Origin of the sequence: Nocardia sp. CA-145437, assembly GCF_050956485.1 — a bacterium.
In the GTDB taxonomy this organism is placed as follows: Bacteria; Actinomycetota; Actinomycetes; order Mycobacteriales; family Mycobacteriaceae; genus Nocardia.
Genome location: NZ_CP191204.1, coordinates 3350529 through 3465576 on the forward strand (window position 1 = coordinate 3350529; position 115048 = coordinate 3465576).

The window sequence follows — 115048 nt, forward strand, 5'->3', positions numbered from 1 at the left end:
CGTGGCCGAAAAATACGGTGAGACTGTCTCGATCGGTCCGGGCGGACATCCGACCGCGCGCATCGACGTGAATTCACCTGAGACATGGACACGTCTCGCGCGGGGCATGCACGGATGCGTCCAGTCCTACTGCGCGGGCGATTGGGAGTCGCCCGATCTCGTGGCGGTCCTCCGTCTGGCGGCCCGCAATGTCAGCGTCGGCGATGATCTGCGCCGAAAAGCGGCCTTCGTACGCGTACCGTTACTGCGGCTGCGCGCGGGGCTTGGGCGGCATACGCGCGCACAGAGCAGGCGCGACATCGCGTTTCACTACGATCTCGGGAACGACCTGTTCGCGTCCATGCTCGATGAGACGATGTCGTACTCCTGTGCCGTATTCCCTGGACCCGATTCCACGCTGTCGGAGGCCGCGCATCACAAGATGGAACTGGTGTGCGCCAAGCTCGATCTCCGCAGGGATGACCGGGTTCTCGAAATCGGTGGTGGCTGGGGCGGTTTCGCCGTCTATGCGGCCCGCACCCGAGGCTGCCACGTGACGATGACGACTATTTCCAATGCCCAGTACACCTACGCGAGGCAACATGTCCAGCGATTGGGCCTGACCGACCTTATCGACGTCAGATTCGAGGACTACCGGGATACGACGGGCAGTTTCGACAAGCTGGTGTCTATCGAGATGGTCGAGGCCGTCGGCGCCGACAATCTCGGCACGTTCTTCGGCCGCTGCTCTGAGCTGCTGAAGCCGGGAGGGCTCATGCTGCTCCAGGCGATCACGATCGACGACAGGGCCTACGAGGTCGCAAAGTTGGCGCGCACGTTCATCCGGTCCTACATCTTCCCGAACGGTTGTCTGCCGTCCTTGGAGGTGATCTCGCGGACGGTCGCTCGGCGAACCGATATGTACATCACGGGGTTGGACGACTACAGCTCTCACTACGCTCGCACGCTCGCCTGTTGGCGAGCGAATATCGGTCGCGCACAGGACGATATCCAGAAACGCGGTTACGATCTGAGGTTTCAGCGATTGTGGGGCCTTTACCTGGCCTACTGCGAGGCGGGCTTTCTCGAACACCGGATCCGGCTCATCCACGCGACGATCGTCAAGCCCTCGCACTTCGCGGTCATAGAGGTCGGTCGATGTGAATCGACTCGCCCTCAGCCGGTTTCAGTGACAGACCGAGGAGTCGGCCTTGACTAAGCTGCAATACGCGACGTTGGACTTTCTGCTCGGTCGCGACCTGATCCCCGACGCCCTGCTGCGGGCAGGGACTCGACTTGCCACCCGCGGCCGCCGACGTCGAGAGATGCGGGGCGGCCCCGTGGCGGTACGCGCGAGAACGGCCGAACTCGTTGCTCATATGTCCAGCGGACCCATCGCGGAGGCCGTGAACACCGCCAATGAGCAGCACTACGGACTGCCTGCGGAATTCTTCGCCCTGTTCCTCGGTCCGCGCCAGAAGTACAGCGGGTGCTATTGGCCCGAGCGCGACGACTCCCTCGCAGCCGCGGAGGAGTCGATGCTGGCACTCACCTGCCGCCGGGCGAATGTCCGGGACGGCATGACAATCCTGGACCTGGGCTGTGGCTGGGGTGCGCTCTCGCTGTGGCTCGCGGAGAGATTCGATGTTCGAGTGCTCGCGGTCTCGAACTCGGCGCGACAGCGCGACTGGATCGAAGTCCGAGCCAAGGACAGAGGGCTTTCGGACCGAATCGATGTCATCACTGCGGACATCAACGAATTCGACCCGTCGGCTACGTACGACCGTGTCATCTCCATCGAAATGTTCGAGCACATGCGCAATTGGGCCGAACTCACTCGGCGGATCGCGAGCTGGCTGACGCCTGAAGGCCAACTATTCGTTCAGACCTTCTCCCATCGCGATCTCGCCTACCGATTTCAGGGTACGTGGGCCGCGGAACGCTTCTTCACCGCCGGCGTGATGCCCTCGCACGATCTGATCACTCGTTTCACTGCGGACATGGCTACTGTCGAACGCTGGTCGGTCAATGGTCTGAATTACGCGCGAACACTGCGGGCCTGGCTGCATCGTCTCGACGACAACCGAGACGCCGCAATCGATATCCTTCGGATCGGACGCACCGAACGTCAAGCGAAACAGCTCTTCGGTACCTGGCGACTATTCCTGATCTGCACCGCGGATATCTGGTCGGCCAACGGCGGCAAGGAATGGATGATTTCCCACCACCTCCTGGAACCTATTCATCGCACTCCGGACAGCGAGTGATCCTGTGCGCCAACCAAACCCCGCAACTCGCCCCACGGTCGCTGTCATCGGCTCCGGAGTTTCCGGGCTCACGGCTGCATATGCCTTGCGACATACTCACGATGTCCACCTGTACGAAGCTGATACGCGTGTTGGCGGCCATGTCCACACGCATTCTCTGCGAGCACCTGATGGTTCCTCGCGTCGGATCGACAGCGCGTTCATCGTGCACAACGATCGAACGTATCCGCAGCTGACCAAGCTGCTCGGCGAGCTTGGGGTGCAGGTTCGGCCCACCGAGATGAGCATGAGTATCTCGTGTGCCGAGTGTGGCGTGCAATTCGCAGGTGGTCGCCGTGGGCGGGGGGTGTTCGCGCAACCGGCCAACTGTGTGCGGCCCCGTTTTCTCAACCTGCTCAGGCAGATTCCACGGTTTCACCGGTGCGCGACTCGCTGGCTGGAGTCCGGGAACGACAGCACCCTCACCCTTGGCGAGTTCGTCCGGCACTGGTCCTTCGGGCAGTACTTCGTCACCCACTACGTCGTCCCGCTGGTGTCGTGCGTTTGGTCGACCGGTGAGACACAGGCGCTGGACTATCCCGCGAGCTATCTCTTCAGGTTCCTCGAACAGCACGGGATGCTCAGCATCAATGGTTCACCGCAGTGGTTCACCATTGCGGGCGGTGCGGCAACATACGTCGACAAGCTCGTCGAACGATTGCCGGCGGTAAGCACCGATCGCGCGGTTACTGCGATTGTCCGGCACGAGGACGCAGTCGAGGTAGCCGATATCACGGGCCAGGTGCGGTCGTTCGACAAGGTGGTGATCACGACTCACGCCGACCAGGCGCTGCGATTGCTCGCAGACCCGACCGAAGCGGAGCGGCGGGTCCTCGGAGTGTTCGATTACACGACCAACGAGACTGTGTTGCATACCGACAATGCCCTGCTGCCGCAGGTCACCGCCGCACGGGCCGCGTGGAACTACCGGCTGAATTCCTGTGCCGGACGGCAGGATCGGCCGCTGGTCAGCTACTGGATGAACAAACTTCATGGACTCGACCCGGATCCGGGGTACCTCGTCTCGCTGAACGCACGCGACCATATCGCGCCCACACTGGTAGTGGAGGTCATGCAGTATCGGCACCCGATTTACACCCCGCGAGTGATCGATGCCCAAAAGCGACTCCCCGAATTGAACACCCACCGCTTCGCTCTGGCAGGTGCCTATCATGGTTGGGGGTTTCACGAGGACGGTTGCAGATCCGGAATCGCGGCGGCCGCAAGCGTCGGAGACCTTACATGATCCCATCGGAAGCATCCGGCACGAGCTTGCCGCAGCTGCCCGCGCTGGTGAACGGAGTGGTTCGGCATACCAGGCATACCGGCTGGCCGTATTCCTTCCGGCACCGGATCTATTTGTGGTTGGTGGATCTCGACGAGATTCCACGGTGGGGGTGGCCTTGGAAGCTACTGGCCGGATTCGACCCGACCGATCACTTCGGGGAACCGACCCGATCCCCGAAAGACAACGTCATCGGTCTCCTTCGCGCCGATGGTGTCGAGATCGGCGCAACCGGCCGAATCATCATGCTGGCCAGCGCACGCACCCTCGGCTATGTTTTCAACCCGCTATCGGTGTACTGGTGCTTCGACTCCGGCGGAGAGCTCGTCCGTGTTCTCGCGGAGGTCCACAACACTTATCAGGAGCGGCACGTCTACGTACTTGCACCTGACGCGGAAGGCAGAGCGGAAACGTCGAAGAATCTGTATGTATCACCGTTCTGCGACCCAACCGGCCGGTACCAGCTGCGATTCCGGCTCGATGGCCACGCGGTGACGGTTGGTGTGAGTCTCGTCGTCGGTGGAGAACAGGTGCTGACCACCGCGTTTCACGGGCTGCCGGTGCCTGCGACGAGGTCGGTCCTCGGGAGACATTTCGTTGGGAATCCGGTCGTTCCGATAAGAACGGCCGTGCTCATTCGGATACACGGTATGGGGCTTATGCGCCGTCTGCCGCGATACCCAAGACGGTGAGCCGACTCGCCCAATCCGCCGCGCCTCCGCGCCAGGTGTGTTGGAAGTAGATCCAACTCACCGACTATGCCCGTCCTCCTCACCCTCCGCGTTCTCAACGACTTGGTCGGCCACGCCGTCGTTTCTCGACGACGACGAGATCGTCGAACAGCTGACCAGCTCGACGCGATGGGCGCCTCAGCGCTTTTCGCGTCGAGTCCCTTCGCCCGAGCGATCTTGCACTGGTATCAGGGCCGCCGGAACTTCACCTGTACGGGCAATGCTGTTTCGGCATGGCGCTACCATGCTGGTCCCGCACCGGTGCGCGGCGGCGGGATCGTTCGTGGAGAAGGGCGGCGGCCGGGTGCTGGACCGTGGCAAGACATCGCACATCCTGACCGCCGTGGCCGAGCCGCTCTCGGATCGGTTGCCCGGCATCGCCGGTGGGCTGTCCGAGCGGATCCTCGCCGAGGACGCCGCGTACGCGGCGCTGATCGCGCCCGCGGAGCTGCGGGACACCATCCTGCACAACCTGCGGCAGACCGTGGCCTCGATGCTGGACCGTTCGAAGGACCAGCCGATCGATCTTTCCGACGCCACCTGGACCGGGCGGACGCGGGCCCGGCAAGGGCTGCCGCTGGCCTCGCTGCAGGACGCGTATCGGCGCGGCTGCCGGCTGCTGTGGGAGGCGATGATCGCGACGGTGACGGAGCGGGATCCGGCGGCGCTGCCCGATCTGCTGCCGTGCGTGGGGGATCTGTGGGACATCGTCGATCTGCTGATCGGCGCCGTCACCGAGGCCTATCAGGCGGTGGAATCGGAGCGCCTGGCGCGGGACGGCGAGCGGCGCAACGCGATTCTCGATGTGCTGCTGGGCGGTCCGGGTGCGGTCTTCCCCGCGGGCGGGGGCGCCGGTCTGATCGCGGAGGCGTCGGCGTTCCTGGGCCTGCCCGAGCGCGCTCGTTACGCGGTGGCCGCGGTGCGGTCGGTGGGGGCCGGTGCGGGTCTGCCTCGCGATCAGGGGCGCCCGGCCACCGACGGCTTCCACATCCTGTGGCGGATCCGGGCCGACCACGAGGTGGGGCTGATCGCGCTCGGCGCCGACGCGTTGACCGAGCCCGCCCGGCTGCTCCGGGAGCGGGGGGTGGCTGCCGGGATCAGTCCGGTGGTGGGTTCGCTGGCCGAAGTGGCCAGGGCCCGCTGGCTGGCCGAGATCGCCTTGCAGACCTGCGCGCCCGACACCGACGAGGTGGTGATCCTCGATCGGCGCCTGCCTGCCGCGCTGGTCGCCGCGCAGTCCGACCTCGCCGAGCGACTCCGGACCGTCGTACTCGGCCCGATCCTGGGATTGCCGGTGGCCGAGCGCGACATGCTGCTCGCGACCCTGACCGCGTGGCTCGACTCGGGCGGTTCGGCGGCGTGTGCGGCGGCGGCTCTGTACTGCCACCGCAACACCGTGCTGAACCGGCTGCGGCGGATCGAGGAGCTCACCGGCCGGTCCATCACCGAACCCCGCGCGATGATCGAGCTCGCGCTGGCGGTCGAGGCGGCCCGTCGATAGCCCGGTCTGGGCAGGCGAAACAGTCTCACGACCGCTCGTCTGTGCTCAGGCACAAGACTTTCGCCGGGAAACGGATTCCGGCCGCACGCGGCGGGAACGCGCAATAGCTTTCCGCCAGGCAAACGGCCTAGTCGCCGGACCGCAGTCACGCTGCGCCGGTACGTATTCCGCCCTTCGGGCCGCATTCGAAAGGGAAGGTGTTCGCGCATGCGCATTCGCACTTCCATCCTCCGCGCGGCCGTGACGGCCCTCGTCACGGCCGCGGTCACCGCATTGACTCTCACCGGCGTCGCGGCGCCCGCCCACGCCGACGGCATTCCGGGCGTCGGCCGGAACTGGGCCGCGCCGGGCCCCTATTCGCCGGAGGTCAGCATCGGTGTCGTGCACACGCTGTACTACCCGCAGACCATGGGCGCGCACGGGGAGAAACACCCGGTGATCATCTGGGGCAACGGAACCGGCGTGCTGCCCGGGGCGTACACCCTGCTGCTGCGCCACTACGCCAGCCACGGCTTCATCGTGGTGGCGGCCAATACGCCCGTGAGCAATTTCGCGATCACCATGCGCAGCGGGATCGACCTCATCGAGAAGCTCAACGGCGATCCCTCCAGCGTCTTCTACGGCAAGGTCAACCTGGACCGGATCGGGTCCGCGGGATACTCACAGGGCGGCTCGGGTGCGATCAACGCCGCCGTCGACCCCCGGGTCGACACGGCCGTCGCGATCCAGCCGGGACCCCTCAACGACCCCGGCCAGCTCCACAAGCCGGCGCTGTTCCTGGCCGGCCAGTTCGACGCCATCGTGTGGCCGGTCTTGGTGAAGGCCATGTACAACGCCGTCGACCAGGCCCCGGCCGAGTACGCGGAACTGCGTGGCGCCACCCACTTCGGCACCGGCATCACGGGCGGGGACATGCGCGGCCCGTCCACCGCCTGGCTCCGGTACTGGCTGATGGACGACGCGAACGCCCGCACCGAATTCTTCGGCCCCAACTGCGGCTTCTGCGTGGACTCCCAACAGTTCTCCGACTTCCGGCGAAACGGATTGGCCAGCCAGATTCCGGGCTGACACTCAATCGGCAAGGTGCGCGCCCGAATTCGGCGAAGGGTGGCGCACCACAGCCGATCACACGGATCAGCTAATCTTCGACATACCATGAGCGACTTTACGACTGCGGCTCGACTGTCCTCATCTGATCCGGGATGCGCGCGATGGTAGCTGGGGGTAGCATTCGACTAGTGAGCGAAACCTGTTACAGCGGAGCATGTTTAACGTGTCGCCGGATAGGCAGGCGTATCACGGTCTCTCCGTTGCGTCGGTAGCATCGCCGCGGGCCGGACTGCGGGATCCGCGCAGGCTCCGGGATATCGATGCGGATCGCATCCCCGCAGCAATCACCGACGTGACGTCGTTTGTTCTGAGCACTTCTCACCGACCATGTTTCACCGCTCATGGGAGTTGCACGTTGAAGATGTTCGAGTTTCCAACGCCGAACCGTTGCGCGGGGCCGCGCGGGTGAAGCTGCACTCGCCGGAATTCGCCGCCGACCCACACCGCGCCTACGAGGATCTGCGCCGCCGGTACGGGCCCGTGGCGCCCATCGAACTGGCCGCCGGAATTCCTGCCGTTCTGGTCCTCGGCTATCGCGAGGCGCTACGGATTCTCGGTGACCCCGAGCGCTTTCCGGCCGATTCGCGTGCCTGGGAATCGACCATTCCGGAGAGCTGCCCGGTCATGCCGATCATGGAGTGGGGTCCCGTGGAATCGGCGGACAGGGGCCGATCGGCCCACCGTTCGGCCTATCTGGCCGCAATGGCCGACATCGACCAGTACCGGCTCCTCGGCACGGTCGAATCCGCCGCTGTGCCACTGATCAACAGTTTCTGCGGCATCGGGCAGGCCGACCTGCTCGCCGACTACGCCCGCCCGCTCACCCTGCGCGTCCTCAACGAATTGATGGGCCTGCCGCCCGTCTTCGGCGCGGAAGCCGGTGCCGCGCTGATGGATCTGATCGAGGCCGCCGACACGTCCGCCGCCGACCTCGCCGAGCGCCGATTCCGCGCCGTCCTGGCCGAATCGGTAGCCACCAAGCGGCGTTCCCCGGACCGCGACGTCACCTCGACCTTGATCGGCCACGCCGCCGGGTTCACCGATGCCGAGATCGTCGAACAACTGGCCGAGCTCTACGCCATGGGCGCCGAATCGACCTGGAATCTCATCGTCAGCGCCTTGGTCCTGATGGCCGACGACACCTCCTTCCACGATGACCTCCTCGCCGGCTCCCTCCAACTGCGCGACGCCATCGACAAGGTCCTGTTCACCGACCCCCCACTCGCCAACGCATGCCCCCGCTACCCGCAGCAGCCCCAGTTGGTGGGCAACTCCTGGCTCCCAGCGAACCAACCGGTCCTGATCAGCATCACCGCGTGCAACAACGACCCCGCCGTCTCCGGCGACCACACCGGCAACCGCTCCCACCTCGCCTGGGGCTCGGGCGCCCACGCCTGCCCGGCCCAGCCGATAGCCTCCATCATCGCCCGCGAGGCCCTCGACCAGCTCCTCGATGCCCTCCCCGACATCAAACTCGCGGTCCCGCTGTCCGAATTGCCCTGGCGCACCAGCACTTTCCATCGTGCGCCGGTCACTGTCCCGGTGACCTTTCCGCCCTCCCTCCCGCTGGTCCCGTGATCGAGAACACCAGGCGGACCCGGCACCGGACTCGCGGACGAAACGGGACCGAAGGGTACGTCAGTCCGCTCGGGTGAGCGATCGCGCACCGGTGTCGAGGGCGGGGCTGGTGCGGATCAGGTGGTCGAACGCACCGAGGGCCGCCGTCGCTCCGGCGCCGGCGGCGACGATGATCTGTTTGAACGGGGCCGTGGTGCAGTCGCCCGCCGCGTACACGCCGGGCACGGACGTGCGGCCGTGATCGTCGATGACGATCTCACCGCGCGGGGTGAGATCGATAGTGCCGGAGAGCCATTCGGTGTTGGGTAGCAGTCCGATCTGGACGAAGACGCCGTCCACGGCGAGCGAATGCCAGGCTTCGGTCGTGCGATCGGCGTAGGTCAGGCCGGTGACCTTGACGCCGTCGCCGACCACCTCGGTCGTCTGCGCGCTGATCAGGATGTCGATATTGGGCAGGCTGCGGAGCTTGCGCTGCAGGACTTCGTCGGCACGCAGCTCGGCGTCGAATTCGACCAGCGTCACGTGCGCGACGATCCCGGCGAGATCGATGGCGGCCTCGACGCCGGAATTGCCGCCGCCGATCACCGCCACGCGCTTGCCCTTGAACAAGGGGCCGTCACAGTGCGGGCAGTAGGTGACGCCCTTGTTCCGGTATTCGGTCTCGCCGGGAACGTTCATCGACCGCCACCGCGCCCCGGTGGAGAGGATCACGCTGCGCGCCAGCAGCCGCGCACCGCTCCCGAGCTCCACCTCGACCAGGCCCTGCTCCCCGACCGCCGGGGTCAGCGCCGTGGCGTGCTGCGCGTTCATGATGTCGACGTCGTACCGGCGAACGTGATCGTCCAGCGCGGCGGCGAGCTTCGGGCCCTCGGTGTAGGGCACTGAGGCGAAATTCTCGATGCCCACCGTGTCGAGCACCTGACCGCCGAAGCGCTCCGCCACGACTCCGGTCCGAATTCCCTTCCGCGCCGCGTAGATCGCCGCTGTGGCTCCCGCCGGTCCGCCGCCCACGACGAGCACCTCGAATGGGTCCTTCTCGGAGATCGCGGCGGCGGTGCGCGCCGCGGCCCCGACATCTAGCCGGCCGACGATCTGCTCGAGGGTCATCCGGCCCGAGCCGAACGGTTCACCGTTGAGGAACACGCTCGGCACCGCCATCACCTGGCGGTTGTCGACCTCGTCCGGGAACAGTGCCCCGTCGATCGCGGTGTGCGTGATGGTCGGGTTCAGGACGCACATCAGGTTGAGCGCCTGCACGACATCGGGACAGTTCTGGCAGGACAGGGAGAAATAGGTCTCGAAGTGGAACTCGCCCTCGAGATCGCGCACCTGCGTGAGCAGCTCCGCGGCCTCCTTCGAGGGGTGGCCGCCGACCTGCAGCAGCGCGAGAACCAAGGACGAGAACTCGTGTCCGAGTGGGATTCCGGCGAACCCGACCTCGATGCCGGTGCCCGCGCGGCGGATCACGAACGACGGCCGGCGCGGGTCGTCGCCGGTGCGAGCGTGGGTGACCAGATCCGACAGACCGGCGATCTCGTCGAGGAGTTCGGCGAGTTCCGCGGACTTGGGGCGGTCATCGAGGGTGGACACCAGCTCGATCGGCTGAGTCACCTTCTCCAGCAGTGTCTTCAGTTGGCGTGCGAGCGAGGCGTCGAGCATGCGGTCTACTCCGATGGGTCGGGAACGGGTGCGGGCAGGCGTCGGCGAATCAGATCTTGCCGACGAGCTCCAGGGACGGGGCCAGGGTCTCCTCGCCCTCTTCCCACTTGGCCGGGCAGACCTCGCCCGGGTGCGAGCGAACGTACTGGGCGGCCTTGACCTTGCGCAGCAGCTCGGATGCGTTGCGGCCGATGCCCTCTGCGGTGACCTCGGTGAACTGGACGACGCCGTCCGGGTCGACCAGGAAGGTGCCGCGGTCGGCCAGGCCCTCGTCCTCGCGAAGCACCCCGAAGTCGGCGCTGATCCGCAACGCGGGGTCGCCGATCATGGCGTACTTGATCTTGCCGATGGTGTCGGAGGACGCGTGCCACGCCTTGTGCGTGAAGTGGGTGTCGGTGGAGACGGAGAAGACCTCGACGCCCAGGCGCTGCAGCTCGTCGTAGTGGTCGGCGAGGTCGCCGAGTTCGGTCGGGCACACGAAGGTGAAGTCGGCCGGGTAGAAGAAGAAGACCGCCCACTTGCCCTGGATGTCCGCGTCCGAAACGGTCACGAAGGAGCCGTCCTTGAACGCCTCCGCCGAGAAGGACTTGATCCGCTTGTTGATCAGCGACATGAATTGGCCTCATTCCGAAAGGTGATGGGATCTCTGCTTTCGAAACTATCGAGCGCAAATTGATAGAACCAATCGGAATTCATTCTTTGATTGATAGTGCGAGGCAATAAGGGCTGGGCAGGGTTTCTGTCGCGATCCGTGCCGCGGCCGGAAGTGTGACCGATGACTCAGCGGGGGCTGGCTGCGCGGGTGTCGTCCCGGGCCGGATTTCGACCGGAGTGTTCGACATAGGTGCAGGTAGGAGGCGTGAAATCGGCGGATGGGCGCGACGGGTACGCATGCAAATCGTCCGCTCGAAGCCAATGTACGTTTCGGCGCGGACCCATTGCAGAGTTTCGCCGACAAGGCAGGTTGCATATTCTTGAATTCGCCGCATAATGACTTCCATTCACGTGACTCACATCACAAATGCTGTGCGAGAGCGAGGATCGCCATTTGCGTGCCCATGGCCCACGGAAACGCCGCACATTGTTCATCGGTGGGTCGATCTGGTCGCCGGGGGAGCCCGATTGCGAGACGCTCGGCATCGCGGACGGCCGGGTCGTAGCGGTCGGCGCGGACGCCCTGCGGTGGTCCCGGACCGTACCGGCCGGTGATCTGCGGACCGTCGATCTACGCGGCGGCTTCCTGATGCCCGCGTTCGGCGAGGGGCACGCGCATCCCATCTTCGGCGGACTCGAGGCCGTCGGCCCTCAGGTGCGAACCTGCACAAGCGTTTCCGAGATCGCCGAGGTGCTGCGTCGATGGGCCGGGCGGCATCCCGGCCCCAGCTGGATCATCGGCGCGGGTTACGACAGCAGTCTCGCCCCCGACGGGCTCTTCGACGCCGCCTGGCTCGACAACGCGGTCCCGGACCGCCCGGTCATGTTGCGGGCCTGGGACTATCACACGGTCTGGTGCAATTCGGCGGCGCTGGAACTGGCCGGCATCACCGCCGACACACCCGAACCGGTGCTCGGCGAAATCCCGCGGCGGCCCGACGGGAGCCCGCTCGGCACGCTGCGCGAGGCCGGGGCGGTGGACCTGCTCCTGGCCGCCGCACCCGCCGGCGAGACCGCCGCGCGGGTCGACGCCCTGCAACGCGCGACCGCGCGGTACGCCCGGCACGGTGTCACCTGGGTACAGGACGCCTGGGTGGAGGCGTCCGACGTCGCCGTCTACCTCGAGGCCGCTCGCTCCGGTGCGCTGTCGACCCGCGTGAATCTGGCGTTGCTGGCCGACCCGCACCGGTTCGCCGAGGACCTGCCCACCCTGCTCGCCTCCCGCGCCCGGGTCCGGACCCTCGATCACCCACTGCTGACCGCGAATTCGATCAAGTTCTTCGCCGACGGCATCATCGAGAACGAGACCGCGGCGCTGCTCGAACCGTATTGCACCCACCGCCATTCGCGCGGCATGGACACCTGGGAGCCCGCGGCGCTGGCCGACGCCGCCGCGGCGGTCGACGCCGCCGGGTTCCAGCTGCACATCCACGCCATCGGCGATGCGGCGGTCCGGTCGGCACTCGACGCGGTCGCGGCCTGCGCCGATCGCAACGGGCCGCGCGACCGGCGACCGGTGATCGCCCACGCGCAACTGATCAGCCCCGGCGACATTCCACGGTTCGCCGAACTCGGCGTGGTGGCGAATGTGCAGCCGCTGTGGGCGCAACTCGACCGTGTCATGGTCGATCTGACCATGCCCCGGCTCGGCGCCCGGCGGTCCGAACGCCAATACCCTTTCCGGAGTCTGGCCGAGGGCGGCGCCCGCCTGGCGTTCGGCTCCGATTGGCCGGTGTCGTCGGCGATTCCGCTCGACGGCATCGCGACGGCGGTGACCCGCCGCAATGCCGAGGGCGAACCGCGCGGCGGCTGGATTCCCGCCGAGCTCCTAGACATCACCACCGCCCTGGACGCCTACACCGCCGGCGTCGCCCACCAGGCCTTCGCGGACCTCCGCGACGCCCCGTGGGGGACTCTGGCCCCCGGTTCCGCCGCCGATCTGGTGTGGCTGGACACCGACCCGAGATCGTCTGCCCCGCAGTCGATCCCGGAGATTCAGGTGGTGGAGACCTGGCTGGCCGGACAGACCACCTACCGCCGCGCCGCGGCGGGGAACCGCACGACCGTCGAATGCGAGAACGACGACGACCTTCCCTGAAGCCCGGAACGCACCCCGGGCTCGGACCGGCGGGGTGCTCCTCGCCGCCAAGGCCGCCTCGGCCCGGCTGTTCCCGAACCGGCAGATCGTGCAGGTGAACATCGACGGGATCGCCTGGGGTGGCGGTGGCATCCACTGCACCACGCAGCAGGAACCGGTGGACTAGACAACCTGCGAGATCGCTGAGGCCGCCCCGCGCGCCGTATTGGCTGAATTTTCAGTCAAGACTAGGGTTGGTGTGCGGGGCTTTCGGAAACTACGGGAGAGAACGCATGGGTATGGGCCGATTCGCGAGCGGTGCGCTGAGCCGTCTGCTGGGAGATTCGCGCGACTTCGAGGACGACGGCCGCCGCTGGTCGATGCCGGAGGAAGGCGATCCGCATCGGCGGACCTGGATGGCCTTCGGCGCGAACGAGGCGGTGTGGGGGAGACGTCTGCTGCCGCAGGTCCAGCACGATCTGGCGCGGATCGCGCTGACGATCGCGCGATTCGAACCCGTCTCGGTGGTGGTCCGCCCCGAGGACCTCGATCTGGCCCGCCGCCTGCTCACCGACCCCCATATCGACCTGATCCCCGCGCCGCTCGACGACATCTGGATGCGCGATACCGGACCGGTCTTCGTGCACGGCGAGAACGGCAGGGCAGCGGTCGATTTCAACTTCAACGGCTGGGGCGGGAAACAGAAGGCCCGGCAGGATCGCAAGGTGGCCGACTTCGTCACCCGCACGGCGGGGGTGGAGTCCTTGCCCGCCGAATTGGTGCTCGAGGGCGGCGGGATCGAGGTCGACGGTCAGGGCACCGCCATCATCACCGAAAGCTGTGTGCTCAACAACAATCGGAACCCGGGCTGGAAGAAGAAGGACGTCGAGGACGAGCTGCGATACCTGCTCGGCCTCGAGCAGATCATCTGGCTGCCGGGCATCGCCGGCTACGACATCACCGACGGGCACACCGACTTCTACGCCCGCTTCGCCCGGCCGGGTGTGGTCGTGGCGGGCCTGGACACCGACCCGGACTCCTTCGACTACGACGTCACCCACACGCATCTCGAGATCTTGCGCTCGGCCACCGACGCTCAGGGCAGGCCCTTGCGGGTCGAGGTGATCGAGGGGCCCTCGCAGGTCCGCCCGCAGTTCGACGGCGAGGACTTCGCGGCGGGCTACATCAACTTCTACGTCTGCAACGGCGCGGTGGTCGTACCCGAATTCGGTGACCCCCGAGCGGATTCGGCGGCACACGCCACCCTGCGCCGCCTGTTCGCGGACCGCTATGTCGCACAGATCCCGATCGACGGCATCGCCGCGGGCGGCGGCGGCATCCACTGCACCACCCAGCAGGAGCCCGCGATCCTGCCCCCTCGATCCACCCCTCGGGACCCGTATACGTCCGATCATCCGGCACATCCGTAAAGTGAGGTTCCGTGTCCGACCGTCAGACTCAGATCCTGGAAGCAGCCATTCGCGTCATCGCCCAGGACGGCGTGCGCGGGCTGCGTATCGAGAAGCTCGCCGCCGAAGCCGGAGTCTCCACGGCGCTGATCTACTACCACTTCAAGGATCGGTCGGGCGTGCTCGACGCCGCGCTGGGATTCATCAACGACCAGGCGCAGCGCTATACCGATTCGGCGTTCGCGATCGCCAATCCCCGTGCCGCGCTGGAACATATGCTGCTGCTGGAGATTCAGGACGTTCCCGACGTGCGCAACAACAGCATCGCCTGGGGCGAACTCCGGGCCAGCGCGGTCTTCTCCGAGGATCTGCGCGAACAGCTGCGCACCACGACCGAGAGCTGGGTCGAGGAAGCGGCCGCCCTCATCGAGCGGGCCCGCGAGGCGGGGCTCGCGGTCCGCGACGTCAACCCCACCGCCGCCGCCGAACGCCTCACCGCCCTCGTGGAGGGCCTCAGTGAGCGCTGGCTCAGCGGCTCCCTGGACCTGGCCCGCGCCCGCGAATTGCTCGCGGGCGCGGTCGTCGCCGAACTGGGCCGGGTCTGACACCGATCAGATCGTGGCGAGCTCGGCAGCGATTGCGCCGGAGAGCAATTCGCGGGTCCGCTCGATGGTGCAGGACCCGCTGAGCCACCGTTTGCTCAAGCCTTCCACCAGGGTCGTGAGGCGTTCGGCCGCGCCGGTCAGCTCGGGCGCGGGGGTACCGTGCGCGGTCTCGACCGCCTCTCGCATCACATCCGCGACATGGTCGACCCCTTCGTAGCGGCCGAACGCCGATGTATCCATGCGCCCTACCTCCTTGGGCGCCGGGCAACCCCATCGACTGAAATTTCAGTCAGTGCGCCAGTGTAGCGGTCCGACCGATCGCCCATCGCGGTGCGTCAGACCAGACTGTGCTGCGCCACGATGGCGGCGGCCGCCGTCTTGCCCATCCGGACCGCGCCGTCGACGTGCTGGAAGCCGTGGCCGGCCAGGTCCGAGCAGGCGAAGTGCATGGGCCCGATCGGGTCACGGTGATCGTGGCCGTAGCGGGTCATGCCGCCGAGGTCGAAGCTGACGCCGTAGGCGCCGCGCGTCCATTCCTCGGAGCCCCAATCGGATTCGTAGAAGACGACCGGTTCGGCGGCTTCGGGGCCCAGGTAGCGCACCAGGCAGTCGAGCGCGGCCCGCTTGCGTTCGGCCGGACCCATGGCGAAGTACGCGTCGGCCTGTTCGTGGGCGATGAAGCCGACCATGGCGCCGTTGTCCATGCCGTGGTTGGTGTTGTCGTACACCTCCGAGACCATGTCGGTGTCGCTGAAACCGGTGCCGGACAAGCCCTTCGCGCGCCAGAACGGGGTCTCGTACACCGCGTGCACCTTGACCACGAAGCCGAACGACATGTGCTGGTACATCTGATGGCGGCGGCGCGGCAGCGGGGGATCGAAGCTGATGCCCGCGTACAGGTTCGGCGGCACCGCCAGCACCAGGCGGCTCGCGCGCACCTCGAGATCGCCGTCGGCGAAGGCCGTCACCCCGGCCTCGGACCACTGGATCCGGCGCACCGGCGCACCCAGGTGCAGATCCTCGCCGAGGGTGGCGGCCAGACGCTGCGACACCTGCTGCATGCCGCCGATGACGCGCTTGTCGAGCATGAAGGTGTCGGTGGCCAGCGAGGTGTAGGAGCCCTGAGCGGCGGCCATGTGCAGGGCCTGGAGGGTGGAGAAGGTGTGCGCGGGCTTGGTCAGCATGGCGCCGGCGACGTAGAACGACACCGTCTCGCGGGCGTACTCGTTGTCGGACTGGCGTTCGAGCCAGATGCTGAACGGCACCGAATCCAGTTCCGCCGCTTGCGGATGCGTCCACGGGGCCTCGGCGCCGACCTCAGCCGCCAGTTCGTCGAGCAGCTTGATCAGCCGGTCGATCTCGGCGGCGGTCTCGGGGGCCGCGGGGAAGACGTCGCCGACGAATTGCTGGCGGGTGCCGTCGGCGGCCAGGTAGACCGACTCGCCGTCACGGTAGCGGGAGAAGGTCTCCAGCCCGAGTTCCTGGACGAGCGCCAGCGCGGCGGTGTGGTGCGGCGACAGCCACTGGCCGCCGATCTCGATCGTGGCGCCGTCGATGTCGCCGGTCCAGGTGCGCCCGCCGACCCGATCGCGGGCCTCCAGGACCGCCACCGTCAGGCCGGCCTTCCGTAATTCCGCCGCAGCGGTGAGGCCGGAGGGTCCGGCACCCACGATCACGACGTCACGAGTGATGACAGCCACGAGAGCTCCTTAACCGGTAATTCGGGGGACCTCCGGATAGCCCGGAGATTGCTATTTTCAGTATGTGGGCGCGGTCACGATCATGCCCGCGCCGATTCGGCGCACCGGACCGCCCCTCATTCGCCGGAGTGGCGTGACGGTCCGGTGTCCGTGCGGGGTGAGCCCGCTACCGCCCGGCAGGGACCGGCAGCGGTTCGTTCTGGGTGATGCAGTGGATGCCGCCGCCGCGCGCGAAGATCGGCCGCGCGTCGACGGTGACGATGGTCCGGCCGGGATAGACCTCGGCCAGTACGGCCGCGGCCTCGGCGTCGTTCGGGTCGTCGAACCCGCACAGGATGACCGCGCCGTTGCAGACGTAGTGATTGATGTAGCTGTAGTCGACGAACCCCTCCGCGTCGCGCAGCGTGCGCGGCGCGGGCAGCGGGACCACCGTGAAAGGCTTTCCGGCGGAGGTCGTCTCGTTCGCGAACTGCTTCATCAGCTCGAGGCTGAGCGCGTGGTCGGGGTGCTCGCCGTCGCGCTGGTCGTGCACCAGCACCACCCCGGGCGCGGGGAGCGCGGCCACGATGTCGGAGTGCCCGCGGGTGCCGAAGCGCTGCGAATCGCGCCACAGCCCGCGCGGCAGCCAGATCGCGGTGTCGATGCCGATGGTGCGTCGCAGTTCGGCCTCGACCTCGGCCTTGGACAGGCCCGGATTGCGGAACGGGTCCAGCTGCACGGTGTCGGTGAGGATGACCGTGCCCGCGCCGTCGACCTGGATGCCGCCGCCCTCGTTCACCAGCGCCGACTCGACGACCGGGATCCCGGCCGCCGCCGCGACCGCCCGGCCGATCTCGCGGTCGTTGTCCCAGGCGGCCCACTCCTGTTGGCCCCAGCCGTTGAACACCCAGTTCACGGCCGCCACCGAACCCTCGGCGGCGTGCACGAAGGTCGGCCCGATATCGCGCATCCAGGCGTCGTCGAGCGGCGCCACCACGATGTCTATCGCCGCGGACAGGGTGCGCCGGGCCGCGCCGACGTCGGCCGGATCGACGACCATGGTCACCGGTTCGAACTCGGCCACCGCGTGCGCGACCGCGGTCCAGGCGGTGCGGGCCTCGTCGGTCGCCTCGGGGGTCGCGGTGATCTCCGAACCCTCGGGCGGGAACGCCATCCAGGTGCGGCGGTGCGGCCCGTGTTCGGCGGGCATACGCCAGGTCATCAGGCCCGCCCGAAGGGGTGCTCGGTGTCGACCGGCGCGGTGAGCCGGGCGTAGGTGTCGGGGCGGCGGGTGTCCAGGAACGGGAACAGCGTCAGCCAGTCGCTGCGCTGATCCAGATCCAGATCGGCCACCAGCACGGCGGATTCGTCGCGCGGGGCCTGCACCAGCACCCGGCCGTACGGGTCGGAGATGAAGGAGGAACCGTAGAAGGTGATCTCGCCTTCGTCGCCGTAGCGGTTGGGCACCACCATGAAAGTGCCCGCGGTGATGCCGTTTCCGACGATCACGTGCTGCCACAGCGGCTGGGTGTCGAACGCCGGGAAGGTGGGCTCGGAGCCGATGGCGGTCGGGTAGACGATGATGTCGGCGCCCGCGAGCGAGTACATGCGGGCGACCTCGGGGAACCACTCGTCCCAGCAGGTCGGCATGCCGATGCGCGCCGGGCCGAGATCGGGGTGGCTGTGCGGCTGGTACGCCTCGTCGGTGGCCGGTCCGGCCCGGAAGTAGGTGTCCTCGTAGTAGCCAGCCGACACCGGAATGTGCAACTTGCGGGTGCGGCCGACCAGTTCGCCGGTGGGGGACACCAGGATCGCGGTGTTGAAGCCGAGCCCGTCGCCCTCGTCGGCGCGCTCGTACAGCGACGCGTGCACGAACACGCCGTGCTCGATGGCCGCCTTGGCCGCGAAGGTGAAGGTCGGGCCCGTGGTCAGGTCCTCGGCGTCGGCGCCCGGATTCTCGCCGCCGCGCACGAAGGCCGGGTACTTGCTCAAGGTGACCTCGGGCAGGAAGACCGCCTTGGCGCCCAGCTCGGCGGCGCGTCCGATGCCCTCGTTCAGCTCGGCGATCATGGCCTCGCCGTCGGCCTGCCAGCGGTGCTGGACCAGCGCGACCCGCAGCGGCGGGCGGACCGGATCCTGTACTCGCGCATGCGAAACGGGCGGTTCGAAACAAGTGATGACGTGCATGACTACTCCTGATGGTCGAAAGGGCGCGGCGCCCTAGTGGCCGCTGAGATGGGGTGCGACCGGCTCGGGCATCGGATCGCCCGACACCGCGCGCGGCAAGGTCTTGCCCTGGAAGTACTCCGGCTGACGCCAGCGCTGGATCAGCATGAGCACCGCGCCCAGCGCCAGGATCCCGAAGCCGAGGTAGAACACCAGTCCGATGCCGAGAATCGAAGCGCCGCTGCCGACTTCGGGCTTCAGGCTCTCGCGGACCGAGATGCCGAACACCACCAGCAGCATGGCTCCGCCCAGCAGTGGGAACACGAGCTTGAACACGGTGTCGCGCGCGGAGGCGAACCAGCGCTTGCGGAAGTACCAGACCGAGGCGAACGCGGTGATGCCGTAGTACCAGCAGATCATGATGCCGAGGGCGGCGATGGTGTCCAGCAGCACGTGCTCGGACAGCAGCGCGGTGATCGCGTACAGACCGCCCGCCACCACCGCGGCGACCGCGGCGCCGAACCGCGGCACCTGATACACCGGGTGCACCGACGCGAACCGCTGGGGCAGCGCCTTGAACGTGCCCATGGCGAGCATGGCGCGCGCGGCGGGCAGGAAGGTGGCCTGCAGGCTGGCGATGGTGGAGACCAGGACGGCCAGGAACAGCAGCAGTTCGCCCGCGCTGCCCATCACCGGTTCGGCGAGCGTGCCGAAGACATTGTTGCGGGCCTTCTCCCCGCCCAGGCCGATGCCGGTGTCGCCGACCCCGGCGTACCACATGAGCGCGACCGCCAGCAGCAGATAGGTGCCCAGCACGGTCAGGATCGACAGCAGTCCGGCGCGGCCGGGCGTGCGCTGGGGGTCCTTGCACTCCTCGCCCAGGGTGAGCGCGGTGTCCCAGCCCCAGTACATGAACACCGAGCCGATCAGTCCGATCGCGAAGGCGCCCAGGGTGAGTCCGGTCAGCGGGTTGAACCAGTCGAGGCTGAAGCTCAGCCCCGACGGCGTATCGCCGCTGAGGGCCTTGGCCAGGGCCATGCCCGCGAACAGCAGCAGCACGGCCAGCTGGAATCCGACGAGCACGTACTGCACCCGCTCGCTGGAACTGATGCCGCGACTGGCCGCCCATCCGGCCGCTGCCAGGAAGACGAGCGTGGTGGCGATATTGATCAGCTTGTTCTCACCCAGTGCCGCAATGTATTCCGAGTGCGTCATCCGACCGATGGTCAGATAGAGGAACTCCGCTCCCACCGCGGCGATATTGGCGAGCACGATGACCACCGCGATCACCGAACCCCAGCCGGCCATCCAGCCGACGTAGGGTCCCAGCGCGCGCGCCGACCAGGTGAAGGAGGCTCCGCAGTCCGGTGTCTCGGCGCTGAACTCGCGATAGGCGAAGGCCGCCAGGAACATCGGAACGAACCCGGCGATCAGCAGGGCGGGCATCTTCAGGCCGACCGCGGCGACGATCAGGCCCACGCTGGCCGTGGTGGTGTAGGCGGGGGCGATGGACGCGATACTCAGCACCGCGCCGGCCAGGGTGCCGACCTTGTCGGTGGCCAATCCCTTACCGCCGGAAGCGGTGTGGTCCTGAGCGGGCTCTGCCGTCTCGGAGGTGTTCTGTACGAGCATTCAAGCTCCTGGTACGGGGTGTGGCGCGGTCGAAGGCCGGAGCCCTCGACCGCACCGCGCCGCGGTGGCGAACCGATCAGCGGCGTCATTGCCGGAGACCGGGTTGGCACCGGATCCGGCGCAGGGGCCGGGGTGCCGGGGGATGACGTCAGCGGGTCAGCGCGACGTATTTGGTGTCGAGGTACTCGTGGATCCCTTCGGACCCGCCCTCACTGCCCAGACCGGACTGCTTCACCCCGCCGAACGGGGCCGCCGGGTCGGAGATGACGCCGCGGTTCACGCCGACCATCCCGGCCTCGAGCGCCGCGGACACGCGCAGCGCGCGATCCAGATCCTGTGTGTAGAAGTAGGCGGCCAAGCCGTATTCGGTGTCATTGGCCAGGGCCACGACCTCCTCCTCGGTGTCGAAGCCGTAGACGGCGGCGACCGGGCCGAAGATCTCCTCGCGGTGCATGCGCGCGGTGCGCGGCACCTCGTCGAGCACGGTTGGCTGGAAGAACCAGCCCGGCCCGTCGATGATCTGACCGCCGGTGCGGACGACCGCGCCGCCGGCGACGGCGTCGTCGACCAGTGCCGCAACGGTTTTGCGCTGCCGTTCGTTGATCAGCGGGCCGGTGTCGACGCCCGGTGCGTAACCGGGTCCGACGCGCAGCGCGCCGATCTGCTCGGCCAGGCGTGCGGCGAACTCCGCGCGAATCGAGTTGTGCACGTAGATGCGGTTGGCCGCGGTGCACGCCTCGCCGCCGTTGCGCATCTTCGCCGCCATCGCGCCAGCCAGCGCCTGGTCGAGGTCGGCGTCCTCGAACACGATGAACGGGGCGTTGCCGCCCAGCTCCATCGAGGTCCGCAGGACATTGTCGGCGGCCTGGCGCAGCAGCAGTTTGCCCACCCGGGTCGAACCGGTGAAGGTCACCTTGCGCAGGCGCGGGTCCGCCAGCAGCGGCGCGGTGATGGCCGCGGCATCGCTGCCCGGCAGCACCGACAGCACGCCCGCGGGCAGACCGGCCTCGGCGAAGATCCGCGCCAGCGCCAGCATGGTCAGCGGGGTGTCCTCGGCGGGCTTCACGATGACGGTGCAGCCCGCGGCCAGCGCCGGGGCGATCTTGCGAGCGCCCATGGCCAGCGGGAAGTTCCACGGCGTGATCGCCAGGCAGGGGCCGACCGGCTGCTGGGTGACCAGGATGCGCCCGGTCCCGGCGGGGGATTCGGTGTACCGGCCGCCGACGCGTACGGCCTCCTCGCTGAACCAGCGCAGGAATTCGCCGCCGTAGGCGACCTCGCCGCGCGCTTCGGCGAGGGTCTTGCCCATTTCCAGGGTCATCAGCAGCGCGATGTCCTCGGTGTGTTCGAGCAGGATCTCCCAGGCGCGGCGCAGGATCATCGAACGTTCCCGTGGGGACGTCGCGGCCCACGCGGATTGAGCGCGGCAGGCCGAGTCGAGGGCGCGCAGGGCGTCCTCGCCGTTCGCGTCGGCGACCTCGGTGAGGACCCCGCCACCGGCCGGATCGTGGACAGCGAAGGTGCGGCCGCCGGCGGCCGGGGCGGACGCCCCGTCGATCCACATCCCGGTGGGGACGAGGGCGCTGATGTTGTCGTATTCCACCATTGTTGTCCCAGCCCCCTATCGGCCCGCGAGGTCGGCGATGGCGGTGCACAGCACCGTCAGCGCCTCGTCGAGCAGTTCGTCGCTGATCACCAGCGGCGGCAGCAGTCGAATGACATTGCCGTAGGTGCCGCAGGTCAGGGTGAGCACACCCTGCTCCAGGCAGCGCTTGGCGACGGCGGCGGTCAGCGCGGCATCGGGTTCGGTGGTGCCGGGGCGGACGAACTCGAGCGCCAGCATGGCGCCGCGGCCGCGCACGTCGCCGACGGCCGGAACCTCCTGCGCCAGTGCGTGAAAGCGCGTCAGCGCCGTCTCGCCGATCCGGCGGGCACGGGCGGGCAGATCGTGGTCCCGAATGGCCTCGATGGCGGCCAGTGCCGCCGCACAGGCGACCGGGTTGCCGCCGTAGGTGCCGCCCAGGCCGCCCGCGTGCACGGCGTCGAGCAGCTCGGCGCGGCCGGTGATGGCCGAGAGCGGCATACCGCCGGCGATGCCCTTGGCCATGGTGATGATGTCGGGGACCACGCCCTCGTGATCGCAGGCGAACCATTCGCCGGTGCGCGCGAAACCGGTCTGCACCTCGTCGGCGATGAACACCACGCCGTTCGCGCGCGCCCACTCCACCAGCGTCGGCAGGAAGCCGGCCGCGGGCACGATGAATCCGCCCTCGCCCTGGATCGGCTCGATGATGATCGCTGCCACCGAATCCGCGCCGATCTGCTTCTCGATCCGGGTGATCGCCTCGCGGGCGGCGGCCACGCCGTCCTGCCCGCCGTCGCGGAACGGGTAGGACATCGGCATCCGGTACACCTCGGGGGCGAACGGACCGAAATGCGACTTGTAGGGCATGGATTTCGCGGTCAGCGCCATGGTCAGGTTGGTGCGGCCGTGATAGGCGTGGTCGAAGGCGACCACCGCGGTCCGGCCGGTGGCCAGGCGCGCCACCTTGACCGCGTTCTCCACCGCCTCCGCGCCGGAGTTGAACAGGACGCTGCGTTTCTCGTGATCGCCTGGGGTGAGCGCCGAGAGCTGCTCGCACAGCTCGATGTACGCCTCGTACGGGGTGACCATGAAGCAGGTGTGCGTGAACCGCTCGACCTGTTCCCGCACCGCCGCGACCACCTTGGGGTGGGAGGCGCCGACATTGGTCACCGCGATGCCGGCGGCCAGGTCGATCAGCGAATTGCCGTCGACGTCGACGATGACACCGCCGTCGGCGTCGGCCGCGTACACCGGCGCGGTGGAACCCACCCCGGCCGCGACGGCGGCCTTGCGGCGGGCGGCCAGCTCCTGCGAGCGCGGGCCCGGTAGAGCGGTGGTCAGCACCCGCTGCTGCGGGAGCCGGTAGGTGATCTCGGTCATCGAAAGTCTTTCTGCGGAAAGGAGTTACGGGTCGGGTGGCGTGGTGAACTCAGTCGTGCGCGCTCATCACGTGCTTGACGCGGGTGTAGTCCTCCACGCCGTAGGCGGAGAGGTCCTTGCCGTAGCCGGAGCGCTTGAACCCGCCGTGCGGCATCTCCGCCACCAGCGGGATATGGCAGTTGACCCACACCGCGCCGAAGTCCAGTGCCGCCGAAACACGCTGCACCACACCGTGATCGCGGGTCCACACGCTCGAGGCCAGGCCGTAGACGACGTCGTTGGCGAGCTGCACGCCGGCGGCCTCGTCGGCGAAGGTCTGCACGGTGATGACCGGGCCGAAGATCTCCTCCTGCACGATCGGGTCGTCCTGGCGCACACCGGTGATGACGGTCGGGGCGAGGTAGAAGCCGCGCTCGCCGACCCGCTCGCCGCCGGTGACGACGGTGGCGTGCGCGGGCAGCTCCGCGATCTTGCCGACGACCGACTCGAAGTGCCGGATGTTGTTGAGCGGGCCGTAGGCGGCCTCGGGGTCGTCGGGCAGGCCCGGCTTCACCGTCCGCGCCTTCTTCACCAGCGCCTCGACGAAGTCGTCGTGCACCGACTCGTGCACCAGCACCCGGGTGGCGGCGGTGCAGTCCTGACCGGCGTTGAAGAAGGCCGCGTCACCGATGCGGTCGGCGGCCAGCGCCAGATCGGCGTCGCCGAAGATCACCACCGGCGCGTTGCCGCCGAGTTCGAGGTGCGCGCGCTTGACCTGCGCGGCGGCGGCCTCGGCCACCGCGATGCCCGCCCGCACCGAACCGGTGATCGCCACCATGTCCAGGCCGGGGTGGCTGACCAGGGTCGCGCCGGTGCTCGCGGTGCCCAGCACCACATTGAGCACGCCGTCGGGCAGGATGCCCTGCGACAGCTCGGCCAGCAGCAGGGTGCTGCCCGGGGTGGTGTCGCTGGGCTTGAGCACCACCGTGTTCCCGGTGGCCAGCGCCGGGCCGATCTTCCAGATGGCCATCATCAGCGGGTAGTTCCACGGGGTCACCTGGCCGATCACACCGATCGGCTCCCGGCGCACATACGAGGTGAACCCGGACATGTACTCGCCGGCGGACTTGCCCTCCAGCATGCGGGCGGCGCCCGCGAAGAAGCGCAGGTGATCGGCGCCGGCGGCGACCTCTTCGGAGGCGACCAGATGTTTGGGCTGGCCGGTCTCGCGGCACTGCGCCTCGACGAGCGCGTCGGAGTTGGCCTCGATGGCCTCGGCCAGCTTCAGCAGCGCGGCCTGCCGCTGACTCGGGGTGGTCGCCTTCCAGGCGGGGAGGGCGCGGGTGGCGGCGGCGACGGCGGCATCGATGTCGGCCCGGCCGGAGATCGGGCTGAGGCCGGTCACCGCTTCGTCCACGGGGCTGATCAGTTCGAACGACTCCGACGTGGTGGCGGCCACCAGCCGGCCATCGATGTAGTTGCGGAGCAGCTCAGTCGTCATGTGTGTGCCCGATCTCGTTCGAAAGTGCGTTCTGTGTGGTTGCCAGTTAGTGTGCTGCGCAACACACCCCTGCGTCACCTGCCGGATCGGCGTGGGAGCAGAATTCGGTTTCGACAGATCGTCCAGATTGCTATGGGAGCGCTGTGAACGCGGGAATACCTGTCCGATGGGTCCTGTCCCAACCCGAGCTGGGCCTGGTGCTCAGGGGCGGCGCTAGCGGGCTCGGACGGGTGATCACCCTCGTCCTGACCTCCGAGCTGACCGAACCCCAGCAATGGCTGTCCGGGGGCGAGCTGGTGCTGACCACCGGCATGGGTTTGCCGCTCAGTCGCGCCGACCGGTCGCGGTACCTCGAGGACCTCGGCGCGGCCGGTGTGGCGGGCGTCGGATTCGGCATCGGGCTCTCGCACGAGACGGTGCCCGCGGATCTGGTCGAGGCCGCCGACCGGCTCGGGCTGCCGCTGTTCGAGGTGCCGCTGCCGACCCCGTTCGCGGCCATCACCAAGAAGGTCATGCAGCGGCTCGCCGAGCAGGAGTACGAGAAGGTGCTGCGCGCCTCGCGGGCGCAGCCGCGCATGACGCGGGCGGCCGTGCAGGGCGTGCGCGCGGTCATCAAGGAGCTGTCGGTGGCGCTGTCGGCGACGGTGCTCGTGGTCGGCGGCGACAGCGTCGTGACCGAGGCGCATCCGCGGTCGCCCGCCGCCGAGATCCTCGACCGGATCGGGGAGTTCATCGCCGCGCACGGTGAGAGCGCGGGCAGCGGCGTCATCCAGGTGTCGTCGGGGCAGTACATCGTGCTGCAGGCCATCAGTGCCGGGCAGACCGTGCACGGGCACCTGGCAATCGTCACCGCCACCGCGCTCGGTCCGGTCGATCAGGTGCTGCTCGGTCACGCCAGCTCGCTGCTCGCCCTCGACTTCGAGAAGCCGGCCCGGTTGCGAATGGCCCAGAACCACTTGAACTCTCAAGCCATCGCCATGCTGCTGCAACAGCCGGGCGACCCCGACAGTATGTGGCAGCACCTGACCGCGGCCGCCGACCGCACCGGCCGCATCCGCGCCCTCGTGCTGTGGTGCCCCGGGCCCGAGGCCGCGGCGGTCGCTCTCGACGCGATCGACGCGCGGCTGCGCCTGCTCAACCGGCAGCTGTTCGCGCACGTCATGGGCGACCACGCCGCGGTCCTGCTCCGCGGCTCCGACACCGACGAGCTCGCCGAACAACTCCTGGCCGATCTGCCCGGCGACGTGCGTGCCACCGTGCGTGCGGGGCTGAGCTCGCCGCATCCGCTGCGCCGCTTCAGCGCGGCTGTCGACAATGCCGAGCTGGCCGCCTCGGCGGCGGCGCCCGGGGCCCGCCCGCTGGAGCTGGCGGCGCTGGCGGGCCACGCGCTGCTGGCCTTTCCGGAGGCCCAGCGGGTGCTGAGCGCGGTGTCGGAGGCCATGCTGCAGCCGCTGATCGACTATGACGACCGGCACGGCACCGATCTCATCGGCTCGCTGCGCGCCTACCTCGAGGCCCACGGCCAGTGGGAGACCGCCGCCACCGCGCTCGGCGTGCACCGCCACACCCTGCGCAGTCGCGTGGCCAGGATCGAATCGATTCTGGGCTGCAAGCTCGATCAGGCGCTGGTCCGCGCCGAACTGCTGCTGGCTGTGGTTTCCCGCCGCTGATCGCTCGCGGTGGTGTGGGGACTATTCGTTACCGAGGGCGGCGGTCGCCAGTTCGGCGTTGACGACGCAGAGGCGGGCGAGATCGACTGTGCCGGAACGGCGCAGGCGCGCGACCAACTCCACCAGCCGCCGCGCGGACGGCGTGGACTTCCATGTGGCGATGTGGTCGCGGGCCGAATCGGCGGGGGAGGCCGAGGACAGGACCGCCGCCGCCAGGGCGTGCCAACGGGCTTGGAGTTCATCGGCCAGCACCGCGGCGGCCAGCGTCTCCCAATGGTCGGAGGTGCGGGTGGCGGCGAAGGTCGTGGCCAGCCAGTCCAGGCCGATCAAGTCGCCGAGCTCGCGGTAGGTCTGGCTGACCAGCGCGACCGGCAGCCCGGTGCGGCGGGCGGTCGCGCTCAGCGGCAGGGCCTGGGCGAGCAGGCGCAGGTTGGCCAGGTCCCGCCCGGGATGGCCGCCGGGGCGCGGCAGGACCGTCATCAGTTCGGCGACAACCGGTGCGTGGCAGTCGATCTCGGCGGACCAGGTGGCCGCGCTGCGATGGGTGAGCAGCCAGGCGGTGGCCTGTTCCACCGCGTCCTGAATGCCTTTCAGGATGCCCATCCGAATCTGCGGGGAGACGCCCTGCAGTGCCAGCGCCTCACGCCACCACCGGTCCACGTCCAGGACGGCGTCGACGACGGCGCAGGCCAGCACGATCTGCGGGGTGCCCGCGCCCAGCCGCTCCTCGAGCCGGTGGATCATGCCGGGGCCGACCCGGTTGATCACTCGGTTGGCCGCGGCCACCGCGATGATCTCGCGGGCCACTGGATGCTCGCGCAGCAGCCGCTCGCCCAGCAGGTCCCGGATGCGGTCGGGGAAGTAGCTCGCCAGCGCGCCGGTCACCACCGGGTCGGTCGGCGCGTCCGACGCCAGTAGTTCCTCGCGCACCAGGTTCTTGGCGGTGGCCAGCAACACCGCGATCTCCGGGCGCACCAGGCCCTTGCCCGCCCGGCGGCGCGCCGCGAGATCGGCCGGGGTGGGCAGGAATTCGGCGGCTCGGTCGAGTTCGGTCGCGTGCTCGAGGTTCTCGATCAGGCGGCCGTGCCGGTCGATGAGGAAGGGAGCGTGCGTCTCGGCGAGGCTGATGGCCAGCGCCTGTCGATCGCAGTCGGCGAGCACGGCGCGGGCCACGGCGTCGGCCTCCGCCGCCAGCAGCCGATTGCGTTCGTCGACCGTCGCCAGTCCGGCGGCCACCGCGGAGTTCAGCGCGATCTTGAGGTTCACCTCGCGGTCGGAGGTGGCCACGCCGGCGGCGTTGTCGATGAAGTCGGCGTTGACCTTGCCGCCGGCGACGGCGAATTCGATGCGGGCCTGCTGGGTGAGCCCCAGATTGCCGCCCTCGCCGATGACCCGGCAGCGCAGTCGATCCGCGGTGATCCGCACCTCGTCGTTGGACGGGTCGGCCACGTCGGCGTCCTGTTCGTCCCGGGCCCGCACGTAGGTGCCGATGCCGCCGTTGAACAGCAGGTCCACCTCCGCGCCGAGCATGGCCCGGATCAGCTCGGGTGCGGGCAGTTCGGTGGCGGTGACGCCCAGCCGCGCGCGTACCTCCGGTGCGAGCGGCACCGATTTCGCGGTGCGCGGCCACACGCCGCCGCCCGCGGAGATCAGCGCCGGGTCGTAGTCGGCCCAGCTGCTGCGTTCCAATCCGGCCAGCCGGGTGCGTTCCTGGTGCGAGAGCACCGGATCCGGGTCGGGGTCCAGGAAGATGTGCCGGTGGTCGAAGGCGGCCACCAAGCGGATGCGGTCGGTCTCGAGCATGCCGTTGCCGAAGACGTCGCCCGACATGTCGCCGATACCGGTGACCGTGAAGGGCTGGGTATCGGGATCGATGCCGAGTTCGGCGAGGTGCTGCCGAATCGAGCGCCACGCGCCGCGCGCGGTGATGCCCAGCGCCTTGTGGTCGTAGCCGGTCGAGCCGCCCGAGGCGAAGGCGTCACCGAGCCAGAAACCGCGGGCCACCGCAATGGAATTGGCCAGATCCGAGAAGCGGGCGGTGCCCTTGTCGGCGGCCACCACCAGGTACGAATCCGGGTCGTCGTAGGCGACGGTGTGCGCGGGCGCGGTGATGGCGCCGTCCACGAGATTGTCGGTGACATCGAGCAGGCCGCCGATGAAGGCCGCGTACGCGAATTCCGCGGAGGCCGGATCGGTGCGGCCGCCGCGCACGACGAACGCGCCCTTGGCGCCCATCGGCACGATCACCGAGTTCTTCACCGTCTGGGTCTTCATCAGGCCCAGCACCTCGGTGCGGAAGTCGTCGACGCGATCCGACCAGCGCAGACCGCCGCGCGCGATCACGCCGCCGCGCACATGACTGCCCTCGACCCGGGTGGAGTGCACGAAGATCTCGCGATAGGGCGTGATCGGCGTGGACAGCGACAACCGCGCGGGATCGATCTTGAACGCGGCGACCGCCCGGTCCGGCTGGAACCAGTTGGTGCGCAACACCGCGGTGCAGAAGGTGTACAGCCCGCGCAGCAGTTGATCCTCGGGCAGGGTGCTGGCCGACTCCAGGCGGTGCTTGGCCTCGACGTCGGCATCGGCCACCGCGGCGGCGCGATCCGGGAGTTCGGGATCGAAGCGCGCGTGGAACAGCGCGACGAACGCGCGCACGAAATCCGGATGGGCGGTGAGGATTTCGGCGATCCGGGGCTCACTCATGCGCAGCCCGGCCTGCCGCAGATACCGGCAGGCGGCCCGCACCAGGATCGCGTCCTGCCAGGCCAGGCCCGCGGTGGGGATCAGACCGGTGAAGCCGTCGATCTCCAGCGTGCCCGCGGTGGCGGCGGTGAACGCCTCCGCGAGCAGTCCGGCCGTCGGCTCGCTCAGCCCGAAGGCCGTGGGCCCGAAGGTGAATCGATGCTCGGTGCACAGCCCCTCCACGCTCACCTCGTGGGTGGTGACGTGCAGGCCCAGGGCCGAGAAGATCTCGATCAGCTCGGTCAGGGACGCCGGGGCGCCGGGCCAGGTCAGCCTCGCACGAGGCGGCAGCGAATCGGGGTCGAAGTGGAGGCGCGGGGCGGCCTCCGTCCGATCCTCGTCCAGCATGCCGACGGCTCCGAGATGCATCTGCTCAACTCCCTGCGCGTGACCTGTGATGTCGCAGTTAATGTGCCGCAAAGAGAGCCACGACACAGTCGACAATGCGGCGCGGTCGGCGCGGCCCGGCACTCCGGTTCGTCCAGTGCCGGATCGGCGGGCGCGTCCCGCGCGCTCCCGGGCCGATCAGCCCGGATGCGCTGAACTCGACCCGCGGGGTTCGAGCTCGGATCGGGGCCGGTTACGGCGTCTGCCGCAGTTGGGGTTCGGTTCGCTGGAGGAACAGCGCCAGATCCTGGAGTGATTTCAGCTTCTCCTCGAAGTCCGCGAGAGGCGGCTCGAGATAGTCGTCCGGCCCGCGACTGTTGAGCACGCCGTGCAATCGGCGTCGTTCTTCCGGGACAGTTCGTGCTCAGCGGATTCGGCCAGCGACAGCAGCCGGTCCGGCCGCTCCTCGTCGGCCCGGTTCCCGGGCTCCACCCGCAGGTCGTAGACGGGCAGCTGCGACACCATCCAGTCCACGACGGTCCGGTGATGTATTGGGCTTGCCACATACCGCCGAGCCCGGGTGGAATTCACTTCCCCAGGGTGAGGTCGCGGCGCAGCACCTTGCCGGTGGCGTTGCGCGGCAGCGGATCCGCGGTGACCAGCCAGCGGGCGGGCACCTTGAAGTAGGCCAGTTGCCTGGCCACGTGGTCGCGCAGCTCGTCCTCGGTCAGGGTCTGCGGATCGTCGACCACGACGATGGCGGCCACCTCCTGGCCGAGATCCTCGTGCGGGATGCCGATCACGGCCGACTCGCGCACCAGCGGGTGCTCGTCGAGGACGTTCTCGATCTCCTGCGGGTAGACGTTCTCGCCGCCGCGCAGGATGAGATCCGAACGGCGGCCGGAGATGTAGAGCTTGCCGCCGCGCAGGGTTCCGAAGTCGCCGGTGCGCAGCCAGCGGTTCTCGTCGATGGCGGCCTTCGTGGCGTCGTCGTTGTTCCAGTAGCCGAGCATGACGTAGGGGCTGCGGATGCAGATCTCGCCTTCCTCGCCGTCGGGCACCGGCTTGCCGTCCGGATCCCGGACCTCCAGCGAGACGCCGACCACCGCGCGGCCCACGGTCTCGTTGTCGGCGGCCAGTTCCGGCGGGGTCGCCACGGTCGCGGCGGTGCCGGACTCGGTGCAGCCATAGCTGGTGGTCAGGCCCTGCAATGCGACGGGGAAGCGTTCACGCAGCCGCTGCACGAGCGATGGGGACGACGGGGCGGAGTTGAGTGACAACGCCGCCAACGAGGACAGGTCATAGCGTGAAATGTCCACGCCCAGAATGCGACTGGCCAGCGTCGGTACGGCCGCCCAGTTCGTGACCTGCTCTGTCTCGACCAGCTGCAGCAGCGATTCGGCATCGTACTCGCCCGCGGTCGGGAAGATGATCGCGTCACCCGTGGTGAGGCGCGGGATCGCGATGTTGTGCAGGCTGGCGATGTGGAACAGTGGCATGGTCGCCAGATGTCGGCGGCCGGCCGGGGAACCGTCCCAGGCCTGACCGCGGAAGCCGGCGGCCAGCGCGTCGGTGAAGCGGTGGTAGTCGGCGACCGCGACGAGGTTCCGCTGGGTGTGCACCACGCCCTTGGGGCGGCCGGTGGTGCCGGAGGTGTAGAGGATGATCGCCGGATCGTCCTCGGTCACCTCGGAGGCCGGATTGCCGCCCGCGAACTCCGCGATCAGCGCGGGCAGGTCGTCTTCCATGGTGAGCAAAGGGATTTCGGTGCCGGTCTCCGCCACGACCGCCGCGCGCTTGGCGTCGGCGATCACCACCGTCGGGGTGGAATGCGCTAAGCCGTACTCGATCTCGCGCGGCGCCCACCAGGCGTTGTAGCCGACCGGGATCGCGCCCAGGCGCTGCGCGGCCCAGAAGGCGACCACCCATTCGGGGGTGTTGGCGGCCAGGATGCCGATCCGGTCGCCCTTGCCGACGCCGTACTTCTCGGCCAGCGCCGCGGCCAGCGCGCCCGCGGCAGCGTAGTGCTGGGCGAAGGTGTAGCGGGTGCGCGCGGACACCAGATAGTCGAGTTCGCCCAGGTCACGGGAGGCCTCCAACAGCTCCAACAGTGATCCTCGGCGGTGCTTGAAGACCGGCTGCGGTGCACCCAGCACCTGCTCGACGGTTATTTCGAATGGACCTCCCGGGCCGGTCAGCTGTGCGGTCACCTGCGTGGCGAGCTTCTGGAGGTCAACGGCGTTGGTCATGAATCAAATCCTCGAATCGGTAGTGCGTGCGTCATCCGAACGTCTTGTGGGGCACGCCGACGATCAGGCCGCCGTCGATGACGTGCTCCGCGCCGGTCGTGTAGCTGGACTCGTCGCTCGCCAGGTACACGATGAGATTCGCGACCTCCTCGGCGGTGGCGGCACGGCCGAGCGGGATCTGCAGAAAGTCCTCGGGAATGCCCTCGGTCATCGGTGTGCGCACCATGCCGGGATGCACCGAATTGACGCGAATATTGTGCTGCGCCAGCTCCAGTGCGGCCGACTTGGTCAGACCGCGCACCGCGAACTTGGTGGCGGTGTAGCCGTGCAATCCGACGCTCCCACGCAGACCCTCCACCGAGGAAATGTTGATGATCGAACCGCCGCCGGCCGTCGTCATCGCCGTCGTCGCCGCCTGGATTCCGAAGAAGGTGCCGGTCAAGTTGATGTCGACGATCTGCCGCCAGGCCGCCGGGTCGAAGTCGGCAATGGTGTTGCCGTTGACGATTCCGGCATTGTTCACCAGGACGCTCAGCGAGCCGAACTCCTCGCCCGCCACATTGACCGCCCGTTTCCACTGCTCGGCGTCGGTCACGTCGAGGTGAACGAAACGCGCCGCTGCACCCAACTCGGCCGCCAGCGCTTCACCCTCGGAATCCAGCAGATCGCCGATCACCACCCTGGCCCCGTGCTCGACCAGAGCACGCGCGTGCGCGGCGCCCATTCCGCGCGCGCCACCACTGATCAGGGCCACTTTGCCCGCCACACGCCTACTCATGCTCGATCCAGCCATCGAGTGTTCTCTGTCATACGGGCAGTAAATCATGTCTTCAATCACTGTTTCAATCAGTGATTGAAATGATGATTGACGCGTGGCCGATCCGACTACGCGGTCGTGGGTCGACCGGTACAGCGATCGCTGACCGCATGGGCGCGGCGGTCGCGACCATGGAAAGTCTGCGCCGGGATGGGTGCGAGCGCCGCCGAACAGGCTCGAGCGCAAGACATTTCACGATCCTCCGCGTGGGCCAGCGGAATCGCGCGTACAGTAACCCGTTGATAGCTGTCTGTCGCGATGTCGACCGGAGGTGGATGCCTATGGGTTCGGCTCACGAGGGTCTGTCGCGTCGGGGGGTGCTGGCGGGTGGAGTGATGCTCGCGGCGGGGTCGTTGGCCGCGTGTTCGGACTCGTCTCGGTCGGAGGGGCAAACATCGACCCCGATCGCGTCGGCCTCGCCCGAGGCTCCGGCGCCGTCGACTCCCGCGGCGGCGTGGTCGCGACTGATGGCGGGAAACGGGCGCTGGGTCAAGGGCAATCTCGATCATCCCGACCGCGATCCGGATCGGCGAGAACTCCTTGCCATGAAGCAGAACCCGTACTGTGTCGTGTTGTCCTGCATCGATTCTCGGGTGCCCCCGGAACTGCTCTTCGATGTCGGTCTCGGCGATCTGTTCGTCCTGCGGACCGGTGCGCAGGTGATGGGACCACTGGTGGAGGCGTCCGCCGAGTACGGGCCGCTCACCGGTGGCACGCCGTTGATCGTGGTGCTCGGGCACCAGCGGTGCGGTGCGGTCATCGCCGCGGAGGAGGCCTTGCGTACGGGCAAGGCGCTGCCGGGCAATCTGCAGGAGATAGCGCTCGCTGTGCGCCCGGCCTACGAGCAGGTGCGCGTCATGACCAGGATCGTCCCGATGCCATGGCGCGCGCCCAGGTGCGGCTGGTCGCTGATCGGTTGCGTGGCAACGCGGATCTGGCGCCGATGGTGGGAGAGGGCCGGATGGCGGTGGTGGGCGCCTACTACTCCCTCGATACCGGGGAGGTCGAGGTCCTGTCGGGCGCACCCTCCTGAGCGCATGCCGCGCGCGGGCTGGGCGGGTTCATGGGCACTGATCGTAGCTCTGGCCGCGTGAGACCAGGGTGACGGCGTCGCGCGCGCCGGCGGTGAAGCCGGCGTTCTCGTCGGGTGTCGCGGCTGCGGCGTCGGGGCTGGTCAGCCATTCGGTCAGAAGGTCGTCGGCGGCGTTCTGCAACGACCATCGGGGATCTCCGGCGTGGCTTCTGGCGGCCAAGGCGAGCACCGCGTGCATGCCGACGCATGCCGAGCGTCGTGCCGCCGCCGCGGCCGGGGACAGCGACGACCCCGCTGTGGTCGGCGCGGGCTGGGTGGTCGTGGACGCGATCGTGGTGCTCGGTTGGTCGGATGCGCTGCTGCTGGAGCCGCACCCGGTCAGAGCGAGTGCGGCGAACACGGCCGTCACGCTCACCGATATGGCTTTCACCGACATGATGTGTGGACTCCCGCCGACTGCGAACATGGTGTGTCCCATCATGATTCGGGCGCGGGCTTCCGGGGCGGCTTTGGAGCAGTTCCGGGGAGCCGACACCCGGATGTTCTCGAGTTCAGGTCGGTGCGGCGGTCCGCCCATGCTCGCCGGGATCCACCGGTGTGACGGGGACGGTCGAGGAGATGGTCGCGTACGCGGCGGATTCGACCGGGGGCTTCACCTGGATGTTGAGCGGGGCGAAAGCCTTGTTGGAGTTCGGGATCGAGCTGGGAGCCGTCCGGGACGCGCATCCCGGAATGCTCCGGCCGGGCTGGTGATCCGGGGAGTGGATCACCGCCCGAGCGGGTGGAGCGAATCCAGTGGTCAGTACGCCGAGTCGACGTTGTCCATCGAGCCGTAGCGCGCCGCGGCGTAGTTGCAGGCCGCGGCGATGTTGGCGACCGGATCGTAGATGTCCCAGGAGGTGCCGTCGACGTGGTAGGCCTGGAAGGTCGGGTCGATCACCTGGAGCAGGCCCTTGGACGGGATGCCCGCCGCGGCGTTGGAGTCCCAGAGGTTGATGGCGCCGGGGTCGCCGCCGGATTCGCGCATGACGTTGCGGTGGATGCCCTCGTAGCTGCCGGGAATGCCGTGGGCGGCCATGATGCCCAGGGCTTCACGGATCCAGCCGTCGAGGTCGTTCGAGGCGGCGGTCGGCGCGATCTTCGTGGCCGAGAGGTTGACGGCTGCGGGCAGGGTCCGCGCCGGAGCGTCCGGGACGAGTGCCGAGGCCTGGGCGGTTGCCACGATCGACAGCGATGCGGCGGCCAGTGCGCAAGCGGCGAGACGGCGGGCGATCCGGGAGGGGGAACGGTGTCCGGTAGCCATGGTGGTTCTCCTGAGGGTTTTCTGATGCCGTGCGGTCGCTCGGCGGTGAACACAGCGTCGGTCGGGGGAATACCTGCGCACGACGGTCGTTCTGCCGGGCATATACCTATTTCCGCCGCGCACGTGCGGGGGAGATAAGCTGATTGGTGCCCGCTGCTGGCGATTTGCGAGTTACCGATGGTCCAAGCCGATCCATTCGAAGTGCAGCGTGATGCCGGTTCCGACGTCGTCACGGAGCTGAACGCTGCCGGATTCGAAGGCGCGCACGAGATCGGGCGCGGTGGACTCGGAATCGTCTACCGCTGCACGCAGGTCGCGGCCGAACGGGATGTGGCGGTGAAAGTTCTCACCGGTGACCTGGACGAGGATCGGGAACGGTTCTTCCGCGAACAGCGTGCGCTGGGACGCCTCACCGGGCATCCGAACATTGTCAGCATGCTCGAGGTCGGCGAGACCGGCAGTGGCCGTCCCTACCTGGTCATGCCGTATTTTCCCCGGGGCTCGCTGGGCGAATGGCTCCACGTCGACGGCCCGCTGTCGCTGCCGGATACCCTCCACATCGGGGTGCGGATCGCGGGGGCGCTCGAATCCGCGCATCGCGCCGGAGTCGTCCACCGCGATATCCGGCCCGCGAACATCCTGCTCACCGACTACGACGAGCCCGTGCTGACCGACTTCGGCATCGCGGACGTCGCTGGCTCGCAGGCCGTCACGGCGCCCGAAGTGCTCGACGGCCAGGCCCCCAGCCGTGGCTCGGACGTCTACGGGCTGGGAGCCAGCCTGCTCTGCGCGCTCACCCGCCGCGTCAGCGTCGAGCAACCCGATGATGAGCGGGCGACCCAGCTCATGCGGATCGCCACCCCCGCGAATCCCGAACTCTGTGAGATCGGGATCCCACGCGATGTCCGCGCGGTGATCGAAGCGGCCATGTCCCGCGACCCGCAGGACCGTCCGACCGCGGCTTCCTTGGGCGACCAGCTGCGCCGAATACAGCTCGAACGCGGCTTCCCGGTCGACGACATGGCGGTGCGCGACGAACCGGGCGCCGAATCCGAATCACTCCCAGGATCGGAAATGATCGCATCGCACGGAGTTCCGCGTCTGCACAGTGACGCCTTGCACGACGGGACCGGCAATCTGCCGCTCGAACTGACCAGCTTCGTCGATCGCCGGACCCAGCTGTCCGAGGTCGTGAACCTCCTGGCCGGGTCGCGGCTGGTGACCCTGACCGGGATCGGCGGGGTCGGAAAGTCCAGGCTCGCACTGCGAGTCGCGCACAAGACCCGGCAGCGGTTCCCGAACGGCGCATGGCTCGTCGAACTGGGGGAGCTGCGCGACGACGCCTTGCTGCCCGATGCGGTGGCCGCGGTCCTCGGAATCCGTAGCCAGGGCGTCATATCCGTACTCGACACCCTGGTGGAAGCGCTGGCCCCGCACGATCTGCTGCTGGTCCTCGACAATTGCGAGCACGTGATCGACGCGGCCGCCAAGCTGTCGGAGGCACTGCTGCGGGTCTGCCCGAACGTGCGAATCCTGGCCACCAGCCGCGAGGCTCTCGGCATCGGTGGCGAAGCCGCGTATCCGCTTCCGCCGCTGACCGTTCCCGAGTCGGGCAAGGAACGCGCGTCGGCGCAGTCGCACGCGGTGGCGCTGTTCGTCGAGCGCGCCGCCGCGGCTGTGCCGGGCTTCGAGATGACCGACGCGAATCAGCCCGCGATCGCCGAGATCTGCGCCCGCCTCGACGGCTTGCCGCTGGCGATCGAACTGGCCGCCGCGCGCCTGCGCACCATGTCGGTCGAGCAGATCCGCACCCGACTCAGCGACCGGTACGCCCTGCTGTCCCGCGGTGGCCGGGGCACCCCGAAACGGCAGCAGACCCTGCGATACTCCATCAACTGGAGCTACGACCTGTGCACCCCCGACGAGAAGCGGTTGTGGGCCTGCCTGTCGGTGTTCACCGGCGGCTTCGAACTCGACGCGGCCGAGCACGTGTGCGCGGGTCACCTGCCCGAATACCAGGTCCTCGACACCCTGTCCGCGCTGGTCGACAAGTCCATCCTGGTCCGGCAGGAAACCGACGGGGCGGTGCGCTTCCGGATGCTCGAGACCGTGCAGGAATTCGGCCGGGAGCAGGCCGAGGAATCCGGCCTGTACCCGGATCTGCATCAGCGCCACCGGGATTGGTGTCAGCGACTGGTCCATGATGCGAACGCCGAGATGATCGGCCCGCGTCAACTCGACTGGGTCGCCCGGCTCGACCGCGAACTGCCGAATCTTCGAAAAGCCTTCGAGTACAGCCTGTCCGAGACCGGTGAGGGCGGCCTGGTGATGGTCACCGATCTGTACCTGTTCTGGGGTCTGCGAGGGCGGCTCCACGAGGGTTGCCGCTGGTACGAGCGTGCGCTCGGTCATCCCGGCGGCCGCACCACCGATCGCGCCCGGGCACTGTTCGCCGCGGGCACGCTCGTGGGTTTGACCGGCGACCTGGCCACCGCGAACAAGCGCTTCGACGCGCTCCGTGTACTCGCCGAGCAGACCCCGGACCCCCTGGTCGAGGCATTGGTCGAGCATGTCGACGCCAATGCCGCGCTGGCCCGCGGCAATGTCGGTGAGTCCGACGCGACGGCCCTGCTGACCGACGCGATCCGCAAGTACGAGGCGTGCGGTGAACTCGGCATGCAACTCGACGCGCAACTGTCCCTGGGCTGGGCCTACGCCCTGGGCGGTGACGCCCCCCGAGCCGTCGCCTGCCACGAGAAGACGCTCGCCACGACCGCGACCTCCGGCGAATCCATCTACCGCTCGTGGGCCTTGTTCGCGGCGGGCTTCGCCGTCTGGCGAAACGGCGACGTCGACCGCGCCAAGCGCCTGCTCGAGGAAGGCGTCCGGCTCTCCGCCCTGATCACCGAGCCGCTGGTGGCCGCGGGCTGCCTGGAGACCCTGGCTTGGATCGCCGCGGACCGGAACGAACCGCGCCGCGCGGCCGTCCTCATGGGCGCGGCCGACAAACTGGGCCGCCTCGCCGGAACCGCGACCCTCATGGTCCGCGACCTGCTCACCTACCGCTCCGACTGCATGCGCGGCAGCCGCGAGGCGCTCGGCCCGCGCGCCTTCGACCGGGCCCGCCAGGAAGGCTCCGCCATGAGCCTCGACTCCGCCGTACGGCTCGCGCTCGACGAACCGTCCCCGGCCGGCGAGACCGCCCCGCAGGTGCTGACCAAACGGGAACGCCAGGTCGCCGAGCTCGTCGCGGAAGGCCTGACGAACCGGGCGATCGCCTCCCGCCTGGTGATCTCCCAGCGCACCGCGCAGGGCCACGTCGAGCACATCCTGGTGAAATTGGGCTTCACCTCCCGCGCACAGATTGCCGCCTGGGTGGCGGAACACGCCTGATCTCGTGGATGTCCGGAAATCCGGATACCGTGGTCTGGGTAAGACGCCTCGGAGTTTCACCCCGGAGTGACCGCCATGACCGAGCCGAACGCGAACGCAACCGCGGTATTCGATCCGCTGGCCGATCGTGCCGCGAGTACTCTGCTGCGGCTCGTCGACGCGGTCGAGGAGTTCACGGCCGCATGGGAATCCGGTGGCCTGCCCCCCGATCTGGCGAAATTCGCGCTGACCGGTGACACCGCCCGCCGGGCCTCGCTGATCGCACTGATCAAGGTGGATCTGAAATACCGATGGCTGCGCTACGAGCACCCGAAGCGGCTCGCCGAATATCGCGCCCGGTTTCCGGAACTGGCGTCCGGACCGATGCCGCGGCAATTGCTCTACGAGGAGTTCCATATTCTGCGCCGCGCCGGCGTCCGGATCGACGTCGCCGAGTACGCGCGGGACTATCCCGCGTACGCCGACCGGATCGACGCGATCCTGCGGCCGGACGACCCTTACGAGAGCACCCTCGTCGATCGGACCGGCCCGCCGGTCGCGAGTGAGGAACTCGAACCCGGCGACCGCATCGACGACTTCGATCTCCTCCTGGAACTGGGCCGCGGCGCGTTCGCGAGAGTCTTTCTGGCACGGCAACTCTCGATGCAGCGACTCGTCGCGGTGAAGGTCTCCACCGACCACGGCACCGAACCGCAGATGCTGGCCCAGCTGGACCACGAATACATCGTGCGCGTCTACGACCAGCGGGTGCTGGCGGACCGCGCGCTGAAACTCATGTACATGCAGTACCTGCCCGGCGGCACGCTGTCCGCGGTCCTGCACCGCGTTCGCGAGACCCCGCCGGAACAACGCGGCGGACAACTGCTGCTCGACGCCGCCGACGCGGCGCTGGAACAAAAGGGCGAGTTGCGAACCTCGGGCGCCCGGGTGCGCGACGAGATCGCCGCGCTGTCGTGGCCGGAGACGGTGGCCTGGCTCGGTCGCAGGCTCGCCGAGGCCCTGGACTACGCCGAGGGGCGCGGTGTCCTGCACCGCGACATCAAACCGGCGAACGTGCTGCTCACCGCCGACGGCGTCCCGAAACTGGCCGACTTCAACATCAGCGCGAGCGACCACGTCGCCGGCAGCAGCCCGGTCGCGTACTTCGGTGGATCCCTGGCCTACATGTCGCCGGAGCATCTCGCGGCCAGCCACCCGGCTCTGCCCGGCACCGTCGAGAACCTGGACACGCGCAGCGACATCTATTCGCTCGGCGTCGTGCTGTGGGAGCTGCTGACCGGGCGGCGGCCGTTTCCCGAGCTCGAGGCGAAGGATTCGCAGGCCGCGGTCGAGCAACTGCTCGAGGTGCGTCGCCGTCCGATCGCACCGGAATTCCTCGACGACCTCCCCGTGGACACTCCGCCCTCGCTGCGCCGCGTGCTGCTGACCTGCCTGGCGCCGAAACGGGAGGACCGCTGGGCCAATGGCGCGGAGCTGGCTCAGCAATTCGAACTGTGCCTCGACCCCCGGGCCCGGGAGCTGGTGGACGCGCCACAGCGCCGCTGGCTGCCGACCGCACCACTGTGGGCGATCCCGATCCTCGCGCTGGCGATCGCCATACCGAACCTGATCGCGGTCGGATACAACTATTACTACAGCAGGACTCTGATCGTCGGTAAGCTCACGCCGCAGGCTCGGCACACCTTCGAATACGTTGCGCTGGTGCTGTATCCGCTCGCCATCGTGGTCGCCGCGGTCCTGATTCTCTTCGCCGCGCGCCGCCTCGTCCTGGTGCTCGTCGGCCTGCGTATCGGCTGGGACTTCACCGATGAGACGCTCACCCGCGCACGCATCGATGCGCTCCGGCTCGGTCCCCGGGTGGTGTGGATCGCCTTCGTGTTCTGGGTGCTCGGCGGGATCGTGTTCCCGGTCCTGCTGAACCTGATCGCCGGGGGCGTGCCGTCCTCCACCTACGTGCACTTCCTGCTGTCGGTCGTGGTGTGCGGCGCGATGGCCGTGGCGTATCCGTACTTCGGGCTCACCTGGTACGTGGTGCGCTGCCTGTACCCGGTGTTCCTGGAACACGGACGGTCCGACGCCGCCGATATCGACCACCTGCACCGGCTCGCCGGGCGCACCGGTTTCTATCTGACCGTGGCGGCCGCGGTGCCGCTGGTCGGCGTCACCGGGGTCACGTTCCTGCCCGGGGTGGATATCGAGTCCATCATCTGGGCGGTGCGGATCCTGTGCGTCGGCGGCATCATCGGTTTCGTGCTCGCGTATCTGCTGTACGGCGTCATCGAGAAGGACCTCGAGGCGCTCGAACGGGTGGCGACGACATCCAGTGTCGTCCTGACGGCCCCGCACATACCGAAACCCTTGCGTTCCAGCTCTGATCGGCGGTGATCGAACGACTCCGGGTCTCGCTATTCCTCAGAATCCAGTCCCGCGCGGGCACATGCGGTGGGAAGATGCGGACGTGGAGCAAACCGCCTCCGTGACAGTCGAGGTGCGCTCGTCCTCGACGCTGAAGCCGCGTGATGCCTTCGAGCAGTGGGAAGCATTGATGGCGGATGCCATCGTGCCTTCAGCGATATCGCCGCTACACGACGGGTGCTGGAACGGCAAGATCACCAGCACCCAGTTCGATCGAGTGTCGGTGGCGCTCATGCGGGCCAGCGCACAGCAGGTGAACCGGACGCAACGGATGGTCTCGCGGTCGCAAGGGGAGTTCCTGCTCGCCAATATCGTGCTGGAAGGGACGAATTGGACAGAGCAGCAGGGGCGGACCGCGGAATCGGTGGCCGGGTCCATCGCCTTCTACGACAGCGCGCAGCCGCTGCTCAGCCGCACCACCGACAATGCGATGTCGACGCTGCTGCGCGCGCCGTTGCAGCCGGTGCTCGACTACGCCGGGCTGGCGCGCGACGAATTGCCTTTCGCCGTGCCGATTCCCGCCGACGGCGCCATGGGCGTGGTCACCCGCTTCTTCCGCGACATGGCCGAACTGACCAATGAGGAAGCCGAGCGCGCGAACCTCGCCTTCGACGGGCAAACCACCGGCATGCTGGCCTCGGCGCTGTTGCTCGCGGTCGGGAAAGCCTCACCGGCGCCCGCGGATTCGCTCTACACCCGCCAGCAGATGATGGCCTACCTACGAAAACGGTTCACCGATCCCGACCTCACCGTCGACGAGATCGCCAAGGCCTGCCTGGTATCCCGGCGCACCCTGTTCCGCATGTGCGAAGGGCTGGGCGGCCCGGGCGCGCTGATTCGGCGCATGCGCATCGAGCACGCCCGGCGGCAGCTGCGGTCGGAGCCGACCCGTTCCCTCAACTCCATCGCAGCCGCCTCGGGTTTCGCCTCCGACCGGCACTTCTACCGCGCGTTCCAGCTCGAAACCGGTATGACGCCTGGCGAATTCCGCTCCCAGTACGCCATCGACGCCTCCGGCGCCCGGCGCGAGAGCCGTCCGGCCGCGGACTAGGACAGCAGCTGCCCGTGTGCCAGCGCCTCGATCGGCGGGCTGGTGTAACGCGGTGCGCGGTAGTGGAAGTCGAAGTTCGCGCGCACGTATCGGCGATAATCCTCCAGCGTGTGCAGGGTGTCGGCGCGGGCCTGCCCCGTGATGCCGAGCACGTCGAGTTCCTCGGCCAGGGCTTCCTCCATCCGGCCGATCCGCAGAATGCAATCGGTCAGCATCTCGTTGACCACGCGCAGGGCGTGAGTCCTGGTGCAGCCGAGGTGATATTCGGCCAGCAGCACCGCGTTGTAGGCGTAACCGACCGCCTCGTCCGCGGGCAGGGAATGCACGTCGTTGATCAACCCCATGTGCTCGGTGACCGCCGCGCGCAGGGTCTTCATGGCCGGCAGCTGCCGAACCGCGTCGGGTAGATCGATCCCGTAGGTGATCTCGCTCAGATCCAGCAGCATGTAGATGGCGACCGAGATCTGGCGGTGGGTGCGGTATTCGTCGAGTTTCGGCAGGTCACGGGTGATGGTGCGGATGCTCTCGGTGTAGTAGCTCCACCACCACTCGACGATCTCGGCGCGCACCGCGTGTCGCCACTGTGGTGAGCGGCCGCGGCACAGTCTGCGCCACAGGTCCTGGAAGCCGGTCGCCAGCACGCCGGACGGTGTGCCGTCGAGGTGAAAGCCTGTCTCCAGACGTTGAATGGTGGCCAAACATCGTCGCGGGTCGGGCATTTCGATATCGAACTGGTCGTCCACGATAAACGCCCACGCCGTGAATTCGGCGAGCAGTGCGAGCGATTCGACGTCGGCGTCGGGGCACCACATCGAATACATCTCGACGGGGCGGGAACCCGCCACTCTGCGTCGGGACAACTCCTCGGGAACGAGATCCAGGTTGACCAGCCATTCCCACATCTTGGATTCGGCGGCTCTGGCTCTGGGATTGGTTCCTTCCGGCCGATACGGCATGTAGAAGTCGGGAAGGATGATTCGCTCGGAAACCATGGGGCACAGCTCCTTCGGCGAGCGCGAATCCGCGTGGCCTCATCCGCCGACCCTGGAGTGCGAGCCGGTTCCCCGCCATCCGATCACGCCCGATTCGTCCAGTATCGCCCACTTTCCCCTGGGGCACGCGCTGATTGGGGGGAATGGAAGAATCAGCACACCGGACGGTTCGCGCGTGGGAGAGGCGGCGATGGAGGAGTTCGATACCGAGGGGGCGGGGGAGGGGCTTCCCAACGCGCCCACGTTCGGGTCGGTATTGCGACGGCTGCGCGATGCGCGCGGCGTGTCGCGGGAGCGGCTGGCCTTCAATTCGGGGGTCAGCGCCAGCTATGTGAATCACCTGGAGAAGGGCGAACGCGAGCGGCCCACCCGGGAAGTGGTGACGGCGTTGATGCGCTATCTCGATCGCCTGGCGGCACTGGCCCCGGAGGAATTCCGGCAACTATCGGATCTGGCCGGACTCGGTCCGGTGGAGCAGCCCTCGACCGATGACCTGCGCGCCGATCTCGGGCGCGGTATTCCGCAGGCGCTGGCCTTGTACGAGCCGCACCTGGCCGCCTATGTCGATACCCGACTGAACATCCTGATGTGGAACGACAGCTTCGCCGCGGGCTTCCCGGGACTGACCGAGGACGGCAATCTGCTGCGCTGGATGCTCGATGATCCGCGCGCGCGGCACGCGCTGGCCGAATGGGAGCAGGAGCTACGGATCTCCATCCAGTGGCTGCACGGCTACATCGCCCAGCACGGCGACACCAGCTGGTTCGACGACCTGTTGCAGGAACTGGCCCGGTTCCCGCTCTTCCTGGAGATCTGGTCGGACACCACCGCCCGCTACGAGCGCGCCCGTCCGGTCATCCGGTTGCGCGACGGCGACGGTGCGACGGTTCGGATCGTCGGGCAGCTGTTCAATGTCAACAGCACGGCCTACCCCGGGCGCATGCAGATCTTCATCGGGCTGCGGAGCCCGGGCGAGGGTCAGGCGTAGGGGTCGGTGATGTCGCGCAGCCGCGTGAGGGCTTCGCGCAGCGCGCGCATGCGGCGTTCGCCCAGGTGTGCGGCCCATTCGGCGTCGACCGCGTCGGCGATGGTGTTGGAGTACTCGGCCAGCGCGCGGCCACGGGCGGTGAGCCGGACCAGGCGGGCGCGGCCGTCGCGTGGATCCGGCGTGCGCTCGACGTACCCGGCGCGTTCGAGCTGATCGACCAGGAACCCGGCGGTCTGCTTGGTCACCTGCGCCTGCTGGGCCAGCTCGGTGATGCGCGACCCCTCGGCCGCGATCCGGGCCGCCAGTCTGCCCTGCGCCACGCTGATATCCGCGTACCCGGCCTCGGCGAGCGCGGTGAAGATGCGGTCCTCCATGGCCCGGTACGCGATGAACATGAGCAGCCCGGCATTCAGCTCGCCGCCGGACATCCCCGCTCCTTGACTTGGTAAGAGACGCTGACCATACTAGTCAGTGTATCTGACTAATCGGAGGCATGGGGAACGCCATGGACCGTGAGAACAGTTGGCGGCACATCGAACAGCAGCGCCGGGCCATCGCCGCCCTGCTCGAGGATCTGACGCCCTCCGAATGGGAGACGCCGTCGCTGTGCGCGGGCTGGCGCGTGCGCGAGGTCGCCGCGCATATCGCCGCGACGCCGAATCCGCCCTCTCCTGGCGTGCTGCTGCGCACGGCGCTCCGCGTCCGCGGCGACTACAACCGGATGATCGACGACCTGACCACCCGGCACGCGCAACGGCCGACCTCGGAACTGGTGCGCGAGCTCCGCGATCATGCCGCCTCGCGTCGGCTGCCGAAACTCACGAACTATCGAAACATCCTGTTCGACACCATCGTTCACGGACAGGACATCGCGATCCCGCTGGGCCGGGTCCTCGACGTCGATGCCGGGGCGGCCGCCGCCGGAGCCGGCACCGCCGCCGCGTGCGGGTGGCCGGTCTGGGATCGCCACCGCCTGGACGGAATCCGGCTCGTCGCCACCGACGTCGACTGGACCCACGGCGCCGGCAGTGAGATAGCGGGACCGATCCTCGCCCTGCTGCTCCTGGTCACCGGCCGCACCGCGGCGCTGGATCAGGTTGCGGGAGAGGGTATTCCGCGCCTGGCGCGCCAGCTGGCCTGATTGCCCGATCCGTCGTGCCGGCCCGTGGCGGAGGGGATCGCGGGCCGGCACGACGCTGTCGTCACCGGAACGGCGGCGTCATCACCGGTGTACCGGTACCGTCACCGGCCGAGGATCCGCCGAATCCAGCCGCCCTCGGCGGCCCGCTCGTGCCCCGCGCACCATTGCCCGGCCGGAACCCGGGCGCGTACCTCGGCGATGTGCGCCCCGCATCCGGTCCAGGTGGTCTTGCCGCAGGTCCGGCACCGCATCGCTCGACACATTCGAGAGTCCTCCGAGTTCTCAGGCGGGTGCTTCGCCGGAGGCGATGGCGTCGGCGAATTCGCAGAACGCGTCGTAGGCCCGCGCGCCGTGGATCGTGGCCGGACCACCGTGCATCAGGAACGTCACGCCGATCGCCTCGGCGGCCTCCTGCTTGGTCGCCCCGGCCCGCGCGGCCGCCTGTCCGTGCGAGGCGATGCACCCGTCGCAGCCCTCGACGACGCCGATGGCCAGCGCGATCAGCTCCTTGGTCTTGCGATCGAGCGCACCCGGTGCGAATGCCGCCTTGCTGAGCTCGCCGAAACCCTTGTACACCTCGGGAATCGCACGCCGCAGCTCCCGGTGTAACGGCGACAGCTCGTTGAGCACGGCCTTTCCGTGCGGCGACGCCTGCGTGGTCTCGTGCGGTGCGGACATGCCTACTCCTTCGGCTGCTTCACAGATACCCCTCCGGGTATGTCAATCACCGTAGCATACCCCAGGGGGTATTCTGGGGTGTGGTCCCGGCCGGGCCCGACACCACGAACCGGGCCGCGAACCCGATACCATCCACCCGAACCCATCCGGTCGGCCCGAGGAGCAACCATGTGTCAACCGACCCCCTGCCAGACCTGCGGCAAGATCACCTGGGCAGGGTGTGGCGACCACATCGACCAGGTCAAGGCGGCTGTTCCGGCCGAGCAGTGGTGCGACGGCGAGCACGTCGCCAACTAGCCGGACGAGGGACTCTCACGAATCCGGTCGCCACGCGGCCGGCGCACAGGAAGGGTAGGAGCCATGCGGATCTACATCACCAGTGTTTTCGTGGACGACCAGCAGAAGGCGCTCGACTTCTACAGCGGGGTGCTCGGCTTCGAGAAGAAGCACGACATTCCGCTGGGCGCGGCCCGATGGCTGACCGTGGTGTCGCCGGAGGACCCGCAGGGGGCGGAATTGTTGCTCGAGCCCGACGGGCATCCGGCGGTGAAGCCGTACAAGGACGCTCTCGTCGGTGACGGAATTCCTGCGGCCTCCTTCCAGGTGGCGGATGTGCGGGCCGAATTCGAGCGATTGAGCGGGCTCGGGGTGAAGTTCACCCAGCAGCCGGTGGAGGCGGGCCCGGTGACCACCGCGGTGTTCGACGACACCTGCGGCAATCTGATCCAGATCGTCACTCCGGCCTAGTTCCGGACCTCGGCCGGACCGAACAGGACGGCCTCCATGAGGCGAATCACCCACTGGCGCGGATAGATTCGCTCGTCGTCGCCGAAGACGCGGGCGTAGTCCACCACCAGGCCGAGGGCGGCGTGCACCAGGACGGCCGCCTCGGCGGGGCTGAGGCCGGGGCGGACGCGGGTCAGCAGGGCCGCCCATTCGGTGACCACCATGCGCTGCACCACTCGCAGGGTCGCGCGCTCGTCGTCGGGGACGTGGCCGAATTCGGCGAAGTACACGAAGATCAGTTCGCGTTCGTCGAAGGCTCCGGCCACGTACATGTCGATGAGCTTGGCCAAAGCCTCCGCGGGGCCCGAGGATTCGGCCAGGGTGGGGGCGATGACGGCCGACATACGGTCGGCGGCGCGGCGGAAGGCGGCCTCGAGCAGATCGCTCTTGCCGCGGTAGTAGCGGTACACCGCGGAGGTGGAGGGCAGGCCCGCGGCGATCGCGATGTCCTCGACGCTGACATTCGGATAGCCGCGCTCGTAGAACAGCCGCACCGCCCGCTGCAGCAGCAGTTCGTGTGTGAGCGAGAGCGGCGTCTCCACCGCGCGCGGGGCGGGCGGCGGCTGGGCGGGCTCGGGCAGGTCGGCGGCGATGATCGCCCAGCAGGCCGTATTCAGCAGGACGGCAAGGGTTTTGGAGGCGAGTACGACCCGGTGGTCGCCGAGGCAGCTCACCGTGCTGAAGACCCCGATGGCCCGCACCCGTAGTTCGCGGGCGGACAGGCCGGGCCGGACCGCGTCGATGAGGGCGCTGAGGTCGGTGAGGGCGGTGCTGAAATGCTGGTCCACAGTGCGCTTGTCGGGGTCGTCGAGGTAGCGGTGCTCCCACCGGGCCAGCCCGACCGTCGTCCGGTTCACGATGGTCTCCGCGATGATCCCGTCGATCCCGTACCCGAGCCGCCGCCGCGCGGGCCAGCCCGCCGCCACCTCGGGCAGGCTCACCGCCGCCACCGTCACCTCGCCCAGTCGCAGCAGCTCACCCGCGAACAGCGCGTACTTGCTCGGATAGTGCCGGTACAGCGCGGTGGAGGTGATGCCGAGCCGGGCGGCGATGTCGTCCATGCTCACCCGGTGGTAGCCCTGCGCCGCGAATTCCGCGGCCGATACCGCCGCGATCTGGGCGCGCCGGTTCTTCGGCCGCCGCCGAACCGCCCGCGCGCCCGGCTCGGGGGCGGGCGTCCTCGCCCGGTTCACGACTGCGGCTGTTGCGCCAGCGGCGAATTCACCTTGTTCACCAGCCACCGGTCGCCGGACCGTTGCAGCCGCATCACCATCGACAGCTGGCCGGGGGCGGGCTTGCCCTGGGTGCCGAGGCTGGTGATGGTCTGGCCGATCACCACGATGGCTTCGGCGGAGTCGCGTTCGGTATTGCGGACCGCGCACTGCACGTCGGTGGCCTTGGACACGACCTGACCCTGGGTGAGCACGTCGCGCAGATCCTTGCTGGTGGCGTCGAATTGCTTGCGCCACTCGCCGGTCGCGCCGTCGAGGACGCCGGTGAAGTAGGCGTCGAGGTTCTTGGCGTCGTAGGTGGCCAGTATCGGCGCGTACGCGCAGGCCGCGGCCCGGGCCTGTTCCTGGGCGGCGAGCAGGTCCTTCTGCTCGGCATCGTGCCGGTAGAGCACGATGCTGGACCCGATCGACGCCGCCAGTGCGAGCACCACCGCGGCGCAGGCGGCGATGCGGCCGCGTGGGCCCAGCGTGGGCAGCGACGTCGTGCGCAGGCGTGACTTCCACGTGCGCCCGGTCGATGTCGGGGCGGCGGTGTCCGCGACGGCCGCGGCGGTCTCGGGCTCCGCGATCTCGGCGGCCGCGGTGTCGGTCTTGTCGAGATCGACGGGCACGGCCGGGGTCGCCTCGGGGTCGGAGGTCTCGTCCGGGTGCTGCTCGATGGTGTTGTCGCTCATGGGAAGTCTCCTAACGGGGGACAGGCTGGGACATTTCGTTGCCGGTGGCCCCCGGCGGTGTGGTGGCGCCGTTGTCGGGCACATCGGGTCGCGGCGCGTTGGCCGACCCGCGGACCTGCAGGGCCGGATCGCTGGTGACGCAGTAGTTGTAGAGCCGCACCCGGTTGTCGGCCTGGATATCGGTCGGTACCACCGGGATGGTCTGGTAGTCGCAGCTGGGCCGGGGCCATGGATCGACCAGGGTGTTGTACGCGCCGTCGTGCGCGGGCACGCCGAGCGCCTGCGATCCGGCGCGCAGAGCCGGGAAGAGCGCGGCGATGGCGGGAGCGCGCAGCTTGGCCGCGCGGGTGACGGCCACGAAGTTGGTCACCAGATTCGTGATGGGGTCCTGGGTTTCGGAGATGAACCCGGTGAGGGTGGCCAGCTGACCGGGACCCTGCCGGAGCAGTGTGCGCAATTCCTGGTCGGCGGAGGCGAACTGGTCGAACAGCACGCTGCCCGCCTTGGTCAGGGTGCCCAGGTCGGGCTGCGCGTGCTGGGTGGTGCCGGCGATGACCTCGAGATTCTCGATCAGCTGCCGGGTCTGCGGCAGCAGGTCGGTGAGGCCCGCCATGGCCCGGCTCAGCCCGGAGATCATGTTGCGCAACCGATCCGGTCCGCCGGCGAGGGCTTTGTCCAGCTCGTCGACGATCACGGTGAGCCGATCCGGGTTCATGCCGCCGACCAGGTCGCCGAGATTGCTGAACACCGACTGGATCTGCACCGGCACGCTGGTGCGCGCCCGCTCCACGAGTGACCCGTCGTGCAGGTAAGGCCCGGTGTCGGAGTCGGGACGGAAGTCGAGATACTGTTCCCCGGCCGCCGAGAGCCGACCCACGGCCACGGTCCCGCCCAGCGGAATCCGGGCACTGTCGTCGATCTCGGCGACCGCGGCCACCCCGTCCCCGGCGACGTGCACGTCGCTGACCTTGCCGACCCGGCTGCCCCGGAACGTCACGTCATTGCCGGGCAGCAGCCCGCCCGAGGACACCAGTTCCACGGTCACGGTATAGGTGTGCGGAATCGGATTGAACCGCAGCACATAACCGCCGATATAGCCCGACCCGAGGATCAGCACCACGATCAGCCCGAGATTGGCGATGGCGATCCGGCGCTGGACCACCCAGCGCCACAGCGGCGGATTCATCGATCCCCTCCCTGCTCCGGCTGCACGGGCTGGGTCTCGGGCTGACCCGGCTGCACGCCGGGCGGTCGCGGCGGGCTGGTGAGCCGGCCGAACACCTTCTCCAGGACCTGCGTCAGGCTGCCGATGAACTGCCCGGCGTCACCGAGTTCCGGCCACCGGCTACCGTGCGGATCGGTCAGCGCGCCCACACTCAGGTACGACACCGTCGCCGCCACCGCGAGAGCGGGCCCGCGCAGGCTGGCCATCAGCGACGGATAGATGGCGTGCAGCCCATCCAGCGCCCCGGTCAGCTGATCGCTCTGCGCGAAGCCGGACATCAGGGCCTGAATGCTGTTGAACAGTCCCACGAAGTCGCCGCCGGTGGTGGTGGCGAAGTCGCCGAGCGCGTCGGTGGTGGTCGCTACCTTGGTCAGCAGGTCCACGATCTGCTGATTGTTCTCCGTCAGCAGTCCGATCAGCGCCGGGAAGGTGTCCGCGGCCGCGCCGAGTTGCTCCTTGCGCCGGGCCAACTCACCCGAGAGCGAGTTCATCCCGCCGAGGACGGAGTCGATATCGCCGGTGCGGGCGTTGAGCGCGCCGATGGCGGCGGTCATCTCGGTGATCAGATGTGAGAGTTCAGGCGCGCGTCCGCCGAACATCGAGTTCATCTCGCCGGTGATCTTGGCGGCCTGATTGATGCCGCCGCCGTTGAGCAGCAGCGAGATCGACATCATGAGCTGCTCCACCGAGGCGCCCGCCGCGGTGTGGTCGGTGCCGATGGTGTCGCCGTCGCGCAGCGGGTCCCCGGCGTCGGCGGCCGACGGCAGCGTCATGGCCACGAACATGTCGCCGAGCGGGGTGGCCTGGCGCAGTTCGACCGTCGTGCCGCGCGGCAGCCGGATGTCCTCGCGGATCAGCATGCGCACGTCGGCCAGGAAGTTGGTGGTCGCGATCTTCGTGACCACCCCGATATCGGTGCCGCCGATCTTGACGTGCGCGTGGTCGGGCAGGTTCAGCGCGTCGGCGAAGGACGCGTGCACGGTGTAACCGGGTGCGCCCAGACCGGGTTTGGGCAGGGGGAGGCTGTCCACGGTGACCGCGCACCCGGTGGCGGTGAGCAGCGTGGCGGCGGTCAGGACTCCGCCGAGAGCCGTTGTGCGTAGTGTCATTTCAGATTCGTGATCCCCAGTAGTGCGGCGGTGATGCCGAAGTCGGGTCCGAAGTCGGCCACCTTGCCGGTGCGGCAGCCGTCCAGCCGCATCTGGATGCGCTCGCAGAAGGTGGACAGGATCTCGCCGTCGAGCACCGACTTGTCCAGCAGGCCATGCAGCCGCAGCGCCTGATGTTCGGTGCTGGTGGCATTGGCCAGGTTCTGGAACATGAGCGGACCGACGTCCACGATCTCGGTGAGGCCGCGGGCATTGGCGCGCATCTGATCGGTGATGGCCACGAAGCGGGTCAGCGCCCCAGCCAGCTGATCCTTGTTCTGCCCCACCAGGGTCGCGGTATTGGTGACGAAGTCGTCGAGCTGGCGGAGCACCGCGTCGATGCCGGGAGCCTGCTCGCCCATCAGGTTCACCAGGTCGGTGAGCCGGCCGCTGAAGTCGCGCACCGTCTGATCGTTGGCGGCGATGACCTGGGTGATGTCATTGAGTTTGACGATGGTGTTGGAGATCTGGTCCTTGTTGGCGAAGGTCACCTCGAACGCGCCCGACAGCTGGTCCAGGGTCTGGCGCAGTTTGTCGCCATTGCCGTTGAGCAGCGGGAACAGCACCCGGCTGGCCATCGGCCCGGTGGTGTTGTCACCTTTGAGCGCATCGCCGAGCTGGGAGAAGGTGGCCAGGATCCGATCCAGCTCGACCGGAACGCGGGTGCGCTGCAACGGAATATAGGCGCCGTCGGCGAGGGTCGGACCGTCACCGGTGTAGGCCGGAGCCAACTCCACGTGACGATTCGTGATCAACTGTGGATTCACCAGCGCCGCAATGGCATCCGCGGGAATCTTGACGTCCTTGTCCAACGACATGGTGACCTGGACGTAACTGCCCTTGGGCGTGACGGTTTCGACGGTCCCGATCGGAACCCCCAGCACCGCCACCTCATTGCCCGCGTACAGGCCCGCGACGCTCTCGAAATCCGCGGTGACCTTCATGCGCGCGCCCAGATACTCCTGGGGCAGCGAGCCGATCGAATCGGGCAACAGCCCGCACGCCGAGGTGAGCAGCAGCGCGCCGCACACCGCGGCCAGCCGGAATCGTCTGCGTGATCGCATCACTTGCACCCCTGCACGGCCTGCGCGAAGCACAGCCAGTTGTCCGGGAACAGCCACGGCGCGTACACGTTTCCGTACGGCCCGTCGCCGAGCACATTGTTGAATTGCCGCAAGGTCACCGGCATGATCTGGTACAGCCGGGCCAGGTTGTCCTTGTTCTTGTCCAGGCCCGCCGACATGGTGTTCAGGTCGGTGATGAGCGGCCCGAGCTGGTTGTTGTTCTCGAGTCCCATCTGCTGCAACAGCTTCGACAGCGAAGCCACATTGTCGAGCAGCTGTTTCAGCAGCGCCTGCCGCTTCTGCACCGCGCTGCCGATGGCCTCGCCGCGGGTCAGCAGCATGAGCACGCTGTTCTGGTTGTCCGAGGCCAGCTGCGAGACCGTGTCCATGCCCTTCAACAAGGTGTCCACCTCGTCGCGGCGATCGTTGATCACCTTGGCGAGCGCGCCCACGCTGTCGAGAGCCTGCACGGTCAGCTCGGGGGAGTTGCCCATCTGCTGGTCCACCAGGTCCAAGGCACTGCGCAGCTTCTGCGGATCCAGCTTCTCGACGCGTTCGAAGGCGTTCTTGTACTGCGGATCCTGCACCACCTTGCCCAGGTTGTAGGGCACCGAGGTGTGGTCGAGCTTGATCCGGTCGCCGAGCAGGGTCCGTCCGCTGCCGGGGGTGAGCTCCACGTGCAGGCGGCCCAGGATGGTGGACATCTTGATGGCGGCGCGGGCATCGTCACCGAGCGTGATCTCGCGCCGCACCTTCATGTCCACCAGCACCTTGCCGTTGTCCAGCTTCACGGTGCCGACCTGACCGACCTCGATGCCGGAGACATCCACTGTCGCGCCCGGCCGCAACCCGGCGGCCTGGGCGAACTCGGCGTGAATGGTCTTGTCGCCCACGTGCGCCTGCTCGATCAGGGTGGATCCGGCCAGCAGCGCCACCACGAATCCGGACGCGAACAGACCCAGCCGCAGCGGCCGGTTGGCCAGGAAGCCCGGGTAGCGAAGCCGCCTCATCGGCACACCTCCGAATGTGATTGGCCGCCGATCTGGTTGAACAGGCCCGGTGGCAGCAGCACGCCCCATAATGAGACGTCCAGGCTGCACAGGTACGCGTTGCCGTAGGCGCCGTAGCTGCTGAACCGCGCGACGCCATTGAGGACGTCGGGCAGTTCGACGGCCGCCTTGTCCAGCGACGCGCCATTGAGCAGCAGCAACGCGACACCGGCACTGGCGTCGGTCTGCGCGCGGGCCGCGCCGGGCTTCACCTGGGCCAGGATGCCCACCAGTGAATCCGTCGCGGTCGCAACGCGTTCCACGGACGATTTCAGCGTGCCGCCCTGCGCGTACAGCGCATCGGTGAGCGCTCGCGCCTGGGTGATCAGGGTTTCGAGCTCATTGCTGCGGTGGGCGAGGCCGGAGATGACGCTGCTGAGATTGCCGACCACCTGGCCCAGGATCTCGTCGCGCTGCCCGAAGGTTCCGGCCAGCTGCGCGGCCTGCGTCACCAGGGCGCTCAACGAGACGCCATTGCCCTGCAACGCCTGGATCAGGGTCTCCGACAGCGAGTTCACCTGATCGGGTTGCAGCACGCTGAACAGCGGCTCGAAGCCAGACAGCAGGGACGAGACATCGAAGGACGGCTCGGTCCGGTCGAGCGGAATCCGACCGCCGTCGGGCAGCGGTACGCCCGCCTCCTTGCCCGGCAGCAGCGCGATATAGCGCTGCCCGATCAGGTTCTGGTAGCGCACCAGGGCTTTCGTCGAGGTCGTCGGATGCTGCTCGGCCTCGATGCGGAAGTCGACCCGAGCGCGGTAGCCGTCGGTGAAATCGATCTTGTCGACCCGGCCGACGCGCACGCCCGCCATCCGGATGTCGTCGCCGACCCGCAGGCCCAGGACATCGGAGAACACGGCGGAGTAGGAGTTGGTGGAGCCGGGCACCGAACGTTGCAGGGTGGACCACATCGTGTAGGTGAGCAGGACCGCGACCGCCGCGAACAGGCCGAAGCCCGCCAAGGCTTTTCCGGACTTCACGACGCGCCTCCCGTCTCGGCCGGGACCAGGGCGCCGCCCGCGAGCAGAGGAGTCAGCAACAGCAGCTGAGCCGCGTCCGGCCGATGGCCGACGATCGCGGCGACCGCGTCGCTGCCGCGCAAGCCGGCGGGCTGAACGGCCTGGGGTGCGGGCTGGGTCGCGCCGGCCGGCGCCGTGAGCCCGGGAATCGCGGGCAGTCCCGGAATCGACGGAAGACCGGGAATGGCAGGCAGACCCGGAATCGCGGGTGTGGCCGCCGGTGTCGGCGCGGGACCGGCGGCATCGAGCCAGGTGGGCAGCTGCTGCTGCGGGAACTGTTGCGCCGGAGCGGTATCCGGCACTGTCGACCCGCCGCAGCGTGGTCCCGCGAGCTCCCCGTAGCGGGGGCAGTCCGCCGCCGTGTACTGCTGGAACGGCGTGAACGTCACGTCCATCCGCCACACCATCTGCTTCTTGGGCCCGAAGGTGAAGACGCCCTGCAACCGCTGCAGGGCGGTATTGAGATTGGCGATGGCGAACGGAATCGCCTGCGGGTCCTGGGCCAGACTGCCGAAGAGCTGGTTCAGGCCCGACACCAGGAACTTGCCGGAATCGGGATTGCGGGCGAAGAGCCCGTTCACCGTGTCCACCGCGCTGCCGCCATTGGTCAGCAGGCTGACCAGCGCCGCCCGCTGCTCGGTGAGGGTGCCCGCGGTGGTCACCGACTTGGCCAGGGTCCCCACCAGATCCGGGGCGGACTCGCTCAACGCGGTCGCCGCCCGGCCCAGATTGCCGAGCAGATCGCCGACGCCTTCGATCCCGCGCATCTCGGTGACCCAGCGGTCGAGCCGCTCCACCGTGGACCCGGGCACCCGGGCCGACGGATCCAGCGCCGCCGCCAGCGTCGACAGCACCCGGCCCAGCTTCTCGGGCTGAATATTGTTCAGCACGGCGCGCAGCACATTGAGGGTGCTCTGCAACTGGACCGTCGCGGTGCTGGTGTCCTCCGGAATGGTCGCGCCCGCGCGCAGCGTGTCCGTGGTGGGCGTGGTGTCGACCAGTTCGACCGCGGTCACCCCGAAGATATTGTTCGGGATCACCCGTGCCGCCACATTCGCCGGAATCGTGTTCGCCACCACCGGTTTCAGTGCGATGGCGGCTTCCTGCCGCTCGCCCTTGGCCACCACGGTGACGTCCTCGACGCGGCCGACGATCATGCCGCGGAACTTGACGTCGGCGTGGGCGGGCAGCCCGTCGCCGGTGCTGGTGAGCGCCGCGGTGACCGGGACCTTGTCCTCGAAGCGGCCGTTGTAGCGCAGGGCCAGCAGATACAGCAGCAGCGCCACCGTGGTGAGCAGCGCGAGTCCGGCCAGCGTGAGGTGGCGGGCCGTGGGGCCCCGCCCGCTGGGATCGAGAATCATCGATACACCTATCCCGAGATGCGGAAGCCGGGGTCGATGCCCCAGATCGCAAGGGTCAGAAAGAGATTGACGAAGACCATGACGACGATGACCATCTTGATGGCGCGCCCGGCCGCCACCCCGACGCCCTCGGGCCCGCCGGTGGCGACGAAGCCGTAGTAGCACTGGATGAACGTCGAGATCATCACGAACACCATGACCTTGAGCAGCGACCAGAACACGTCCGGTCCCAGCAGGAACTGGAAGAAGTAGTGGTCGTAGGTGCCGGCGGTGGTGCCGCCCAGGATCAGCACCGACAGCTTGGTCGCCAGGTACGCCACCGCCAGGCCCACGCTGTAGAGCGGGACGATGGTCAGCGTGGAGGCGATCATGCGGGTGCTGATCAGGTACGGAAGCGGGCGGATGGCAATGGATTCCAGCGCGTCGATCTCCTCGGAGATGCGCATGGCGCCCAACTGCGCGGTGAACCGGCACCCGGCCTGGATCGCGAACGCCAGGGTCGCGATGATCGGGGCCAGCTCCCGGGTGGTCGCGAAACCGGAGATCGCGCCGGTGAGCGGGCTCATGGTGAGCAGGTTCAACGCCGTGAACGACTCCATGCCGACGGTGATGCCGCCGAACCCGCACAACGCCACCACCACGCCGATGGTGCCGCCGCCCACCACCAGGGACCCGTTGCCCCAGCCGACATCGGCGGTCAGGCGCAGCACCTCCTGGCGATAGTGCTTGAGCACGAACGGAATCGCGATCAGGGCCTGGAAGAAGGTGATGACCTGATGCCCCAGGCGCTGATTGGCCTGCACCGGCGCCGACACCACGTTCGCGGCCAGGCGAACCGGTTTGAGCGCCGGGGGAGTGTAGGGACTGCCCATCTCACACCACCTTCGTCGGCAGCAGCGTGTTGTAGAGCTGGGTGAGCGCGATATTGGTGGCGAACAGCATGAGCGCCGAGCTCACCACCGCCGAGTTCACCGCATTGGCCACCCCGCCCGGGCCGCCGTGCGCGTGCAGGCCGATATCGCAGGCGATCACCGCGGTCAGCAGCCCGAAGATGGCGGCCTTGAGCACCGCGATCACCAGGTCGTTGGCCACCGCGAAGGACGCGAACGAGCCGATGAACGAGCCCGGCGTCCCCGACTGGGCGTAGACGTTGAACATGTAGGCCGTCGCGAAGCCCACGAACACGATGAAGCCGCACAGCAGCATGCTCACCAGCACCGCCGCCGCCAGCCGCGGCGCGACCAGCCGCCGCACCGGGTCGACGCCCATCACCATCATGGCGTCGATCTCCTCGCGGATCGTGCGCGAGCCCAGGTCGGCGGTGATGGCCGAGCCGACCGCGCCCGCGATCATGAGCGAGGTGACCAGCGGCGCGCCCTGGCGGATGATGCCGAGTCCGGCCACCGCGCCGATGAAGGTGGTCGCGCCGACCTGATTCACCAACGCGCCCACCTGGATCGACACCACCACCGCGATGGGGATGGCCACCAGCACCGTCGGCGCGGCCGACACGCTCGTCATGAACGCGCACTGTTTGATGAACTCGCGGTACGGGAACCGCCGCGACAGGATCGACACCACCAGCTGACGCAGCGCGTCCCGGCCCAGATCGACCTGCCGCCCCAGGGTTTCCAGGGACCGCTGCGGATGATCGCGCCACAACCGGCGGGCGCTCCGGCCGATCCGCTCCAGTTCGGAGGGTTCCGGTGCGCCGGAAGGTTTTTCGAGTGTCGTCATCAGGCCATGTCCTCGAGGTAGCTCTGCAACAGCATCAGCAGATACCCGGCCACCGAGAGACCGGCGGCCACGGTGCACAGCACGGCCACCCACAGGCCCACGCGCAGAACGGGATTCACTCGCATACGCCCACCGAGAATCTTGATCCCGATTACCAGGATGTCGATGAGCCAGACCAGAACCATCATCTACGTCATGCACACATTCGAGAAGGTGAGCACCGGCCAGCACACGATCGATCCGAGGAACGAGATGATCACGTCGAGGCCGTGCAACTGCTTCAGATGTGCGGTGTGGGTGAGCGTCCACACCACCCCCACCAGCCCGTAGGGAATGGCCAGAATGATCAGCGTCCCGAGGAATTCGGACACCTTCATCTCGTAGCCCAGTATGCGATCCAACCGTTTCAGCATCTTGCGAACGTCCTCTCACGTCCCCGCCCCGCGCCTCTGTGCACGAGCTGCCGCAGCGACGTATGTTACTCATGATTCTCGCGAATGGAAGAGAATCGAGAGATCTTCTTCGGGGATGGGATTGGGAAGATGCAACGTCTCACGCAGCGGTAATGCGGTAACACGGGCGGCCTTAAGTTACTTTCTATTCCCCTCTTGAATCCGAGACCGCGCTGCGGAATCCTCGGTAACATAGCCCGCGCCCGATCGAAGGAGATCCATGACCATCGCGGCACCGCAGCCGGCCGGCGACGCCACCCTCACCCTCGAGCAGACCCGCATCCACATCCCCGGCGTGCACCGCGCCGACACCAAACGCCCGCCGAAACTCGAGGACGCGCTGGACTTCTGGCAGTTCTCCGGCGCGGCCGCCAATGTCGCCATGCAGATGGCGCGACCCGGCGTCGGGCACGGCGTGGCCGACAGCAAGGTGCACTCCGGGGCGCTCATGGTGCATCCGTGGAAACGGTTGCGCACCACCGCGTCCTATCTCGCGGTCGCCATCCTCGGCACGCCCGAGGAGAAGGTCGCCTTCCGGGAGGCGGTCAATGTCGCCCACCGCCAGGTGAAGTCCGAACCCGGGGCCGCGGTCCGCTACAACGCCTTCGACCGCGACCTGCAACTGTGGGTCGCGGCCTGCCTTTACATCGGCTTCGAGGACTCGTATCAGCTGCTCAACGGGAAGATGAATCCCGAACAGGCCGAGGCGTTCTACTCCACCTCCGCGCCCCTGGGCACCACCCTCCAGGTCACCGACGAGATGTGGCCCGCCACCCGCGCCGAATTCGACGAGTACTGGGTGCGCGCGTGCGAGCAGGTGGCGGCCGACGAGAAGATCCGCGCCTTCATCGACGACCTGCTGCACCTGCGCATGATCCACTGGTATCTGCGGGTGATCTTCGGCGGTCTGCTGCGCTTCCTCACCGTCGGCTACCTGCCCCCGTACTTCCGTGAGCAGCTCGGCGTGAACTGGTCGGCCGCCGACCAGCGTCGCTTCGAGCACCTGTTCGTGTTCGTGGGCTTCGTGAACCGTTTCATTCCCCGATTCATTCGCAACGCGGGCACCCGGAGCATGATGGCGAACGTGCGCCGTCGGCTGCGGGTGCACAAGGCGTTGATCTGATCGCCCGGTCGCTCAGGCGGTGACCGGCCGGGACAGGTCGTACACGGTGCTGCCGCCGACGGTGAGCGCGGTGAAGTGGGACTTCACCCAGTCCGAGATCTGGGAGCCGCTCGAATCGGCGTTGCCGCCCATGACCATTCCGCCGTCGATGAAGTAGCGAACCTGACCGGCGGACACATAGGTCTGGAACCGCGCCAGGGTGGGGGAGTCGTCACTACCGGTGAAGCCGCCGATCGCCATGACCGACTTGCCGGAATTCAGGGCAAGGCTCGCAGCCGAACCCGCCCCGATGGTCGCGGCCGCCCAGCGAGCGTCGGTGTGCTCGAGCAGGGCCACCAGCTCGGTATTGTTCGCCGACGCGAACATCGGGCCGCGCCCGTCGCCTGGCGCGCCGTCGCCTGTGCCGCCTTGCTGGACCGGAATCACGTCGGTCGGCCCGGTCGTGATCTCGCCGCTCGGGGCGGCCCGATCCCCTTCGGGCGCTGCGCCGCTCGTGCCGCCCGGTGGCGTGAAGCGCTCGCCGTCCCCGCCTGGAGCGCCGCCAGGGCCGAAACTCTGGCTGGCGGCGGGTCCGGACAGCGGATTGCCGCCACTGTGCGGATGAGCTGCGGTCGAGACCGCCCAAGCGCTCGCGCCGCCGAGGCCGAACAGCGCGCCCGCCAGAGCCAGGACGGCGGCGTAGCGGCGAGACTCGCGGGTACCAGCGACCACGGCCAGCGCCACCAGAATCGAACCGGCCAGCACTGTCCAGCGCAGCCACGGCAGCCAGTCCGGTGTGCGGTTCAGCAGCACGAACGACCACGCGCCGGTGCCCGCCGCCATGACCGCCAAGGTCAGGCGCGCGGCGGGATGGGCCGCGCGCGACCACAATTCGCGCACCGACACGGCGACCAGCGCGCCGATCGCCGGGGCGAGGGCCACGGTGTAGTACGGGTGCACGATGCCGCCCATGAACGAGAAGGTCGCTCCGGTGATCAGCAGCCAGCCACCCCACAGGACGAAGGCCGCCCGGGTGCGGTCGGTGCGCGGCGCCCGGCGGGTGAGCCAGAGCCCGGCGGCCGGCCCGATCAGTGCGGCCGGGAGCAGCCAGGAGATCTCGCCGCCCATTGCCGAGTTGAAAAGCCGTGTGATGCCCGAAGATCCGCTGAACCCGGCGAATCCGGACATGCCTTCGGGCAGGTCGCCGCCGGGGCCATGGGAACCCATATTGCCGCTGCCGCCGAAGATGCGGCCCAGGCCGTTGTAGCCGACCGCCAGCTGCCAGAGGCTGTTGTCGGTGGAGCCGCCGATGAACGGCCGGGAATCCGCGGGCCACCAATCCACGAGGGCGATATACCACCCCGCCGATGCCATGACGGCGACGCAGGCCAGGATCAGTGCCCGGATTCGCTGCCGCAGTGGACCGTTCGCGGCGATCAGGAAGGCCAGGCCCAGCCCGGGCAGGATCAGGAACGCCTGCATCATCTTGGTGAGGAAGCCGAACCCCACCGCCGCGCCCGCGAGCATCAGCCAGCCCGTCGGCGCGGACCACACCCGGTCGCCCGTGGCCTGAATGGCGCGCACCGTGCAGTAGGCGGCCGCGACGAGCAGCAGCACCAGCAGCGCGTCCGGATTGTCGAAGCGGAAGACCAGCACCGCCACGGGTGTCAGACCCGCGATCGCACCGGCCAGCAGCCCGGCGCCCGGCCCGCTCGAGCGACGCACGGTGGCCGCGAGCAGCCCGACCGACGCGACACCCATGAGGGCCTGCGGCAGCAGCACGGACCACTGGCTGAAGCCGAGCAGCTTCCCGGACAATCCCATCACCCACAGCGCCGCGGGCGGCTTGTCCACCGTGATGGCGTTCCCGGCGTCGAACGACCCGAACAGCAACGCCTTCCAACTCCGCGACCCCGCCTGGGCGGCCGCCGAGTAGTACTCATTGGCCCAACCCGAGTTCGTCAGATCCCACACATAGAGCACCGCGGTCACCGCGAGCAGTCCGAGCAGACCCGGCCGCGCCCAGCGGGGTTGTCCAACCGGCCCGAAAACCAGCCGGGCGAACCGTGTTTCACCCCGCCCGCCTTCGCCCCCATCCGGTCGGTCCGCCGCGGCCACCTCCGGCCGCCACACTGTCGATGTCATATCCCGTCCCTTCGCTCACCGCGACACCGTGATCGCGGCGCGGTCGTCGCAGCCGATCCTGTTCGCCGCGGCTCGGGGCGAATGGCGTGCGAATCTGGGAGTCCGCTGGGAGCGCGGTGTGGACTCGCGACAGCGGCTTGCGAGGCCGAGCGATGGTGGTGCGCAGCTCTGGCACCGACGAGGTGCGTGGGCCGGGGGGCGCTCCACACGGATCCCCGCGTCGGGTGGCGACCGGTGCCAGAGGTCTGGCTGGTGGGCCGCGGCGTGGTGTCGCCGGTCGACCACCACTCACGCCCGGCCGCCGGTCGATGCGATCCGGCCCGCCGCCTGGCGCGGGTCGGGGTTCGTGGTGGCCGGGATCGGTGCCGTGGGCCGGTGCCGGCCGGAATCGGCGCGCGGCGACGCGGCTTCTCGAGTTCGCCGGAGGTTCGGCGCCTACTGTCGGGGCGGTTCGCGCGGCGGCGCGGCGGAAGGGAGATCGGCGTGGGCCGTCGACGGGCTGTGTTTAGGTGGGTTCGTGCGTGATCGAGCGGTCGCCTCCCCCTCCGCCGGCGCCGATGCGGGGCGTCGTTTCCCCAGGCTGCGGCGGTGGACGCTGCGGACCCGGCTGCTGGTGTCGGTGCTGGTGATCGCCACGGCGGGGCTGGCCGCGTTCGGGGTGCTCACCCAGGCGATGCTCGGCCGCTCCGAATTGGCGCGCATCGATGGACAGTTGAACGCGGTCGCGGGGGATCTGGCCACCGAGAGCCGTCCGCCCCCGCCGCCGCGGCCCGACGAACCGGTGAAGGACCTGCCCTCGACCTTCCAGATCCTGTTCTTCGACAGCACGGGCGCTCCGTCGGGGCAGATCGGTGTCGGTGGCGTCGAGTTGTCGTTGCCCGCGATGAACAAGGCGGCAGTCGCCGCGCGCGGCGACCGGATCTTCGAGGTGAACGACTCGCACGGGTCGCCCTGGCGGGTGCGGACGGTGGTGCAGCCGCCGAGCCGGATGCAGCCGCAGGGGGCGACGGCGGCCGTGGTCATGCCCTTGGACGGTTACTACGCGACCGCTCGGGAATTGCGGACCATCGAAGTGATCTCCGGAGTGGTGCTGGTGCTGGTGATGGCCGCCGTGGCGACCTGGGTGGTGCGGGTCGGGCTGCGGCCGCTCTCGCGGATCGAGCACACCGCCGAGGCCATCGCGGCCGGAGATCTGGATCGGCGGGTCGAGCACACCGACGATCACACCGAGGTCGGGCGGCTGGGGGCCGCGTTCAACGTGATGCTCGAACGGTTGTCGACCAGCATGCGACGGCTCGGGGAATCCGAGGCGCGGATGCGGCTGTTCGTGGCCGACGCCTCGCACGAACTGCGCACCCCGCTCACCTCGATCCGCGGGTACGCCGAGCTGTACCGGATGGGCGGCGCCGCGAATACCGGCCAGGTCGCCACCATGATGCGCCGCATCGAGGACGAGGCCGCGCGCATGGGACTGCTGGTCGAGGACCTGCTGCTGCTCGCGCGCCTGGACGAGCAACGCCCGCTGGACCTGACCGACGTCAACCTGTCCGCCCTCGCCGGGGACATCGTGCGCGACGCGCTGGCCCGGCAGCCGGAACGCGTTGTGCGGCTGCGGCTTCCCGACGGCGCCGTGCGCGTGGTGGGGGACGAGCATCGGCTGCGGCAGGTGCTAACCAACCTGGTCGGCAACGGGCTCGTGCACACACCCGCCACGGCCGAGATCGACATTCGGATCGCCATGGGCACCGTGCCGGACGCGGCCGGAGTGGTCGCCGCCGCCGGGGCCGACCTGCGGGCGGGTGGTCCGGCGGTGATCGCGGAGATATCCGACACCGGCCCCGGCATCCCCCTCGAACAGGCCGGACACGTCTTCGACCGCTTCTATCGGGTCGACGAATCCCGCTCGCGCGCAGGCGGTTCCGGGCTGGGACTGGCCATCGTGGCCGCCGTGCTGACCGCGCACGGCGCGCGGATCGAACTGCTCACCCGGTCTGGGGCAGGCGCGCTCTTCCGCATGGTGTTCCCGCTTCCGGACCAGTCCGGACCCGAGGCCGCCGGTTCACAGGAAACGCCCAGCTGACACCGAGCTTGCCCGGTGGGCCCCGCCCCGAGGATGGCCCGTATGACACAGAGCGGCGCGAGTGCGCGCACGAATCCGGTGCGGGAGCGCCTAGGGTGACCAGCGTGAGCGATCGCGCCGCGACCCCGGCGGCGACCGTGCTGGTCGTCGACGACGAGCCGTACATTCTCGACCTGCTCTGTTCCGCACTGCGGCTGAGCGGGTTCGACGTCAGCTCCGCCGTCAGCGGCCGGGGCGCGCTGGAAGCCGCGACCCGGCGGCCGCCCGACGTCATGATCCTCGACGTCATGCTGCCCGACCTCGACGGTTTCACCGTCGCCCGCAGGCTGCGCGCCGCGGGCAGCGAGGTGCCGGTGCTGTTCCTCACCGCCCGCGACGCCGTCGAGGACCGCATCGCCGGACTCAGCGCCGGCGGCGACGATTACGTGAGCAAACCGTTCAGCCTCGAGGAAGTCGTGCTGCGTCTGCACGCCATCCTGCGCCGCACCAAGCCCGCCGATGACGACGCGCCCGAGCGGCTGCGCTTCGCCGACCTGGAACTCGACGCTGACACCCACCGGGTGTTCCGGGGCGGCGAACTGATCTGGCTGTCCGCCACCGAATTCAAGCTGTTGCAGTACCTGATGCTCAATGCGGGCAAGGTGGTGAGCAAGCGGCAGATCCTCGACCGTGTGTGGCAGGCCGAGGAAGGACGAGCCGACCGAGTGGTCGAAACGTTCGTCAGCCAGCTGCGGCGCAAGATCGATACCGACCATCCGCCACTGATTCACACGGTGCGCGGCGTCGGATACACGCTGCGCGACTCCCCCTAGCGCCGCGTCGCCGGGCCGGCGCAACGGCGACGACCCGCTCGACTTTCGGGCTCGCGCAGACACGCCGCGGAATCGGATTCGGTGCGAACTCCCTTGTGGCACTGCAAAGATCTCGGATCGCCGCTCCGCATCGAACGCCTCGTGACATCGACCGCACTGCTCATGAGCGGCTCTCCCATGCCTCGAGATATCCCGCGAAAAGGGGATTGCCCGGCGCATCGCGGTGGGAGGATTGCCTGTGTGGACCATGCCGTTTCCGGCGTCGTCGAGGTCTCGTCATCCTCGGCCCTTTCGCCACGTCAGGCATTCGAACAGTGGGAAGCCCTGATGTCGGACGCGGTCGCGCCGACCGCCATCGAGCCATTGCGCACCGGTCACTGGCACGGCCGCGTGGTATCGACCCAATACGACGGATTCTCGGTGTCGCGCATGCAGGCCAGTGCGCAACGCGCCCTGCGGACACCGAAGATGGTGGCGCGGACCACCGGTGACTTCCTGCTCGTGAATATCGTTCTGAAAGGGACGAATTGGACCGAGCAGGGCGGCCGTACCGCCGAATCCAAGCCCGGAACCATCGCATTCTTCGACAGCGGCCTGCCGCTCGAGAGTCGCACCACCGACAATTGCCTATCCACCCTGATTCGCGCCCCGATGCGGCAGGTCCTCGAGCACTCCGGCCTCACCCGTGAACAGCTGCCCACCGCCACCGCTGTCCCCGCCACCGGAGCCCTCGGCGTGGTCACCGGCTTCTTCCGCAATCTGGCCGAACTCCCCGCCGACGACATCGCCCGCGCGGTCACGGTATTCGGCGGTGACGCCGCCGGCATGATGGCCTCGGCCCTGCTGCTGTCCACCGGTACCGGCGCCCCCGCCCCGTCGGATTCGCTCTACACCCGTCAGCAGGTTCTGGCCTACATTCGCAAGAACTTCACCAATCCGGACCTGACGGTCGACGAGATCGCCCACGCCTGCCTGCTCTCCCGCCGCACCCTCTACCGGGTGTGCGAGGGTTTCGGTGAGCCGGGCGCGCTGATCCGCCGCACCCGAATCGCCCACGCCCGCCGCCTGATTCGCGCCGATCGCACCCGCTCGCTGGCCGCGGTCGCCGCCGCCTGCGGATTCTCCACCGACCGTCACTTCTACCGCGCCTTCCGCGAGGAGACCGGTCTGACCCCCGGCCAGTTCCGCGACCAGCTCGGCCCAGCGCGCTAGCGGCGGCCGTTGACACCGCTCCTGATCCGAGTGACGGGGCCGCGGGCGCACCAGGACCATGGCCGTCGTCACACTGCCGGCTTCGATGTGGTCGTTCGCTCACCGCGAAGTCGTCGGGCGACCGGGTGCGCGGGTGGCGGAGTGCGGACGATCGACGATAGCGTGTGGCTATTAACAGGTCTCGTGTCCGGTTCGGCGTTCGGCCCGGACGGCGCCAACAGCGATACGCTGGAATTTCGAGCGGAGGGAGTGAGCGTGAACGAGAATCCCGGCACCGCCCTGCCTTCCGGCACCGACACGGAACCGGCGACGCGGGGCGACGCGGTGGCACGTCTGATGGACGAGTTCGGACCGTCCGCGGACCGCGGCACGGTCGAGCGCATCCTCGACGGTTCGCTGGACCATCTCACGGCCATCGGGCTGCCGGCGGAGCGGCTGCCCGTACTGGCCGAGCGGTTCGCCCGCGAGCGGCTCACCGCCCTGGCCCGTACCCGGGGGCACGGCGCCCCGACCGGGCCCACGGTCCTGTTCGTCTGCACCCAGAACGCCGGGCGCTCACAGATGGCGCTCGGATTCTTCACCAGCATGGCCGGGCGGCAGGCCGCCGCGTGGTCGTGCGGCTCGGCCCCGAGCGCGGCGATCCACCCGCTGGTGATCGCGGCCATGGCCGAACGCGGCGTGGATATCGCCGACGAATTCCCGAAGCCGTGGTCCGACGAACTGATGCGGGCCGCCGATGTGGTGATCGACATGGGCTGCGGTGACGACAACCCGATCATCGGCGGGCATCGGTTCGAGCAGTGGCCGCTGCCCGACCCCGCCGGGGGCGGGATCGAGGAGATCCGCGCCATTCGCGACGACATCGAGCAGCGGGTGCGCCGGCTCGTCGCCAACCTCGGGCTGGCGGCCTGAGGTCTTTACGCCGGGTGTCGCGCGGACTCTAGGACAGCTCCAGCGTCGCGGCCGTGAAGCGCCACAGGCGTTCCGCGGCCAGGTCGACCGCGGGCCGGGGGTGGGTGCGCAGCTGCTGGCCGATGCCGTGGCGTAGACCGCCGATCACGTACGCGCCCCCGCTGTCGGGGTCGAGATCGGCGGGGATCTCGCCGGTGGCCTGCCCACGCCGGAGATTGGCGGCCGCGGCATCACCGAGATTGCGGATGTAGACGGCCTCGATCTCGGTGAGACCCGGATCGGGGGCGGCGCGATTGAGGAGCAGCGCCGCGAGCGGGTGGTCGAAGTGGTAGGCCACGAAACACTGCGTGCGGGCGCGTTCGCGGGTGGCCCAGTCGCCGTCGGGAAGGCGATCGTCGGCGATGGCCCGGCTGAGTCCTTCGTAGAAGTCGTCCCAGATCGCCGCCAGCAGACCGACTTTCGAGCCGAAGTGGTGATAGAGCGCGCCGGTGCTCAGGCCGGTGCGGCGGGTCAGCGCGCTCAGCTCGAGCAGTCCGTTGGCGTGGACCAGTTCGTCGCGCGCGGCGTCGAGAAGTTGTTGACGTCCGATCGGTGCTCGTGCCACAGTCGGAGGATAACAGAACTCAGTTATGTAAAGGATGGCCCGATGAGCACGAAGGTGACCTCGCTACGGGATCTCGACGGCGATCTGGCCGGAACCTATCGGCGCACCGGCAGCAGCGGCGCGAGCGTGGACCCGGCGGTGGTCGACGCGGATCTGGCCGCGCTCGAGCGCGACGGCTACGTCATCCTGCCCGACCTGCTGACGGCGGCCGAACTCGACGAGATCCGGGAAAGCGTTGCGCCACTGCTGGATCGGAGTGGACGCAACAACTTCGAGGGCCATTCCACCCAGCGCGTCTACAGCGTGCTGAACAAGACGCGATCCTGCGACCGCATCGCCGACCACCCGCGCGTGCTGGCGCTGCTGGACCGGCTGTTCATGCCCAACTATCTGCTGTCCATGCTGCAGGTGATCAATATCCAGCCCGGCGAAGCCGCGCAGATGCTGCACACCGACGACGGCTTCTACCCGCTGCCGCGGCCGCGAAAGGCGTTGGGGGCGGCGACCATCTGGGCCATCGACGACTTCACCGCCGATAATGGCGCCACCGATATGGTGCCGGGCAGCCACTTGTGGGGCGACGAACTCCCCGACGAATCCACGCCGCGGGAACCGATCGTGATGCGGGCCGGTAGCTGCGTATTCTTCGGTGGCACCCTGTGGCACGGCGGCGGCGCGAATCGGTCCGCGAATCCGCGGCTCGCGCTCACCGCGCAGTATTGCGAGCCGTGGCTGCGCCCGCAGGAGGCGTTCACCCTGTCGATGACCCGCGATACCGTGCGCGCGGTCTCCGAGGACATTCGCCGGATGCTCGGCTACAGCATTCATCCGCCCTTCATCGGGCAGGTCGACGGCATGCATCCCAAGCGCCTGCTGGAACCTGGCGCGCCGGCGCTGTAGCGGCTATTTCGCGAGCTCGTGAGCCAGCTGCACGGCGGCTTTCATATCCGGCGCGTACCCCACTCGCCATTGCAGCCGGTCGATCGGCGTCACCGACACCTTGTAGCGGTGTTCGTCCACCCGCTCGAATTTGACCGTGACCGATTCGCTCAGTGGGGCGGCGTGCGTAACCATTGCTTCTCTCCTCACCCTGCGCGGACGTCGGGGGGCGGTGGAAACATATTCACGGCGTGGGAGCGGGCTGCTGCTTGCTCTCAGTTAACTGTAGGAAATTCCACGCCGTGTGGATACGGACAAAGGTTACATTCTCGGCGCGACCGGAGAACGGTCGCGCCGAGCGTGCTGCGAGTGTCGCCGAGGGGGTCAGCCGTTGCGGCGACGGCGGGGCGCGCCGCCCGTACGCGGGTACCCGGAGCGGCCGCCCGCGGTGTCGGAAGCGCTCTGGCCGTGGTCACGCTGACGGGCCGGCGCCGCGGCACGGCGATCCGACCGGGCGCGCGACGCGGGCTTGCCGCCCGTCTCGCCGCCGCGGGAGCCGTGACCCGACGCCGCGGGAGCACCCGAGGCCGTGCGCGGCTTGCCGGAGGCCCGCCCGCCGGTGCGTCCACCGGGGCGGCCGTCCTTGACGGTCTCGTGCTTGCGGTCGGCCGGGCGGTCGCTGCGCACCTCGTCGCCACGGCCGCCGGACGTGCGCCGGCGCGGCGCGGCGGGCTTGTCGCCCACGGGGCGGGTGCGCTGACGGGGCTGACGCGTACCGCGCGCGGGAGCCGCGGCCGCCTCGCCGCGGGCCGGGGCGGTATCGCCGCCGGAGACGGGAACCAGCGCGGCGACCTCGCCGACCAGCTCGCGCACCTGCGGGGAGTCGGGCGTCACCGACTGCGGGGAGACGGTGATCTTGGCCTTGCGCATGAGCGCGGCCATATCGCCGCGCTGATCGGGCAGCACCAGGGTGACCACATCACCGTCATTGCCCGCGCGCGCGGTGCGACCGGAACGGTGCAGGTAGGCCTTGTGCTCGGCGGGCGGATCGACGTGCACGACCAGTTCCACGCCGTCCACGTGCACGCCGCGCGCGGCCACATCGGTGGCGACCAGGACCTTGGCCGCGCCGGAGGCGAAGGCCGCCAGATTGCGGTCGCGGGCGGGCTGGGTCAGGTTGCCGTGCAGGTCCACGGCCGGGATGCCGGCGGTGGTGAGCTGGCGGGCCAGCTTGCGGGCCTGATGCTTGGTGCGGGTGAACAGGATCCGCCGCTCCGTGCCGGACGCGAGGCGGTGCACGACCGCGCGCTTGGCGTCGTTGGTGGGCACCTCGAACACATGGTGGGTCATGGCGGCCACCGGCGAATTCGCTTCGTCGACTTCGTGTTTCACCGCGTTGGGCAGGAACCGGTTGACCAGCTTGTTGACGCCGTTGTCGAGGGTGGCCGAGAACAGCAGGCGCTGGCCGTCGCTCGGGGTGGCGGCCAGGATCCGGGTGACACCGGGCAGGAAGCCCAGGTCGGCCATGTGGTCGGCCTCGTCGATGATGGTGATCTCGACATCGTCGAGGCTGATCAGGCCCTGCCGCATGAGGTCCTCGAGGCGGCCCGGGCAGGCGATGACGATGTCGACGCCCTTCTTCAGCGCCTGCACCTGCCGGTGCTGGGACACGCCACCGAAGATCGTGGTCACCGACATGCGGTACGCGGCGGCCAGCGGCTCGAGGGTGGCCGCGATCTGGGTCGCCAACTCGCGGGTCGGCGCGAGGACCAGCCCGGCGGGGTGATTCGGCGCACACGGCTGCGGGTCCCGGCCCAGCATGTCGATCATCGGAATGGAGAACGCCAAGGTCTTTCCGCTGCCGGTCTTTCCGCGTCCGAGCACGTCGCGCCCGGCCAGGGTGTCGGGCAGGGTGTCGGCCTGGATCGGGAACGGCTCGGTGATACCGGCACTGGTGAGGGCGCGGATCAGCGGCTCGTGCACACCGAGCGCGGCGAAGGAGGTGGGGGCGGAAGTCATCGGAGCTGCAGTGCCTTTCGGGCATCGGGGGCGTGCCCGAGCCGTGCGGCGGACATCGGGTCCGCGCCGGGGGCACAAGGTGGCGAGATTGCCAGTGGGCAAAATCGATCGCCGTAAGGAAAGCTAAGCCGCGCAGTGGGGGCTGCTTGGGAGTTGTAGCGATCTACGACGCTGGTGTGACGGTTCGCACCGGCACAGCCATGATCAACAACGTGTTCGCTGGAAGTCTACCCGGCCTCGAAATCGGTCCGGTACGCGGGGAGTGCGGGCAGCGGCGGCAGCGGTCGGGCGTGCAGCCAGGCATCCCAGAGCGGTCGCAGCGTCTGGTTGCTGTAATGCCCGGCCAGGTCGGTGAATTCGTCGGTGCCGACCGAGGCGTGCCGGTACCGCGCGGTCCAGGCGCGCAGCAGGTCGAAGAAGGCAGAGTCGCCCAGCTGCAGGCGCAGGGCGTGCAGGGTGAGCGCGCCGCGCTTGTAGACCCGGTCGTCGAACATGAACTCCGGGGTCGGGTCGGCGAGCAGGATGTCCTGCGGCAGCCGCGCCAGGTTGCGGTGCGCGGTGCGGGCCAGCTGATCGGCCGACGGGCCGCCCGAGGCCGCGGACCAGATCCATTCCGCGTAACAGGCGAAACCCTCGTGCAGCCAGATGTCGCGCCACTGCCGGATGGTGAGGCTGTTGCCGAACCACTGGTGCGCCAGCTCGTGCGCGACCAGTCGCTCCGAACCACGTTGCCCGTCACAGTGATTCGCGCCGAACACCGAAATGCCCTGGGCCTCGATGGGAATCTCGAGGTCGTCGTCGGTGACCACCACCGTGTACGCCTCGAACGGGTAGGGCCCGAACAGTTCGGTGAAGACCTCCATCATGCGCGGCTGGCGCGCGAAGTCGTGCTCGAAGGGCAGGCGCAGCCGCGGCGGCAGCACCGCCTGCATGGGGACCGATCCGCGCGGCGCGTCGATCCGCTGTTTGCGGTAGTGGCCGATCTGGATGGTCGCCAGGTAGGTCGCCATGGGTTCGGGCTGCTCGTACACCCAGGTGGTCTGGCTGGCCTTGGTCTGCTTGCGCACCAGGGTGCCGTTGGCCTGCGCGTAGTACGGGGAGTCGGTGGTGATCGAGATCCGGTAGCTGGCCTTGGAACTGGGGTGGTCGTCGCAGGGGAACCAGGAGGCCGCGCCATTGGGCTGGCTGGCCACCAGGGCCCCCTCGGTGAGCTCCTCCCAGCCGACCTCGCCCCATGGACCGCGCACCGGCGTGGGCGGGCCCGCGTACTGCACGGTGAGTACCAGCGCGCCGCCCGCCGGGATGCGCTGGCGCGGGGTGATCACCAATTTGCCGCGCTGGTGGACGTATTTGGCGGGCTTGGCGCCGTTCACCAGCACCTTGGACACCGACAGCGCCTGGGACAGGTCCAGCGCGAAGCGATCTCGCGCGCCGGTGGTCACCGCCGTGATGTCGGCGCGCCCGGCGAGCCGGTTGCTCGAGACCTTGTAGACCAGTTCGAGGTCGTAGCGCGAGACCCGGTAGCCGCGATTCCCGTTCTGCGGCAGGTAATCGTCGATGGGTTCGTCGATCGGATTCACCATCAGCGGCTCCCGTCCGGCCAGGGTGCGATCGGGTTGCCCCACCAGCGGGTGGACGGCGGGACGCTGTCGCCCCGCATGACCAGCGAGGCGGGCCCGATGGTGGCGCCCGCGCCGATCACGCTGGCGGGCAGGGCGACACAGTGCGGACCCAGGGTGGCGCCGGGGCCGAGGGTGACGGTGTCCATGGCCATGATGCGGTCGTGGAACAGATGGGTTTGCACCACGCAACCGCGTTCCACGGTCGCGCCGTCGCCGAGTGTCACCAGGTCAGCCTCCGGAAGCCAATAGGATTCGCACCATACCCCGCGGCCTATTTTCGCGCCGAGTCCACGCAACCAGACATTCAGGACAGGCGTTCCGGTGGCTGCCCGCGCGAACCACGGTGCGGCGACATGCTCGACGAAGGTGTCGGCCACCTCGTTCCGCCACACGAACGAGCTCCACAGCGGATGCTCCTCGGCGCCGATCCGGCCCACCAGCAGCCATTTCGCGATGACCGAGGACGCGCCCGCGACCGCGCCCGCGGTCAGCAGCACCAGGCCGCTGAGCAGGGCGGTGGGCAGGTGACCGAGGGTCTGGGCCAGCCAGGCCAGGGCGAACAGCACGCCGAGCCCGATGGCGAAGGTCACCAGCACCGGGATCAATCGGCAGGTCTCCACCACCGCGCGGGCGATCCGCAGCCGGGCGGGCGGGTCGAAGGTGCGTGCGGTGTCGGCGGTTTCGGCGGCGCGGCGCAATCGGATGGGTGGGCTGCCCAGCCACGACGATCCCGCCTTCGCCTTCGACGGCGCGGCCGACAGCACCGCGACCAGGCCGTTCTTGGGGACGCGACGGCCCGGCGCGGTCATGCCGGAGTTGCCGAGGAAGGCCCGCTTGCCGACCTTGGCCTCACCGATCCGCAGCCAGCCGCCGCCCAATTCGTAACTGGCGACCATGGTGTCGTCGGCCAGGAACGCGCCGTCGGCGACCACGGTGAACTTCGGCAGCAGCAGCACGGTCGAAACCTCCACGCGCTTGCCGACCTTCGCGCCCAGCAGGCGCAGCCACACCGGGGTCAGCAGGCTGGCGTAGAGCGGGAACAGGAAGGTGCGCGCGGAATCCAGCAGGCGTTCGGTGGCCCACGCCTGCCAGCCCTGGCGGCTGCGCACCGGGTGATGGCCCTCGGTGAGCCCGATGGCCAGCAGCCGCACCGACACGATGGTGACCGTCGCGTACACGCCCAGGACCAGCAGCATGGCGACCGGCAGCATGGCGAACGCGCGACCGAAACCCGCTGTCAGCGTCTGGGTGTCGCGAATCCACCAGGCGATCAGCAGACCGCCGCTGCCCAGCGCCAGGATCGGCACCGAGGCCAGCAGCATGGAGGTGATGCCGAAGATGGCCACCCAGTGTGGGGCGCGCGCGGGCGTGGCGTCGGGCCAGCGGTGCTGGGCCCGGCCGACTTTCACCGCGGGCGAGCCCGCCCACTCCTGTTCGGCCTTCACCTTGCCCGACACCGACGAGCCGGGCGCGATCTCGGCATTGCGGCCGATCTTGGTGCCGGGCAGCAGCATCGACCGCGCCCCGACCACCGCGCCGGGACCGATCTCGATCGGGCCGATGTGCACCACGTCGCCGTCGATCCAATACCCGGCCAGGTCGACCTCGGGTTCGACGCTGCAGCCGTCGCCGAGCCGCAGCATGCCGGTGACCGGCGGCAGGGTGTGCAGGTCGACGCCCGTGCCCACGGTCGCGCCGAGCGCTCGGGCGAACGGCACCATCCACGGTGCGCCGGACAGGTTCTCCGCGCCGCTGGCCTCCGACAGCCGCACGGCCGTCCACAGTCGCAGGTGCACGAGACCACCGCGCGGGTAGGTGCCGGCCGCGACGCCGCGCAGCAGCAGCCGGGACCCGGCGACGCACAGCGCCATCCGGCCGGGCGGGGAGATGAACAGGACGAACGCCGCCAGAGTCCACCACCAGGAGAGGTGCGGCAGCCACGGCAGCGAGCCCGACCAGGCGGCGATATTGCCGACCGTGGCCAGCCAGGTCAGCCATTGCAGACCGGTGAGGGTGGTGAGCGGGATCGTGGCGAGCACCTGGAACAGCTGCGCCGACAGCGGCACCGGCCGGACCACGCGCTCCTCGACGGTCTCGGTCGGGGCGAAGCCGTCCAGAAAGGCGGCCAGCGCGCCCAGGCGCGGATGGTCGTAGAGGTCGGCCACCGCGATCCGCGGATGCCGCTCGCGCAGTGCCGCCACCAGCTGGGCCGCGGCCAGGGAGCCGCCACCCAGATCGAAGAAGTCGGCGTCGGGATCGGTGACCTCGGCGCCCAGGATCGAATCCCACAGTCCGGCGACCCACCGCTGGGTCTCGGTGAGCCCGGCCTCGGGGGTGGCGGCGACCGCCTTGGGCAGCGGCCAGGGCAGGGCGTCGCGGTCGACCTTGCCGGAGGTGCGGGTGGGCAGTTCCCCGACAACGGCCAGGCGCGGCACCAGGGGAGCCGGAAGTTGTTCGGCCAGAATGGTTCTGGCGGCGGTCAGGTCGTAGTTGGCGTCGGGGCCGGTGAGGTAGCCGACCAGGATCTTGTTGCCCGCCTTGGTGGTCCGGATGGCGGCGGCCGCGCCGGTCACGCCCGGCAGGTGCTGCAGCGCGTTGTCGATCTCGCCGAGTTCGATGCGGCGGCCGCCGAGTTTGATCTGGTCGTCGGCGCGGCCCAGGAACACCAGGCCCTCGCGGTCGTTGCGGACCAGATCGCCGCTGCGGTAGGCGCGTTCCCAGCCCACCGATTCCAGCGGGGCGTACTTCTCGGCGTCCTTGGCGGGGTCGAGGTAGCGGGCCAGGCCGACGCCGCCGATCACCAGCTCACCGGATTCGCCCTCGCCCACGGGGTTTCCGGCGGCGTCGACGACGGTCAGGTCCCAGCCGTCGAGGGGCAGGCCGATGCGGATCGGGAAGCCGCCGTCCAGCAGTGCCGCGCACGCCACCACGGTGGCCTCGGTGGGGCCGTAGGTGTTCCACACCTCGCGCTCGGAATCCTGGTTGCCCGCCAGTCGTTCGGCCAGCTCGGGCGGGACCGCCTCGCCGCCGAAGATGAGCAGGCGCACCGGTTCCAGGGCCTCGGCGGGCCAGGTGGCGGCCAGCGTCGGGACGGTCGAGACGATGCTGATCTCGCGGCGTACCAGCCACGGACCCAGGTCCGCGCCGGTGCGCACCAGCGCGCGCGGGGCCGGGACCAGGCAGGCGCCGTGCCGCCAGGCCAGCCACATCTCCTCGCAGGAGGCGTCGAAGGCGACCGACAGACCGGCCAGTACCCGGTCGCCGGGGCCGATGGGTTCGTGCTGGAGGAACAGGTTCGCTTCGGCGTCGACGAACGCGGCGGCGTTGCGATGGGTCACCGCAACGCCTTTGGGGGTGCCGGTGGATCCGGAGGTGAAGATGATCCAGGCGTCGTCGGCCGGGGAGGGGGCGGCCGGTCGGGTCCGTGCGTCGCCGGATTCCCGTGGGAAGCCGGTGGTTTCGATGCCGGCGGCGGTCACGATGGCCGACACCCGGGCCTCGCCGAACACCAGCCGGGCGCGCTCGTCGGGATCGTCGGCGTCGACCGGGACATAGGCCGCGCCCGCGTGCAGGACGGCCAGAATGGTGATGTAGAGCCCGCGCGTGCCCGACGGCATCCGGACCCCGACCCGGTCCCCGGCGCGCACGCCCGCGGCGGCCAGCCGATCCACCTCGACGGCGATCTCCGCGAGCAGCTCCGCGTATCCGAGTTCCACCTCGCCGTCGTCGATGGCGGGTGCGTCGGGGTAGGCCGCGGCGGTCGCGGCGAGAACGTCGACCAGGGTGCGGGCTCGCGGCGCGAGGGCGGCCCGCACCATCGGGTTCGCGTCTGTCTCGATATCGGCCTGCGGTCGCGGCATTACGTGCTGCCCACCTCTCATGGAACCATCCGGCGCTTCTGCGTTGGTTGTTTCATATGAGAGTTACCGACAGGCAAACTGTGGGGCGGCCATTGGCCCACGGTACCGGTAAGTCCTGGTTGTCCAGTGTTCGACCGGCGGTTATGCCGCGAATCGAGCGAAGAATCGCCAGATCACGTCGGCGGCGTCGAATTGGCGCGTGACTTTGCCGACAATGGCCTCGGGCAGGTACTGCTGACCACCCGGCCAGGTGTGACCGCCGCCGGTGACCGTGTAGAGCTGCACCGCGGATCCGTTCCGGCAGTCGGCGGACCGCAGCGTGACCGAGGTCCCGTCGTCGGTGCGCGGGGGCAGCTGGGTGGTGGTGACGCCGGAGCAGTCGTCGCGCTCGCGCCACCACTGCTGGGTCGTGTCGACCGACAGCACGGGGCTGGTGCCCGCGCCGAGCCGCCCCGACGTGATCCGGACGACGCCGCCGTCATAAGCGACGATCGGGTCGGCGGTGCCGTGGATCTCGAGGACCGGCAGGGGATGGGCGGGCGTGCAGCCGGATTCGTCCGCCTGGGGGAGCGGTCCCGCGACGGGGGCGATGGCGGCGAGTTTCCCCGACAGCCGGCAGCCGAGCTGTTCGGTGAACATGCCGCCGTTGGACATCCCGGTGGCATAGACCCGGGACGGGTCCACGCCGTCACCGCCGACGAGCCGGTCGATCACCGCCGCAACGAAACCCACGTCGTCGATTCCCGCCGCGCCCGCCTTGGTGTCCGCGCCGCGGCCGTCGTTCCAAGATTTCTCGTAGCCGTCGGGGTAGACGGCGATGAAGCCCTCGGTGTCGGAGAGCTCGTCGAAGCCGGAGGTCTCCGCCAGGTTCCGGGCGGTGCCGCCCCCGCCGTGGAAGGCGAGGACCGCGGGCACCAGGCCCTGCGGGCGGTTGGCGGGGTAGTGGACGAGGTATTGCCGTTGCAGGCCGCCGAATTCGAGGGTGACCGTCGTGTCGGCCGCCGCGCGGGCCCGCGGGTACGTGCACCCCGCGGCCAGGAACACGGTGGAGAGCAGGACCGCGGCGGCGATTCTCGGTGCGTACACGCCGTCGATGGTAGAGACGCGGCCTGAAGCTGAGCTGAAGCTTCGGGTCAGCTGTGCGGACGCAGGGCGGCCAGCGCGGCGTCGGCGACTTCGGCTGGCGGACGATCGATTTCGAGGGTGACCGCCTGCTCGTCCGGGCCGGGTGGCTCCAGGGTCTCGAGCTGCGAGGTCAGCAGGTCCGGCGGCATGAAATGGCCGGTGCGCGCGAGGAGGCGGGCGCGCAGTACTTCTGGGGCGCCCGTGAGGTGCACGAAGGTGAGGACCGCGTCCGGGCGTCCGATGCGGCTGGCGCGCAGGATGTCCCGATAGGAGCGTTTCAGCGCCGAACAGGCGACGACTCCCGAACGGCCCGCCGTGAACTCCGCGGACATCCATTCCGCCACGGCCGCCAGCCACGGCCTCCGATCGGCATCGGTGAGCGGTCGACCGGCGGCCATCTTCGCGCGATTGGCGGGAGGGTGCAGGTCGTCGCCCTCCAGCAGATCCCAGTCCAGCGTCCGCGCCACGATGCTCGCGACAGTGGATTTGCCGGATCCCGCCACGCCCATCACCACCGCGATGTGTGGTCGAGCGGCGGCGGTCAATGGGCCTCCCGGATCGGTGCGGTACTGGTCGCACCGACCATAGCCAGCGGAAATCCCGCCGCACCGGCGCCCCGCCGCATCCGATCCGAACCGTTCCTCCCGCCGCCGATCGGTCCCGGTATTGTCTGCGGTGCAGGTGAATCGGGAGGATTGTTTGGCTGAGCAGCTCCGGCCGGGAGTGACCTTCGCCGGGTATCGGGTCGAGCGGCTCCTCGGCGTCGGCGGAATGGGTGAGGTGTACCTGGCCCACGACCGGGACCTGCCCCGATTCGTCGCCTTGAAGCTGCTCAATGTGGTGGCGGGAGACAGCGCCGAGACCCGGCAGCGATTCCTGCGCGAGGCCAATATCATTGCCCGGCTCACCCATCCGAACATCGTCACGATCTACGCGCGCGGCGAGGAACAAGGGCGGCTGTGGCTGGCCATGGCCTACGTCGACGGTTCGGACCTGGAGGCCGAACTGCTGGCCGGGCCCCTGGAACCGCGCCGCGCCGCCGCCATCACCGCCGATGTCGCGCGCGCCCTCGACTACGCGCACGACGCGGGTGTACTGCACCGCGATGTCAAACCCGCCAATATCCTGCTCACCGCGCATCCGCGAGAATGGGCGCTGCTCACCGACTTCGGCATCGCCGAATCCAGGCATGAGGTCCGCGGCATCACCGGGCGCGGCGAGGTGGTCGCGAGCTTCCAGTACACCGCGCCGGAACGCTTCAACGACGAGGCCCGCGTCGACCGCCGCGCCGACGTGTACTCGCTGGGCTGCACGCTGTTCGAAATGCTCACCGGCACACCCCCGTACGCCGACACCGACCTGCCCCGGCTGATCTACCGGCACGTCAAGGCCCCCGTGCCCGCGCCGCACGCGCTCAACCCGGCCCTGCCCGCCGCACTGGACCCGATCCTGGCGCGCGCGATGGCGAAGAACCCCCGCCACCGCTACGCCACCTGCGCCGAACTGTCCGCGGCGGTGAGCGGCGTGCTCACCGAATCACGGTCGGCGCCGGCGGTTCCGCCGCCCAAGGCGAAGGACCCGCGCGACAAGAACCGGCACGCCGCAGTGCCGGCGTCGGAGCCCTGGGCGCGGTCACGCACCCTGCTGGTGGTGCTCGCGGTCGTCGTGGCGGTCGGCGCCACGGCCGCCGCGGTCGGTTTGCTCTCGGCTCTGATGGAACCGAGTTCGAAGGATTCGGCCGCGCCCACGACCAGCCCGCGCACCTCGGCCCCGGCCCGCACGAGTACGGCTGCGGTGGCCACATCGGTCAACCCGGCCGCCGCCGCGGCCGCCGACGGCTGCCAGACCCGCCGCACCCCCGACAGTGTCACCGGCACCGATCCGGGCGGCATCGCCAGCGGCCCCGACGCGATCCTGGCCTTCCAATACGCCTACTACGTGCTCCGCTCCGGCTCGGTGGCAAGCCAATTCGTCGCGGGCGACGCCTCCAATGTGGCCAACCCGGCGACCATTCAGACCGGCATCGATTCGCTGCCGGTCGGTACCCGCTACTGCGTGCAGATCGGCCGCATGACCCCCGGCGACGACGAGCACTGGGCGGTCAAGGTCATGCAGCAGCGGCCCGGGGAATTGCCGGACGCGTTCACCCAGACGGTCACCACCCGCACCGTCAGCGGCCGCACCCTGATCACCTCGATCGTCGAGGAATAGCGGCCCGCCCGAGGAGTCCCGGCGGCCGTTGGTGTTTCACAAAATCGGTAGGTGTGCTGCGGGGCTGCTAGTCTGCGATGCGGTGGCCCGATCGGGAAAGCTCGGTGGGGCGCGGTGAAAGTTGTTCGTCGATAGGGAGTTTCGGTCGTGGACACGACAGGGTCGCGAGGCGGGTTCGCGGGGGTGCAGGGATGTCCGGTTCGCGGTGGAGTGGGTGTCGCGCCCGAGGAGCTCAGGATCCTGCTGGGCACACCGGAATTCGCGGCCGATCCGCACGCCGCCTACCGGGAGATGCGGCGACGCCACGGCTCCATGGTGCCCATCGAACTGTCCCCGGGCGTTCCGGCCACCCTGGTCGTGAACTACCGGACCGCCCTGCGAATCCTCAACGATCCGGAGCATTTTCCGGCCGACCCGCGCGTCTGGCAGGAGACCATCCCCGAGGACTCGCCGATCCGGCCCATGATGCAGTGGTACCCGAACGCGCTGCGTAACGCCGGCGCCGAGCACCTGCGCTACCGGCAGGCCTACTCCGCCGCCATCGACGGAATCGACTTGCACGCGGTGCATTCCACCGTCGAGGAGATCGCGGGCCCGCTGATCGCGGGGATCGCCGCCGAGGGCGGCGCCGACCTGGTGTCGAGTTACGCGCTGCCGCTGGTGTTCGAGGTGCTCAACCAGGTGGTGGGCTGCTCGGCCGATATCGGGCAGCGGGTGGCCACCGGCATGGCGGCGCTGTTCGACACCGTCAATGCCGCGTGGGGCATGCAGACCCTGGCCGAGGCGCTCATGGAGCTGATCGCGCTGCGCCGCGCCGAGCCCGGCGACGACGTCACCTCCCGCATGGCGCACCACCCGGCCGCGCTCAATGACGAGGAGATGCTGTACCAGCTGGTCAGCTTCTACGGCGCGGGTCTCGAGCCGATGCAGAACCTGATCGCCAACACGCTGCTGCTCATGCTCACCGACGACCGCTTCGGCGGAGACATGCTGGGCGGCAGCCTCTCCACCCGCGACGCCCTCGACGAGGTCCTCTTCAACGACCCGCCGATGGCCAACTTCTCGATCAGCTACCCGCGCCAGCCGGTGCTCATCGACACCACCTGGCTGCCCGCCCACCAGCCGGTGATGATCAGCCTCGCGGCCTGCAACAACGATCCCGAGATCGCCGGCGGCGACCGCACCGGGAACCGCTCACATCTGGCGTGGGGCGCGGGCCCGCACGCCTGCCCCGCCCGCTCGGTGGCGTATCTGGTCGCGCAGACCGCGATCGACCAGCTGCTCGACGCGCTGCCCGACATCGTGCTGGCCGTCGGCAAAGACGAGATCTCCTGGCGTCCCGGCCCGTTCCACCGCGCCATGGTGGCACTGCCGGTCGAATTCCCGATCAGTCCCGCGCTGCGCGCGGTGTAGAAGGAGCTGTTCATGTCCCAGAGCCCGATCGTGCTGGATGTCACCGGCACCGATATCCAGGGCGAATCCGCCCGGATTCGCGAGCAGGGCCCCGTCGCGCTGGTCGAGCTGCCCGGCGGCGTGCAGGCGTGGTCGGTGACCGACCAGGAAGTGCTCAAGAGCCTGCTCACCGACGAGCGCGTCTCCAAGGACCCGCGCCAGCACTGGGCGGCGTTCCGCAATGGCGAGATCACCGAGGCCTGGCCGCTGCTGCCGTGGGTCGCGGTGGAGAACATGTTCACCGCCTACGGCGCCGACCACCGCCGCCTGCGCAAGCTGGTCTCCCCGGCCTTCACCCACCGCCGCACCACCGCCATGCGCGAGCGCATCGAGGCCATCGTCGCCGAACTGCTCGCCGAACTCGCCGAGCTCCCGGCCGGTTCGACCGCGGACCTGCGCTCGCTCTACGCCTACCCGGTCCCGATCCGCGTGATCAGCGGGCTCATGGGGGTGCCCGAGCATCTCGACGCCGCCATCCACAAGTGCGTGGACGGCTTCTTCGACGGGTCGCTGACCGCCGAGGAGGCCATGGCCAACTTCATGGACATGTACGAGCGGGTCGGCGAACTGGTCGCCTACCGCCGCGAGCACCCGGGCGACGACATCACCACCGCCATGATCGCCTCCCGCGACGAGGACGGCTCGCAGCTGGCCGACAAGGAACTCGTCGAGACGCTGATGCTGGTCATCAACGCCGGCCACGAGACCACGGTCAACCTGCTCGGCCAGGCCATCGTCGCGCTGCTGTCGCATCCGGAGCAGCTGGCCGCCGTCGTCGGTGGGCAGGCGTCCTGGAACGACGTCATCGAGGAGACGCTTCGCTACCAGGCTCCGGTCGCCCACCTGCCGCTGCGCTACGCGGTGGAGGACATCGAGGTCGGCGGCGTCGTGATCGCCAAGGGCGAGGCCATCCTCGCCTCCTACGCCGGGGCGAGCCGCGACCCGAAGATCCACGGCGAGACCGCGGACCGGTTCGATATCCAGCGCGACACCAAGGACCAGCACGTCGCCTTCGGCCACGGCGCCCACCACTGCCTCGGCGCGCCGCTGGCCCGCCTGGAAGCCGCGATCGCGCTCCCGGCGCTGTTCGAGCGGTTCCCCAACCTCCGGCTGGCCACGCCCGCAACGGAATTGACCCCGATCGGCAGCTTCATCTCCAACGGCCACACCAGCCTGCCGGTGGTGCTGAACCCGGTCGAGTGACCCGCCTCTGATAGACCCTCGCATCGCCCGGCCCTCGCCGGGCGGTGCGGTTCTCCCGGGCGCGGGACCCGCGCGCTGGACCATGACGACGCCCAGCCATACTGGCCGGGCGTCTTTTTCCGAGTGTGTTCAGTGATTCAGGTCCCTCACCCAGGAGGCATGAATATCCATGGTCACCATCCGGAATCGGTACCGCTCCGCCCTGTCCGTCTCCGCGTTCGCGGCGCTGGGCGTGAGCCTGGTCTGTACCGCCGCCCCCGCTCTCGCCGCCAATTCGATCGCGGTCACCTCCGCCGCCGCGACCTCGATCGGGATCGACTACACCTGTGAGCCGTCAGCGGGGGTAGACAGCATTCAAGCCATGGTCGGCGATCCCAATGCCGACCGCCCGGCCGCCACGGGCGCGCAGCTGACGTTCAGTTGTGACGGGTCCCAGCACACCGCCACCGTGGCGCTCAGCCCGGCCGCGGGGGAGCCGGCCCTGGAAAAGGGTGCGCCCGTACAAGTTCGGGTCGCGCTGGTCGACCAGAGCCAGACCGTGGTGTCCGGCACGGCGAAACTCCTGACTCTCGGGTAACTCGCCGAGTTCACTCCCGCCTCGGGAGCCGGTGCGCAAGCTGTTCGCTGCGTGCAACGATCCGGCAACCTACCGTTCGGCAGCGTGTGCCAGACTGTCCGCCGCGTGCCCGATGCGCAGTTTGTCGGGCCGTGGGCGGCCACGGCCGTCGGAGAACACCCCCGCCCGGATTCGAACCCGGCGCGGCATGCGAGAACCAGGAAAACCCCGGACGTGCGATTCCGCTCGATCATGTGCAGTGCGGCGGTCATGGCGGCGACGGGCCTGCTCGCGCTGACCTCGACGCCCTTCGATCTCGCGGCAAACGCCGAACCCGACGCGCTGCCCTTCTCGACCGGCAGTGGCGGGGAGGGCGCGCCGGACGGTTCGAGAATCGTGGCAACCCGCGTGATTGATGATCGGCACCTGCAGTTCACCGTGCATTCCGCGGCCATGAACATGGACTTCCCGGTGGACGTGCAGCGCCCGGCCGACACCTCCGTGCCGCGGCCGGTGCTGTACATGCTCAGCGGCGGCAGCGGCGGCAAGGGCGCGGCGTCCTGGGATCAGCGCACCAACGCCTTCGACTTCCTGGCCGACAAGAACGTGAACGTCGTGCAGCCGATCGGCGGCGCGGCGTCGTACTACACCGACTGGCGGCACCCGGATCCTCGGCTGGGCGTCATGAAGTGGACGACCTACCTCACCGAGGAACTGCCTCCGCTCATCGACGCCGCGCTCGGGGCGAACGGCCTGAACGGGTTGGTCGGCGTCTCCATGTCCGGCACCTCGGTGCTGCAATTGCCGATCGTCAAGCCGGGGCTGTACCGGTCGGTGGCCGCCTACAGTGGCTGCGCGCGGATCGCCGATCCGATCGGGGAGGCGTTCGTGCGGATCACGGTCGCCTTCGGCGGCGGCGACGCCATCAATATGTACGGTCCGTCGGGGGACCCGCAGTGGGCGGCCAACGATCCCTACCTGCACGCCGAGGGCCTGCGCGGCCTGGACCTGTACCTGTCCAGCGGCAATGGCATGCCGGGACCGCACGACAAGGTCCTGGACAAGCACTTCGCCGGGGCCGGGGACAATCTCGCGAACCAGATCCTAGTGGGCGGCATCCTCGAGGCGGCCACCGATCAGTGCACCCGCGCCATGGGCGATCGGCTCGAGGAGCTCGGCATCCCCGCCACCGTGAAACTGCACCCGTACGGCACCCACTCGTGGGGTTACTGGGACGACGAGCTGCCCGCGTCCTGGCCGGTGCTGGCGCACGGGCTCGGCCTGTAGCCGCTCGGTCCCGCCGGATCAATCCTGTTCGGGCGGCAGGTTTTCCAGCGCCCAGCGGGCCCACTCGGCCTTCAGGGCGGTGGCGCGCGCCCCGTATTCCAGGGCCAGATGGCCGTAGCGGGACAGGTCGCGTTCGTTCCAGTCGATGCCCTGCTCCAGTTCGCGCAGATTCGCGTGCTCGCGTTCGGCCCGCTCGGCGATATCGGTCAGATACGTGCGGGCCAACCCGGGCGGGATGACGCCGAGGAAGAAGATCCGCAACAGCGTCTCGTCGCGGTGCACCTCCTTCGGCGTGGTGGTGGTCAGCCACGTGCGCAGGTCCTCGAGCCCGGCGGCGGTGATCGTGTACTCCTTGCGCCCGCGCGGGCCCTCGTCGGTGACGGCGATGAGTTCGGCGCCGGCGAGCTTGGTGAGTTCGGTGTACATCTGGCTCTGCGTCGCGGGCCAGACATTGGCCAGTGACAGCTTGAAGGTTCGCAGCAGGTCGTAGCCGCTGGCGGGACCGTCCGACAGCAATCCGAGCAGGGCGTACCGAAGACTCATGGAATCAGCTTACATTCCACTATTGACATGTCGGAACTGGAGCCTCAATCTTGGACATGTCAGAACTGGAATGTCGCAGCCGTGAGCACGCCGCTGCTCGGGCAGACAGGTATCGATCATGACCACTCCTCCTCATCTCTCCGGCAACTACGCACCGGTCCCCGACGAGATCACGGCTTTCGAATTGCCCTGCACCGGAACGATTCCCGAGGACCTCAACGGCTGGTTCGTGCGCAACGGGCCCAACCCGCACGATGCCGCCTCTCCGCACTGGTTCTTCGGCGACGGCATGGTGCACGGTGTACGCCTCGAGGGCGGACGCGCTGTGTCCTACCGCAATCGGTGGGTGCGGACCACCCGGTTCACCGACGGCGCGCAGGGCATCGACGCGCAGGGCAACCGCGACTACGCCGCGGGCGCGGCCAACACCCACATCGTCCGGCACGCGGGCCGCAGCTTCGCCCTCGTCGAATCCTCGTTCCCCTACGAACTGACCAGCGAGCTGGACACCGTGGGCCCCTACGACTTCGACGGCAAGCTCACCACCGCCATGACCGCGCACCCCAAGACCTGCGCGGTCACCGGGGAACTGCATTTCTTCGGCTACGACTTCCGCGAGCCGTACCTGACCTACCACCGCGCCGACGCCGCGGGCGATCTCGAACTCAGCCGCGCCATCGATGTCCCGGCCGCCACCATGCACCACGACTTCGCCCTCACCGCGAACCATGTGCTGTTCCTGGATCTGCCGGTGGTGTTCGACATGCGGACCGCCATGTCCGGCGGGGCCATGCCGTTCCGGTGGAGCGACGACTATCAGGCGCGCATCGGCGTGCTGCGCCGCGACGACCCGCACGGCCCGGTGCGCTGGTTCGATATCGAACCCTGCTACGTCTTCCACACCCTCAACGCCCACGAGGACGCGGGCCGGATCGTGCTGTACGCCATGCGCTATCCGAGCATGTGGCGCGACACCTCACAGGGCTTCGACACCGGCGCGAACCTGTGGCGCTGGACCCTCGACCTCGTCACCGGGGCCGTTCGTGAGGAACGGATCGACGACCGGATCGCCGAATTCCCGCGCATCGACGACCGATTGGCGGGGCTCGACGTCCGCTACGGCCACGCCTCGGTCTCCGGCGGCGGCACCGGCGCGCTGCTGCGCTACGACCTGCACACGGGGTCGTCCACCGTCCACGACTTCGGTCCCGGCCGCGTGCCCGCCGAAGCCGCGTTCGCGGCGGCCGACGAAACCCCCGGCGGTGCGGGCTATCTCATGACCTACGTCTACGACGCCGCCGAAAACAGCAGTGACCTGGTCATTCTCGACGCCGACGACCTCGGCGGCGAGCCGATCGGCACCATCCACCTGCCGCGCCGTGTGCCGCACGGGTTCCACGGGAACTGGCTGCCCGACCTCTGATTCCTCGGCCGGACAGCCGTTCTCCGTCGTCAGTGCGTGCGGGGGAGCGTCATCGCGAGGGCGTCGACGGCGAAGCCGCTCGTGGTGACGCGGACCGCTGTGTCGGTGAAACGGCGGTCGCCCAGGGTGGTCCGCACGAACTGGCGGACCGTGTCGGGCTGTTCGGCGAGCGTGGCCAGGGTGGCCGCGGGGACCTCGATGCTGCCGTCGAAACCCCGTGGCTGATCGGTGATTCCGGCGGCCTGCACGGTCTGGCGGAGTCCGTCGACGGTGTGCAGGATCAGATCCAGCCGGCTGCCGTCGGCGAACTCCAGCCGCAGCGGCGTCGGCGAGACCGCGAGATCGAAGTTCTCGATCCGCGCTCCCACACCCGACGGGGTCGTGCCCGCATAGGTGTAAGGGGATACGGGCACGCTGTCGTCGACCGAATGGTCCGCGGGCGTGTTGTCCAGGATCTTGCCCGCCAGCGGCTGATCGGTGGGGACGAAGCCCCACTGCTCGGCGGTCAGCGTTTTCACCCAGTACCCGGTATGCCCGTCGGCGACGCCCTCCACGCGCAGTTCGCGTGCGGCCGAGCCGATCCCGGTCTTGTGCACCGAGACCCGGTCGGTGATCTGCCCGGGGATCTTGGGCTGCGCGGTCCACTCGGGCGCGGGCAGCTGGATCGCGGCGTAGTGGTCGTCGATCCGTTCCGAGAGCATGTCGGGGGCTTCGGGACGGCCGCGCTGATCCTCGTAGGAGTAGCGGAAGAAGACCTTGTCCGCGCCCGAGATGTCGAAGTCGTACAGGCGGGTGTAGAGGTCGCCGAAGCGGTTCACCACCAGGGTGGTGGAGCCGCTGGTGGAGATACCGACCGCCCGGAAACGGCCGCCGGCCGGGGTGGACATCTCGTAGCTGTGGTCCAGCGGCAGCCACGGGTCCACGTAGTGGATGCGATGGCCGTCGTCGGTGAGCGCGTACACGTGCGACACCTTGGCGCCGCCCACCGTGTGGTCGTTGCCCGCGATATCGCGCCAGACGTGGTCCTCGCCGGGTGAGAGCACCGACCAGGTCCACGCCGTCGTGCCTGGCGGCAGGGTGTTGCCCGGACCGGTCCACAGCGGGGAGCCGTAGCGGCTGGACCAGTTCCAGTCCTTGGGGGCGCTGAGAATACGGTCCATGGTGAAGAAGCGGCCGTCGACATCGATGGCCATCAGCTCGTCGTCGTCGGCCGAGACCCCGGCGACGCGTCCCGCCAGGCAGCCCGGCAGCGGCAGCGTGCGCCAACCGCCCTGCGCGGCGGCCGGTTTGACGTAGATCGCGCCGTCGCGGGTGGCGAAGGACCAGCGGCGGTTGAAGGTCTCCGCGGTGCCGCGCAGCAGGACCCGATCCGGCAGGGCGACGGTGGCGGCGGGGAACGCGTCCAGGCCGGCGGTGGTTTCGTCCGCACCCGGCTCGGGGGTGCCGACGGTGCCGAGCAGATCGCAGGCGGGGGCGGCGGTGGCCGCCTGCTGCGGCGCGGCGAGGGTGAAGGCGAGCCCGGCGGCGGCCGCGAGCACGCCGTGGCGCAAGGACAGATCGGTCATCACAGCCACCCGAGGGTGCCGAAGATCGCGATGGCGAGCGCGTCGACGCCCAGGATCGCGCCGACCGCGATGGCCTTGGCCCGCACGGTCGGCAGGTCGTACACGAAGAAGCAGGCCGCGAAGAACGGCACGTAGCCGACCAGCCAGATCAGGAACGGGAAGCCCGCGTGCCACCAGGACCAGTCCCAGGTCAGCACGCCCATCTTGTTGAGCAGCACCTCGACCCCGACCGCGGCCGCGGAGTTCAGCGCGATCAGCACCGGCCGGTTGGGCAGCCCGAGAATACGAGTCTCCTTGGGCGGCAGCATCTTCGCCGCGGCGATGCCCATGATGGCGAACATGAAGCAGATCTCGATGTTCAACCCGATGAGGATCTGATAGGCCGTCGGCCCGGACGCGGCCCACACCGGCGCCCGCCCGGTGCCGTGGAAGACCAGCGAGTTCCAGATCTCGTTGAACAGGTCCATGCCCCACAGCGCCAGGCCCGCGAACAGCACGTTCCAGTTCCGCCGCTCGACCTCGGTGGCGTAGATGTAGATGACGACCAGCAACAGCGGAATCACGTACCACTTGAACTGGCTGCTGTCCCGTAATAGCTCGAGCGCCACACGCGCGTGATCGGTCACCGCCGAACCCTCCCTCACCAGTTGAGCTCAGCGAGTGTGTTACAAATCACCGGTGAATGTCAACCTGTAAGCCGGATTCGCTTCTGGCGCATCCGGCGGCGCCGACCCGGTAGGGTTCGACCGCATGGCAGTCCCGTTCCGTCCGCTCCGCGAACTGGCGTTCGTTCTCGCTGCGGCCGTGGTGATTCCGATGCTCGCGACCCTCGCGTTCTCCGCCATCGGGCACCCCGAATGCGCCAGCATCCCGCAGGATGTGGGCCCGTGCGGCTACTGGGCTCGGGTGGCGTACTACGGGCCGTTCATCACGATGTGGGGTGTGATCTTCTGCGGGGGATTCGGAGCAACGCTGTGGCTGATCGCCGTCGCGGCCCGCGGCGTCTTCCTGGTGGCCCGTCGCCGCCGCGAGCGCATCCGCGCAGGCCAGCACGCCTGACCATGCCCCTGACCTCGGGGTCCCGCCCGCTTGGGATAAAATCGGTGGTTCTTGTGTGTCGACGCGACGCACAATCGATCAGTTAACCATCGGCATCCGCTGCACCCGAGGAGAAGCTTGTGATCACCGCGACCGACCTGGAGGTCCGGGCCGGAGTCCGCACCCTGCTGACGGCGCCGGGCTCGGCGCTGCGGGTGCAGGCCGGTGACCGGATCGGGCTGGTGGGCCGCAACGGTGCCGGCAAGACCACCACGCTGCGCATTCTCGCCGGTGAAGGTGAACCCTACGCGGGCAAGGTCATTCGTTCCGGAGAACTGGGATATTTGCCCCAGGATCCGCGCGAGGGCAACCTCGACATGCTCGCCAAGGACCGGGTGCTGTCCGCGCGCGGCCTGGACACCCTGCTGCGTGAGATGGAGAAGCAGCAGGCGCTGATGGCCGAGGTCGCCGACGAGAAGGAACGTGACAAGGCGATCCGCAAGTACGGCCGCCTCGAGGAGCGTTTCTCGGCCCTGGGCGGTTACGTCGCCGAGAGCGAAGCCGCCCGCATCTGCCACAGCCTGGCCCTGCCCGACCGGGTGCTGAATCAGCAGCTGCGCACTCTCTCCGGTGGTCAGCGTCGTCGAATCGAGTTGGCGCGCATCCTGTTCAGCGCCTCCGACGGCAGCGGCGGCAAGTCCGACACCACGCTGCTGCTCGACGAGCCCACCAACCACCTCGACGCCGACTCCATCAACTGGCTGCGCGGGTTCCTGCAGAACCACGACGGCGGCCTCATCGTCATCTCCCACGATGTCGAACTGCTCGGCGACGTGGTGAACAAGGTGTGGTTCCTCGACGCCGTGCGTGGCGAGGCCGACATCTACAACATGGGCTGGAAGAAGTACCTCGACGCCCGCGCCACCGACGAACAGCGCCGCGTGCGCGAGCGCGCCAACGCCGAGAAGAAGGCCTCCGCGCTCAAGCAGCAGGCCGCCAAGCTCGGCGCCAAGGCGACGAAAGCCGCTGCGGCACACCAGATGGTCAAGCGCGCCGAGCGCATGCTCAGCGAGGTCGACGACATCCGCGTGGCCGACAAGGTGGCCCGGATCAAGTTCCCCGAGCCGGCCCCCTGCGGCAAGACGCCGCTGATGGCCACCAACCTGACCAAGCTGTACGGGTCCCTCGAGATCTTCACCGGGGTGAACCTGGCCATCGACAAGGGCAGCCGGGTGGTCATCCTGGGCCTCAACGGCGCCGGTAAGACCACCATGCTGCGGCTGCTCGCGGGCGTGGAGACCCTGACCGCGGGCCAGATCGACCCCGGTCGCGGCCTCAAGATCGGATATTTCGCCCAGGAACACGACACCCTCGACGATCAGGCCACGGTCTGGGAGAACATCCGGCACGCCGCCCCCGACGCGGGCGAACAGGACCTGCGCGGTCTGCTGGGCGCGTTCATGTTCTCCGGGCCGCAGCTCGAGCAGCCCGCGGGCACGCTCTCCGGTGGTGAGAAGACCCGTCTGGCCCTGGCCGGTCTGGTGTCCTCGGCGGCGAATGTCCTTCTGCTGGACGAACCTACGAACAACCTCGACCCGGTCTCGCGTGAGCAGGTGCTCGACGCGCTGCGCAGTTACGCGGGCGCGGTGGTCCTGGTGACCCACGACCCGGGCGCGGCCGAGGCGCTCAACCCCGAGCGCGTCATCATGCTGCCGGACGGCACCGAGGACCACTGGTCGCAGGACTACCTGGAACTGATCCAGCTGGCCTGAGCGCGCGCGTTCCGGGCGCGGAGAAACCGCCGTCCGCGCCCGGAAACTCGCTTCCCGCACCGAAAAACGCGTGTTCGCCAAAACTCGGTGATTCACATCACACCGTTTCGTTGATCACAGGCATCCGAGTCTCTACCCTGGAATGAGGCGCCCACGGCGACTCGGAGGAAGCCATGAGTGACAGGCCCGCACAGGGTAAAGCCGTATTGGGTAAAGGCACGCGCGTCACCGGGAAATCCCGCGATCGCTTGCAATCCCAGCTCAAGAAGCAGTACGAGGCCGGGGCCAGTATCCGGTCCCTAGCCAGGGAAACCGGGCGGTCGTACGGCTTCATTCACAACGTGCTCGTGGAGTCGCATGTGCAACTCCGCAGCCGGGGCGGTGCCAACCGCCGCAAGGCCGGCAAGCCCGTCAGCAAGTAGCGTCCCGTTCCGGGAACACGATCGCGGGGACTCGGCCGGTGAACGCCGGTCGGGGACTTGCGATCTCGCTCCGCTCGCGATGGCGTGCGGCCGCTACGGGGTCACGGTCCCGTCGCCGAGCACCAGCAGGTTCGCCAGGCTCCGGAAAATCGGCAGACCGGTCTTGATCTCGAGATAGGCGAATTGCCCCTGGGGATTCACCTCCAGGAAGTAGAACTCGCCATCGAGCCCCACCCGCAGGTCCAGCACGCCGAAAGCCAGTCCCAGCGCGCCCATCAGCGTGGTCAGCGACTTGCTCACCGAGGCGGGCAGGCGATCGGCGGTGAACGCCACCGAGGTGTCCAGGCGCGAATCCACCCGTCCCACACCGGATTGCGAGTCGATGCGCACCACCCACTCGATGCCGTCCACCCACACGATGCGCAGGTCGCTCTCGGCCTGGATGTAGTCCTGGAAGATGGTGGGGGAGTTGCGGATCGTGGCGAGCCGGTCGACATCGGCCGGGGTGAACAGGCGGGTCTCGGTGAACGCCCCGCGTCCGGTGCCGGTGCGCTTGTAAACCACTGGCCCGGGCCGGGATTCGACGAAGGCGCGGGCCTCGTCGGGGTCATTGGTGACGAGGGTCTCCGGAATCGCGAATCCGGCCCGGGCGGCGGTCTCCAACTGCACGATCTTGCGTCCCGCGGTGCGGTCGGCCCCGGGGTCGTTGACCCACAGGGCCGGGATCGACCACAGCAGCCCCTGCAGGAAGCCGTCGCACTCGGCGCGGCGGTAGTCGTCGTCCTCGGCGCTCAGCCCGCCCGGCACCAGGGTGGGGTGCGGGCGCCGCCACCACACCGAGGTGACGTCGTCGAGTCCGAAGATGTGCGACAGGCTCCGGTAGGAGCCGTCCGCGCCGAGCCGGAAAGTGCCGTTCTCGCGCGGGAAGTCACGCATGTCGAGACGAATCGGATTGTGCCCGTGAAATTTACGCAGTGTAGCGGCGAGGGCATCGCCGTGCAGATCTTCGGCCTCGGTGACGATGAGGACCGAACCCATGGTGCGGGCCATGCGCGGCCCCCGTCAGTCGAGGCTGTCGCAGGCGATGCCGTCGTCGCTGCCGTGTTGCGACCGGGTCTGGCAGCAGGTCATGGTGGCCCCGCCGACCCCGGGTCTCGCGGTCAGATCCAGTCCGCGGGCCCAGATCTCGGTCTGCCGCCGCAGCTCGTCGTCACCGCGGGCGGGACTCTGTTCCGGCGCCAGCGTGAGCGGACGATCGGTGACCTCCACGCGACGGCGCTGGGTGAAATCGGCTGTGGCGCCGGACCGTACCCGCACCAGTACCGGACGGCCCTCGCAACCGCTCTGCGCACTCGCAGCATCCCACCGGGCGATGTCGAGCACATCCGCGCGATCCAGGGTCCAGGTGCCGTCGCCGACGCGCACGCTGATACTTCGCTCGGTGGCTGCGACAAGGTAGCCGGGTAGCTGTCGCGCGGTGTTGGCGAGGGTCGCCGATCCCGTTCGGTGCAGGGCGCCGGTCATGCGGAACTCCGATCTGCTCGGGATTTGCTGCGGGGCCGAGCGTGATCTGAATCATATCCCGCGACCGGTCGAATTCGGTCCGCATCGACAGATTTCAGCCTTCTCGGCAAACTCTGCCGGGGTTTCGGAAATCGCTCCCGCTGAAAGATTTTCGCTGAACAACCGGGGTGGGTGCGGACGGGCGTCGCGGGGCTAGAGGCCCAGGGCCTCGGGCGAGTCGGCCACGGCCCGCAGTGCCGCACCGGGATCCGCAACCAGTTTGCGGGCCGCGAGGTCGAGAATGCCGGATACGGCGTCGATCTCCGCGGACACGGTGCCGTCGAGTTTCACGATGCGCTGGCGCATCCGGAAGATTTTGCCGCCGGTGAATTCGAACTCGCAGGTCACATTCACCTCGTCGCCGAGATGCAGTTCGCGCTGGTACTTGATGGTCTGTTCCAGCACTACCGGCCCGATGCCCGCGGTCACCATCTTGTCCCCGGCGATGCCCGCGGCCTTCAGCAGCTCCCAGCGCGCGTGCTCGGCGTACTGGAGGTAGACCGCCTGATTGAGATGCCCGTTGATATCGAGCTCATAGCCGCGCACGGTGATGGGAACAGAGAATGCCATGCAAGGTCCAACCCGCGCCGACCCGATGATCATTCCGCGTGTCGGGTGGCCTATGGCACATTCAGCCCGGCGATTCTCGGGCTACCCGCCGGGCGGGATGACTCGGCGGGTGTCGCGATCGGTTGCCGGTGAACCGCGCCGGCGGCTCGGCGAATGCGCGGCGCGGCAGGCGAACTCGCGTGTTCAGGCGCGGTTCGCGGTGCGCTCGGCCCACCACCGCGGAGCGTCGACGAAGTAGTTGTCGTACTCCTTCTGCGCCGCCTCGATGTCGGCCGGGGTGGTCTGCCCCAGTGCCAGCTGCTCCAGGAATCGGAAGTACCCGTGCCGCTCCACGCCCGGCATGAGGGCGATGAACAGGCGGGCCGAGGAGCCGGGGACCGCGCCGAAGGCGTGCGGCATGAACTTCGGGACCACCAACGCCCCGCCCGCGCCGACGGTGACGATCTCGTCCCCGGCCATGACCTGGAGTTCGCCGTCCGCGACGAAGAACAGTTCGTCGGAGAGCGTGTGATAGTGCGGCGCGGCCCCGTCGGCGCCCTCGGCCAGCGTCACCTCGACGGTGCTGACCGACCCGCCCGCCTCCTCGGAGTCGATGAGCAGTCGCACCGAGGCGGGCTGCCCCGCCCCGATGATCTCGGAGTCCTCGGGGCGGCGGATGGCGGCGGGGCGGGAAGCGGGGTTCATGACAAGCTCCGAATCATTCGGTAATTGATAATTCGCTACCGAACTATATGGCATCGAATAGAGTGTTGTCCATGGGTGAGAACGAGACCGACGCCGTGGACACCATCGCGGCGCAGTGGCGGCGGGAACGGCCGGACCTGGACGGCGAGGCCATGGAGATCATCGGCCGCCTGGGCAGGCTGGCCGCGGTGGCGGGCGCGAAGGTCGAAACGGTGTTCACCGCCCACGGATTGCAGCGCGGCGAGTTCGATGTGCTTGCGGCGCTGCGCCGTTCGGGGGAGCCCTACGAGCTCAACCCCTCCGCCCTGGCCGACACCCTGATGATGTCGCGCGCGGGCATGACCGGCCGGCTCGACCGCTTGGAGCAGGCCGGTCTGGTGCGCCGCATCGCCGACGCGGGGGACCGGCGCGCCATCAAGGTGGCGCTCACCGACCGCGGCCTGCACCTGATCGACATCGTGGTCACCGACCACTTCGAGAACGAGACCCGCATCCTGTCGGTGCTGAGCGCCGCGGATCGCAAGGAACTCGACCGCATCTCGCGGCTACTGCTCGCCGATCTCGAACGCGAGGGCTGACGAGCGCGGGGCGAATCCGCCCCGGGTGATCACGCCTTGCGGCGGATGGAGGCCTCGACCAGATCGAGCACGGCTTCGAGGTTGTTGCCCGCGTGCCCGGAGGCGATGCGGGCGATGAGGCCGTCGAGGACGAGGTCCAGGTAACCGAGCAGCACCTCGGTGGGGACGTCGTCGCGCAGCGCGCCCGCGGCCTTGCGGCGCTCGAGGCGGGCCACGGTGGCGGCGGTGAGCTCCTCGGAGCGCTCTTCCCAGTTGGCCCGGAACTCCGGGTCGTTGCGCAGGCGGCGGGCGATCTCGAGGCGGGTGCCCAGCCAGTCGAAATCCTCAGGGCGGGCGAGCATATCGCGCATGACCTGGATCAGACCCTGGTTGGCGGCGACCTCGGCCATGCGGCCCGCGTCCTCCTGGGCCAGCGCCAGGAACAGCGCGTCCTTGTCCCGGAAGTGGTGGAAGATCGCGCCCCGCGACAGACCGGTCGCTTCTTCGAGACGACGCACGGTGGCGCCCTCGTAGCCGAACTCGGCGAAGCAACTGCGGGCTCCGTCGAGGATCTGGCTGCGCCGGGCGGCGAGGTGGTCGTCTGACACCTTGGGCACTGGACTCCTCCGAAACGTGTTGTGCGGGTTCTCCTTATCGATCTTGCGACCAAATCGGAGAACCCGCACGAGCGACGAGCGAAGCGACCCGGTGAGGGGTCGCGTGGCGGGCCCCGGAACTGCGCTTTCACGCGATTCCGGTGCCCGCCAACACGACTCGGTTTCGAAACAGCCCTTCGAGAACCGAGCTACATCGCAGTGACTAGCCGCGAATCATGTTGCGCAGCACGAACTGCAGGATGCCGCCGTTGCGGTAGTAGTCCGCCTCACCGGGGGTGTCGATGCGGACGACCGCGTCGAAGACGACCTTCTCGCCGTTCTCCTTGGTGGCGGTGACCTTCATGGTCTTCGGAGTCACACCCTCGTTCAGCTTGGTGATGCCCTCGATGTCGAAGGTCTCGGTGCCGTCCAGGCCCAGCGACGCGGCCGACTGGCCGGCCGGGAACTGCAGCGGCACAACGCCCATGCCGATCAGGTTCGAGCGGTGGATGCGCTCGAACGACTCGGTGATGACGGCCTTGACGCCCAGCAGGCTGGTGCCCTTGGCGGCCCAGTCACGCGAGGAACCCGAGCCGTACTCCTTGCCGCCCAGCACGACCAGCGGGATGCCCGCGGCCTGGTAGTTCTGCGAGGCGTCGTAGATGAAGGCCTGCGGGCCACCCGGCTGGGTGAAGTCGCGGGTGTAACCGCCCGAGACGTCGTCCAGCAGCTGGTTGCGCAGACGGATGTTGGCGAAGGTGCCGCGGATCATCACCTCGTGGTTACCACGACGCGAGCCCAGCGAGTTGTAGTCCTTGCGCTCGACGCCGTTGGCGTCCAGGTACTGCGCGGCCGGAGTGCCCGGCTTGATCGGACCGGCGGGGGAGATGTGGTCGGTGGTGACCGAGTCGCCCAGCAGCGCCAGCACGCGCGCGCCCTTGATGTCCTCGACCGGAGCCGGCTCCATCGACATGCCGTCGAAGTACGGCGCCTTGCGGACGTAGGTGGAGGACTCGTCCCAGGCGAAGGTGTCGCCCTCGGGGGTGTCCAGACCCTGCCAGCGCTGGTCGCCGTCGAAGACGGTGGCGTAGGACTTGGTGAACATGTCCCGGCTGATCGCCGACTTGATGGTGTCGTCGATCTCCTGCGGCGACGGCCAGATGTCCTTCAGGAAGACGTCGTTGCCGTTCTGGTCCTGGCCCAGGGCGTCGGTCTCGAAGTCGAAGTCCATGGTGCCCGCCAGCGCGTACGCGATGACCAGCGGCGGGGAGGCCAGGTAGTTCATCTTCACGTCGGGGGAGATACGACCCTCGAAGTTACGGTTACCCGAGAGCACCGCGGTGACCGAGAGGTCGTTGTCGTTGATCGCCTTGGAGATCTCCTCCGGCAGCGGACCGGTGTTGCCGATGCAGGTGGTGCAACCGAAGCCACCCACGTAGAAGCCCAGCTTCTCCAGGTACGGCCACAGGCCGGCCTTCTCGTAGTAGTCCGCGACGACCTGCGAGCCCGGGGCCATGTTGGTCTTCACCCACGGCTTGGAGGCCAGGCCCTTCTCGACCGCGTTGCGGGCCAGCAGGGCCGCGCCCAGCATGACCGACGGGTTCGAGGTGTTGGTGCAGGAGGTGATGCCCGCGACCACGACGGCGCCGTGATCCAGCACGAAGTCACCGCGCTCCGGGTCCGAGACCTTGACCGGCTTGGACGGACGGCCCGCGCTGCCGTTGGCGGCGGTCGGGACGGCGGTCTCGTCGGTGGCGGTGCCGGGGGCGACCGGATCGCTGGCCGGGAAGGACTCCTCGATGGCCTCGTCCAGCGCGGTGTGCGGAACCGGGTCGTTGGTGTAGGTGCGGATGTCCTTGCGGAAGGCGTTCTTGCTGTCCGACAGCAGGATCCGGTCCTGCGGGCGCTTCGGGCCGGCGATGGACGGCACCACGGTGCCCAGGTCCAGCTCCAGGTACTCCGAGTACGCGGGCTCGTTGGCCGCGTCGTGCCACAGGCCCTGCTCCTTGGCGTACGCCTCGACCAGCGCGAGCTGCTCGTCGGTGCGGCCGGTCAGGCGCAGGTAGTTGATGGTCTCCTCGTCGATCGGGAAGATCGCGGCGGTGGAGCCGAACTCGGGGCTCATGTTGCCCAGGGTGGCGCGGTTGGCCAGCGGAACCTCGGCCACACCGGCGCCGTAGAACTCGACGAACTTGCCGACCACACCGTGCTTGCGCAGCATGTCGGTGACGGTGAGCACCACGTCGGTGGCGGTGACGCCGGGCTTGATCTCACCGGTCAGCTTGAAGCCGACGACGCGCGGGATCAGCATGGAGACCGGCTGGCCCAGCATGGCGGCCTCGGCCTCGATGCCGCCGACGCCCCAGCCCAGCACGCCCAGGCCGTTGACCATGGTGGTGTGCGAGTCGGTGCCGACACAGGTGTCGGGGTAGGCCTGGCCGTTGCGGACCATGACGGTGGGGGCCAGGTACTCGATGTTGACCTGGTGCACGATGCCGACGCCCGGCGGGACGACCTTGAAGTCGTCGAAGGCGCCCTGGCCCCAGCGCAGGAACTGGTAACGCTCGCCGTTGCGCTGGTACTCCAGGTCGACGTTGCGCTCGAGGGCGTCGGCGGTGCCGAACACGTCGAGGATGACCGAGTGGTCGATGACCATGTCGGCGGGGGAGAGCGGGTTGACCTTGCTGGGGTCGCCGCCGAGAGCGGTGACGGCCTCACGCATGGTGGCCAGGTCGACGATGCAGGGCACGCCGGTGAAGTCCTGCATGATCACGCGGGCGGGGGTGAACTGGATCTCGGTGTCCGGCTCGGCGGACGGATCCCATTTGGCGATCGCGCGGATGTGGTCGGCGGTGATGTTCGCGCCGTCCTCGGTGCGAAGCAGGTTCTCCGCGAGGACCTTCAGGGCGTAGGGCAGCTTCTCGGTGCCGGGCACGGCCGAGAGCCGGAAGATCTCGTAAGAGTTGCTTCCGACCTCGAGGGTGCCCTTGGCGCCGAAGGTATCGATACTCGTCACGTTCAGCTCCACTCGTCTGTGAATGGGAGGGCCAGCGGCGGGGCTGTGCCGATGGCCTCGTCGAGGCGCGGGCCTCGTCCGTTTTCCGACATTAACAGTACGCTTGTCCTGTGAGCACATCGGGGGCGGGAAGAGCGTGGCGCGGTGAGGCGATCTGACACGCCGTCCCGTACCCTGCGTTCGTGACCGTCTCGCACCCCTCGGTTTTCACGCCCGTGAAGGCGGAACTACCGCCGAACACCGACTTGAATAAGATCATCGCCGATCTCGACGACAACCATGTCGCCGCCCCCGAGGGACGCGACCAGGAGGCCCTCGCGGCCATCGCCGCCGACGCGCGCGATCAGGGCGTCAAGCTCGATATCGTTGTGGTGCCGGGCAATCCGGGGATCGAGGCGAATCTGCGCGACCTGGCCAACGAGGTCGGCAAGATCGAGCACGGCACCGTGGTGGTCTTCAGTGACGACTGGGTCGGCACCTTCAGCGATCAATTCACCCGCGGGCGGCTCGAGCGCGCCGAGGACGGGGCCAAGTACCGCGGATCCGAGCACACCGCCGATGCCGCACGGGTTTTCGTCGATCGGCTGCAGCAGCCGGAGGCGGTGTCCTGGACGGTGATCACGCTGGTACTGCTGGGTCTGCTGGTCGCGGGGATCGGCGGGCTGTACGTGGTGAAGTCGCGGCGGTCCTCGGATGGGGCGCAGCCGCCGACTCCGGTGGGGTAGGGGTTCCACTGCCGACGGCGACGGGGTCGCCGGGTGGGGTTCGGGTTCGTCCCGGGCCCCTTTTTCATTGCCTGAATCCGGGTGCGCGGTAAAGCAAACCGCCCGGTTCGTACGCGACACGCCCGATTGGTGACGCGTGTCGTGTCATGTGACGCATGGTGATTGTGTGATCTACCTGCAAATATGTGGCTACTGACGAATTACATATGTGTGATTGTGGCGTGGCTGATCTGAGCGGTTCATGACATGTCGTACGGTTTCGCGATGGCACGGCTGGGACAGATGTGCCGAATGGGACTCCAGGGAGGTGCGATGCGACGACCGGCGAAGCGGCGCGGACGTCCAGCGCGAGTCGCTACGGAGTTGCTCGTAGCGGCGGTCGTGCTGGCCTGTGGCATGGCCTCCGGACACGCGGTCCCACCCCCACCCCCCAATCCCAGCGACGGCGACCTCAATGCCGCCGGAGCCCAGGTCGACGCCGGTGTCGGCGAGGTCGGCGCGCTCATCAACCAGGTCGCCACCGCCGAACAGCAGCTGCAACAGCTCGACGACGCCATCGCCGTGCGCCGCGAAGCGGTGAACAAGGCCCTGGTGGATCTGCAGATCGCCCGCGACGCCGCCGATGCCGCCGCCCAGACCGTGGTGCAGTGCCAGCAGGAGCTCACCGACGCGGGCGCGAAAGTCGATACCGCGCACGGCAATTTCGACAAGTACGTCGCGCAGGTCTACATGCGTCCCGGCTCCACCTCGCTGATCAGCTATATGGCCGCGCCGAGCCCCGAGATCGCGCTCAACCGCGCCCAGATCCTGACCATCGCCTCCAAGAATCAGCAGCAGGTCGTCGACGGCCTCCGCCACGCCCAGGTCGACCAGGCCAACAAGACCTCCGCCGCCAAACAGGCCCAGCAGGCCGCCGACGCGGCCGCGGCCGCCGCCGACGCCAAGAAAGCCGACGCGCAGAACGCCGTCACCACCGCCCAGGCCGAATTCAACCAGCAGAACAATGTCCGCAACGGCCTTGTCTCCCAGCGTGACTCGGCCCAGCAGCGCCTGGACTCCGCCCGCGCCAACGTGGCCGGCCTGCAGAATCAGCGCGACGCCTTCGTCGCCTGGGATCAGCAGCGCAAAGCCGAGGAAGCCGCCGCCCACGCCGCCGCGGTCGCCGCCGCCGCTCGCGTGGCCGCCGACCGCGCCGCCGCCGACCGCGCCAATCAGGTCGGCCAGAGCCACCGCCCGCACAAGGTCCAGGACTCCTCCCCACCCCCGCGCCGCCCCCAGCCCAACCGCTCGGACACGCAGACCACCCGTCCCAGCGGCGGCTCCCGCTCCGAACTCATCGAAACCGTCGTCGACCGCGCCATGTCCCAGCTCGGCGTCGTCTACGCCTGGGGCGGCGGCGACGAGGACGGCCCCACCCTCGGCATCCGCGACGGCGGCACCGCCGACAGCTACGGCGACTACAACAAGACCGGCTTCGACTGCTCCGGCCTCATGATCTATGCCTTCGCCGGCGTAGGCGTCTCCCTCCCGCACTACTCCGGCTACCAATACACCATGGGCACAAGGGTTCCCGTCTCCGAACGAGCCCGCGGCGACATGCTCTTCTGGGGCGCCGGCGGCTCCCAGCACGTAGCCCTCTACATCGGCAACAACAAGATGGTCGAGGCCCCCCAATCCGGCGACGTCGTCAAGGTCTCCCCGGTCCGAGAAGACGGCATCATGCCCTACGCCGTCCGCATCATCTCCTGACCCACCACCACCACCGCCCCCCTCCTCTGGCCAGGTGTCGGATCCCCGGACGGATATCGCTCAGTACCAAGGTCTATCGACGAGGTCAACTCGTCGGGGAACGCACTGATGTTCACAATATCGTCGACCTGGAAATAGCCTGTTTCCTCTTGGGGTGCAGCTATTCGTTCGAGCATCTCCGCGCTGAGTCGGTTATTCCTACCGTGCAATAGAGGGGAAGCAGGAAGTCTGCGGCCTGGAAGACACAGTTCTGGGTACCCGTACAGAGTTACGGGCAGATTCAGCTGGTGCTTTGACGGGCCATCACATGATCGCGCCCGCGTTCTCGTGGACACAACCGTTGACCAGACCGAGCCAGACCGAGCCAGGCCGAGCCAGGCCGAAAAGGGCGAGGAAAATCCTCGCCCTTCGGCAGATGGCTACGGCTGCTTCGTCGGGGCGGCCGACGCGGTCGCAGTGGTGGTCAGGGAGTGTGGTGCTGCGCGGGTTCGTAGACAACGGTGATGGCGTTGATGGTGTCGGTGTCGATCTGGAAATGCTCGGTGATATGCAGCGTGGTGGTGTGTCCGGGGATAGGTTCGAGGTCGAGCAGGTAGCGGGCGACGACGTTGTTGTCCCATTCCCGGAATGTCAGGTGGTGAATGCGCCGCAGCGGTTTGTACTGTTCGCCGGTTTCGAGCTGTTCGAGGATCTCGGCTCCGGTAGTCCCGCAGGGCTGGCCGTTCTCTACTCGGAGGGTGTTCGGGGCCAGCCGGACGGCGCTGGCGTCGTGACTGATGAGCGAATCGAGGTAGGCGCGGGCGGCGGTGATGCGCTGGCTGTCGATGCTGGTCGTGGTCATGAGCTCTTCTTTCACGTGTGGTCAGGAGATGGCGGTGGCGTGCGCGCGCAGAGCGGTCAGCAGTTGTGCCGCAAGGTGGGGTCGGCAGATCATGAGGTCGGGCAGGTAGGGGTGGCGGGCGTTGTAGCGCAGCGCTGAACCATCGATCCGGCTGGCGTGCAGGCCCGCAGCTCGAGCGACGCCGACCGGGGCGGCGGAATCCCACTCCCACTGGCCGCCCGCGTGGATGTAGGCGTCGGCGTCCCCGCGCAGGACCGCCATGGCCTTCGCACCCGCGGAACCCATCGGGACCAGTTCCGCGTCGACGGCGTCGGCCAGCTCACCGGCGAAATCCGGTGGCCGCGAGTCGCTCACGACAATGCGCAGCCGCCGTGGTGGTGAGATCGCGGGCAGATCCGCGCTGGAGTAGGTGACGCCGAGAGCGGGTTGGGCGACGGCCGCGGCGCGGATACCGTGGTCGCGTTCCCAGAGTGCGACATGCACCGCCCAGTCGGTGCGGCCGGGTAGCGCGAATTCACGGGTGCCGTCGAGCGGATCGATGATCCACACCCGCGACGCGGTCAGCCGTGCGCGGTTGTCGGGGGACTCCTCGGAGAGCACCGCGTCGTCGGGGCGTTCGGCCGCGAGCCGCTCGAGCAGGAACGTGTTGGACACGCTGTCACCACGGCGACGCAGTTCGGTGGGGTCGGCCGAGCCGATGTTGTTGTGGCGCAGTCGAAGCAGCAGTTCTCCCGCGGAACGGGCTAATCGCTGGGCCAGCTGTACGTCTGTCGTCATTGTCCGAGTCCGTAGAGGTGGTCGAGGATGATCCGAGCTTGGGCGGCGGGCGTGCCGTCGTGAGGGGTGAGGGTCAGGTCCGGGTCAGTGGGCTGCTCGTAGGGAGCGTCGATACCGGTGAATCCGGTGATCTGACCCGCGCGCGCCTTGGCATAGAGCTGTTTGGGGTCGCGTTGCTCGCACACCGGCAGCGGTGTGTCGACGAACACCTCGGTGAACGGCAGCCCGGCTGTGTCGTGCAAGATCCGGACCCGGTCTCGCTCGCAGGCGTAGGGGCTGATCAAGGAGACGACGGCGACCATTCCGGCGTCGGCGAGGATTCTGGCGACCTCGCCGACGCGACGGACGTTCTCGGCGCGGTCGGCGGCGGTGAACCCGAGGTCGCTGGTCAGCCCATGCCGCAGATTGTCGCCGTCGAGCAGGTACGCCGGTGTGCCTGCCGCGACGAGCGCGCGTTCGACTTCGACCGCGACCGATGATTTCCCCGAACCGGACAGCCCGGTCAACCAGATCGTCCGGCCCTGCGTATGCCGGTCACCGCGGTTCACGGCGGTGTGGTGCCATGCCACATTCGACGAGTTTCGGGTCGGCGCGGTGATGACCCCGGCCGCGACAGTGTTGTTGGTGGCCTCGTCGATGAGGATGAAACTGCCGGTGGTGCGGTTGAGACGGTACGGGTCGAACATCAGTGGATGCTGGGTATGGAGCCGGACCCGGCCGATCTGATTCAACGCCAGCTGATCGGCCGACTCATCGCGATGCAGCGTGTTGACATCGAGCCGGTAGTCGATGGCGGTGACCCGCGCTTTCGATTCCCGCGCGGTATGGCTGATCAGGTAACGGGAGCCGGGCGTGAGCGCGGCCTGATCACTGAACCAGCACACCATCGCGTCGATCTCATGACCGATGTGCGGACGGTTGTTCGGCCGGCACAGCAGATCACCGCGGCTGATGTCGATATCGTCCTCGAGTTCTATCGTCACCGCGCACGATGCGAACGCCGCGTCGATCGAGCGCCCGCCCGGACCCCAGATCCGCTTCACTGTCGTGGTGGCACCTGAAGGGAGAACAGTGATTTCATCGCCCGGTCTGAACACACCACTGGCTACCGTGCCCGCGTAACTGCGGTGATCGTGCAATGTCGCGTCGCGCTGTTGCTGCGGTCTGATCACGTACTGGATCGGCAGGCGTGCGTCGACGAGATTGTGGTCGGAGGCGATGTGAACGTGCTCGAGATGGTGCAGCAGCGACGTGCCCTCGTACCAAGTCATATTCGCGGTCGGCTCGACGATGTTGTCTCCCAGCAGCGCCGAGACCGGGATGAAGGTCAGGTCACCAATATTGAGTTTCGTCGCGAACTGCCGGAACTCGTCACGGATTTCGTCGAACCGTGACTGGGACCAGCCGACCAGATCCATCTTGTTGACGCACACCACCAGATGCGGGATCCCCAGCAGTGTCGCGATGAAGGTGTGCCGTCGGGTCTGCTCGACAATGCCCTTGCGGGCGTCGATGAGGATCAACGCGAGATCGGCCGTGGAGGCACCGGTCACCATGTTGCGGGTGTACTGACTGTGCCCGGGGGTGTCGGCGATGATGAACTTGCGCTTCGGGGTGGCGAAATAGCGATGCGCGACATCGATGGTGATGCCCTGTTCGCGTTCGGCGCGCAAACCATCGGTGAGCAAGGCCAGGTCGGTGTGTTCGTGACCGCGATCGGCGCTGGTGCGCGCGACAGCTTCCAGCTGATCTTCGAAGATGGCTTTCGAGTCGAACAGCAACCGCCCGATCAGAGTCGATTTGCCGTCGTCGACGCTTCCGGCGGTGGCCAGGCGCAGCATCTGGGACATCAGAAGTACCCCTCTTTCTTGCGGTCTTCCATTCCGGATTCCGAGATTCGGTCGTCGGCGCGGGTCGCGCCGCGTTCGGTGAGCCGGGTCGCGGCGACCTCGGTGATCACGTCCTCGACGGTCCTGGCCGCGGATTCGACACACCCGGTGCACGTGGCATCGCCGACAGTGCGGAATCGCACCAGCTCGGTGTAGGGGGTTTCGCCGGGCAGCAGGGTCAGATATTCGGTGTGGGCCAACAACATTCCATCGCGGGCGACGACATCGCGATGGTGGGCGTAGTAGAGCGAGGGCAGTTCGATCGCCTCGTCGGCGATGTACTGCCAGATGTCGAGCTCGGTCCAGTTCGACAACGGGAACACCCGAATATGCTCGCCACGACGATGCCGACCGTTGTACTGCTTCCACAGCTCCGGACGCTGATTCTTCGGATCCCATTGCCCGAATTCGTCGCGGAAACTGAAGATGCGCTCCTTGGCGCGGGCCTTCTCCTCGTCGCGGCGGGCGCCGCCGAATGCCGCGTTGAAGCCGCCCTCGTTGATGGCGCGCAACAGCGCGGCGGTCTGCAAGCGGTTGCGGCTGGCGCCCGGACCGGTCTGTTCGACCGCGCGGCCGGCGTCGATCTCGTCCTGGACGCTGGCGATCAGCAGGCGCAGGCCATAGGTGTCGACCGTGCGATCGCGGAAGTCGATGACCTCGTCGAAGTTGTGTCCGGTGTCGACGTGCATTACCGGGAACGGGATCGGTGCTGGCCAGAACGCCTTCATAGCCAGATGCAGCATGACCACCGAATCCTTGCCGCCGGAGAACAGCAGGACCGGGCGTTCGAGGGTGGCGGCGACCTCCCGGAATATGTGGACCGCTTCGGCTTCCAGTGACTGCAGGTGGGTGAGTTCGTAGGCGGGGGCGGTTGGGGACTTCACGGGCGACTCCTCCTGAATGACCCCATCCGAGATTCCAAATATGGAATGGACCGTTCGGCATGGGGAATAGGGGGAAGGTATGAGCCACGTCACCACCCGTCCATCGGGTCTCCCTGTCAGTGGGACACCACTGGACGCCGGTTCAAAAGTCCGGAGAGGCCATTCACCGCGCCGTCGGGGCCGCGAACGGATCCCGGCCGCCCACCTCAGCAGTGATACGGTCGGCGGCCGCCCGCAATGCCGCACCCAGGTCCAGGATCTCCGGATTGGGGACGATCCGATCGACATACATGTTCAGCACCAGCATCTGGCGTGCGTCGGCATCGAACGCCGGGGCCGCGATCAGTCCTACGCGGTGCGAGCCCACCGGATCGGCCAGCGCATCGGCGAAGTAGCTGCGGTCACCCAGTCCCGAGACCATCTCCCCGAGCAGATACCGCACATCGGCGGGCAGATCGCGAGCCCCGATGCCGGCCATCAGCGTGTGCAGCCGCATCGCTTCCTTGGTCGTGCCTTCGACCAGATATCCAGCGCTGCGGCAGTCTGCCGCGACGCGGCGCAGATGATCGCGATCGAGATCGACCGGCAACGCCGGTTCCCGCGCCAGCCACCGGTCGAGGTCCTCATCGGGCTCCCACATCACATACATCAAGCCCACCGGGGGAGCGAACGGATAGGTCTGACCGATCGTGGCGGGTGCGGACATGCCCGGGGGGCAGACGATGTCGATGACCACGATCTTGTCCCCGATCACCGCCGACGCGGTGAAGATCGTGCCGAACCGGGCGCTGAGCGCTGCCAGCTCCTGATGGACCAGCGGCGAATTCGGCAGATCACGACGAGCGGCACGACCCGCCGAGATCAACGCCGGACCCAGTCCGTAGGTCTTGGCGTGCGGCTCACGCGTGAGATAGCCGGCGGCGACGAGTTCGGTGAGGATGCCCAGGCAGGTCGGCTTGCTGATCGCGCAGCGCCGCGACACCTCGGCCAATCCGAACCGCCGCCCCTGATGGGCGACCAGGAAATTGAGCACACGCACCACGCGTGCCGTCGGCGGTGAGGTGCGCTCGAGCGTGTCCGGCTCGGCGGCGGTCGGCGACGCGCCCTGACTCATGACCGATCTGTCCCTTCGTTGCGGCTGACTCGGCAACGTGCCTTACACCTTGCACCGCTGTCGCGTCGCGCGAATGCCATCGGGCACCGCGGGGGAGTCCCACCGATCGGGACAGCCCCCGACCCGTGATGCGTCGCGGTGCTTCACTGTCGTCGCCATCACAATTCTACCCCACCGTTCCATATTTCGAACAACCGAGGGCATCGATGATCACCACCGCATTTGCCGCCGACATCGCCGCGGCCGAACAACTCATCAGCACCGCACCCCACATCCGCGCCGAACAGGACCTCAACGAAGGCCACCAATACCTTGCCGCCAGCATTCTGGCGACCCTGCATGCCGCCTGGGCAGCCGAAATCGCCGCGCCCATGTTCATCACCGGCGCCGGACCGTTCACCAAACAAGGCCTCGACAACCCCGACACCCTCTACTTCTCCGCCGCGATCAGTGACGACGCCGAATACGTCGTCACCGGAAAACGCGGCACCACAACGGATCTCAGCTTCCAAATCCTCGCCGGCGACTACACCGACACCAACGTCCCCGCCAGCGTCGCCGCCTTCGACGACCGCGACCTCGACATCGCCGCCGACGGCACCTTCGAGATCACCTTCGGCCCCGAACCCGCCGCCGGCCGCCGCAACCACATCACCCTCGCACCCGGATCCAGCCAACTCCTCGTCCGCGAGGTCTACAACGACTGGACCCAACAGCGCGGCACCATCGCCATTCGCCGCACGGATACCGCCGGCGCACCTCTGCCCGCACTGACCACGCACACGGTCCAGCGCCGATACGCCGCAGCGGGCGCCGCACTGGTCACCCGTATCCGCACCTGGCTGCAATTCCCGCAGTGGTTCTACCTCAACCTGCCGGTCAACACGCTGACCGAACCACGACTCACTCCCGGCGGCCTGGCCACCCAGTACTCCTCGGTCGGACACTACGACCTCGCCGACGACGAAGTCATGATCATCACTGTCCCCAAATCAGAAGCCCCCTACCAGGGATTCCAGCTCGGCAGCTTGTGGTACCTGTCGCTCGACTACATCAACCACCAGACCTCACTCACCACCGACCAAGCCGCCACCGACCCCGACGGCAACATCCGCCTCGTCGTCAGCGAACGCAACCCCGGAATCGCCAACTGGCTCGAAACCCTCGGCCACTCCCGCGGCTACCTCCAGTTCCGATGGCAACGACTCGACCGCGCGCTGAGCATCGCCGACGGACCCACCACCGAAATCGTCCGAATCGCCGACCTGCCGTCGAAACTGCCGTACTACGAGGAAAACCAGATCACCGCCGAACAATTCACCGCCCGCATCGCCGACCGCCAGGCCGCCTTCGCCACCCGGATGCTCGGATGAACGCCACCACAGGACTACTGCAGGACAAGGTCGTCGTCGTCTCGGGCGTCGGCGCCGGACTCGGACGGTCGATCGCGGTGCGCAGCGCCCGCGCCGGCGCCGACGTCGTACTCGTCGCGCGCACCGAAGCCACGCTCGACGATGTCGCCGCCGAAGTCACCGCGCTCGGCAGACGAGCCATCACCGTTGCTGCCGACATCACCGACCCCGACTCCGCGGCCAAGGTTGTCACCCGGGCAAAACAGACCCTCGGACGCATCGACACCCTCGTCAACAACGCCTTCCTCAAACCCTCCATGGCCGACTTCGCCCACACCGACCACCAGAGCATCCGCGACGGCATCGAACTATCGGTGATCGGCGCACTACGCATGAGTCAGCTGTGCACCGCCGAACTCGCCGACACCGGCGGCGCGATCGTCATGGTCAACTCCATGGTCGTGCGCCACTCCGACCCCATCTACGGAAGCTACAAAGTCGCCAAAAGCGCTCTGCTGGCCATGTCGCAATCACTGTCGAGCGAACTCGGACCGCAAGGCATCCGCGTCAACACTGTCGCCCCCGGCTACATCTGGGCCGAATCGCTCGAGGGCTACTTCCAGACCCTCGCCGAGGAAACCGGCAGCTCCGTCGACGACATCTACCGGGCCACCGCCGCCAACACCGACCTGCGACGACTGCCCGAACCCGACCAGATCGCCGACGCCATCGTCTTCCTCGCCTCCGACATGGCCGCCGCCATCGCCGGCCAGTGCCTCGACATCAACTGCGGCGAATACCACCACTGAAAGGACCGACGATGACAACCTCGAGCGCCGTCGCCACCCTCGGCGAACTCCACGACCTCGTCACCGATGCCACCGGACTCACCGATTTCGGCGACGACGACTACCGAGAGGGCCTGCGCATCCTGCTCGACTCCTACCGGCACGAATCCCGCCTCACACCTATGGGCGCCGCCGTCGTACAAGACGCCGTCCGCGGGGCGCTGGTCGCACGCGTGCTCAGCGAAGCAGCCTGGCAGCGACACCCCGAACACGCCGATGCGACGATCGAACGCCCGATCTTCGTCACCGGGCTCCCCAGGACCGGAACCACCGCCCTGCACCGCCTACTCACCGCCGACCCGGTCCACCAAGGACTCGAGATGTGGCTTACCGAACGGCCGCAGCCGCGCCCACCCCGTCGGCACTGGGAATCCAACACCGACTTCGGGCATGTCGACGCCAAGTACCGAGCACACCGCGCCGCCCACCCCGACATCATGGGAATGCACTTCCTCGACGCCGCCGAAGTCGAAGAATGCTGGCGACTCCTACACCAGTCGATGCAATCGATCTCCTTCGAATGCCTGTCCTTCGTCCCGTCCTACTCCGCGTGGCTCGCCACCCAGGACTGGACCCGCACCTACCAACGCCATCGCCGCAACCTGCAACTCATCGGATCCAACGACCCACACCGACGCTGGGTGCTCAAGAACCCCAGCCACATCTTCGCCCTCGACGCAATCATGCGTGTCTACCCCGACGCCCTCATCATCCACACCCATCGCGCCCCCAGTGAGGCCATCACCTCCATGTGCAGCGTCAACGCCCAAGCCACCAAAGGACTGTCCGAAGCCTTCGACCCCCAGACCATCGGCCGCACCCAACTCGACCTCTGGTCCCGCGGGCTGGACGCCTTCACCCAGGCCCGCCGCGCCTACAACCCACAACAGTTCCTCGACATCGACTACCGCGACTTCATCACCGACCCCATGGGCACAGTCGCAAATATCTACAACTACTTCGACCTCGACCTGACCGACCTGGCCCACACGGCCATCCAGGCCACGTACGACGAGAGCCGCCGCGGCGACCGTAAACCCTCCCACAACTACAGCCTCGGCGACTTCGGCCTGACCACCGCCAAAATCGACGCGAAATTCCCAACCCACTGAATCTCATCGCCGGGTTCGTTCAACCAGCTGGATCGGCGACGAGGTGGTGCCCCCCACCTCGTCGCGCGGAATGTAACGGGGTTGGGGGTTAGGGTCAGGACTCCGATGATCCGCCGTCGGTGCGGGCGAACAGAGTATCGGCCAATCTCTTATCCCGATGCAGGACCCTCATCTCGCCCCCCGGCAACCCGAACCCGCCGCTGCGCTCCGCTCTGGTCGACGAGCTTGTCGAAGAGTTTCTCCAATTGCTCGTCGCTGTCGGGGCGTTCCGACTTGCGTTCCACTTGAAATGGTTTGCTGGCCAGTGAGACCAGAGCGGTGAGCAACGCTGCGGGCAGCATCCCGGTCACGGAGAACTGGTCGGCTGGCGTGGTGAAGTTGTGCCGCCACGGTCCGTCGCGCAAGCCTGCCAGGACAGCCGCGACGATGTCGCCCAGCACGATCACCACTGCTAGCGCCGCCGCGAACGCCTTCACGACACGGACTACATCGCGACGTCTCAGGTCGATCGTCGTGGAATCGGTTGTCGGTGATCTCGAGTTCGTTCGCGACGGCGGTGATGAAGTTGCGGCGCAACGGGGTTCGGCGTACTTGAAGGCGTCGAAGCGCGCGAACCTGATTGTCGCGGTCTGGCTCCACCGGCCCCGGCGTTGGTGGTCGAGTTTCACATGCAACAGGTTCGCGACACGCTACGAGCCGTTGCGACCGCGCGGACCGCTACCTGCCAGCACGCATCGCGTTCCGGACACCCCGTCTTTCGGGTGGTGGCGGTGATCAGCGAGCGTCCTAGTTGGTGAATTCGAATGCCACACGCCGGACGGCGGCTGTCCATCGGCGGCCTTCGCATGTCGGCCAGGATCAGCGCGGCACTGCTAAGGACGCCGGAGCAGGGAGCCGCCTAGGAAATGAAGCGGTGCCTGGGAAATTCCTTCAGTTCGGACATGGAACCAATGCAAGAACCTGCAGCTCAAGCGCTTCCAACATGAAGCAGGACTTGAGAAGCTACACGCCGCCGGCACCGTCCTCGCGCGCATCCCGCATCAGCGTCACCTGGTCGCCGAGCATGTACTCGACCAGCAGGTGCCCGGCGGCCAATGCGTGCCATGGCCGGTCGCTGCGGCGTCGGTACCACCCTCGCTACAGCCAGTACTTATTCGCCAGGGCTGCCAGTACAAACCCGATGAACATGCAGACACTGGACATCCAGATCGCCACTTTGCCCAGCGGATGTCCCTTTCTGGCGGCCGTGAGTCCGAGAAAGATCCCGGCCCAACCGAATAGGCACGGCACTCCGAGCGACAGCACAGCGAAGATCAGGGCCGTGATCGCCAGCCCCTTGCCCTCCGGTGGCGAGCTCACTGGGATGTGGGCGTGGGCCTGGTAGCGCGGCACCTGTGGGGTGGGCCGCACCGCCTGCTCGGGATAGTCGAATTGCGGGATGTATTCGCCACTGCCCTGAAGGTATTCAGGTGGCGCGGGTGGAATCGCGCCGGGCGCCTGCGGCTTCCAGTAGTCGTCGTCGGTGGGTGGCTGTGGTGGTGTGCCCATGACGTAATCCGCTCCGCTGTAGGTGGTTTCGAACATTACGTCGGGAACAGCTTGCGCGTCGGCGGGGCCGGAGCCCCTACTTTCCGGGGCCGCAGTGGGCGATGCCATCTACAGCGCGAATTTGGAGCCGGCCGGGCTCCGGACGCGGCGGTGCGACTGCACCAAAGTGCGGGTTGGCCAGTTACGTTGCGGAGGCGCCGGGGCCACCTCGCCAGTGGTGGATTTCGAGCGCCATACCGATGTTGAGCGCATTGTCTTCGAGGGGGCGGGGAAGTAGCTCGTTTACGCGTCTGATGCGCCGGAGCATCGTGTTCCGGTGTGTGAAGAGTCGGTCGGCTGCATTGGCCACGTTGCAGAGTTCGCTCAAATAGACGCGCAGTGATTCCCGTAGTTCCGGGTGGCCACTGTCCAACGGCCCGAGCGTGGACGCGACGAAACGGTCTGCGAGATCAGGCGATGCCATCAGTAGCAGGACACCCTCGACGTCACCGAACGACGCGACCGCACGACTGGTTTCCTGGCGCGCCATCATCCGCTGAGTGCTGACGGCGTCCAGGTGTGAGGTCCGAAATCCGTCGACTCCGGATCCTGTCGACCCGATGGCGACCTGCCAGAGGGATCGTGAGTCGATCACGCTTTCAACGGAACTCAGCCGGCCCGTATCGATCCCGCCGAGCCACGCCCAGACCGTGCCCGCGCTGGCGACCGTACGGACCACGCTTGTTGCTCCCACATGGCGCGCGATGTCATCGACCACCCCCGTGCCGGTGCCGATCTCGGCCGCGACGTCTCCCGCGGCATCCGCGTCATGGCTGTATCCGACGAGAGCGACGCGGGTGGTGTCACACCTTTGGGCCATCGCCCCGATCAGTGCGCGCGCGTTCTGTACTGCTTGCTTTTTGGATGAGCCGTACATGTCGCCTTCCCAAGGGAACGCGGTGGCCGGGTAGTCGACGTAGGCGACTTCCGTGGAGTGGGGCAGCCCGTCGGTGACTCCCGCCAGCATGCCCGGCCCGTTGGCTATCGGGGACCGGTTCGCTCCCGTCTCCCAGGTGCCGGGTATCGCGACGACATAGAGCGTCGGGCAGCCGGATGTCGCGTCTGCGCTGCCTGTACCCAACATGGCGCTGGAAAGGCCCGACGCCGCTACGGCGACCACTGCCGCGACCGATCTCTTCAATCGCAAGGTTCCTCCTCGGGGTCGTGCTGTCCCGTTCGGTGGAGACAAGCGACAGACAGTGATGATTTCATCAACTATCCCCTAACGTAGTTGCTGATCGAATCCGATGAGAAAGTCAGGAATGGTGATATTGCTCCCAAGCGACATGCAGTACGCACGATGAGTGGCGAATTGCGATGCGGCACAGAGGGAGTGGACGGAGATGCCCGGGTTCGATGAGCGAACCCGGGCTCCGGCGAAGCCGTTTCGTTGGCGTCCTCCCGCTGGGCTGGGCTACTTCTTCCCCAGGTCCTGCCCCTGCTGGCTCTGCTGCTTGTTCGGCATGGGCTGGTTGATGGTGGTGAAGTACTGTGCGGCCGCGGCAATCGCGACCGGCGCGGTGACGAAGACCTGTCCGGCGAGGGTGCCCAGGAATCCGCCCGCGGCCACACCGGCGATGCAGCCCTGGACCTCGCTGGGCAGGCCGCCGAACATGGTGGCGAGCGTCCCGGTCAGGGTCGCGCCGGACACTCCGCCGATGACGCAACCGACGGCACCGCCGCCCACGGCACCCGCTGTGGTGCCGATGGTGGCTCCCATGCTGATGGTGCTGGTCATGCGGTTCCAGGCGGCCGTTTCGCGTTCCTGCTCGTTCTTCCAGGTCGCCTGGTCCTCGTAGGGAAGGGCCACCGGCTTGTACCGGGCATGCGCGAGGTCGAACTGCGGGGTCAGGGTCCGGCTCGGCCGTCGATGGCGGCTTCGATCGGGAACACGAAATCGTCGACCCGGAAATTCAATTCGGTGCCGGCGACGGTGGTGCCGTCGGCGGCCTTGACCTTGAAGACGCCATTATCTGTCACCAGAGACCCCGCGCTGGTCCGGATCAGGGTGGTCGACTCTGTGTTCGTGACGGTGTAATCGATGGCCTGACCGGTTGGCGAGTCGGCGTGTGCGACAGCCTGGTTCCCCGCGGTGGCCAGGACGATGGCGGTGCCGACGGTCAAGGCGGTTCCGGTGATTTCGGTGAATCTCACGGCGGTGAGCCTTTCTGTGTTTTCCCTCATCAGGCGCGCGTCATCGATGCCGGGAGAAGCCCGCTTACGGCGTTGTGTGGGGGTGATTCGGCGCGGTCCGGCCGCGAGCGAGTGGATCGATATGTCGCCTGCCGACAGTGCGGTTCGCCAGGACTTGACCGGACGGGAGGAACGGTAGGAGAGCGTTAGGCCACCGACAACCTGGAGCGGGGGATTTTGCCGGAATTCTCAGAGTTCTCTTGATAAGAAGCTCAGTGTCTTAGAGGTCTATCAAGGTCGTTCAGAAGATCGAAACTGACCGTTCACGCAATCGAGGGGCGGGAGCGGGTCGTTCGTGGCGACCGGTCGCCAAGTTCTGATGGTTTCATCAACTTGCCCTTGACAGAGTAGGTGATCGAAGTTGATGATTTAGTCAACACAAGTTCTGGAGGTAGCTGTGACGAGCATCGACAAAGGTGTCGGCACCGGCCGGACGGTCCGGGTCGGCGAGCGAGAGATCTACTTCGTGGAGGTTGGGTCGGGCCCCGCGCTCGTGCTGCTGCACGGTGGCGGCGCGGGAGCATCCGGGATGTCGAACTACTCGCGGAATGTCGAAGCGCTGGCACAGCGCTTCCGGGTGATCGTGCCGGACATGCCCGGGTATGGACGGTCTTCGAAGTGGATCGATCACTCCGATCCGTTCGGCGATCTGGCGGGAGCGATCGGCGGCCTGCTGGACGAACTGGGCATCGCCTCGGCGCATCTGGTCGGCAACTCCTACGGCGGCGCGGCGGCCCTGCGGTTGGCGATGGAACGACCGGAGAAGGTGAACCGTCTGATCCTCATGGGTCCGGGCGGCGTGGGCACAACTCGCGCACTGCCCACCGCCGGGCTGCAGGAGCTGCTGAACTACTACGGCGGGAGCGGTCCGAGCCTGGAGAAGATCACCAAGTTCATCCGTGAATACCTCGTGTACGACGGCGACGCGGTGCCTGCCGAGCTGATCGAAGCCCGCTATCGCGACAGCCTGGACCCGGAAGTCGTGGCGAACCCGCCACTGCGCCGACCCTCGGGTCCGCTGGCCCTGCGCACGGTGTGGCGGATGGACTTCACCCGCGACTCGCGCCTGCGTGAGGTCGCCCATCCGACGCTGGTGATCTGGGGAGCCGACGACAAGGTCAATCGACCCGCCGGCGGCCGCATGCTGGCCGAGGCGATGCCCAACTGCGACCTGTACTTGGCAGCCAATACCGGTCACTGGGTGCAGTGGGAACGCGCCGACCTGTTCAACGCTCTGGCCACCGCTTTCCTGGAGGCGGCGTCATGATCGGTGTCCCGCCGCCCACCGACGACTCGGTCTTCGGCGCGGTCCACCTGGGATACGTCGTCGTGCAGTCGAATCGGCTGACCGATTGGCGGCGCTTCGGCGCCGACGCGATCGGTCTGCACGTCGACGACGTCGACCCCAACACGCTGCGGTTCCGCCTGGACGACCGGTCCTGTCGATTCCTCATCCGCCGTGGCTCGGCCGAGGATGTCATCGCGCTGGGCTGGCAGGTCGACGACCACGAGACCTTCGACCGCATCATCGCCAGGGTCACCGATCGCGGCGTGCCGATCATCGAGGGCGCCAAGGAGGAAGCGGCCCTGCGCGGTGTGGAACGCCTGTGGCGTTTCGCCGGGCCGAAAGGCATCGCGCAGGAGATCTTCACGGTCCCGGTGACCACGTCCGAGCCGCTGCGCATGCAGAGTTCCGGGTGGGTGACCGGCGAGGCGGGCCTGGGCCATGTGGCGATCCTGTCGCGTGAGCCGGAGTCCATTCGCGGCTATTTCCACACGGTTTTCGATTCCCGGCTCAGCGACTACATCGATGAGAACGTCTCCGGTCTGAAGATGAAGATCCGGTTCCTGCGGGTCAACGAACGGCACCACTCCATCGCGATCGCGAACATCCGCGGGGTCAAGATCGATCCGATCCGAACCTCGGTGCAGCACATCAACATTCAGTCCGCGACGCTCGATGACATGCTCGCCTCGTATCAGCGGGTCAAAGATCTGGGCTTCCGTATGCAGTGGTCGGTGGGACAGCACACCAATGACCGCGAGCTGTCGTACTACTGCGTCACACCGTCGGGGTTCGAGCTCGAGGTCGGGTGGAACCCGATCGTGATCGGCCCCGAGCTCGAAGCGACGTGGGAACCGACCACATACCAAGGGATCAGCATCTGGGGACACACCCCGGTGGGCGAGACCGTGCTGACCAAATTCGAGCAGTTCCGGCAGGGCCTGTTGAACACGGTCACCCCCGAGATCACCGTTCCCGAACTGGCAGGAGGACTTTCACGATGAACACCGACTACGACGTGGTGGTCGTCGGCCTGGGCCCGGCGGGGCTCACCCTTGCCAATCTGCTCGGGCGGCGCGGAGCGAGCGTGCTGGTGCTCGAACGAGAGCCGGAGTTCTATGGGCTCGCGCGCGCGGTTTACACCGACGACGAATGCATGCGGATCTTCCAAACCGCCGGTGCCGCCGACGAACTCGCCGCCGATATGAACGTGGACTCCACCGTGCAGTGGGTGCGCGCCAATGGAGAGGTGCTGGTGCAGTTCCACCAGACCGACCGGCCGCAGGGCTGGCCCGTGGTGAACTTCCTCTACCAGCCGTACCTGGAGAACACGCTCGAGCGTGCGCTCGGCCGCTACCCGAACGTGACGGTTCGCCGAGGTCGTGAGGTGACCGACTTCGATCAGGACGCCACGGGTGTCAGCGTCGAGCACGCCGCGTGCCGAGGCACCTCGTACGGCAAGAACGCCCCCGAGAGCGACGCGCGAACCGCCGAGCGTGTCCGCGCGAAGTTTCTGGTCGGCTGCGATGGTGGCCGCAGCGTGGTGCGTACCAAGCTCGGAATCGACATGACCGGGACCAGCTTTCCCGAACGCTGGCTGGTCGTGGACCTCGAGGCCAAGGAGGGCGTCGACGCGTTCCGGCATCTGCCCTACTTCGACTTCGTGTGCGATCCGGCGCTTCCGATCGTGTCGTGCCCCCAGCCGGGGAACCACCATCGCTTCGAGTTCCTGCTCAGCGATGATCAGACCAAGGAACAGATGGAGGACCCGGACACCGTCCGGCGCTACATCTCCCGCTTCGTCGATCCGGACGAGGTCGAGGTGCTGCGCAAGCTGGTGTACACCTTCAACGCGGTGGTCGCCGACCGGTGGCGGGTCGGCCGGATCCTGATCGCGGGCGATGCCGCTCACATGACGCCGCAATTCATCGGGCAGGGCATGAACGCCGGTGTCCGCGACGCCGACAACCTGTCCTGGAAGCTCATCGCAATCCTGAAGCACGGTGCCGGGCTGGAGATTCTGAACAGTTACGAGGCCGAGCGCCGCCCGCACGCCAAGGCGATGATCGACTTGTCGGTGCTGAACAAGAGCCTCGTCTCCGTCGACAACAAGTTGCTGGCGGGCGCGCGGGACCTGATGCTGACGGCCGCGCTGCACACGCCGGGAGTGGGCGGCTGGATCCGAGCCGCGAAGATGAAACCGGCTCCGCGGTTCCGCCGCGGAAAGTACCTGGGTCTGTCGCGGCGCGGGCTGTTCGGCGTCGAAGGCGCGTTGGCTCCGCAACCGGAGGTCCGAACCTTCGACGGACACCACTGCCGCCTCGACGATGTACTGGGCCAGGGTTTTTCGGTCCTCGGATACGGAGTCGACCCGCGGAAAGCACTGTCCGCCGAAGATCTGGCCGCACTGCAGACCCTGGGCACGCGGTTCGTCACCGTATACCCGATCGGCGGGCGCCCCCAGGGCGCGCCCGGCGACGGCCGCTTCACCGGTGAC

The 115048-nt window shown here is 68.2% G+C and carries 100 protein-coding genes and 4 pseudogenes (2 of these 104 only partly in view); 46 read left to right on the forward strand and 58 right to left on the reverse strand.

The genetic code is table 11. The features are described 5' to 3' along the window. From ACQPYY_RS15595 to ACQPYY_RS15625, 7 genes are all read left to right on the forward strand, one after another. Nucleotides 1-1198, forward strand: partial view of an FAD-dependent oxidoreductase gene (locus ACQPYY_RS15595; RefSeq protein WP_433594267.1) — the 3' portion only. 1313 nt of this gene lie to the left of the window's left edge; 1198 of the gene's 2511 nt are visible here — the last part of the coding sequence; its start codon lies beyond the left edge, outside the window; the stop codon is at nt 1196-1198. Then, nucleotides 1191-2246, forward strand: coding sequence for an SAM-dependent methyltransferase (locus ACQPYY_RS15600; RefSeq protein ID WP_433594268.1), 1056 nt, complete (start codon nt 1191-1193; stop codon nt 2244-2246). The genes ACQPYY_RS15595 and ACQPYY_RS15600 overlap by 8 nt, the downstream gene beginning before the upstream one ends. A 4-nt stretch (nt 2247-2250) precedes the next feature. After that, entirely contained in the window at nt 2251-3531 is a 1281-nt protein-coding gene (locus ACQPYY_RS15605) for an NAD(P)/FAD-dependent oxidoreductase (protein WP_433594269.1), read from the forward strand. Continuing rightward, the gene (locus tag ACQPYY_RS15610) at nt 3528-4262 is read left to right on the forward strand and encodes a DUF1365 domain-containing protein (RefSeq protein ID WP_433594270.1); all 735 of its coding nucleotides are present in this window, start codon (nt 3528-3530) and stop codon (nt 4260-4262) included. Before ACQPYY_RS15605 ends, ACQPYY_RS15610 begins: the two co-directional genes overlap by 4 nt. Nucleotides 4263-4545: 283 nt before the next feature. Then, nucleotides 4546-5802 carry a PucR family transcriptional regulator gene (locus tag ACQPYY_RS15615; RefSeq protein ID WP_433594271.1) on the forward strand — a complete coding sequence of 419 codons (1257 nt, stop codon included), beginning with the start codon at nt 4546-4548 and terminating at the stop codon, nt 5800-5802. 207 nt (nt 5803-6009) lie between these two features. Next, the gene (locus ACQPYY_RS15620; RefSeq protein ID WP_433594272.1) at nt 6010-6870 is read left to right on the forward strand and encodes an alpha/beta hydrolase family protein; all 861 of its coding nucleotides are present in this window, start codon (nt 6010-6012) and stop codon (nt 6868-6870) included. A gap of 447 nt (nt 6871-7317) precedes the next feature. Further along, nucleotides 7318-8490, forward strand: coding sequence for a cytochrome P450 (locus ACQPYY_RS15625; RefSeq protein WP_433594273.1), 1173 nt, complete (start codon nt 7318-7320; stop codon nt 8488-8490). Between the two features lie 60 nt (nt 8491-8550). Here ACQPYY_RS15625 and ahpF read toward each other — a convergent pair whose 3' ends face one another. Both ahpF and ahpC read right to left on the reverse strand, forming a co-directional pair. Continuing rightward, nucleotides 8551-10149, reverse strand: coding sequence for an alkyl hydroperoxide reductase subunit F (gene ahpF / locus ACQPYY_RS15630; RefSeq protein WP_433594274.1), 1599 nt, complete (start codon nt 10147-10149; stop codon nt 8551-8553). A gap of 49 nt (nt 10150-10198) precedes the next feature. Then, the gene (gene ahpC / locus ACQPYY_RS15635; RefSeq protein WP_357289051.1) at nt 10199-10762 is read right to left on the reverse strand and encodes an alkyl hydroperoxide reductase subunit C; all 564 of its coding nucleotides are present in this window, start codon (nt 10760-10762) and stop codon (nt 10199-10201) included. Between the two features lie 435 nt (nt 10763-11197). Between ahpC and ACQPYY_RS15640 the strand changes: the two genes are divergently transcribed. The 4 genes and pseudogenes from ACQPYY_RS15640 (at nt 11198) to ACQPYY_RS15655 (ending at nt 14894) form a co-directional block, all read left to right on the forward strand. After that, entirely contained in the window at nt 11198-12901 is a 1704-nt protein-coding gene (locus tag ACQPYY_RS15640; protein WP_433594275.1) for an amidohydrolase, read from the forward strand. A gap of 46 nt (nt 12902-12947) precedes the next feature. Further along, a pseudogene (locus ACQPYY_RS15645) lies at nt 12948-13067 on the forward strand (agmatine deiminase family protein); the annotation flags it as partial. 112 nt (nt 13068-13179) lie between these two features. Continuing rightward, nucleotides 13180-14244: pseudogene (locus ACQPYY_RS15650) on the forward strand (agmatine deiminase family protein); the annotation flags it as partial. Nucleotides 14245-14321: 77 nt separating this feature from the next. Beyond that, complete coding sequence (locus ACQPYY_RS15655; protein ID WP_379098388.1) at nt 14322-14894, forward strand: TetR/AcrR family transcriptional regulator; 573 nt, start codon at nt 14322-14324, stop codon at nt 14892-14894. A gap of 6 nt (nt 14895-14900) precedes the next feature. On the opposite strand, the gene ACQPYY_RS15660 is transcribed toward ACQPYY_RS15655, so the two are convergent. The 8 genes from ACQPYY_RS15660 to ACQPYY_RS15695 form a co-directional block, all read right to left on the reverse strand. Beyond that, nucleotides 14901-15134 carry a hypothetical protein gene (locus ACQPYY_RS15660; protein WP_433594276.1) on the reverse strand — a complete coding sequence of 78 codons (234 nt, stop codon included), beginning with the start codon at nt 15132-15134 and terminating at the stop codon, nt 14901-14903. Between the two features lie 95 nt (nt 15135-15229). Continuing rightward, entirely contained in the window at nt 15230-16594 is a 1365-nt protein-coding gene (locus tag ACQPYY_RS15665) for a flavin monoamine oxidase family protein (protein ID WP_433594277.1), read from the reverse strand. A gap of 166 nt (nt 16595-16760) precedes the next feature. Continuing rightward, complete coding sequence (locus ACQPYY_RS15670; protein ID WP_433594278.1) at nt 16761-17795, reverse strand: agmatine deiminase family protein; 1035 nt, start codon at nt 17793-17795, stop codon at nt 16761-16763. Then, nucleotides 17795-18760: a nitrilase-related carbon-nitrogen hydrolase gene (locus ACQPYY_RS15675; protein ID WP_433594279.1), complete on the reverse strand. Its 966-nt coding sequence runs from the start codon at nt 18758-18760 to the stop codon at nt 17795-17797. The genes ACQPYY_RS15670 and ACQPYY_RS15675 overlap by 1 nt, the downstream gene beginning before the upstream one ends. A gap of 33 nt (nt 18761-18793) precedes the next feature. Then, nucleotides 18794-20371 carry an APC family permease gene (locus ACQPYY_RS15680; protein ID WP_433594280.1) on the reverse strand — a complete coding sequence of 526 codons (1578 nt, stop codon included), beginning with the start codon at nt 20369-20371 and terminating at the stop codon, nt 18794-18796. A gap of 148 nt (nt 20372-20519) precedes the next feature. Beyond that, nucleotides 20520-21977, reverse strand: coding sequence for an NAD-dependent succinate-semialdehyde dehydrogenase (locus ACQPYY_RS15685; protein ID WP_433594281.1), 1458 nt, complete (start codon nt 21975-21977; stop codon nt 20520-20522). 15 nt (nt 21978-21992) lie between these two features. Then, nucleotides 21993-23336, reverse strand: a complete 1344-nt coding sequence (gene gabT / locus ACQPYY_RS15690) for a 4-aminobutyrate--2-oxoglutarate transaminase (protein WP_433594282.1) — start codon at nt 23334-23336, stop codon at nt 21993-21995. A gap of 49 nt (nt 23337-23385) precedes the next feature. Beyond that, nucleotides 23386-24816, reverse strand: a complete 1431-nt coding sequence (locus ACQPYY_RS15695) for an aminobutyraldehyde dehydrogenase (protein ID WP_433594283.1) — start codon at nt 24814-24816, stop codon at nt 23386-23388. A gap of 143 nt (nt 24817-24959) precedes the next feature. Between ACQPYY_RS15695 and ACQPYY_RS15700 the strand changes: the two genes are divergently transcribed. Continuing rightward, nucleotides 24960-26486, forward strand: a complete 1527-nt coding sequence (locus ACQPYY_RS15700; protein WP_433594284.1) for a PucR family transcriptional regulator — start codon at nt 24960-24962, stop codon at nt 26484-26486. A gap of 21 nt (nt 26487-26507) precedes the next feature. On the opposite strand, the gene ACQPYY_RS15705 is transcribed toward ACQPYY_RS15700, so the two are convergent. The 4 genes from ACQPYY_RS15705 to ACQPYY_RS15720 all read right to left on the reverse strand — a co-directional run bounded on the left by ACQPYY_RS15705 (nt 26508) and on the right by ACQPYY_RS15720 (nt 32585). Next, nucleotides 26508-29600 carry an NAD-glutamate dehydrogenase domain-containing protein gene (locus tag ACQPYY_RS15705; protein ID WP_433594285.1) on the reverse strand — a complete coding sequence of 1031 codons (3093 nt, stop codon included), beginning with the start codon at nt 29598-29600 and terminating at the stop codon, nt 26508-26510. 211 nt (nt 29601-29811) lie between these two features. Beyond that, nucleotides 29812-29943 carry a hypothetical protein gene (locus tag ACQPYY_RS15710; protein ID WP_433594286.1) on the reverse strand — a complete coding sequence of 44 codons (132 nt, stop codon included), beginning with the start codon at nt 29941-29943 and terminating at the stop codon, nt 29812-29814. Between the two features lie 202 nt (nt 29944-30145). After that, nucleotides 30146-31807, reverse strand: a complete 1662-nt coding sequence (locus tag ACQPYY_RS15715) for a class I adenylate-forming enzyme family protein (protein ID WP_433594287.1) — start codon at nt 31805-31807, stop codon at nt 30146-30148. A 31-nt stretch (nt 31808-31838) separates the two neighbouring features. Then, nucleotides 31839-32585, reverse strand: a complete 747-nt coding sequence (locus tag ACQPYY_RS15720; RefSeq protein ID WP_433594288.1) for a glucose 1-dehydrogenase — start codon at nt 32583-32585, stop codon at nt 31839-31841. 584 nt (nt 32586-33169) lie between these two features. Between ACQPYY_RS15720 and ACQPYY_RS15725 the strand changes: the two are divergent. After that, nucleotides 33170-33466 (forward strand): annotated as a pseudogene (locus tag ACQPYY_RS15725) (carbonic anhydrase); the annotation flags it as partial. 38 nt (nt 33467-33504) lie between these two features. Continuing rightward, nucleotides 33505-33657 carry a hypothetical protein gene (locus ACQPYY_RS15730; protein WP_433594809.1) on the forward strand — a complete coding sequence of 51 codons (153 nt, stop codon included), beginning with the start codon at nt 33505-33507 and terminating at the stop codon, nt 33655-33657. Between the two features lie 28 nt (nt 33658-33685). Here ACQPYY_RS15730 and ACQPYY_RS15735 read toward each other — a convergent pair whose 3' ends face one another. Beyond that, on the reverse strand, nt 33686-34093 hold the full coding sequence (locus tag ACQPYY_RS15735; protein WP_433594289.1) for a hypothetical protein: 408 nt from the start codon (nt 34091-34093) through the stop codon (nt 33686-33688). A 161-nt stretch (nt 34094-34254) separates the two neighbouring features. On the opposite strand from ACQPYY_RS15735, the gene ACQPYY_RS15740 reads away from it, so the two are divergent. Beyond that, nucleotides 34255-34410, forward strand: a complete 156-nt coding sequence (locus ACQPYY_RS15740; protein ID WP_433594290.1) for a hypothetical protein — start codon at nt 34255-34257, stop codon at nt 34408-34410. A gap of 46 nt (nt 34411-34456) precedes the next feature. Here ACQPYY_RS15740 and ACQPYY_RS15745 read toward each other — a convergent pair whose 3' ends face one another. Then, nucleotides 34457-34960: a transglycosylase SLT domain-containing protein gene (locus ACQPYY_RS15745; protein WP_433594291.1), complete on the reverse strand. Its 504-nt coding sequence runs from the start codon at nt 34958-34960 to the stop codon at nt 34457-34459. 201 nt (nt 34961-35161) lie between these two features. Between ACQPYY_RS15745 and ACQPYY_RS15750 the strand changes: the two genes are divergently transcribed. From ACQPYY_RS15750 to ACQPYY_RS15760, 3 genes are all read left to right on the forward strand, one after another. Beyond that, on the forward strand, nt 35162-38353 hold the full coding sequence (locus tag ACQPYY_RS15750; protein WP_433594292.1) for a protein kinase domain-containing protein: 3192 nt from the start codon (nt 35162-35164) through the stop codon (nt 38351-38353). Between the two features lie 75 nt (nt 38354-38428). After that, a complete protein-coding gene (locus ACQPYY_RS15755) occupies nt 38429-40738 on the forward strand; it encodes a serine/threonine-protein kinase (protein ID WP_433594293.1) in 2310 nt (769 codons plus the stop codon). A gap of 73 nt (nt 40739-40811) precedes the next feature. After that, entirely contained in the window at nt 40812-41819 is a 1008-nt protein-coding gene (locus ACQPYY_RS15760) for a helix-turn-helix transcriptional regulator (protein ID WP_379098470.1), read from the forward strand. Here ACQPYY_RS15760 and ACQPYY_RS15765 read toward each other — a convergent pair. Then, entirely contained in the window at nt 41816-42811 is a 996-nt protein-coding gene (locus ACQPYY_RS15765; protein ID WP_433594294.1) for a terpene synthase family protein, read from the reverse strand. The two genes, ACQPYY_RS15760 and ACQPYY_RS15765, sit on opposite strands and share 4 nt — an antisense overlap. A gap of 190 nt (nt 42812-43001) precedes the next feature. On the opposite strand from ACQPYY_RS15765, the gene ACQPYY_RS15770 reads away from it, so the two are divergent. Further along, a complete protein-coding gene (locus ACQPYY_RS15770; RefSeq protein WP_433594295.1) occupies nt 43002-43799 on the forward strand; it encodes a helix-turn-helix domain-containing protein in 798 nt (265 codons plus the stop codon). Here the strand turns inward: ACQPYY_RS15770 and ACQPYY_RS15775 are convergent. Further along, on the reverse strand, nt 43790-44227 hold the full coding sequence (locus tag ACQPYY_RS15775; protein ID WP_379098479.1) for a MarR family winged helix-turn-helix transcriptional regulator: 438 nt from the start codon (nt 44225-44227) through the stop codon (nt 43790-43792). The genes ACQPYY_RS15770 and ACQPYY_RS15775 overlap by 10 nt on opposite strands. 65 nt (nt 44228-44292) lie before the next feature. Between ACQPYY_RS15775 and ACQPYY_RS15780 the strand changes: the two genes are divergently transcribed. Next, nucleotides 44293-44940, forward strand: a complete 648-nt coding sequence (locus ACQPYY_RS15780; protein ID WP_433594296.1) for a maleylpyruvate isomerase family mycothiol-dependent enzyme — start codon at nt 44293-44295, stop codon at nt 44938-44940. A 101-nt stretch (nt 44941-45041) separates the two neighbouring features. On the opposite strand, the gene ACQPYY_RS15785 is transcribed toward ACQPYY_RS15780, so the two are convergent. Then, the gene (locus ACQPYY_RS15785; protein WP_433594297.1) at nt 45042-45191 is read right to left on the reverse strand and encodes a hypothetical protein; all 150 of its coding nucleotides are present in this window, start codon (nt 45189-45191) and stop codon (nt 45042-45044) included. Nucleotides 45192-45222: 31 nt separating this feature from the next. Then, a complete protein-coding gene (locus ACQPYY_RS15790) occupies nt 45223-45618 on the reverse strand; it encodes a carboxymuconolactone decarboxylase family protein (protein ID WP_433594298.1) in 396 nt (131 codons plus the stop codon). Nucleotides 45619-45786: 168 nt separating this feature from the next. Here ACQPYY_RS15790 and ACQPYY_RS15795 point away from each other — a divergent pair, with 168 nt between their 5' ends. Both ACQPYY_RS15795 and ACQPYY_RS15800 read left to right on the forward strand, forming a co-directional pair. Further along, nucleotides 45787-45915, forward strand: coding sequence for a hypothetical protein (locus tag ACQPYY_RS15795; RefSeq protein WP_357287872.1), 129 nt, complete (start codon nt 45787-45789; stop codon nt 45913-45915). A 63-nt stretch (nt 45916-45978) separates the two neighbouring features. Further along, entirely contained in the window at nt 45979-46365 is a 387-nt protein-coding gene (locus ACQPYY_RS15800) for a VOC family protein (protein ID WP_433594299.1), read from the forward strand. Here the strand turns inward: ACQPYY_RS15800 and ACQPYY_RS15805 are convergent. From ACQPYY_RS15805 to ACQPYY_RS15860, 12 genes are read right to left on the reverse strand one after another with little or no spacing between them, the layout of a single operon-like run. Continuing rightward, on the reverse strand, nt 46362-47597 hold the full coding sequence (locus ACQPYY_RS15805; RefSeq protein WP_433594300.1) for a TetR/AcrR family transcriptional regulator: 1236 nt from the start codon (nt 47595-47597) through the stop codon (nt 46362-46364). The two genes, ACQPYY_RS15800 and ACQPYY_RS15805, sit on opposite strands and share 4 nt — an antisense overlap. Beyond that, nucleotides 47594-48310, reverse strand: a complete 717-nt coding sequence (locus tag ACQPYY_RS15810; RefSeq protein ID WP_433594301.1) for a hypothetical protein — start codon at nt 48308-48310, stop codon at nt 47594-47596. Before ACQPYY_RS15810 ends, ACQPYY_RS15805 begins: the two co-directional genes overlap by 4 nt. A gap of 10 nt (nt 48311-48320) precedes the next feature. After that, complete coding sequence (locus ACQPYY_RS15815) at nt 48321-49496, reverse strand: MCE family protein (protein WP_433594302.1); 1176 nt, start codon at nt 49494-49496, stop codon at nt 48321-48323. Next, nucleotides 49493-50644, reverse strand: a complete 1152-nt coding sequence (locus tag ACQPYY_RS15820; protein ID WP_433594303.1) for an MCE family protein — start codon at nt 50642-50644, stop codon at nt 49493-49495. The genes ACQPYY_RS15815 and ACQPYY_RS15820 overlap by 4 nt, the downstream gene beginning before the upstream one ends. Then, a complete protein-coding gene (locus ACQPYY_RS15825; protein WP_433594304.1) occupies nt 50641-51747 on the reverse strand; it encodes an MCE family protein in 1107 nt (368 codons plus the stop codon). The genes ACQPYY_RS15820 and ACQPYY_RS15825 overlap by 4 nt, the downstream gene beginning before the upstream one ends. Further along, complete coding sequence (locus tag ACQPYY_RS15830) at nt 51747-52757, reverse strand: MlaD family protein (protein ID WP_379098508.1); 1011 nt, start codon at nt 52755-52757, stop codon at nt 51747-51749. Before ACQPYY_RS15830 ends, ACQPYY_RS15825 begins: the two co-directional genes overlap by 1 nt. Then, nucleotides 52754-53776, reverse strand: coding sequence for an MlaD family protein (locus ACQPYY_RS15835; protein ID WP_433594305.1), 1023 nt, complete (start codon nt 53774-53776; stop codon nt 52754-52756). The genes ACQPYY_RS15830 and ACQPYY_RS15835 overlap by 4 nt, the downstream gene beginning before the upstream one ends. After that, the gene (locus ACQPYY_RS15840) at nt 53773-55176 is read right to left on the reverse strand and encodes an MlaD family protein (protein ID WP_433594306.1); all 1404 of its coding nucleotides are present in this window, start codon (nt 55174-55176) and stop codon (nt 53773-53775) included. The genes ACQPYY_RS15835 and ACQPYY_RS15840 overlap by 4 nt, the downstream gene beginning before the upstream one ends. 8 nt (nt 55177-55184) lie before the next feature. Then, the gene (locus tag ACQPYY_RS15845; protein WP_379098517.1) at nt 55185-56048 is read right to left on the reverse strand and encodes an ABC transporter permease; all 864 of its coding nucleotides are present in this window, start codon (nt 56046-56048) and stop codon (nt 55185-55187) included. Nucleotide 56049: 1 nt separating this feature from the next. Beyond that, nucleotides 56050-56913, reverse strand: a complete 864-nt coding sequence (locus ACQPYY_RS15850) for an MlaE family ABC transporter permease (protein WP_379098520.1) — start codon at nt 56911-56913, stop codon at nt 56050-56052. Continuing rightward, on the reverse strand, nt 56913-57101 hold the full coding sequence (locus ACQPYY_RS15855; RefSeq protein ID WP_433594307.1) for a hypothetical protein: 189 nt from the start codon (nt 57099-57101) through the stop codon (nt 56913-56915). The genes ACQPYY_RS15850 and ACQPYY_RS15855 overlap by 1 nt, the downstream gene beginning before the upstream one ends. Next, nucleotides 57102-57326, reverse strand: a complete 225-nt coding sequence (locus ACQPYY_RS15860) for a hypothetical protein (RefSeq protein WP_357082672.1) — start codon at nt 57324-57326, stop codon at nt 57102-57104. A gap of 259 nt (nt 57327-57585) precedes the next feature. Here ACQPYY_RS15860 and ACQPYY_RS15865 point away from each other — a divergent pair, with 259 nt between their 5' ends. Next, a complete protein-coding gene (locus ACQPYY_RS15865) occupies nt 57586-58488 on the forward strand; it encodes an oxygenase MpaB family protein (RefSeq protein WP_433594308.1) in 903 nt (300 codons plus the stop codon). Nucleotides 58489-58500: 12 nt separating this feature from the next. Here the strand turns inward: ACQPYY_RS15865 and ACQPYY_RS15870 are convergent, their stop codons facing one another. Continuing rightward, a complete protein-coding gene (locus tag ACQPYY_RS15870) occupies nt 58501-60612 on the reverse strand; it encodes an ArnT family glycosyltransferase (RefSeq protein WP_433594309.1) in 2112 nt (703 codons plus the stop codon). Nucleotides 60613-61129: 517 nt separating this feature from the next. On the opposite strand from ACQPYY_RS15870, the gene ACQPYY_RS15875 reads away from it, so the two are divergent. From ACQPYY_RS15875 to ACQPYY_RS15890, 4 genes are all read left to right on the forward strand, one after another. Beyond that, complete coding sequence (locus tag ACQPYY_RS15875) at nt 61130-62692, forward strand: sensor histidine kinase (RefSeq protein WP_433594310.1); 1563 nt, start codon at nt 61130-61132, stop codon at nt 62690-62692. A 104-nt stretch (nt 62693-62796) separates the two neighbouring features. Further along, nucleotides 62797-63504: a response regulator transcription factor gene (locus ACQPYY_RS15880; protein ID WP_433594311.1), complete on the forward strand. Its 708-nt coding sequence runs from the start codon at nt 62797-62799 to the stop codon at nt 63502-63504. Nucleotides 63505-63744: 240 nt separating this feature from the next. Next, nucleotides 63745-64716 carry an AraC family transcriptional regulator gene (locus tag ACQPYY_RS15885; protein ID WP_433594312.1) on the forward strand — a complete coding sequence of 324 codons (972 nt, stop codon included), beginning with the start codon at nt 63745-63747 and terminating at the stop codon, nt 64714-64716. Nucleotides 64717-64971: 255 nt separating this feature from the next. Then, nucleotides 64972-65628, forward strand: coding sequence for an arsenate reductase ArsC (locus ACQPYY_RS15890; protein ID WP_379098541.1), 657 nt, complete (start codon nt 64972-64974; stop codon nt 65626-65628). A gap of 28 nt (nt 65629-65656) precedes the next feature. Here ACQPYY_RS15890 and ACQPYY_RS15895 read toward each other — a convergent pair whose 3' ends face one another. Next, nucleotides 65657-66232 (reverse strand): TetR/AcrR family transcriptional regulator, encoded by a 576-nt coding sequence (locus ACQPYY_RS15895; protein WP_433594313.1) that lies wholly within the window; start codon nt 66230-66232, stop codon nt 65657-65659. 42 nt (nt 66233-66274) lie between these two features. Between ACQPYY_RS15895 and ACQPYY_RS15900 the strand changes: the two genes are divergently transcribed. Further along, nucleotides 66275-67132, forward strand: coding sequence for a phytanoyl-CoA dioxygenase family protein (locus ACQPYY_RS15900; protein ID WP_357287815.1), 858 nt, complete (start codon nt 66275-66277; stop codon nt 67130-67132). 3 nt (nt 67133-67135) lie between these two features. Here the strand turns inward: ACQPYY_RS15900 and ACQPYY_RS15905 are convergent, their stop codons facing one another. The 6 genes from ACQPYY_RS15905 to ACQPYY_RS15930 all read right to left on the reverse strand — a co-directional run bounded on the left by ACQPYY_RS15905 (nt 67136) and on the right by ACQPYY_RS15930 (nt 76246). Continuing rightward, nucleotides 67136-67306 (reverse strand): hypothetical protein, encoded by a 171-nt coding sequence (locus ACQPYY_RS15905; RefSeq protein WP_379098549.1) that lies wholly within the window; start codon nt 67304-67306, stop codon nt 67136-67138. Between the two features lie 189 nt (nt 67307-67495). After that, on the reverse strand, nt 67496-69130 hold the full coding sequence (locus ACQPYY_RS15910; RefSeq protein ID WP_433594314.1) for a DEAD/DEAH box helicase: 1635 nt from the start codon (nt 69128-69130) through the stop codon (nt 67496-67498). A gap of 227 nt (nt 69131-69357) precedes the next feature. Continuing rightward, entirely contained in the window at nt 69358-70713 is a 1356-nt protein-coding gene (locus ACQPYY_RS15915) for a M1 family metallopeptidase (protein WP_433594315.1), read from the reverse strand. Continuing rightward, complete coding sequence (locus ACQPYY_RS15920; RefSeq protein WP_433594316.1) at nt 70713-74612, reverse strand: Pls/PosA family non-ribosomal peptide synthetase; 3900 nt, start codon at nt 74610-74612, stop codon at nt 70713-70715. Before ACQPYY_RS15920 ends, ACQPYY_RS15915 begins: the two co-directional genes overlap by 1 nt. 141 nt (nt 74613-74753) lie before the next feature. Then, nucleotides 74754-75698, reverse strand: coding sequence for an extracellular catalytic domain type 1 short-chain-length polyhydroxyalkanoate depolymerase (locus tag ACQPYY_RS15925; protein ID WP_433594317.1), 945 nt, complete (start codon nt 75696-75698; stop codon nt 74754-74756). 47 nt (nt 75699-75745) lie between these two features. Beyond that, on the reverse strand, nt 75746-76246 hold the full coding sequence (locus ACQPYY_RS15930) for a gluconokinase (RefSeq protein WP_433594659.1): 501 nt from the start codon (nt 76244-76246) through the stop codon (nt 75746-75748). 190 nt (nt 76247-76436) lie between these two features. Between ACQPYY_RS15930 and ACQPYY_RS15935 the strand changes: the two genes are divergently transcribed. From ACQPYY_RS15935 to ACQPYY_RS15955, 5 genes are all read left to right on the forward strand, one after another. Continuing rightward, nucleotides 76437-77948, forward strand: a complete 1512-nt coding sequence (locus tag ACQPYY_RS15935) for a protein kinase domain-containing protein (RefSeq protein WP_433594318.1) — start codon at nt 76437-76439, stop codon at nt 77946-77948. 210 nt (nt 77949-78158) lie between these two features. Beyond that, nucleotides 78159-79361, forward strand: a complete 1203-nt coding sequence (locus ACQPYY_RS15940) for a cytochrome P450 (RefSeq protein WP_379098565.1) — start codon at nt 78159-78161, stop codon at nt 79359-79361. Nucleotides 79362-79373: 12 nt separating this feature from the next. Continuing rightward, a complete protein-coding gene (locus ACQPYY_RS15945; RefSeq protein ID WP_433594319.1) occupies nt 79374-80603 on the forward strand; it encodes a cytochrome P450 family protein in 1230 nt (409 codons plus the stop codon). Between the two features lie 169 nt (nt 80604-80772). Next, entirely contained in the window at nt 80773-81180 is a 408-nt protein-coding gene (locus ACQPYY_RS15950) for a hypothetical protein (protein ID WP_379098570.1), read from the forward strand. Between the two features lie 249 nt (nt 81181-81429). Then, nucleotides 81430-82446, forward strand: a complete 1017-nt coding sequence (locus ACQPYY_RS15955; RefSeq protein ID WP_379100248.1) for an alpha/beta hydrolase — start codon at nt 81430-81432, stop codon at nt 82444-82446. A gap of 18 nt (nt 82447-82464) precedes the next feature. On the opposite strand, the gene ACQPYY_RS15960 is transcribed toward ACQPYY_RS15955, so the two are convergent. Then, nucleotides 82465-82989: a PadR family transcriptional regulator gene (locus tag ACQPYY_RS15960; protein WP_433594320.1), complete on the reverse strand. Its 525-nt coding sequence runs from the start codon at nt 82987-82989 to the stop codon at nt 82465-82467. 118 nt (nt 82990-83107) lie between these two features. On the opposite strand from ACQPYY_RS15960, the gene ACQPYY_RS15965 reads away from it, so the two are divergent. Beyond that, nucleotides 83108-84412 (forward strand): carotenoid oxygenase family protein, encoded by a 1305-nt coding sequence (locus ACQPYY_RS15965; protein WP_433594321.1) that lies wholly within the window; start codon nt 83108-83110, stop codon nt 84410-84412. Nucleotides 84413-84441: 29 nt separating this feature from the next. On the opposite strand, the gene ACQPYY_RS15970 is transcribed toward ACQPYY_RS15965, so the two are convergent. Beyond that, nucleotides 84442-85977, reverse strand: a complete 1536-nt coding sequence (locus ACQPYY_RS15970; RefSeq protein WP_433594322.1) for a hypothetical protein — start codon at nt 85975-85977, stop codon at nt 84442-84444. Continuing rightward, a complete protein-coding gene (locus tag ACQPYY_RS15975) occupies nt 85977-86603 on the reverse strand; it encodes a hypothetical protein (protein ID WP_433594323.1) in 627 nt (208 codons plus the stop codon). Before ACQPYY_RS15975 ends, ACQPYY_RS15970 begins: the two co-directional genes overlap by 1 nt. Before the next feature lie 124 nt (nt 86604-86727). On the opposite strand from ACQPYY_RS15975, the gene ACQPYY_RS15980 reads away from it, so the two are divergent. From ACQPYY_RS15980 to ACQPYY_RS15990, 3 genes are all read left to right on the forward strand, one after another. Beyond that, nucleotides 86728-87036: a hypothetical protein gene (locus ACQPYY_RS15980; RefSeq protein ID WP_433594324.1), complete on the forward strand. Its 309-nt coding sequence runs from the start codon at nt 86728-86730 to the stop codon at nt 87034-87036. Nucleotides 87037-87155: 119 nt separating this feature from the next. After that, nucleotides 87156-88787: an ABC-F family ATP-binding cassette domain-containing protein gene (locus ACQPYY_RS15985; protein ID WP_433594325.1), complete on the forward strand. Its 1632-nt coding sequence runs from the start codon at nt 87156-87158 to the stop codon at nt 88785-88787. A 173-nt stretch (nt 88788-88960) separates the two neighbouring features. Continuing rightward, a complete protein-coding gene (locus ACQPYY_RS15990; RefSeq protein ID WP_357082573.1) occupies nt 88961-89209 on the forward strand; it encodes a helix-turn-helix domain-containing protein in 249 nt (82 codons plus the stop codon). 93 nt (nt 89210-89302) lie between these two features. On the opposite strand, the gene ACQPYY_RS15995 is transcribed toward ACQPYY_RS15990, so the two are convergent. The 4 genes from ACQPYY_RS15995 to ACQPYY_RS16010 all read right to left on the reverse strand — a co-directional run bounded on the left by ACQPYY_RS15995 (nt 89303) and on the right by ACQPYY_RS16010 (nt 92026). Beyond that, complete coding sequence (locus ACQPYY_RS15995; RefSeq protein WP_433594326.1) at nt 89303-90259, reverse strand: hypothetical protein; 957 nt, start codon at nt 90257-90259, stop codon at nt 89303-89305. A gap of 12 nt (nt 90260-90271) precedes the next feature. Then, complete coding sequence (locus ACQPYY_RS16000) at nt 90272-90733, reverse strand: hypothetical protein (protein WP_379098627.1); 462 nt, start codon at nt 90731-90733, stop codon at nt 90272-90274. Nucleotides 90734-90925: 192 nt separating this feature from the next. Next, nucleotides 90926-91342 carry an acyl-CoA thioesterase gene (locus ACQPYY_RS16005; protein WP_379098630.1) on the reverse strand — a complete coding sequence of 139 codons (417 nt, stop codon included), beginning with the start codon at nt 91340-91342 and terminating at the stop codon, nt 90926-90928. Nucleotides 91343-91525: 183 nt separating this feature from the next. Next, nucleotides 91526-92026 carry a cupin domain-containing protein gene (locus tag ACQPYY_RS16010; RefSeq protein WP_433594327.1) on the reverse strand — a complete coding sequence of 167 codons (501 nt, stop codon included), beginning with the start codon at nt 92024-92026 and terminating at the stop codon, nt 91526-91528. A gap of 71 nt (nt 92027-92097) precedes the next feature. On the opposite strand from ACQPYY_RS16010, the gene ACQPYY_RS16015 reads away from it, so the two are divergent. Next, nucleotides 92098-92604, forward strand: coding sequence for a MarR family winged helix-turn-helix transcriptional regulator (locus ACQPYY_RS16015; RefSeq protein ID WP_433594328.1), 507 nt, complete (start codon nt 92098-92100; stop codon nt 92602-92604). A 29-nt stretch (nt 92605-92633) separates the two neighbouring features. On the opposite strand, the gene ACQPYY_RS16020 is transcribed toward ACQPYY_RS16015, so the two are convergent. Next, nucleotides 92634-93200 (reverse strand): TetR/AcrR family transcriptional regulator, encoded by a 567-nt coding sequence (locus tag ACQPYY_RS16020; RefSeq protein ID WP_357082556.1) that lies wholly within the window; start codon nt 93198-93200, stop codon nt 92634-92636. A 202-nt stretch (nt 93201-93402) separates the two neighbouring features. Beyond that, on the reverse strand, nt 93403-96195 hold the full coding sequence (gene acnA / locus ACQPYY_RS16025; protein ID WP_433594329.1) for an aconitate hydratase AcnA: 2793 nt from the start codon (nt 96193-96195) through the stop codon (nt 93403-93405). A 182-nt stretch (nt 96196-96377) separates the two neighbouring features. On the opposite strand from acnA, the gene ACQPYY_RS16030 reads away from it, so the two are divergent. Both ACQPYY_RS16030 and ACQPYY_RS16035 read left to right on the forward strand, forming a co-directional pair. Beyond that, complete coding sequence (locus tag ACQPYY_RS16030; protein ID WP_379098643.1) at nt 96378-96920, forward strand: Rv1476 family membrane protein; 543 nt, start codon at nt 96378-96380, stop codon at nt 96918-96920. 312 nt (nt 96921-97232) lie between these two features. Next, a complete protein-coding gene (locus ACQPYY_RS16035; protein WP_433594330.1) occupies nt 97233-98669 on the forward strand; it encodes an NlpC/P60 family protein in 1437 nt (478 codons plus the stop codon). A 463-nt stretch (nt 98670-99132) separates the two neighbouring features. On the opposite strand, the pseudogene ACQPYY_RS16040 reads toward ACQPYY_RS16035, so the two are convergent. From ACQPYY_RS16040 to ACQPYY_RS16055, 4 genes and pseudogenes are all read right to left on the reverse strand, one after another. Next, nucleotides 99133-100287 (reverse strand): annotated as a pseudogene (locus ACQPYY_RS16040) (3'(2'),5'-bisphosphate nucleotidase CysQ). Then, entirely contained in the window at nt 100284-102137 is a 1854-nt protein-coding gene (gene cysC / locus ACQPYY_RS16045) for an adenylyl-sulfate kinase (RefSeq protein ID WP_433594331.1), read from the reverse strand. The pseudogene ACQPYY_RS16040 and the gene cysC overlap by 4 nt, the downstream one beginning before the upstream one ends. Beyond that, entirely contained in the window at nt 102137-103060 is a 924-nt protein-coding gene (cysD, locus tag ACQPYY_RS16050; RefSeq protein WP_433594332.1) for a sulfate adenylyltransferase subunit CysD, read from the reverse strand. The genes cysC and cysD overlap by 1 nt, the downstream gene beginning before the upstream one ends. Nucleotides 103061-103223: 163 nt before the next feature. Next, complete coding sequence (locus tag ACQPYY_RS16055) at nt 103224-104174, reverse strand: helix-turn-helix domain-containing protein (protein WP_433594333.1); 951 nt, start codon at nt 104172-104174, stop codon at nt 103224-103226. Between the two features lie 206 nt (nt 104175-104380). On the opposite strand from ACQPYY_RS16055, the gene ACQPYY_RS16060 reads away from it, so the two are divergent. Genes ACQPYY_RS16060 through ACQPYY_RS16070 form a run of 3 tightly spaced genes read left to right on the forward strand, consistent with a single transcriptional unit; the run spans nt 104381 to nt 107486 of the window. After that, nucleotides 104381-105547, forward strand: coding sequence for a hypothetical protein (locus tag ACQPYY_RS16060; protein ID WP_433594334.1), 1167 nt, complete (start codon nt 104381-104383; stop codon nt 105545-105547). Continuing rightward, nucleotides 105544-106335 carry an SDR family oxidoreductase gene (locus ACQPYY_RS16065; protein WP_433594335.1) on the forward strand — a complete coding sequence of 264 codons (792 nt, stop codon included), beginning with the start codon at nt 105544-105546 and terminating at the stop codon, nt 106333-106335. Before ACQPYY_RS16060 ends, ACQPYY_RS16065 begins: the two co-directional genes overlap by 4 nt. An 11-nt stretch (nt 106336-106346) precedes the next feature. Further along, a complete protein-coding gene (locus ACQPYY_RS16070; protein ID WP_433594336.1) occupies nt 106347-107486 on the forward strand; it encodes a sulfotransferase family protein in 1140 nt (379 codons plus the stop codon). A gap of 149 nt (nt 107487-107635) precedes the next feature. On the opposite strand, the gene ACQPYY_RS16075 is transcribed toward ACQPYY_RS16070, so the two are convergent. The 5 genes from ACQPYY_RS16075 to ACQPYY_RS16095 all read right to left on the reverse strand — a co-directional run bounded on the left by ACQPYY_RS16075 (nt 107636) and on the right by ACQPYY_RS16095 (nt 111227). Next, nucleotides 107636-108154 carry a hypothetical protein gene (locus tag ACQPYY_RS16075; RefSeq protein ID WP_433594337.1) on the reverse strand — a complete coding sequence of 173 codons (519 nt, stop codon included), beginning with the start codon at nt 108152-108154 and terminating at the stop codon, nt 107636-107638. Between the two features lie 469 nt (nt 108155-108623). Further along, the gene (locus tag ACQPYY_RS16080) at nt 108624-109070 is read right to left on the reverse strand and encodes a hypothetical protein (protein WP_433594338.1); all 447 of its coding nucleotides are present in this window, start codon (nt 109068-109070) and stop codon (nt 108624-108626) included. Nucleotides 109071-109215: 145 nt separating this feature from the next. After that, complete coding sequence (locus ACQPYY_RS16085; protein WP_433594339.1) at nt 109216-110220, reverse strand: PucR family transcriptional regulator; 1005 nt, start codon at nt 110218-110220, stop codon at nt 109216-109218. Between the two features lie 267 nt (nt 110221-110487). After that, on the reverse strand, nt 110488-110883 hold the full coding sequence (locus tag ACQPYY_RS16090) for a hypothetical protein (protein ID WP_433594340.1): 396 nt from the start codon (nt 110881-110883) through the stop codon (nt 110488-110490). A gap of 38 nt (nt 110884-110921) precedes the next feature. Further along, nucleotides 110922-111227 (reverse strand): hypothetical protein, encoded by a 306-nt coding sequence (locus tag ACQPYY_RS16095; RefSeq protein WP_433594341.1) that lies wholly within the window; start codon nt 111225-111227, stop codon nt 110922-110924. Nucleotides 111228-111663: 436 nt separating this feature from the next. Here ACQPYY_RS16095 and ACQPYY_RS16100 point away from each other — a divergent pair, with 436 nt between their 5' ends. The 3 genes in view from ACQPYY_RS16100 to ACQPYY_RS16110 are tightly spaced (each overlapping or abutting the next) and all read left to right on the forward strand, a layout consistent with a single transcriptional unit that may run on beyond the window. Beyond that, on the forward strand, nt 111664-112533 hold the full coding sequence (locus tag ACQPYY_RS16100; RefSeq protein WP_433594342.1) for an alpha/beta fold hydrolase: 870 nt from the start codon (nt 111664-111666) through the stop codon (nt 112531-112533). Beyond that, on the forward strand, nt 112530-113555 hold the full coding sequence (locus ACQPYY_RS16105) for a VOC family protein (RefSeq protein WP_433594343.1): 1026 nt from the start codon (nt 112530-112532) through the stop codon (nt 113553-113555). The genes ACQPYY_RS16100 and ACQPYY_RS16105 overlap by 4 nt, the downstream gene beginning before the upstream one ends. Further along, nucleotides 113552-115048, forward strand: partial view of a bifunctional 3-(3-hydroxy-phenyl)propionate/3-hydroxycinnamic acid hydroxylase gene (locus tag ACQPYY_RS16110; protein ID WP_433594344.1) — the 5' portion only. Its footprint extends 261 nt past the window's final position; the window shows 1497 of its 1758 coding nt (coding positions 1-1497); the start codon lies at nt 113552-113554; its stop codon lies beyond the right edge, outside the window. The genes ACQPYY_RS16105 and ACQPYY_RS16110 overlap by 4 nt, the downstream gene beginning before the upstream one ends.

Excerpts from the sequence above, each read along its gene's own strand:
- ACQPYY_RS15780 (WP_433594296.1), top strand. The coding sequence starts at position 44,293 with ATGGGGAACGCCATGGACCGTGAGAACAGTTGGCGGCACATCGAACAG.
- ACQPYY_RS15810 (WP_433594301.1), bottom strand. The coding sequence starts at position 48,310 with ATGAGCGACAACACCATCGAGCAGCACCCGGACGAGACCTCCGACCCC.
- ACQPYY_RS15990 (WP_357082573.1), top strand. The coding sequence starts at position 88,961 with ATGAGTGACAGGCCCGCACAGGGTAAAGCCGTATTGGGTAAAGGCACG.
- ACQPYY_RS15680 (WP_433594280.1), bottom strand. The coding sequence starts at position 20,371 with ATGCTCGTACAGAACACCTCCGAGACGGCAGAGCCCGCTCAGGACCAC.
- ACQPYY_RS15855 (WP_433594307.1), bottom strand. The coding sequence starts at position 57,101 with ATGATGGTTCTGGTCTGGCTCATCGACATCCTGGTAATCGGGATCAAG.
- ACQPYY_RS15795 (WP_357287872.1), top strand. The coding sequence starts at position 45,787 with ATGTGTCAACCGACCCCCTGCCAGACCTGCGGCAAGATCACCTGGGCA.
- ACQPYY_RS15870 (WP_433594309.1), bottom strand. The coding sequence starts at position 60,612 with ATGACATCGACAGTGTGGCGGCCGGAGGTGGCCGCGGCGGACCGACCG.
- ACQPYY_RS15915 (WP_433594315.1), bottom strand. The coding sequence starts at position 70,713 with ATGGTGAATCCGATCGACGAACCCATCGACGATTACCTGCCGCAGAAC.
- ACQPYY_RS15910 (WP_433594314.1), bottom strand. The coding sequence starts at position 69,130 with ATGACTTCCGCCCCCACCTCCTTCGCCGCGCTCGGTGTGCACGAGCCG.
- ACQPYY_RS15705 (WP_433594285.1), bottom strand. The coding sequence starts at position 29,600 with ATGCATCTCGGAGCCGTCGGCATGCTGGACGAGGATCGGACGGAGGCC.
- ACQPYY_RS15615 (WP_433594271.1), top strand. The coding sequence starts at position 4,546 with ATGCTGGTCCCGCACCGGTGCGCGGCGGCGGGATCGTTCGTGGAGAAG.
- ACQPYY_RS15685 (WP_433594281.1), bottom strand. The coding sequence starts at position 21,977 with ATGGTGGAATACGACAACATCAGCGCCCTCGTCCCCACCGGGATGTGG.
- ACQPYY_RS15735 (WP_433594289.1), bottom strand. The coding sequence starts at position 34,093 with ATGTCGGTGAAAGCCATATCGGTGAGCGTGACGGCCGTGTTCGCCGCA.
- ACQPYY_RS15820 (WP_433594303.1), bottom strand. The coding sequence starts at position 50,644 with ATGACACTACGCACAACGGCTCTCGGCGGAGTCCTGACCGCCGCCACG.
- ACQPYY_RS15790 (WP_433594298.1), bottom strand. The coding sequence starts at position 45,618 with ATGTCCGCACCGCACGAGACCACGCAGGCGTCGCCGCACGGAAAGGCC.
- ACQPYY_RS15745 (WP_433594291.1), bottom strand. The coding sequence starts at position 34,960 with ATGGCTACCGGACACCGTTCCCCCTCCCGGATCGCCCGCCGTCTCGCC.
- ACQPYY_RS16055 (WP_433594333.1), bottom strand. The coding sequence starts at position 104,174 with ATGAGTCAGGGCGCGTCGCCGACCGCCGCCGAGCCGGACACGCTCGAG.
- ACQPYY_RS15980 (WP_433594324.1), top strand. The coding sequence starts at position 86,728 with ATGGCAGTCCCGTTCCGTCCGCTCCGCGAACTGGCGTTCGTTCTCGCT.
- ACQPYY_RS16080 (WP_433594338.1), bottom strand. The coding sequence starts at position 109,070 with ATGTTCGAAACCACCTACAGCGGAGCGGATTACGTCATGGGCACACCA.
- ACQPYY_RS15815 (WP_433594302.1), bottom strand. The coding sequence starts at position 49,496 with ATGAATCCGCCGCTGTGGCGCTGGGTGGTCCAGCGCCGGATCGCCATC.
- ACQPYY_RS15930 (WP_433594659.1), bottom strand. The coding sequence starts at position 76,246 with ATGGGCGTGGCGGGATCCGGCAAATCCACTGTCGCGAGCATCGTGGCG.
- ACQPYY_RS16005 (WP_379098630.1), bottom strand. The coding sequence starts at position 91,342 with ATGGCATTCTCTGTTCCCATCACCGTGCGCGGCTATGAGCTCGATATC.
- ACQPYY_RS15715 (WP_433594287.1), bottom strand. The coding sequence starts at position 31,807 with ATGACCAACGCCGTTGACCTCCAGAAGCTCGCCACGCAGGTGACCGCA.
- ACQPYY_RS16105 (WP_433594343.1), top strand. The coding sequence starts at position 112,530 with ATGATCGGTGTCCCGCCGCCCACCGACGACTCGGTCTTCGGCGCGGTC.
- ACQPYY_RS16015 (WP_433594328.1), top strand. The coding sequence starts at position 92,098 with ATGGGTGAGAACGAGACCGACGCCGTGGACACCATCGCGGCGCAGTGG.
- ACQPYY_RS15950 (WP_379098570.1), top strand. The coding sequence starts at position 80,773 with ATGGTCACCATCCGGAATCGGTACCGCTCCGCCCTGTCCGTCTCCGCG.
- ACQPYY_RS15900 (WP_357287815.1), top strand. The coding sequence starts at position 66,275 with ATGAGCACGAAGGTGACCTCGCTACGGGATCTCGACGGCGATCTGGCC.
- ACQPYY_RS15955 (WP_379100248.1), top strand. The coding sequence starts at position 81,430 with ATGGCGGCGACGGGCCTGCTCGCGCTGACCTCGACGCCCTTCGATCTC.
- ACQPYY_RS15830 (WP_379098508.1), bottom strand. The coding sequence starts at position 52,757 with ATGAGGCGGCTTCGCTACCCGGGCTTCCTGGCCAACCGGCCGCTGCGG.
- cysC (WP_433594331.1), bottom strand. The coding sequence starts at position 102,137 with ATGTCCCAGATGCTGCGCCTGGCCACCGCCGGAAGCGTCGACGACGGC.
- ACQPYY_RS15695 (WP_433594283.1), bottom strand. The coding sequence starts at position 24,816 with ATGACGACTGAGCTGCTCCGCAACTACATCGATGGCCGGCTGGTGGCC.
- ACQPYY_RS16065 (WP_433594335.1), top strand. The coding sequence starts at position 105,544 with ATGAACGCCACCACAGGACTACTGCAGGACAAGGTCGTCGTCGTCTCG.
- ACQPYY_RS16010 (WP_433594327.1), bottom strand. The coding sequence starts at position 92,026 with ATGAACCCCGCTTCCCGCCCCGCCGCCATCCGCCGCCCCGAGGACTCC.
- ACQPYY_RS15785 (WP_433594297.1), bottom strand. The coding sequence starts at position 45,191 with ATGCGGTGCCGGACCTGCGGCAAGACCACCTGGACCGGATGCGGGGCG.
- ACQPYY_RS15965 (WP_433594321.1), top strand. The coding sequence starts at position 83,108 with ATGACCACTCCTCCTCATCTCTCCGGCAACTACGCACCGGTCCCCGAC.
- ACQPYY_RS15850 (WP_379098520.1), bottom strand. The coding sequence starts at position 56,913 with ATGACGACACTCGAAAAACCTTCCGGCGCACCGGAACCCTCCGAACTG.
- ACQPYY_RS16060 (WP_433594334.1), top strand. The coding sequence starts at position 104,381 with ATGATCACCACCGCATTTGCCGCCGACATCGCCGCGGCCGAACAACTC.
- ACQPYY_RS15825 (WP_433594304.1), bottom strand. The coding sequence starts at position 51,747 with ATGCGATCACGCAGACGATTCCGGCTGGCCGCGGTGTGCGGCGCGCTG.
- ACQPYY_RS15845 (WP_379098517.1), bottom strand. The coding sequence starts at position 56,048 with ATGGGCAGTCCCTACACTCCCCCGGCGCTCAAACCGGTTCGCCTGGCC.
- ACQPYY_RS15800 (WP_433594299.1), top strand. The coding sequence starts at position 45,979 with ATGCGGATCTACATCACCAGTGTTTTCGTGGACGACCAGCAGAAGGCG.
- ACQPYY_RS15905 (WP_379098549.1), bottom strand. The coding sequence starts at position 67,306 with ATGGTTACGCACGCCGCCCCACTGAGCGAATCGGTCACGGTCAAATTC.
- ACQPYY_RS15720 (WP_433594288.1), bottom strand. The coding sequence starts at position 32,585 with ATGAGTAGGCGTGTGGCGGGCAAAGTGGCCCTGATCAGTGGTGGCGCG.
- ACQPYY_RS15840 (WP_433594306.1), bottom strand. The coding sequence starts at position 55,176 with ATGATTCTCGATCCCAGCGGGCGGGGCCCCACGGCCCGCCACCTCACG.
- ACQPYY_RS15995 (WP_433594326.1), bottom strand. The coding sequence starts at position 90,259 with ATGGCCCGCACCATGGGTTCGGTCCTCATCGTCACCGAGGCCGAAGAT.
- ACQPYY_RS15670 (WP_433594278.1), bottom strand. The coding sequence starts at position 17,795 with ATGACCTGGCGTATGCCCGCCGAACACGGGCCGCACCGCCGCACCTGG.
- ACQPYY_RS15920 (WP_433594316.1), bottom strand. The coding sequence starts at position 74,612 with ATGCCGCGACCGCAGGCCGATATCGAGACAGACGCGAACCCGATGGTG.
- ACQPYY_RS15610 (WP_433594270.1), top strand. The coding sequence starts at position 3,528 with ATGATCCCATCGGAAGCATCCGGCACGAGCTTGCCGCAGCTGCCCGCG.
- ACQPYY_RS15770 (WP_433594295.1), top strand. The coding sequence starts at position 43,002 with ATGGAGGAGTTCGATACCGAGGGGGCGGGGGAGGGGCTTCCCAACGCG.
- ahpC (WP_357289051.1), bottom strand. The coding sequence starts at position 10,762 with ATGTCGCTGATCAACAAGCGGATCAAGTCCTTCTCGGCGGAGGCGTTC.
- ACQPYY_RS15860 (WP_357082672.1), bottom strand. The coding sequence starts at position 57,326 with ATGCTGAAACGGTTGGATCGCATACTGGGCTACGAGATGAAGGTGTCC.
- ACQPYY_RS15970 (WP_433594322.1), bottom strand. The coding sequence starts at position 85,977 with ATGACCGATCTGTCCTTGCGCCACGGCGTGCTCGCGGCCGCCGCCGGG.
- ahpF (WP_433594274.1), bottom strand. The coding sequence starts at position 10,149 with ATGCTCGACGCCTCGCTCGCACGCCAACTGAAGACACTGCTGGAGAAG.
- ACQPYY_RS15660 (WP_433594276.1), bottom strand. The coding sequence starts at position 15,134 with ATGGATACATCGGCGTTCGGCCGCTACGAAGGGGTCGACCATGTCGCG.
- ACQPYY_RS16035 (WP_433594330.1), top strand. The coding sequence starts at position 97,233 with ATGCGACGACCGGCGAAGCGGCGCGGACGTCCAGCGCGAGTCGCTACG.
- ACQPYY_RS15945 (WP_433594319.1), top strand. The coding sequence starts at position 79,374 with ATGTCCCAGAGCCCGATCGTGCTGGATGTCACCGGCACCGATATCCAG.
- ACQPYY_RS15765 (WP_433594294.1), bottom strand. The coding sequence starts at position 42,811 with ATGGTTTCCGAGCGAATCATCCTTCCCGACTTCTACATGCCGTATCGG.
- ACQPYY_RS15730 (WP_433594809.1), top strand. The coding sequence starts at position 33,505 with ATGGCGCGCGCCCAGGTGCGGCTGGTCGCTGATCGGTTGCGTGGCAAC.
- ACQPYY_RS16070 (WP_433594336.1), top strand. The coding sequence starts at position 106,347 with ATGACAACCTCGAGCGCCGTCGCCACCCTCGGCGAACTCCACGACCTC.
- gabT (WP_433594282.1), bottom strand. The coding sequence starts at position 23,336 with ATGACCGAGATCACCTACCGGCTCCCGCAGCAGCGGGTGCTGACCACC.
- ACQPYY_RS15675 (WP_433594279.1), bottom strand. The coding sequence starts at position 18,760 with ATGCACGTCATCACTTGTTTCGAACCGCCCGTTTCGCATGCGCGAGTA.
- ACQPYY_RS15775 (WP_379098479.1), bottom strand. The coding sequence starts at position 44,227 with ATGTCCGGCGGCGAGCTGAATGCCGGGCTGCTCATGTTCATCGCGTAC.
- ACQPYY_RS15865 (WP_433594308.1), top strand. The coding sequence starts at position 57,586 with ATGACCATCGCGGCACCGCAGCCGGCCGGCGACGCCACCCTCACCCTC.
- ACQPYY_RS15620 (WP_433594272.1), top strand. The coding sequence starts at position 6,010 with ATGCGCATTCGCACTTCCATCCTCCGCGCGGCCGTGACGGCCCTCGTC.
- ACQPYY_RS16000 (WP_379098627.1), bottom strand. The coding sequence starts at position 90,733 with ATGACCGGCGCCCTGCACCGAACGGGATCGGCGACCCTCGCCAACACC.
- ACQPYY_RS15960 (WP_433594320.1), bottom strand. The coding sequence starts at position 82,989 with ATGAGTCTTCGGTACGCCCTGCTCGGATTGCTGTCGGACGGTCCCGCC.
- ACQPYY_RS15755 (WP_433594293.1), top strand. The coding sequence starts at position 38,429 with ATGACCGAGCCGAACGCGAACGCAACCGCGGTATTCGATCCGCTGGCC.